The 114,735-nt window shown below is 73.1% G+C and carries 98 protein-coding genes, 1 tRNA gene and 1 pseudogene (2 of these 100 cut by a window edge); 35 read left to right on the plus strand and 65 right to left on the minus strand.

Translation table 11 applies throughout. The annotated features are described in order from the left end of the window. On the minus strand, positions 1 to 687 hold the 5' portion of the coding sequence (locus tag ABGB06_RS20065) for a helix-turn-helix domain-containing protein (RefSeq protein ID WP_347591605.1). The gene continues 90 nt to the left of window position 1, outside the view; only the first 687 of its 777 coding nucleotides appear in the window; the start codon lies at positions 685 to 687; its stop codon lies off the left edge, out of view. Positions 688 to 877: 190 nt separating this feature from the next. Here ABGB06_RS20065 and ABGB06_RS20070 point away from each other — a divergent pair, with 190 nt between their 5' ends. From ABGB06_RS20070 to ABGB06_RS20080, 3 genes are all read left to right on the plus strand, one after another. Further along, positions 878 to 1,810, plus strand: coding sequence for an ABC transporter ATP-binding protein (locus ABGB06_RS20070; protein ID WP_347591272.1), 933 nt, complete (start codon positions 878 to 880; stop codon positions 1,808 to 1,810). Between the two features lie 188 nt (positions 1,811 to 1,998). Then, positions 1,999 to 2,715: an ABC transporter permease gene (locus ABGB06_RS20075; protein WP_347591607.1), complete on the plus strand. Its 717-nt coding sequence runs from the start codon at positions 1,999 to 2,001 to the stop codon at positions 2,713 to 2,715. Between the two features lie 67 nt (positions 2,716 to 2,782). Further along, entirely contained in the window at positions 2,783 to 3,787 is a 1,005-nt protein-coding gene (locus ABGB06_RS20080; RefSeq protein WP_347591274.1) for a COX15/CtaA family protein, read from the plus strand. Positions 3,788 to 3,985: 198 nt separating this feature from the next. Here the strand turns inward: ABGB06_RS20080 and ABGB06_RS20085 are convergent, their stop codons facing one another. Together ABGB06_RS20085 and ABGB06_RS20090 are read right to left on the minus strand one after the other, a co-directional pair. After that, positions 3,986 to 4,396, minus strand: coding sequence for a hypothetical protein (locus tag ABGB06_RS20085; protein WP_347591276.1), 411 nt, complete (start codon positions 4,394 to 4,396; stop codon positions 3,986 to 3,988). A 541-nt stretch (positions 4,397 to 4,937) separates the two neighbouring features. Further along, positions 4,938 to 5,891 (minus strand): heme o synthase, encoded by a 954-nt coding sequence (locus ABGB06_RS20090; RefSeq protein ID WP_347591278.1) that lies wholly within the window; start codon positions 5,889 to 5,891, stop codon positions 4,938 to 4,940. Positions 5,892 to 6,278: 387 nt separating this feature from the next. Between ABGB06_RS20090 and tkt the strand changes: the two genes are divergently transcribed. From tkt to pgl, 5 genes are read left to right on the plus strand one after another with little or no spacing between them, the layout of a single operon-like run. Next, on the plus strand, positions 6,279 to 8,363 hold the full coding sequence (tkt, locus tag ABGB06_RS20095) for a transketolase (protein WP_347591280.1): 2,085 nt from the start codon (positions 6,279 to 6,281) through the stop codon (positions 8,361 to 8,363). Positions 8,364 to 8,398: 35 nt separating this feature from the next. Then, positions 8,399 to 9,523: a transaldolase gene (gene tal, locus ABGB06_RS20100; protein ID WP_347591282.1), complete on the plus strand. Its 1,125-nt coding sequence runs from the start codon at positions 8,399 to 8,401 to the stop codon at positions 9,521 to 9,523. Further along, on the plus strand, positions 9,520 to 11,073 hold the full coding sequence (gene zwf, locus ABGB06_RS20105; protein ID WP_347591284.1) for a glucose-6-phosphate dehydrogenase: 1,554 nt from the start codon (positions 9,520 to 9,522) through the stop codon (positions 11,071 to 11,073). The genes tal and zwf overlap by 4 nt, the downstream gene beginning before the upstream one ends. Next, positions 11,070 to 12,077, plus strand: coding sequence for a glucose-6-phosphate dehydrogenase assembly protein OpcA (opcA, locus tag ABGB06_RS20110; RefSeq protein ID WP_347591286.1), 1,008 nt, complete (start codon positions 11,070 to 11,072; stop codon positions 12,075 to 12,077). Before zwf ends, opcA begins: the two co-directional genes overlap by 4 nt. Then, entirely contained in the window at positions 12,074 to 12,835 is a 762-nt protein-coding gene (pgl, locus tag ABGB06_RS20115) for a 6-phosphogluconolactonase (protein WP_347591288.1), read from the plus strand. The genes opcA and pgl overlap by 4 nt, the downstream gene beginning before the upstream one ends. Before the next feature lie 44 nt (positions 12,836 to 12,879). Here pgl and pgi read toward each other — a convergent pair whose 3' ends face one another. From pgi to ABGB06_RS20175, 12 genes are all read right to left on the minus strand, one after another. Beyond that, positions 12,880 to 14,550 carry a glucose-6-phosphate isomerase gene (gene pgi / locus ABGB06_RS20120; protein WP_347591290.1) on the minus strand — a complete coding sequence of 557 codons (1,671 nt, stop codon included), beginning with the start codon at positions 14,548 to 14,550 and terminating at the stop codon, positions 12,880 to 12,882. Between the two features lie 94 nt (positions 14,551 to 14,644). Beyond that, complete coding sequence (locus ABGB06_RS20125; RefSeq protein WP_347591293.1) at positions 14,645 to 14,980, minus strand: RNA polymerase-binding protein RbpA; 336 nt, start codon at positions 14,978 to 14,980, stop codon at positions 14,645 to 14,647. A 128-nt stretch (positions 14,981 to 15,108) separates the two neighbouring features. Then, positions 15,109 to 15,336 carry a preprotein translocase subunit SecG gene (secG, locus tag ABGB06_RS20130; protein ID WP_347591295.1) on the minus strand — a complete coding sequence of 76 codons (228 nt, stop codon included), beginning with the start codon at positions 15,334 to 15,336 and terminating at the stop codon, positions 15,109 to 15,111. A 131-nt stretch (positions 15,337 to 15,467) separates the two neighbouring features. Further along, positions 15,468 to 16,253, minus strand: coding sequence for a triose-phosphate isomerase (gene tpiA / locus ABGB06_RS20135; RefSeq protein ID WP_347591297.1), 786 nt, complete (start codon positions 16,251 to 16,253; stop codon positions 15,468 to 15,470). A gap of 4 nt (positions 16,254 to 16,257) precedes the next feature. After that, positions 16,258 to 17,460 (minus strand): phosphoglycerate kinase, encoded by a 1,203-nt coding sequence (locus tag ABGB06_RS20140; RefSeq protein WP_347591299.1) that lies wholly within the window; start codon positions 17,458 to 17,460, stop codon positions 16,258 to 16,260. 122 nt (positions 17,461 to 17,582) lie between these two features. After that, positions 17,583 to 18,587, minus strand: coding sequence for a type I glyceraldehyde-3-phosphate dehydrogenase (gene gap / locus ABGB06_RS20145; protein WP_347591301.1), 1,005 nt, complete (start codon positions 18,585 to 18,587; stop codon positions 17,583 to 17,585). A 214-nt stretch (positions 18,588 to 18,801) separates the two neighbouring features. Then, positions 18,802 to 19,779, minus strand: coding sequence for a DNA-binding protein WhiA (gene whiA / locus ABGB06_RS20150; RefSeq protein WP_347591303.1), 978 nt, complete (start codon positions 19,777 to 19,779; stop codon positions 18,802 to 18,804). Beyond that, positions 19,770 to 20,819: a uridine diphosphate-N-acetylglucosamine-binding protein YvcK gene (gene yvcK / locus ABGB06_RS20155; protein ID WP_347591305.1), complete on the minus strand. Its 1,050-nt coding sequence runs from the start codon at positions 20,817 to 20,819 to the stop codon at positions 19,770 to 19,772. The genes whiA and yvcK overlap by 10 nt, the downstream gene beginning before the upstream one ends. Before the next feature lie 2 nt (positions 20,820 to 20,821). Then, positions 20,822 to 21,739, minus strand: a complete 918-nt coding sequence (gene rapZ, locus ABGB06_RS20160) for an RNase adapter RapZ (RefSeq protein ID WP_347591307.1) — start codon at positions 21,737 to 21,739, stop codon at positions 20,822 to 20,824. Positions 21,740 to 21,842: 103 nt separating this feature from the next. Continuing rightward, complete coding sequence (gene uvrC, locus ABGB06_RS20165) at positions 21,843 to 23,861, minus strand: excinuclease ABC subunit UvrC (RefSeq protein ID WP_347591309.1); 2,019 nt, start codon at positions 23,859 to 23,861, stop codon at positions 21,843 to 21,845. 46 nt (positions 23,862 to 23,907) lie between these two features. Continuing rightward, positions 23,908 to 24,564, minus strand: a complete 657-nt coding sequence (locus tag ABGB06_RS20170; RefSeq protein WP_347591311.1) for an MBL fold metallo-hydrolase — start codon at positions 24,562 to 24,564, stop codon at positions 23,908 to 23,910. Positions 24,565 to 24,576: 12 nt separating this feature from the next. Next, positions 24,577 to 25,293 carry a maleylpyruvate isomerase family mycothiol-dependent enzyme gene (locus tag ABGB06_RS20175; protein ID WP_347591313.1) on the minus strand — a complete coding sequence of 239 codons (717 nt, stop codon included), beginning with the start codon at positions 25,291 to 25,293 and terminating at the stop codon, positions 24,577 to 24,579. Between the two features lie 229 nt (positions 25,294 to 25,522). Between ABGB06_RS20175 and uvrA the strand changes: the two genes are divergently transcribed. After that, entirely contained in the window at positions 25,523 to 28,372 is a 2,850-nt protein-coding gene (gene uvrA, locus ABGB06_RS20180; RefSeq protein WP_347591315.1) for an excinuclease ABC subunit UvrA, read from the plus strand. Positions 28,373 to 28,690: 318 nt separating this feature from the next. Beyond that, the gene (locus ABGB06_RS20185) at positions 28,691 to 31,972 is read left to right on the plus strand and encodes a phosphodiester glycosidase family protein (RefSeq protein ID WP_347591609.1); all 3,282 of its coding nucleotides are present in this window, start codon (positions 28,691 to 28,693) and stop codon (positions 31,970 to 31,972) included. Between the two features lie 336 nt (positions 31,973 to 32,308). On the opposite strand, the gene ABGB06_RS20190 is transcribed toward ABGB06_RS20185, so the two are convergent. Both ABGB06_RS20190 and uvrB read right to left on the minus strand, forming a co-directional pair. Next, a complete protein-coding gene (locus tag ABGB06_RS20190) occupies positions 32,309 to 32,896 on the minus strand; it encodes a TerD family protein (RefSeq protein WP_347591317.1) in 588 nt (195 codons plus the stop codon). A gap of 119 nt (positions 32,897 to 33,015) precedes the next feature. Further along, on the minus strand, positions 33,016 to 35,130 hold the full coding sequence (uvrB, locus tag ABGB06_RS20195; RefSeq protein ID WP_347591319.1) for an excinuclease ABC subunit UvrB: 2,115 nt from the start codon (positions 35,128 to 35,130) through the stop codon (positions 33,016 to 33,018). Positions 35,131 to 35,288: 158 nt separating this feature from the next. Between uvrB and ABGB06_RS20200 the strand changes: the two genes are divergently transcribed. The 3 genes from ABGB06_RS20200 to ABGB06_RS20210 all read left to right on the plus strand — a co-directional run bounded on the left by ABGB06_RS20200 (position 35,289) and on the right by ABGB06_RS20210 (position 37,581). After that, positions 35,289 to 36,173 carry a glycerophosphodiester phosphodiesterase family protein gene (locus tag ABGB06_RS20200; RefSeq protein ID WP_347591321.1) on the plus strand — a complete coding sequence of 295 codons (885 nt, stop codon included), beginning with the start codon at positions 35,289 to 35,291 and terminating at the stop codon, positions 36,171 to 36,173. A gap of 84 nt (positions 36,174 to 36,257) precedes the next feature. Then, positions 36,258 to 36,863 carry a methylated-DNA--[protein]-cysteine S-methyltransferase gene (locus tag ABGB06_RS20205; protein ID WP_347591323.1) on the plus strand — a complete coding sequence of 202 codons (606 nt, stop codon included), beginning with the start codon at positions 36,258 to 36,260 and terminating at the stop codon, positions 36,861 to 36,863. An 82-nt stretch (positions 36,864 to 36,945) separates the two neighbouring features. After that, positions 36,946 to 37,581, plus strand: coding sequence for a hypothetical protein (locus tag ABGB06_RS20210; RefSeq protein ID WP_347591325.1), 636 nt, complete (start codon positions 36,946 to 36,948; stop codon positions 37,579 to 37,581). Positions 37,582 to 37,647: 66 nt separating this feature from the next. Here the strand turns inward: ABGB06_RS20210 and ABGB06_RS20215 are convergent, their stop codons facing one another. From ABGB06_RS20215 to ABGB06_RS20225, 3 genes are all read right to left on the minus strand, one after another. Beyond that, on the minus strand, positions 37,648 to 38,343 hold the full coding sequence (locus tag ABGB06_RS20215) for a M23 family metallopeptidase (protein ID WP_347591327.1): 696 nt from the start codon (positions 38,341 to 38,343) through the stop codon (positions 37,648 to 37,650). 365 nt (positions 38,344 to 38,708) lie between these two features. Further along, entirely contained in the window at positions 38,709 to 39,464 is a 756-nt protein-coding gene (locus tag ABGB06_RS20220) for a PIG-L deacetylase family protein (RefSeq protein WP_347591329.1), read from the minus strand. Positions 39,465 to 39,556: 92 nt separating this feature from the next. Then, complete coding sequence (locus ABGB06_RS20225; RefSeq protein WP_347591331.1) at positions 39,557 to 40,006, minus strand: type II toxin-antitoxin system PemK/MazF family toxin; 450 nt, start codon at positions 40,004 to 40,006, stop codon at positions 39,557 to 39,559. Between the two features lie 66 nt (positions 40,007 to 40,072). Between ABGB06_RS20225 and ABGB06_RS20230 the strand changes: the two genes are divergently transcribed. Both ABGB06_RS20230 and ABGB06_RS20235 read left to right on the plus strand, forming a co-directional pair. Continuing rightward, positions 40,073 to 41,074 carry a zinc-binding alcohol dehydrogenase family protein gene (locus tag ABGB06_RS20230; protein WP_347591611.1) on the plus strand — a complete coding sequence of 334 codons (1,002 nt, stop codon included), beginning with the start codon at positions 40,073 to 40,075 and terminating at the stop codon, positions 41,072 to 41,074. A gap of 138 nt (positions 41,075 to 41,212) precedes the next feature. Further along, complete coding sequence (locus tag ABGB06_RS20235) at positions 41,213 to 41,500, plus strand: hypothetical protein (RefSeq protein WP_347591333.1); 288 nt, start codon at positions 41,213 to 41,215, stop codon at positions 41,498 to 41,500. Positions 41,501 to 41,507: 7 nt separating this feature from the next. Here the strand turns inward: ABGB06_RS20235 and ABGB06_RS20240 are convergent, their stop codons facing one another. Next, entirely contained in the window at positions 41,508 to 42,146 is a 639-nt protein-coding gene (locus tag ABGB06_RS20240) for a uridine kinase (protein ID WP_347591335.1), read from the minus strand. A gap of 117 nt (positions 42,147 to 42,263) precedes the next feature. Between ABGB06_RS20240 and ABGB06_RS20245 the strand changes: the two genes are divergently transcribed. Continuing rightward, positions 42,264 to 43,499 (plus strand): aromatic acid exporter family protein, encoded by a 1,236-nt coding sequence (locus ABGB06_RS20245; protein ID WP_347591337.1) that lies wholly within the window; start codon positions 42,264 to 42,266, stop codon positions 43,497 to 43,499. Between the two features lie 39 nt (positions 43,500 to 43,538). Here ABGB06_RS20245 and ABGB06_RS20250 read toward each other — a convergent pair whose 3' ends face one another. The 6 genes from ABGB06_RS20250 to polA form a co-directional block, all read right to left on the minus strand. Continuing rightward, the gene (locus ABGB06_RS20250; RefSeq protein ID WP_347591339.1) at positions 43,539 to 43,928 is read right to left on the minus strand and encodes a hypothetical protein; all 390 of its coding nucleotides are present in this window, start codon (positions 43,926 to 43,928) and stop codon (positions 43,539 to 43,541) included. Positions 43,929 to 44,005: 77 nt separating this feature from the next. Further along, the gene (gene coaE / locus ABGB06_RS20255) at positions 44,006 to 44,611 is read right to left on the minus strand and encodes a dephospho-CoA kinase (RefSeq protein ID WP_347591341.1); all 606 of its coding nucleotides are present in this window, start codon (positions 44,609 to 44,611) and stop codon (positions 44,006 to 44,008) included. Positions 44,612 to 44,667: 56 nt separating this feature from the next. Then, positions 44,668 to 45,618, minus strand: coding sequence for a PAC2 family protein (locus tag ABGB06_RS20260; protein WP_347591613.1), 951 nt, complete (start codon positions 45,616 to 45,618; stop codon positions 44,668 to 44,670). Positions 45,619 to 45,762: 144 nt separating this feature from the next. After that, the gene (rpsA, locus tag ABGB06_RS20265; RefSeq protein WP_347591343.1) at positions 45,763 to 47,265 is read right to left on the minus strand and encodes a 30S ribosomal protein S1; all 1,503 of its coding nucleotides are present in this window, start codon (positions 47,263 to 47,265) and stop codon (positions 45,763 to 45,765) included. A gap of 393 nt (positions 47,266 to 47,658) precedes the next feature. Next, positions 47,659 to 49,377 (minus strand): hypothetical protein, encoded by a 1,719-nt coding sequence (locus tag ABGB06_RS20270; RefSeq protein ID WP_347591345.1) that lies wholly within the window; start codon positions 49,375 to 49,377, stop codon positions 47,659 to 47,661. Between the two features lie 215 nt (positions 49,378 to 49,592). Continuing rightward, positions 49,593 to 52,298, minus strand: coding sequence for a DNA polymerase I (gene polA, locus ABGB06_RS20275; protein ID WP_347591347.1), 2,706 nt, complete (start codon positions 52,296 to 52,298; stop codon positions 49,593 to 49,595). Between the two features lie 112 nt (positions 52,299 to 52,410). Between polA and ABGB06_RS20280 the strand changes: the two genes are divergently transcribed. Next, positions 52,411 to 52,923, plus strand: coding sequence for a hotdog fold thioesterase (locus ABGB06_RS20280; RefSeq protein ID WP_347591349.1), 513 nt, complete (start codon positions 52,411 to 52,413; stop codon positions 52,921 to 52,923). A gap of 51 nt (positions 52,924 to 52,974) precedes the next feature. Here ABGB06_RS20280 and ABGB06_RS20285 read toward each other — a convergent pair whose 3' ends face one another. The 6 genes from ABGB06_RS20285 to ABGB06_RS20310 all read right to left on the minus strand — a co-directional run bounded on the left by ABGB06_RS20285 (position 52,975) and on the right by ABGB06_RS20310 (position 59,292). Next, positions 52,975 to 53,781 carry an ABC transporter ATP-binding protein gene (locus tag ABGB06_RS20285; protein ID WP_347591351.1) on the minus strand — a complete coding sequence of 269 codons (807 nt, stop codon included), beginning with the start codon at positions 53,779 to 53,781 and terminating at the stop codon, positions 52,975 to 52,977. After that, the gene (locus tag ABGB06_RS20290) at positions 53,781 to 54,704 is read right to left on the minus strand and encodes an ABC transporter ATP-binding protein (protein WP_347591353.1); all 924 of its coding nucleotides are present in this window, start codon (positions 54,702 to 54,704) and stop codon (positions 53,781 to 53,783) included. Before ABGB06_RS20290 ends, ABGB06_RS20285 begins: the two co-directional genes overlap by 1 nt. Continuing rightward, positions 54,701 to 56,188, minus strand: coding sequence for a branched-chain amino acid ABC transporter permease (locus tag ABGB06_RS20295; RefSeq protein WP_347591355.1), 1,488 nt, complete (start codon positions 56,186 to 56,188; stop codon positions 54,701 to 54,703). Before ABGB06_RS20295 ends, ABGB06_RS20290 begins: the two co-directional genes overlap by 4 nt. After that, positions 56,185 to 57,108: a branched-chain amino acid ABC transporter permease gene (locus tag ABGB06_RS20300; protein ID WP_347591357.1), complete on the minus strand. Its 924-nt coding sequence runs from the start codon at positions 57,106 to 57,108 to the stop codon at positions 56,185 to 56,187. Before ABGB06_RS20300 ends, ABGB06_RS20295 begins: the two co-directional genes overlap by 4 nt. Before the next feature lie 91 nt (positions 57,109 to 57,199). Beyond that, entirely contained in the window at positions 57,200 to 58,333 is a 1,134-nt protein-coding gene (locus ABGB06_RS20305) for a branched-chain amino acid ABC transporter substrate-binding protein (RefSeq protein WP_347591360.1), read from the minus strand. A 290-nt stretch (positions 58,334 to 58,623) separates the two neighbouring features. Then, on the minus strand, positions 58,624 to 59,292 hold the full coding sequence (locus ABGB06_RS20310; protein ID WP_347591362.1) for a response regulator: 669 nt from the start codon (positions 59,290 to 59,292) through the stop codon (positions 58,624 to 58,626). 96 nt (positions 59,293 to 59,388) lie between these two features. Here ABGB06_RS20310 and ABGB06_RS20315 point away from each other — a divergent pair. Continuing rightward, positions 59,389 to 59,463, plus strand: a tRNA-Leu gene (locus ABGB06_RS20315). Between the two features lie 81 nt (positions 59,464 to 59,544). On the opposite strand, the gene ABGB06_RS20320 is transcribed toward ABGB06_RS20315, so the two are convergent. From ABGB06_RS20320 to ABGB06_RS20350, 7 genes are all read right to left on the minus strand, one after another. After that, the gene (locus tag ABGB06_RS20320) at positions 59,545 to 60,306 is read right to left on the minus strand and encodes a cupin domain-containing protein (RefSeq protein ID WP_347591364.1); all 762 of its coding nucleotides are present in this window, start codon (positions 60,304 to 60,306) and stop codon (positions 59,545 to 59,547) included. A 14-nt stretch (positions 60,307 to 60,320) separates the two neighbouring features. Further along, entirely contained in the window at positions 60,321 to 61,268 is a 948-nt protein-coding gene (locus ABGB06_RS20325; protein ID WP_347591366.1) for a PmoA family protein, read from the minus strand. Positions 61,269 to 61,280: 12 nt separating this feature from the next. Beyond that, on the minus strand, positions 61,281 to 62,456 hold the full coding sequence (locus tag ABGB06_RS20330) for a Gfo/Idh/MocA family oxidoreductase (RefSeq protein ID WP_347591368.1): 1,176 nt from the start codon (positions 62,454 to 62,456) through the stop codon (positions 61,281 to 61,283). A 153-nt stretch (positions 62,457 to 62,609) separates the two neighbouring features. Further along, entirely contained in the window at positions 62,610 to 64,043 is a 1,434-nt protein-coding gene (pyk, locus tag ABGB06_RS20335) for a pyruvate kinase (protein WP_347591370.1), read from the minus strand. 87 nt (positions 64,044 to 64,130) lie between these two features. After that, positions 64,131 to 65,546: a SidA/IucD/PvdA family monooxygenase gene (locus ABGB06_RS20340; RefSeq protein ID WP_347591372.1), complete on the minus strand. Its 1,416-nt coding sequence runs from the start codon at positions 65,544 to 65,546 to the stop codon at positions 64,131 to 64,133. Continuing rightward, positions 65,533 to 66,990 carry a pyridoxal-dependent decarboxylase gene (locus ABGB06_RS20345; protein ID WP_347591374.1) on the minus strand — a complete coding sequence of 486 codons (1,458 nt, stop codon included), beginning with the start codon at positions 66,988 to 66,990 and terminating at the stop codon, positions 65,533 to 65,535. Before ABGB06_RS20345 ends, ABGB06_RS20340 begins: the two co-directional genes overlap by 14 nt. 148 nt (positions 66,991 to 67,138) lie before the next feature. Further along, positions 67,139 to 67,555, minus strand: coding sequence for a helix-turn-helix domain-containing protein (locus ABGB06_RS20350; protein ID WP_347591376.1), 417 nt, complete (start codon positions 67,553 to 67,555; stop codon positions 67,139 to 67,141). 143 nt (positions 67,556 to 67,698) lie between these two features. Between ABGB06_RS20350 and ABGB06_RS20355 the strand changes: the two genes are divergently transcribed. Next, positions 67,699 to 68,343, plus strand: a complete 645-nt coding sequence (locus tag ABGB06_RS20355) for an NAD(P)H-binding protein (RefSeq protein WP_347591378.1) — start codon at positions 67,699 to 67,701, stop codon at positions 68,341 to 68,343. Positions 68,344 to 68,373: 30 nt separating this feature from the next. Here the strand turns inward: ABGB06_RS20355 and pepN are convergent, their stop codons facing one another. Further along, on the minus strand, positions 68,374 to 70,887 hold the full coding sequence (gene pepN, locus ABGB06_RS20360) for an aminopeptidase N (RefSeq protein ID WP_347591380.1): 2,514 nt from the start codon (positions 70,885 to 70,887) through the stop codon (positions 68,374 to 68,376). A gap of 324 nt (positions 70,888 to 71,211) precedes the next feature. Between pepN and ABGB06_RS20365 the strand changes: the two are divergent. Next, a pseudogene (locus ABGB06_RS20365) lies at positions 71,212 to 72,072 on the plus strand (chitinase); the annotation flags it as partial. A 46-nt stretch (positions 72,073 to 72,118) separates the two neighbouring features. Here the strand turns inward: ABGB06_RS20365 and ABGB06_RS20370 are convergent. Then, positions 72,119 to 72,463, minus strand: a complete 345-nt coding sequence (locus ABGB06_RS20370) for a chorismate mutase (RefSeq protein WP_347591382.1) — start codon at positions 72,461 to 72,463, stop codon at positions 72,119 to 72,121. Between the two features lie 108 nt (positions 72,464 to 72,571). Between ABGB06_RS20370 and ABGB06_RS20375 the strand changes: the two genes are divergently transcribed. Next, the gene (locus ABGB06_RS20375; RefSeq protein ID WP_347591384.1) at positions 72,572 to 73,450 is read left to right on the plus strand and encodes a hypothetical protein; all 879 of its coding nucleotides are present in this window, start codon (positions 72,572 to 72,574) and stop codon (positions 73,448 to 73,450) included. Between the two features lie 33 nt (positions 73,451 to 73,483). On the opposite strand, the gene ABGB06_RS20380 is transcribed toward ABGB06_RS20375, so the two are convergent. After that, positions 73,484 to 74,230 (minus strand): NAD(P)H-binding protein, encoded by a 747-nt coding sequence (locus ABGB06_RS20380; RefSeq protein WP_347591386.1) that lies wholly within the window; start codon positions 74,228 to 74,230, stop codon positions 73,484 to 73,486. 110 nt (positions 74,231 to 74,340) lie between these two features. Here ABGB06_RS20380 and ABGB06_RS20385 point away from each other — a divergent pair, with 110 nt between their 5' ends. Together ABGB06_RS20385 and ABGB06_RS20390 are read left to right on the plus strand one after the other, a co-directional pair. After that, complete coding sequence (locus ABGB06_RS20385) at positions 74,341 to 74,856, plus strand: Rrf2 family transcriptional regulator (RefSeq protein WP_347591615.1); 516 nt, start codon at positions 74,341 to 74,343, stop codon at positions 74,854 to 74,856. Further along, a complete protein-coding gene (locus tag ABGB06_RS20390; RefSeq protein WP_347591388.1) occupies positions 74,853 to 75,989 on the plus strand; it encodes a serpin family protein in 1,137 nt (378 codons plus the stop codon). Before ABGB06_RS20385 ends, ABGB06_RS20390 begins: the two co-directional genes overlap by 4 nt. A gap of 134 nt (positions 75,990 to 76,123) precedes the next feature. On the opposite strand, the gene ABGB06_RS20395 is transcribed toward ABGB06_RS20390, so the two are convergent. The 3 genes from ABGB06_RS20395 to ABGB06_RS20405 all read right to left on the minus strand — a co-directional run bounded on the left by ABGB06_RS20395 (position 76,124) and on the right by ABGB06_RS20405 (position 79,375). After that, the gene (locus ABGB06_RS20395) at positions 76,124 to 76,891 is read right to left on the minus strand and encodes a carbohydrate ABC transporter permease (RefSeq protein ID WP_347591616.1); all 768 of its coding nucleotides are present in this window, start codon (positions 76,889 to 76,891) and stop codon (positions 76,124 to 76,126) included. A 62-nt stretch (positions 76,892 to 76,953) separates the two neighbouring features. Continuing rightward, a complete protein-coding gene (locus tag ABGB06_RS20400; protein ID WP_347591390.1) occupies positions 76,954 to 78,072 on the minus strand; it encodes a sugar ABC transporter permease in 1,119 nt (372 codons plus the stop codon). After that, a complete protein-coding gene (locus ABGB06_RS20405) occupies positions 78,062 to 79,375 on the minus strand; it encodes an extracellular solute-binding protein (protein WP_347591392.1) in 1,314 nt (437 codons plus the stop codon). The genes ABGB06_RS20400 and ABGB06_RS20405 overlap by 11 nt, the downstream gene beginning before the upstream one ends. Before the next feature lie 251 nt (positions 79,376 to 79,626). Here ABGB06_RS20405 and ABGB06_RS20410 point away from each other — a divergent pair, with 251 nt between their 5' ends. Then, positions 79,627 to 80,169 (plus strand): hypothetical protein, encoded by a 543-nt coding sequence (locus ABGB06_RS20410; protein WP_347591394.1) that lies wholly within the window; start codon positions 79,627 to 79,629, stop codon positions 80,167 to 80,169. 110 nt (positions 80,170 to 80,279) lie between these two features. Here ABGB06_RS20410 and ABGB06_RS20415 read toward each other — a convergent pair whose 3' ends face one another. The 5 genes from ABGB06_RS20415 to ABGB06_RS20435 all read right to left on the minus strand — a co-directional run bounded on the left by ABGB06_RS20415 (position 80,280) and on the right by ABGB06_RS20435 (position 89,432). Continuing rightward, positions 80,280 to 81,746 carry a glutamate synthase subunit beta gene (locus ABGB06_RS20415; RefSeq protein ID WP_347591396.1) on the minus strand — a complete coding sequence of 489 codons (1,467 nt, stop codon included), beginning with the start codon at positions 81,744 to 81,746 and terminating at the stop codon, positions 80,280 to 80,282. Further along, positions 81,739 to 86,307, minus strand: a complete 4,569-nt coding sequence (gene gltB, locus ABGB06_RS20420) for a glutamate synthase large subunit (protein ID WP_347591398.1) — start codon at positions 86,305 to 86,307, stop codon at positions 81,739 to 81,741. Before gltB ends, ABGB06_RS20415 begins: the two co-directional genes overlap by 8 nt. A gap of 411 nt (positions 86,308 to 86,718) precedes the next feature. Then, the gene (locus ABGB06_RS20425; RefSeq protein ID WP_347591400.1) at positions 86,719 to 87,423 is read right to left on the minus strand and encodes a VIT1/CCC1 transporter family protein; all 705 of its coding nucleotides are present in this window, start codon (positions 87,421 to 87,423) and stop codon (positions 86,719 to 86,721) included. An 8-nt stretch (positions 87,424 to 87,431) separates the two neighbouring features. Then, entirely contained in the window at positions 87,432 to 88,565 is a 1,134-nt protein-coding gene (lgt, locus tag ABGB06_RS20430) for a prolipoprotein diacylglyceryl transferase (RefSeq protein ID WP_347591402.1), read from the minus strand. 114 nt (positions 88,566 to 88,679) lie between these two features. Further along, entirely contained in the window at positions 88,680 to 89,432 is a 753-nt protein-coding gene (locus tag ABGB06_RS20435) for a thioredoxin domain-containing protein (protein ID WP_347591404.1), read from the minus strand. A 241-nt stretch (positions 89,433 to 89,673) separates the two neighbouring features. Here ABGB06_RS20435 and ABGB06_RS20440 point away from each other — a divergent pair, with 241 nt between their 5' ends. From ABGB06_RS20440 to ABGB06_RS20450, 3 genes are all read left to right on the plus strand, one after another. Continuing rightward, positions 89,674 to 91,071 carry a hypothetical protein gene (locus ABGB06_RS20440; protein ID WP_347591618.1) on the plus strand — a complete coding sequence of 466 codons (1,398 nt, stop codon included), beginning with the start codon at positions 89,674 to 89,676 and terminating at the stop codon, positions 91,069 to 91,071. Between the two features lie 68 nt (positions 91,072 to 91,139). Further along, a complete protein-coding gene (locus ABGB06_RS20445) occupies positions 91,140 to 92,255 on the plus strand; it encodes a molybdopterin-dependent oxidoreductase (RefSeq protein WP_347591620.1) in 1,116 nt (371 codons plus the stop codon). After that, the gene (locus ABGB06_RS20450) at positions 92,252 to 92,695 is read left to right on the plus strand and encodes a hypothetical protein (protein WP_347591406.1); all 444 of its coding nucleotides are present in this window, start codon (positions 92,252 to 92,254) and stop codon (positions 92,693 to 92,695) included. The genes ABGB06_RS20445 and ABGB06_RS20450 overlap by 4 nt, the downstream gene beginning before the upstream one ends. Positions 92,696 to 93,274: 579 nt before the next feature. Here the strand turns inward: ABGB06_RS20450 and ABGB06_RS20455 are convergent. From ABGB06_RS20455 to ABGB06_RS20465, 3 genes are read right to left on the minus strand one after another with little or no spacing between them, the layout of a single operon-like run. Next, positions 93,275 to 93,937 (minus strand): class I SAM-dependent methyltransferase, encoded by a 663-nt coding sequence (locus ABGB06_RS20455; protein WP_347591408.1) that lies wholly within the window; start codon positions 93,935 to 93,937, stop codon positions 93,275 to 93,277. After that, positions 93,934 to 94,587, minus strand: coding sequence for a DUF2064 domain-containing protein (locus ABGB06_RS20460; RefSeq protein ID WP_347591410.1), 654 nt, complete (start codon positions 94,585 to 94,587; stop codon positions 93,934 to 93,936). Before ABGB06_RS20460 ends, ABGB06_RS20455 begins: the two co-directional genes overlap by 4 nt. After that, positions 94,584 to 95,240: a glycosyltransferase family 2 protein gene (locus ABGB06_RS20465; protein WP_347591412.1), complete on the minus strand. Its 657-nt coding sequence runs from the start codon at positions 95,238 to 95,240 to the stop codon at positions 94,584 to 94,586. Before ABGB06_RS20465 ends, ABGB06_RS20460 begins: the two co-directional genes overlap by 4 nt. A gap of 143 nt (positions 95,241 to 95,383) precedes the next feature. On the opposite strand from ABGB06_RS20465, the gene ABGB06_RS20470 reads away from it, so the two are divergent. From ABGB06_RS20470 to ABGB06_RS20480, 3 genes are all read left to right on the plus strand, one after another. Continuing rightward, positions 95,384 to 96,109, plus strand: a complete 726-nt coding sequence (locus ABGB06_RS20470) for a response regulator transcription factor (RefSeq protein WP_347591414.1) — start codon at positions 95,384 to 95,386, stop codon at positions 96,107 to 96,109. A 6-nt stretch (positions 96,110 to 96,115) separates the two neighbouring features. Then, positions 96,116 to 97,276 (plus strand): HAMP domain-containing sensor histidine kinase, encoded by a 1,161-nt coding sequence (locus ABGB06_RS20475; RefSeq protein WP_347591415.1) that lies wholly within the window; start codon positions 96,116 to 96,118, stop codon positions 97,274 to 97,276. Between the two features lie 144 nt (positions 97,277 to 97,420). Continuing rightward, on the plus strand, positions 97,421 to 98,401 hold the full coding sequence (locus tag ABGB06_RS20480; protein ID WP_347591417.1) for a teichoic acid biosynthesis protein C: 981 nt from the start codon (positions 97,421 to 97,423) through the stop codon (positions 98,399 to 98,401). 86 nt (positions 98,402 to 98,487) lie between these two features. Here ABGB06_RS20480 and ABGB06_RS20485 read toward each other — a convergent pair whose 3' ends face one another. The 11 genes from ABGB06_RS20485 to hisI all read right to left on the minus strand — a co-directional run bounded on the left by ABGB06_RS20485 (position 98,488) and on the right by hisI (position 108,676). Further along, positions 98,488 to 99,537, minus strand: coding sequence for an NAD-dependent epimerase/dehydratase family protein (locus ABGB06_RS20485; RefSeq protein WP_347591419.1), 1,050 nt, complete (start codon positions 99,535 to 99,537; stop codon positions 98,488 to 98,490). Between the two features lie 279 nt (positions 99,538 to 99,816). After that, positions 99,817 to 100,995, minus strand: a complete 1,179-nt coding sequence (locus tag ABGB06_RS20490; RefSeq protein WP_347591421.1) for a DUF1266 domain-containing protein — start codon at positions 100,993 to 100,995, stop codon at positions 99,817 to 99,819. A 164-nt stretch (positions 100,996 to 101,159) separates the two neighbouring features. Continuing rightward, complete coding sequence (trpA, locus tag ABGB06_RS20495) at positions 101,160 to 102,044, minus strand: tryptophan synthase subunit alpha (RefSeq protein WP_347591423.1); 885 nt, start codon at positions 102,042 to 102,044, stop codon at positions 101,160 to 101,162. Beyond that, positions 102,041 to 103,312, minus strand: a complete 1,272-nt coding sequence (gene trpB, locus ABGB06_RS20500) for a tryptophan synthase subunit beta (protein WP_347591425.1) — start codon at positions 103,310 to 103,312, stop codon at positions 102,041 to 102,043. Before trpB ends, trpA begins: the two co-directional genes overlap by 4 nt. A 233-nt stretch (positions 103,313 to 103,545) precedes the next feature. Further along, positions 103,546 to 103,818, minus strand: coding sequence for a hypothetical protein (locus tag ABGB06_RS20505; RefSeq protein ID WP_347591427.1), 273 nt, complete (start codon positions 103,816 to 103,818; stop codon positions 103,546 to 103,548). A gap of 5 nt (positions 103,819 to 103,823) precedes the next feature. Then, positions 103,824 to 104,630, minus strand: coding sequence for an indole-3-glycerol phosphate synthase TrpC (gene trpC, locus ABGB06_RS20510; protein ID WP_347591429.1), 807 nt, complete (start codon positions 104,628 to 104,630; stop codon positions 103,824 to 103,826). Positions 104,631 to 104,785: 155 nt separating this feature from the next. Then, positions 104,786 to 105,187 (minus strand): DUF2752 domain-containing protein, encoded by a 402-nt coding sequence (locus ABGB06_RS20515; RefSeq protein ID WP_347591622.1) that lies wholly within the window; start codon positions 105,185 to 105,187, stop codon positions 104,786 to 104,788. Between the two features lie 255 nt (positions 105,188 to 105,442). Further along, on the minus strand, positions 105,443 to 105,760 hold the full coding sequence (locus ABGB06_RS20520) for an HGxxPAAW family protein (RefSeq protein ID WP_347591431.1): 318 nt from the start codon (positions 105,758 to 105,760) through the stop codon (positions 105,443 to 105,445). Between the two features lie 359 nt (positions 105,761 to 106,119). Then, positions 106,120 to 106,737, minus strand: a complete 618-nt coding sequence (locus tag ABGB06_RS20525) for a TIGR02234 family membrane protein (protein ID WP_347591433.1) — start codon at positions 106,735 to 106,737, stop codon at positions 106,120 to 106,122. Continuing rightward, a complete protein-coding gene (locus tag ABGB06_RS20530) occupies positions 106,734 to 108,287 on the minus strand; it encodes an anthranilate synthase component I (protein ID WP_347591435.1) in 1,554 nt (517 codons plus the stop codon). The genes ABGB06_RS20525 and ABGB06_RS20530 overlap by 4 nt, the downstream gene beginning before the upstream one ends. Before the next feature lie 11 nt (positions 108,288 to 108,298). Then, positions 108,299 to 108,676, minus strand: a complete 378-nt coding sequence (gene hisI, locus ABGB06_RS20535) for a phosphoribosyl-AMP cyclohydrolase (RefSeq protein WP_347591437.1) — start codon at positions 108,674 to 108,676, stop codon at positions 108,299 to 108,301. Between the two features lie 80 nt (positions 108,677 to 108,756). Between hisI and ABGB06_RS20540 the strand changes: the two genes are divergently transcribed. The 5 genes from ABGB06_RS20540 to ABGB06_RS20560 form a co-directional block, all read left to right on the plus strand. Continuing rightward, on the plus strand, positions 108,757 to 109,389 hold the full coding sequence (locus tag ABGB06_RS20540; RefSeq protein ID WP_347591439.1) for a TIGR03085 family metal-binding protein: 633 nt from the start codon (positions 108,757 to 108,759) through the stop codon (positions 109,387 to 109,389). An 838-nt stretch (positions 109,390 to 110,227) separates the two neighbouring features. Next, on the plus strand, positions 110,228 to 111,025 hold the full coding sequence (locus ABGB06_RS20545) for a rhamnogalacturonan acetylesterase (RefSeq protein WP_347591441.1): 798 nt from the start codon (positions 110,228 to 110,230) through the stop codon (positions 111,023 to 111,025). Positions 111,026 to 111,713: 688 nt separating this feature from the next. Next, complete coding sequence (locus ABGB06_RS20550; RefSeq protein ID WP_347591443.1) at positions 111,714 to 113,015, plus strand: extracellular solute-binding protein; 1,302 nt, start codon at positions 111,714 to 111,716, stop codon at positions 113,013 to 113,015. Between the two features lie 58 nt (positions 113,016 to 113,073). Beyond that, on the plus strand, positions 113,074 to 114,036 hold the full coding sequence (locus ABGB06_RS20555; RefSeq protein WP_347591445.1) for a sugar ABC transporter permease: 963 nt from the start codon (positions 113,074 to 113,076) through the stop codon (positions 114,034 to 114,036). Beyond that, positions 114,033 to 114,735 carry the 5' portion of a carbohydrate ABC transporter permease gene (locus ABGB06_RS20560; RefSeq protein WP_347591447.1) on the plus strand. 206 nt of this gene lie beyond the right edge of the window, so the window shows 703 of its 909 coding nt (coding positions 1–703); it begins with the start codon at positions 114,033 to 114,035; its stop codon lies beyond the right edge, outside the window. The genes ABGB06_RS20555 and ABGB06_RS20560 overlap by 4 nt, the downstream gene beginning before the upstream one ends.

The raw sequence follows: 114,735 nt of genomic DNA on the forward strand, positions 1-114,735 counted from the left end.
CGGGACGAACGTCGTGCAGACGCCGTCCCCGTGCGCGATGGTCGCCAGCCGCTGCACATGCGTGCCGAGCAGGTCGGAGAACGCCTCGGTCTCCGCCTCGCACAGCTGCGGGAAGCGCTCCGCCGCGTGCGCCACCGGGCAGTGGTGCTGGCACAGCTGCTGACCCGCCGCGGTCGGCGCGGCCCGCGCCGTGGCCGCGTACCCGTGCTGCGAGAGGGCCTCGGCCAGCGCCCGGGTGCGGTCCTCCCTGGCGGCCCGCTCCACGAGCGGACGGTACTGCTCGGCCTGGGCGGCGGCCTTGGCCCGGGCGAACGCCAGCACGGCCGCCGCGCCGGGCTCACCGCCGCCGGCACCGCGCTCGATCCAGCGCAGCGCCTCCACGGCCAGCTCGTCGTACGCGTGGTCGAAGGCGTCCCGGCCGCAGTCCGTCAGCGCGAAGACCTTCGCCGGGCGACCCCGGCCACGCGCGCCGTACACCCGCTTCTCGCGGGGCTCCACGACGCCCTCGGCCACGAGCGCGTCCAGGTGCCGCCGCACCGCCGGCTGGGTCAGCCCCAGCCGGGCGGCCAGCTCACCCGCGGTGGACGGGCCGTGGTCGAGAATGGAACGCGCCACGCGCTGCCGCGTGCCGTGCTGCTCCTCCGGGCCGGCGGACAGACCAGAACCACCGGTGGCACCATCGGCCACCGGCGTCTCAAGCCGCTCCCGCCCGTTTTTCACAACGCCATTGTTGCTTAATTCCAACGACGCGAGCAAGCCGCGTCCTGACCGGCGGGAATGCGATGCATCACGTAAGGCGAGCCTAAGTTCCGTGGGAGTCAGCGGGAGACGCCGGGCCGTGCCCGGACTGTCAGTCGGCCTTCCTAGACTTGTCCTCATGGGAAACACGCAGGCCGGACCGGCCGTAGAAGCCGTTGGCCTGGTCAAACGCTACGGCCGGACGACCGCGGTGGACGGCCTCGACCTCACGATCGACCGCGGCTCCGTCACCGCCGTCCTGGGGCCGAACGGCGCGGGCAAGACCACCACCATCGAGTCCTGCGAAGGGTATCGGGTGCCGGACGCCGGCCGGCTGCGGGTGCTCGGCCTGGACCCGGCCGCCCAGGGCGCCGCGCTCCGCCCGCGGATCGGCGTGATGCTGCAGGGCGGCGGGGGATATCCCGGCGCGCGGGCCACCGAGATGCTGCGCCACATGGCCCGGCTGTACGCCCACCCGCTGGATCCGGCGATGCTCGTCGAGCGGCTCGGCCTCGGCCGCTGCGGCCGCACGCCCTACCGGCGGCTGTCCGGCGGCCAGAAGCAGCGCCTCGGCCTCGCCATGGCCGTGGTCGGCCGCCCCGAGCTGGTCTTCCTCGACGAGCCCACCGCCGGCCTCGACCCGCAGGCCAGACGCGCGGCCTGGGAGCTGATCAGAGAGCTGCGCGCGGACGGCGTGAGCGTGGTGCTCACCACACATCTGATGGACGAGGCCGAGGAGCTGGCCGACCAGGTCGCCATCATCGACGCCGGCCGGGTGATCGCCAGCGGCAGCCCGGCGGAGCTCAGCCGCGGCGGACGGGGCGACGTGCTGCGCTTCTCCGGACGGGCCGGCCTCGACCTGGCCTCACTGCGCGCCGCGCTGCCGCAGGGCAGCGACGCCGCCGAGCCGACCCCGGGCCACTACCGGGTCACCGGCGACGTCGGGCCCCGGCTGCTGGCCACCGTCACCGCCTGGTGCGCCCAGCACGGTGTGCTGGCGGACCGGATCACCACCCGGCGTCACTCGCTCGAGGACGTCTTCCTGGAGCTGACCGGCAGGGAGCTGCGCTGATGACCACGGCCTTCAATCGCGACGCCGAGATCGACGCGGCGACCGCCCACACCGTCTCCCGCGGATACGGCGGGGCCGCCGGAGACCCGGACGACGCGCCACCGGCCGGGCCGGCGGACGACCGGGTGCCCAGGCAGCGGGAGCACGGGCGGTTCGCGCCGAGCCCCGGAGCCGCGCCGCTGCGCCGGATGATCGCCGCGCAGGCGGCGCTGGAGACCAGGATGCTGCTCCGGCACGGCGAGCAGCTGCTGCTGACGATGGTCATCCCGACGCTGCTGCTGGTGCTCTTCGGCACGCTCGACATCGTGGACACCGGCGCCGCCGAGCCGGTGGACTTCCTGGCCCCCGGCGTGCTGGCGCTCGCCGTGCTGTCCACCGCGTTCACCGGCCAGGCCATCGCCACCGGCTTCGAGCGGCGGTACGGCGTGCTCAAGCGGCTGGGCGCCTCGCCGCTCCCCCGCTGGGCGCTGCTGTGCGGGAAGACCGCGGCGGTGCTGGTCACCATCGCGCTGCAGACGGCGCTGCTGGTCGGGGTGGCGCTCGCCCTGGGCTGGTCGCCGCAGGGCAACGCGCTGGCCGTGGCGGCGCTGATGCTGCTGGGCGCGGCGGCCTGTTCGGGCCTCGGGCTGCTGATGGCGGGCACGCTGCGGGCCGAGGCGACGCTGGCCGCGGCCAACCTGGTGTTCGTGCTGCTGCTCTTCGGCGGCGGCGTGATCGTCCCGCTGAGCGACTTCCCCGAGCCCGTTCGGGTGGTGTTGGAGCTGCTGCCGCTCGGCGCCCTGACGGACGGCCTGCGCGCCGTGCTGCAGCACGGCGCCGCGATGGCCTGGGCGGACGCCGGGGTGCTGGCGGCCTGGGCGGTGCTGGGCCTGGCCGCCGCGGCCCGGTTCTTCCGCTGGGAATGACTCCCGGCACGGCCCGTCGTGACGGCCCTCGTGAAAAGACGCACAAGCGGGGGCCTACCATGAGCGGGTGCTGACCGCCCTGCGAAACCCCCTCGCCTACCTCGCCACGCGCTGGACGCCGCAGCCGCGCACCGTGCGCCGGGCGGCGCTGGCGGCGCTCGCCATGAGCGTCCTCATCGTGGTCACCGGCGGCGCGGTGCGGCTCACCGAGTCCGGCCTCGGCTGCGACACGTGGCCCAAGTGCAGCGACGACAGCCTGGTCGCCACCCCCGAGATGGGCCTGCACGGGTTCATCGAGTTCGGCAACCGGCTGATGGCCTACGTGGTGTCCGCCGCGGTCGGCTGGTTCATCGTCGCCGCGCGCTGCGCCAAGCCGCGCCGCCGGTCGCTGACCCGGCTCGGCTGGGCCCAGTTCTGGGTGGTGGCGAGCAACGGGGTGGTCGGCGGGATCACGGTCCTCACCGGCCTCAACCCGTACGTCGTCGCCGCGCACTTCCTCGCGGCCATGGCGCTGCTGACCACGACCACGCTGGGGTGGGTGCGCTCCCGGGAGGGCGACGCCCCGCCCCGGCCGCTGATCGGCAGCACGATGCGCCGCGGGGTGCTCGGCCTGACCGCGCTGTCCGGCGCGCTGGTGGTGGTCGGCACGGCGGTGACCGGCAGCGGCCAGCACGCCGGGGACGCCAGCGAGGACATCGAGCGGATGCCGTTCGACTGGGACACGATCACCCGGGTGCACTCGGGGCTCGCCTGGGCCGTGGTGCTCGGCACGGTCGCGCTGTGGGCCGGTCTGCGACTGATGGACGCCCCGCCGGCCCCGCGGGCCCGGCTGCGCGACCTGCTGCTGGTGCTGCTGGCGCAGGGCGCGATCGGCTACGCGCAGTACGCCCTGGACGAGCCGGAGCTGCTGGTCGGCTTCCACCTGTTCGGCGCCACGCTGGTCTGGATCGCGGTCCTCCGCGTGCTGCTCGCCACCCGCGAACGGGGACCGGCGACGCCGCCCGAGGACCGGCACCCCGACGCCGAAGCGACCGCCGCGACCCCCGCCCCCCGGGTCACGGCCACCACCTGATCCCTTCCCGGGTTCCCGGGGGCCCGCCCGTCACAGGTGCGGGCGGCATACGCGCCCGCACCCCGCGACGCCGAACCGGCACGCCAGCCGCCTGCGTCGGCCACGACGGCCGGGCGAGGCACCGTACCGGCCTCCGCGGCCGGCGGCACAGCGTGGCCGGACCGGCCGTCGGCGACCACGCGGCGGCTCTCCCGGGCGTCAGGGAGCCGCGGGGTCCGGGTCTCCGGCCGCGGGGCGGCCTCCTCCGAGCTGGATGCCGGCCATGCGGCGCCACTCGTAGGGGCCGGTGCGCAGCCGGGCCGCCAGGTCGCCGTCCAGGGTGTCGCGCAGGGTGACGCCGGCGGTCTCCGCCGCCCGGACGAGGGACTCCCGGTCCGGCGCCACGACGTCGCCCCAGCCGCCGTCCGCGCCGACCAGCACCAGCCGGTGGCCCCTGGCGCCCAGATAGGCGATCTGTCCCTCCGCCGCGCCGCCGTGGGCCGCCGCGAAGGCCCGCATCCGACGCGTGAACCGCGCCACCCGCCGCCGCTCCGCCCGGTCCCCCTCCGGAGCGGCCGCCGGACCCTCGGGCTCCGTCGCCGCACTCTCCGCCTCAGTGTTCTCCGCCATGGCGGCATGGTACAGAGTTACCTACTCTGCGGTAATAAGCAGCGGACACGAGCCTGCGACGAACGGCTCCCCGAGTCCCGGACAGTTCCGGACGGAACGTGCGCAAGTGCGCCCGCCGCCGGCGCGGGACGACACCACCGCCCCCGGCGCGCCCGGTCGGTCGGTCGGATCGGGTAGGGCAGCGACGACTCGCCGCCGAACAGGAACCGGTCCACGCCGCGGGCGGCGGCCCGCCCCTCGGCGATGGCCCAGACGATCAGCGACTGGCCGCGCCCCGCGTCACCGGCCGCGACCCGGACCCCGCCGCGCCCCCGAACCTCACGGCACCTCGCGGACCGGCCACGCCCCAAGCGGCAGGCGCCCGACGCCGACGCCGGTCGACGGGCTCCCGTGGCGGGAGTGCGGCACCGCGGGCAGAGCCGGGGAGCCGGCGACGCCGGCGAACGCACGGCGTCTCGGCGGCGCGCACACCCACCGGCGCGACAGGCACCCCTGCGCGGCAACCCGTACGCGGCAAGCCAAAAGCGGCAAGCGAAAAGCGCTACCGCAGGAACGGGTCGATCGCGACCGCCAGGAAGACCAGCGACACGTAGCTGATCGACCAGTGGAAGAGCCGCATCTCCTTGAGCTTCGAGCCGGTCAACCCCGCCCGGGCGCGCGACAGCAGCGCGTGCGCCTCGCGGAGCCACCACGCACCCGCGAGCCCGGCCACCAGCGGGTAGAACCAGCCGACGTAGCCGAGCGGCCACAGGGCCAGGGACACCGCGACCATCACCCAGCTGTACAGCACCACCTGCCGGGCCACCACCGTGTTGGTCGCGACCACCGGCAGCATCGGCACGCCCACCCGCGCGTAGTCGTCCTTCACCTTCATCGACAACGGCCAGTAGTGCGGCGGCGTCCAGAAGAAGATCACCAGGAAGAGGACGAGCGCCGCCCAGGACAGCTCGCCGGTCACCGAGGACCAGCCGATGAGCACCGGCATGCAGCCGGCGATCCCGCCCCAGACGATGTTCTGCGCGGTGCGTCGCTTCAGCCACATGGTGTACACGACCACGTAGAACAGCAGCGCGCCGAGCGCCAGCCCGGCGGACGCCCAGTTCACGGTGAGTCCGAACCACAGGGTGGACACCACGGCCAGCGAGAGGCCGAACGCCAGGCACTCGCCGGGCCGCACCACGCCGGTGACCAGCGGGCGGTTGGACGTGCGGTGCATCCGCGCGTCGATGTCCCGGTCGTAGTACATGTTCAGCGCGTTCGCGCCGCCGGCCGACAGGTAGCCGCCCAGGCAGGTGGCGAGCACCAGCCAGAGGTCGGGCACGCCCTGTTCCGCCAGGAACATCACCGGCACGGTCGTGATCAGCAGCAGTTCGATGATCCGCGGCTTGGTCAGCGCGACGAACGCCAGAACGCGGTCGCGACGAGTCCACTGGCCGGCCCTCGGACCGAGTTCCGAACCGGACTCTGCCGCGGGACGGGATTCGACGGCCGTCACGGACACCCCTGCTCTGCGTGGTCAGCGGCTGGCGCCGCAGGCATGCTGGCGGGCTCCGGCCGGGCGAACCGGCTGGTGGGAGCTCGCGCGTTTCCCGGTAACTCTAGACGCCCGAGATACGCCGGTTGTCGCCGGGTCCCCGCTGAGCAGCCGCCCCGTGGCCGGTGGCCGTCCACGCACGGCACGGCTCCGGGGGACGCCCCGGCCCCCGGGGGTAGGCTCGATGGCGGCCCGGTGAGCCTGCCAGCGTGGTCAGGCCAGGGCGTGTCCACCCGCGTCCGCCCGGATCCGTCCGGATCCACCCGGACGCACCAGGACAGGCCCAGCCACCAGGCATCCCCTGTCACCACCGGCCTCGTGCAACGCGGAGAGGAGCCCTGACGCAGGGTGAGCAGCATGCCGACCACCTCAGACTCTCGACTCGACTGGACCGACCTGGACGATCGGGCCGTCGACACGGCCCGGGTCCTCGCCATGGACGCCGTTCAGAAGGTGGGGAACGGGCACCCCGGCACGGCCATGAGCCTGGCGCCCGCCGCCTACCTGCTGTTCCAGAAGCTGCTGCGACACAGTCCCGCAGACCCCGACTGGACGGGGCGGGACCGCTTCGTGCTGTCCGTCGGACACAGCAGCCTCACGCTCTACATCCAGCTCTACCTGGCCGGTTACGGCCTGGAGCTGGACGACCTGAAGTCGTTCCGCACCTGGGGTTCGCGGACCCCCGGCCACCCCGAGCACGGCCACACCGTCGGGGTCGAGACCACCACCGGGCCGCTCGGCCAGGGCATCGGCAACGCCGTGGGCATGGCCATGGCCGCCCGGTACGAGCGCGGCCTGTTCGACCCGGACGCCGAGCCCGGCGCGTCCCCGTTCGACCACACGGTCTGGGTGTTCGCCGGCGACGGCTGCCTCCAGGAGGGTGTCTCCAGCGAGGCCGCCTCGCTCGCCGGCCACCAGAAGCTGGGCAATCTGGTGCTGCTCTACGACGACAACCACATCTCCATCGAGGGTGACACCGAGGTGTCGTTCTCCGAGGACGTGCTGCGCCGCTACGAGTCCTACGGCTGGCACGTGCAGCGGGTGGCGCCGAAGGAGGACGGCGACCTGGACCCGCGGACGCTGTTCGAGGCGTTCCAGGCCGCCCGGGCGGAGACCGGCCGGCCCTCCATCATCGCCGCCCGCTCGATCATCGCCTGGCCGGCGCCGAACGCCCGGAACACCGAGGCCGCCCACGGTTCGGCGCTGGGCGCGGCCGAGGTGGCCGCCACCAAGGAGGTGCTGGGCTTCGATCCGGAGCGGCACTTCGAGGTCGAGGAGGCGGTGCTGGCCCACGTCCGTCGGGCCGTGGAGCGCGGCACCGCCGCCCAGGCCGAATGGGACAAGCGGCTGGCCCAGTGGCGCCAGGCCAACCCGGCGCGGGCCGCGGAGTTCGACCGGATCCGCTCCGGGATGCTGCCGGAGGGTTGGGAGAAGGCGCTGCCGGTCTTCGAGACCGGCGGCTCCGTGGCCACCAGGAAGGCCTCGGGACAGGTGCTGAAGGACCTCGGCGCGGTGGTGCCCGAGCTGTGGGGCGGCTCGGCCGACCTCGCGGGCTCGAACAACACCACCATCGACGCGGGCTCCTCGTTCCTCCCGGCCGGCAACCCGATGCCCACCGCCGACCCGTACGGCCGGACCGTCCACTTCGGCATCCGCGAGCACGCCATGGGCTCGGCCATGAACGGCGTGGCGCTGCACGGCAACACCCGCGTCTACGGCGGCACCTTCCTGGTGTTCTCCGACTACATGCGCCCGGCGGTGCGGCTGGCCGCGCTGATGCGGCTGCCGGTCACCTACGTGTGGACGCACGACTCCATCGGCCTCGGCGAGGACGGCCCCACCCACCAGCCGGTGGAGCACCTCTCCGCGCTGCGGGCCATTCCGGGCCTGAACATGGTGCGCCCGGCGGACGCCAACGAGACGACCATCGCCTGGCGCGAGATCCTGCGGCGGCACAGCACCGCGCCCGCCCCGCACGGCCTCGCCCTGACCCGGCAGAACGTCCCGACCTACGAGGCCAACGAGGACGCCGCCAAGGGCGGCTACGTGCACACCGAGGCCGAGGGCGGCGCCCCGAAGGTGGTGCTCATCGGCACCGGCTCCGAGGTACAACTCGCCGTGGCGGCCCGCGCCGAGCTGCAGGCCGCGGGCATCCCCACCCGGGTGGTGTCCATGCCGTGCGTGGAGTGGTTCGAGGAGCAGGACCGCGCCTACCGGGACGCGGTGCTGCCGCCGGCGGTCCGCGCCAGGGTCGCGGTGGAGGCCGGGATCGGCATGACCTGGCACCGCTACGTGGGCGACGCCGGTCGGGTGGTCTCGCTGGAGCACTTCGGCGCCTCGGCCGACTACCAGACGTTGTACCGAGAGTTCGGCCTGACTCCCGAGGCCGTGGCCCAGGCCGCGCGGGAATCCCTGACCGCCGCCGAGCGCTGAATCCTTCATACGAGCTAGCAGGAGATGCGATTGCCATGACCGACGCACTCAAGCGCCTCACCGCAGAGGGAGTCGCGATCTGGCTGGACGACCTGTCGCGCAAGCGCATCACGTCCGGCGACCTCGGCGAACTGCTCGACCAGCAGCACGTCGTGGGCGTGACCACCAACCCGGCGATCTTCCAGAAGGCCATCTCGCAGGGCGAGGGCTACGAGCAGCAGCTGGCCGACCTCGCGGCCCGCAGGCTCACCGTCGAGGAGGCGGTGCGGATGATCACCACCGCCGACGTCCGGGACGCGGCCGACGTGCTGCGCCCGGTGTACGAGGCCACCGGCGGACTGGACGGACGGGTCTCCATCGAGGTCGACCCCCGCCTGGCGCACGACACCCGGGCGACCGTCGCCGAGGCCAGGCAGCTGGCCTGGCTGGTGGACCGCCCGAACCTGTTCATCAAGATCCCGGCCACCCGCGCCGGGCTGCCCGCGATCACCGAGACCATCGCCCGGGGTATCAGCGTCAACGTCACGTTGATCTTCTCGCTGGAGCGGTACCGCGAGGTGATGGACGCCTACCAGGCCGGGCTGGAGCAGGCCAGGGCCAAGGGCCTCGACCTGTCCGGCATCCACTCGGTGGCCTCGTTCTTCGTCTCCCGGGTGGACACGGAGATCGACAAGCGCCTCGGCGAGCTGGGCACCGAACAGGCCACCGCGCTGCGCGGCCGGGCGGCGGTGGCCAACGCCCGCCTGGCGTACGAGGCGTACGAGGCGGTCGTGGCCGACGACCGCTGGCAGGCGCTGTCCCGCGCCGGGGCCAACCCGCAGCGCCCGCTGTGGGCGTCGACCGGGGTGAAGGACCCGGCCTACCCGGACACGCTCTACGTCACGGAGCTGGTGGCCCCCGGCACGGTCAACACCATGCCGGAACCGACGCTCCGGGCGACCGAGGACCACGGCGAGGTCACCGGCGACACGGTCCGCGGGCGCTACGAGCAGGCCCGCGCCGACCTGGCCGCCCTGGCGGAGCTCGGCATCTCCTACGACGAGGTCGTCCAGCTGCTGGAGGACGAGGGCGTGGAGAAGTTCGAGACCGCCTGGACCGACCTGCTGGCCTCCACCGAGGCCGAGCTGAAGCGACTGGGCGAGGAGTCGGGGACGCCGTGAGCTCCGCCGACCGCACGCGGTCCGGCGCGTCGTGGCGGAACCCCCTCCGCGACGCGCAGGACCGGCGGCTGCCGCGGATCGCGGGGCCGTCCGGACTGGTCATCTTCGGGGTCACCGGCGACCTGTCACGCAAGAAGCTGATGCCGGCGGTGTACGACCTGTCCAACCGCGGCCTGCTGCCGCCCGGCTTCTCGCTGGTCGGCTTCGCCCGCCGGGACTGGGCCGACGAGGACTTCACGCAGGTGGTGCACGACTCCGTGAAGGCGCACGCGCGCACGCCGTTCCGCGAGGAGGTGTGGCGCCAGCTCGCCGACGGGATGCGCTTCGTGCCGGGCGTCTTCGACGACGACGACGCGTTCACCACGCTGCGCTCCACCATCGAGCAGCTCGACAAGGAGCGCGGCACCGGCGGGAACTTCGCGTTCTACCTGTCCGTGCCGCCGAAGTTCTTCCCGACCGTGGTCCGGCAGCTGAGGAAGCACGGGCTGTCCGAGGCGCACGGCGACAGCTGGCGGCGCGCCGTCATCGAGAAGCCGTTCGGGCACGACCTGCGCTCCGCGCAGGAGTTGAACAACATCGTGCACGAGGTCTTTCCGCCGGACGAGGTCTTCCGGATCGACCACTACCTGGGCAAGGAGACGGTCCAGAACATCCTGGCGCTGCGCTTCGCCAACACCATGTACGAGCCGATCTGGAACCGCAGCTACGTCGACCACGTGCAGATCACGATGGCCGAGGACATCGGCATCGGCGGCCGGGCCGGGTACTACGACGGCATCGGCTCGGCCCGCGACGTGATCCAGAACCACCTGCTCCAGTTGCTGGCGCTGACCGCCATGGAGGAGCCGGTGTCGTTCGACGCGGACGCGCTGGTCACCGAGAAGCTCAAGGTGCTCAGGGCCGCCCGGCTCCCCGCCGACCTGGCCAGGCACACCGTGCGCGGCCAGTACGCGGCCGGGTGGCAGGGCGGCGAGAAGGTCGTCGGCTACCTGCAGGAGGAGGGCATCGACCCCGACTCCACGACCGACACCTACGCGGCGCTGCGCCTGGAGATCGACAACCGGCGCTGGGCCGGGGTGCCGTTCTACCTGCGCACCGGCAAGCGGCTCGGCCGCCGGGTGACCGAGATCGCGGTGGTCTTCCAGCGCGCGCCGTACTCCCCGTTCGACGCCACCGACACCCAGGAACTCGGCCACAACGCCCTGGTGATCCGGGTGCAGCCGGACGAGGGCGTGACGGTCAGGTTCGGCTCCAAGGTGCCCGGCACCCAGATGGAGATCAGGGACGTGACCATGGACTTCGCCTACGGCGAGTCCTTCACCGAGTCCAGCCCCGAGGCGTACGAGCGGCTGCTGCTCGACGTGCTGCTGGGCGACGCCAACCTCTTCCCGCGCCACCAGGAGGTCGAGCGCTCCTGGGAGATCCTCGACCCGGTCGAGGAGTTCTGGGCGAGCCACGGCCGCCCCGAGCCGTACACCGCGGGCACCTGGGGGCCGAAGGCGGCGGACGAGATGCTGGCACGCGACGGACGGAGCTGGCGGCGGCCATGAACATCGACCTCACGGACACCACGTCCAGCCAGATCAACGCGGCGCTGGTGCGGGCCCGCAGGGCGACCGGCACGCCGGCCGTCGGCATGGTGCTCACGCTCGTCATCGTCACCGACGAGGGGAACCACTACGACGCGCTGAGGGCGGCCAGCGAGGCGTCCAAGGAGCATCCGGCACGGATCCTGGTGGTGATCGGTCGCCCCGGCCGCTCGCCGCGGGAGAAGGCGGCCGCGCGGCTCGACGCCGAGGTCCGGGTCGGCGGCGAGACCGGCAACGGCGAGACGGTGCTGCTGCGGCTGCACGGCGAGCTGTCCGGGCACCCGCACAGCGTGGTGCTGCCGCTGCTGCTGCCGGACGCGCCGGTCGTCGTCTGGTGGCCGAACGAGGCGCCCCGGCACCCGTCCGACGACCCGCTGGGCGCGCTGGGGCAGCGGCGCATCACCGACGCGGCGTCGGCCGAGGACCCGGTGGTCGCGCTCGGCTCGCGCGCCGACGTGTACGCGCCGGGCGACACCGATTTGGCGTGGACGCGGATCACCCCGTGGCGCAGCGTGCTGGCGGCGGCGCTCGACCAGAAGCACGCGGCGATCACCGGCGCCAGCGTGGAGGGCGAGGAGTTCAACCCGAGCACCGAGCTGCTCGGAATGTGGCTCGCCCAGCGGCTGGCGGTGCCGGTGGAGCGCAGCGTCTCGCCCGGCCCCGGGATCACCGCGGTCCGGCTGGCCACCACGGACGGGCTGATCTGCCTGGACCGGCCCGACGGCTCGCTGGCCATCCTGGCGGTGCCGGGGCAGCCGGACCGGCAGGTGGCGCTGCACCGGCGCACCACGGCGGAGCTGATCGCCGAGGAGCTGCGGCGCCTCGACCCGGACGAGGCGTACGCGGAGGCGGTGCGGCACGGTGTCGGCAAGCTCGGCGACCCGCCGGCGACCCCGCGGGAGCCGGGCGAGCCGCCCGGCACCTCCCGGGCCGACGCGAGCCGCGCGGCGGACGCGGGCTCGTGACGTCCACCCCGCAGCTGGTGGTGCACCGCGACGCGGAGCTGATGGCGCGGGCCGCGGCGGCCAGGCTGATCACCAGACTGGTGGACGCCCAGGCCGCCCGCGGCTCCGCCTCGGTGGTGCTGACCGGCGGCCGCAACGGCAACGGGCTGCTCGCCGCGCTCGCCGACTCCCCGGCCCGGGACGCGGTCGACTGGCGCCGCCTCGACGTCTGGTGGGGCGACGAGCGCTTCCTGCCGGACGGCGACCCGGAGCGCAACCACACGCAGGCCCGCCGGGCCCTGCTGGACGCGGTGCCGCTCGACCCGGCCCGGGTGCACGTGATGCCGCCCTCCGACGGGGCGCACGGCGCCGACCCGGAGGCCGCCGCCGCGGCCTACGCGGCGGAGCTGGCCGCGGCGCCCGACCCGTTCGACATCCTGCTGCTGGGCGTCGGGCCCGACACGCACGTCGCGTCGCTGTTCCCCGAGCACCCGGCGCTGTACGAGCGCGAGCGGCTCGCCGTCGCCGTGCACGGCGCGCCGAAGCCGCCGCCGACCCGGCTCACGCTCACGCTGCCCGCGATCCGCACGGCCGCCGAGGTGTGGCTGCTGGCGGCCGGCGCGGACAAGGCGCGGGCCGCGGCTCTGGCGCTCTCCGGCGCGGGCGAGGTGCAGACCCCCGCCGCCGGCGCGCGCGGCCTGACCCGCACCCTCTGGCTCCTCGACCACGCCGCGGCCGCCGACCTCCCCCCGAACCTCTACCCCCCGGCCACGGCGTAGCCCTCCGGGCGGGGCCGGTGGCCGGAGGGCCGGCCGGCACGGCCTCAGCGGTCGCGCAGGGCGCGATACCGGGCGGCAAGCCCGGCCGTGGAGGGGTCGAGCCCGGCGGCCTCGGGTGCGGCGTCGCCGCGGGTGAGCACCGGCTCGACGCGCTTCGCGAGCACCTTGCCCAGCTCCACGCCCCACTGGTCGAAGGAGTCGATGTCCCACACCGCGCCCTGCGTGAACACCTTGTGCTCGTAGAGCGCCACCAGCTGCCCGAGCACGGACGGCGTCAGCTCGGACGCCAGGATCGTCGTGGTGGGCCGGTTCCCGGGGAACGTGCGGTGCGGCACCAGGTCCTCGGCGACGCCCTCGGCCCGCACCTCCTCGGCCGTCCTGCCGAAGGCCAGCGCCTGGCCCTGGGCGAAGAGGTTCGCCATCAGCAGGTCGTGCTGGTCCGCGAGGTCCGGCGCCAGCTCGGCCACCGGCCGGGCGAAGCCGATCAGGTCCGCGGGGATGGTCCTGGTGCCCTGGTGCAGCAGTTGGTAGTACGCGTGCTGCCCGTTGGTCCCCGGCGTACCCCAGACCACGGGCCCGGTCTGCCACTCCACCGGACGGCCCTCGCGGTCCACGGACTTGCCGTTGGACTCCATGTCCAGCTGCTGCAGGTACGCCGTGAAGCGGGACAGGTAGTGGCTGTACGGCAGCACCGCGTGCGACTGCGCCCCGAAGAACCCCCCGTACCAGACGCCGAGCAGGCCCAGCAGCAGCGGCGCGTTGGCCTCCGGCGGGGCCGTGCGGAAGTGCTCGTCCATCAGCCGGAAGCCGTCGAGCATCTCCCCGAACCGGTCAGGGCCGATCGCGACGAGCAGCGAGAGGCCGATCGCCGAGTCGTAGGAGTAGCGGCCGCCGACCCAGTCCCAGAACTCGAACATGTTCGCCGTGTCGATGCCGAACGCGGCCACCTTCTCGGCGTTGGTCGAGACGGCCACGAAGTGCCGGGCGACCGCCGCCTCGTCCCCGCCGAGGCCGGCCAGCAGCCAGCGCCGCGCGGCGGTGGCGTTGGTGATCGTCTCGATGGTGGTGAAGGTCTTCGACGCCACGATGAAGAGCGTCTCCGCCGGGTCCAGGTCCCGGACCGCCTCGTGCAGGTCGGCGCCGTCCACGTTGGACACGAAGCGGAAGGTCAACTCCCGAGCCGTGTAGGGGCGGAGCGCCTCGTAGGCCATGGCGGGGCCGAGGTCGGAGCCGCCGATGCCGATGTTCACCACGGCCCGGATCGGCCGGCCCGTGTGGCCGGTCCACTCCCCCGCGCGCACCCGTCCCGCGAAGTCGTTCATCCGGTCGAGCACCGCGTGCACGGCGGGCACGATGTTCTCGCCGGTCCCGCCGTCCACCTCGATCACCGCGCCCCGGGGCGCGCGCAGCGCGGTGTGCAACACGGCGCGGTCCTCGGTGACGTTGATCCGCTCGCCACGGAACATCGCGTCCCGCAGTCGCTCCACCCCGGCGGCCGCGGCCAGTTCGCGCAGCAGCCGCAGGGTGTCGTCGGTCACCAGATGCTTGGAGTAGTCCAGGTAGAGGTCGCCCACCCGTAGCCCGTACCGCTCGGCGCGCCCGGGGTCTGTGGCGAAGAGCTCCCGCAGGTGCACCTCCCCCAGGTGCTCCCGGTGCTTGGCCAGCGCATTCCACTCCGCCAGCCGGTCCAGCCTGGCGCGCCCGCGTGCGTTCATCTCGGTGTTCAGCCCATCTGTGTGTTCGCGTCGTGATCGCTCGGATCCTCGCGAACCACAGGCTACGCGCTGCGCCGCCCCCGCCCCACGCGCCTCAGATCTCGCCGCGGAGCTTGGCCAGGGCCTCCGCCAGAATGGCCTCGCCGTCGGCGTCGCTGCGCCGCTCGCGGACGTAGGCGAGATGCGTCTTGTACGGCTCGGTGCGGGGCGGGGCCGGCGGAGCCTCGCGGTCGGTCCCGGCCGGGAAGCCGCAGCGCGGACAGTCCCACGTGTCGGGAATCTGTGCGTCGCTGGCGAAGCTGGGCCGCGTCTCGTGCCCGTTCGCACACCAGAAGGAGACCCTCAGCCGCGGCGCGGACTCGCCCCGCTCGGCCTCTCCCATGGGCCCCGCGCCGACCCGGCTGCCCCGGATCGCGTTGCCACCTGCCACGGTCGTAACTCCCTGCCTCACGTGCTGTGTGCTGCGAAGTCGCCTCAGTCTATGCAAGGCTCAACGCACGTCCAGTGCTTCGAGTTACTGACTTACCGGCTTGTGGCCAGCCTGTCACTACTGCGTCACTACTTCATCAGCAGTCCGAGCACCACGATGATGGCGAACCAGATCAGGCCGACGACGACCGTGATCCGGTCGAGGTTCCGCTCGGCGACGGATGATCCACCGACGGAGGACTGCATGCCGCCACCGAACATGTCGGAGAGGCCTCCGCCCTTGCCCTTGTGCATGAGCACGAGCAGGCCCAGCAGGGCGCTGAAGACGATGAGGGCGATCTGGAACGCCGTTTCCACGACTGGACCAACTCTCTCTGACGGCTCGGTGATCGCGAACGATCTCGGACAGTGTGACGCCGGTCAATCTACCGGCTGACGGGGGCCGCACCAACAGATGGTGGCGGCCCCCGTCAGGGTACCGGGTGGGGTCACTGATCGCGGAACCGGATGATCTTGACGAACTCGTCCGCGTCCAGCGAGGCGCCGCCGACCAGGGCGCCGTCCACGTCCGGCTGGGCCATGATCGCCGCGACGTTGCTCCCCTTCACGGAGCCGCCGTACTGGATCCGCACCTGCTCGGCGACGCCCTCGTCGTACAGCTCGGCCAGCCGCGACCTGATCGCCGCGCAGACCTCCTGGGCGTCGTCCGGGGTGGCCACCTCGCCGGTGCCGATGGCCCAGACCGGCTCGTAGGCGACGACCAGGGTCGCCGCCTGCGGGGCCGGCACGTCGCGCAGGCCGCCGTCGAGCTGGGCCAGGGTGTGCGCGACGTGTTCGCCGCTCCTGCGGACCTCCAGCGGCTCGCCGATGCACAGGATCGGCGTCAGGCCGTGCCGGAAGGCCGCCCGGACCTTGGCGTTGCAGATCTCCTCGTCCTCGCCGTGGTACTGGCGCCGCTCGGAGTGGCCGACGACCGCGTAGGTGCAGTTCAGCTTGGCGAGCATCAGCCCGGAGATCTCACCGGTGTACGCCCCGGTGTCGTGCGCCGAGATGTCCTGCGCCCCGTACCTGATCTTCAGCTTGTCGCCGTCCACCAGGGTCTGCACCGAGCGCAGGTCGGTGAACGGGGGCAGCACGGCGACCTCGACGGCGTCGAGATCCTTGTCCGACAGGCCGAAGGCCAGCTTCTGCACGTGGGCGATGGCCTCCAGGTGGTTGAGGTTCATCTTCCAGTTGCCGGCCATCAGCAGCGTGCGCGGGCTCGCGGTAGCCATCGTGTCAGTCCTCCAGAGCCTGCAGACCGGGGAGCGCCTTGCCCTCGAGGTATTCGAGGCTGGCGCCGCCGCCGGTGGAAATGTGTCCGAAACCCGCCTCGTCGAAGCCGAGGATCCGGACGGCCGCGGCGGAGTCCCCGCCGCCGACCACGGTGAAGGCCGAGCTGTCCACCAGGGCCTGGGCCAGCGCCCGGGTGCCCTCGGCGAAGCTCGGGTGCTCGAAGACGCCCATCGGCCCGTTCCAGAAGACCGTGGCGGTGTCGGCGAGCCGGGCCGCGTAGAGCTCCTGGGTGCGCGGGCCGATGTCCAGGCCCTGGAGCCCGGCCGGGATGGCGTCGGCGGCCAGCACCTCCGACTCCACGACGGCCTTGGTCCGCAGGTCCGGGAAGTCCTTGGCGGCCCGCACGTCGACCGGCAGCACGAACTCGACACCGCGCTGCTCGCCCTCCCTGAGGTAGTCCCGCACGGCGGGGATCTGGTCCTCCTGGAGCAGCGAGTCGCCCACCTCGTGGCCCTGGGCCGCGAGGAAGGTGTAGGCCATGCCGCCGCCGATCAGGATGCGGTCGGCCCGCTCCAGCAGATGGCCGATGACGCCGAGCTTGTCGGAGACCTTGGCGCCACCGAGCACGACGGCGTAGGGGCGGCTGACCTCCTCGGTGAGGCGCCTGAGCACGCCGACCTCGGTGGCGATGAGGCCGCCGGCGGCGTGCGGCAGCCGGGCCGGGAGGTCGTAGACGGAGGCGTGCTTGCGGTGCACGGCGCCGAAGCCGTCGCCGACGTAGAGGTCCGCGAGCCGCGCGAGCCGGTCGGCGAAGGCGCCGCGTTCGGCGTCGTCCTTGCTGGTCTCGCCGGGGCTGAAGCGGAGGTTCTCCAGCAGCGCGACGTCGCCGTCGGCCAGGTGCTCGACGATGGCCTGGGCCGCGCCGCCCACCGTGTCGGCGGCGAACGCGACGGTCTTGCCGAGCAGTTCGCCGAGCCGAGTGGCCACGGGGGCGAGCGTGAACGCCGGGTCGGGGGCGCCCTTGGGGCGGCCCAGGTGGGAGGCCACGATCACCCGGGCACCCGCCTCGGCGAGCCGGGTGATGGTCGGCACGGCGGCCCGGATGCGGCCGTCGTCGGTGATGGTCCCGCCGTCGAGCGGGACGTTGAGGTCGGCGCGGACGAAGACCCGTCGCCCGGCGACCTCGAGGTCGTCAATCGTCTTCATGCGTTAGGTTCCGGACTCTCTCGAGACTGCTGGGGCCGCTCCCGCCGTGCGGCGCGCGCCGCACGGCGTAAGGGCTCGCAGCGCGCGACGGTGCGCCCTGCGAGCCCTGCCTGCCGAACGGATCAGAGCCGCTCGCCGACGTAGACGGTCAGGTCCACGAGACGGCTGGAGTAGCCCCACTCGTTGTCGTACCAGCCGACGATCTTCACCTGCGAGCCCTGCGCCATGGTGAGGCTGGAGTCGAAGGTGCAGGAGGCCGGGGAGTTGACGATGTCCGAGGAGACGAGCGCGTCCTCGGTGTACTCCAGGATGCCCTTGAGCGAGCTGTCCGCGGCCTGTCGGAAGGCGGCGTTGACCTCGTCCTTGGTGACCTCGCGGCCCAGCTCGACCACCAGGTCGGTGACGGAACCGGTGGGCACGGGCACCCGCATCGCGATGCCGTCGAGCTTGCCCTTGAGCTGCGGCAGGACCAGGGCGGTGGCCTTGGCGGCGCCGGTGGTGGTCGGGATGATGTTCACCGCGGCGGCGCGGGCCCGACGCAGGTCCTTGTGCGGGAAGTCGAGGATGCGCTGGTCGTTGGTGTACGCGTGCACCGTCGTCATCATGCCCTTGACGATGCCGAAGGCCTCGTCGATCACCTTCGCCATCGGCGCCACGCAGTTGGTGGTGCAGGAGGCGTTGGAGACGACGTGGTGCTGCGCCGGGTCGTAGGCGTCCTGGTTGACGCCCATGACGATGGTGAGGTCCTCGTTCTTCGCCGGGGCGGAGATGAGCACCTTCTTGGCGCCGGCGGCCAGGTGCTTGGCGGCGTCGTCCCGCTTGGTGAAGATGCCGGTGGACTCGATCACGATGTCCGCGCCGAGGTCGCCCCAGGGCAGGGCGGCCGGGTCGCGCTCGGCCATCGTCCGAAACGTCTGGCCGTCCACCGTGATGGTGTCCTCGGTGTGGCTGACCGGCTGACGGAGGCGACCGAGAACGCTGTCGTACTTCAGGAGGTGCACCAGCGTCGCGTTGTCGGTCAGGTCGTTGACACCGACGATCTGGACATCCGCTCCCTGTTCAAGGAGCGCGCGGAAGTAGTTACGTCCGATACGGCCAAAGCCGTTGATTCCTACGCGGATCGTCACGAACCGATCTCCTCGTTGGTGTGCCGGTGGCGGACACCGGCGCTGCTGTATTGGGATGTCCCCGACCGACTCCGACCCTACCGCGCCGGCTCCGGGCGGGTGACACCGACCGGGCGTGTTCGGGCCGGGGGTTCCGCGACCTCGTGGCACTGGCGGGGCAGCGGGCGCGCGGGGCCGCGCGCCGGCGCGAGGCGGCGACGGGTGTGACCGGCGGCTAGCCGACCATCTCCTCGGTGAGGGTGGACTCCGTGCCGGGGACGCCGATGTCCTGGGCGCGCTTGTCGGCCATGGCCAGCAGCCGGCGGATCCGGCCGGCCACGGCGTCCTTGGTCAGCGGCGGCTCGGCGAGCGCGCCGAGCTCCTCCAACGAGGCCTGCTTGTGCTCCATGCGCAGCCGGCCGGCGGCGGCCAGGTGGTCGGGGACCTCCTCGCCTAGGATCTCCAGCGCGCGCTGCACCCGGGCTCCGGCGGCCACCGCGGCGCGGGCGGAACGGCGCAGGTTGGCGTCGTCGAAGTTGGCCAGCCGGTTGGCGGTGGCCCGCACCTCGCGCCGCATCCGGCGCTCCTCCCAGGCCAGCACCGACTCGTGCGCGCCGAGCCGGGTGAGCAGCGCGCTGATCGCGTCCCCGTCGCGCACCTGCACCCGGTCCACGCTGCGCACCTCGCGCGCCTTGGCGCCGATCTGCAGCCGGCGGGCCGCGCCGACCAGGGCGAGGGCGGCCTCCGGGCCCGGGCAGGTGACCTCGAGCGACGAGGAGCGGCCCGGCTCGGTGAGCGAACCGTGCGCCAGGAAGGCGCCGCGCCAGGCGGCCTCGGCGTCGCAGGTGGCCCCCGAGACCACCTGCGGTGGCAGGCCCCTGATGGGACGGCCGCGGCCGTCCACCAGGCCGGTCTGCCGGGCCAACTGGTCGCCCCCGGCGACCACCCGCACCACGTAACGGCTGCCGCGCCGCAGTCCGCCGGGGGCCATGACCACCAGATCGGAGGCGTGCCCGAAGATCTCCAGGATGTCCCGGCGCAGCCGCCGGGCCGCGATACCGGTGTCGAGCTCGGCCTCGATCACGATGCGCCCGCTGACCAGGTGCAGACCGCCCGCGAACCGCAGGATCGACGACACCTCCGACTTGCGGCAGCAGGTACGGGTGACCGGAAGCCGGGAGATCTCGTCCTTCACCGCAGCCGTCATCGCCATGGGCCGATCCTTCCATGCATCCGAAAAATACGGTCGTACGCGGCGGCCAGCAGCTCAGGGTCGTGGCGGGGAACTCCGCCGGACGCGGCCACCGGCGCCAGCTCGACCGTGGCCCCCAGCCGCTCGGCGGCCCGGCCCAGGCTGTCCTGGTCGGGCACGGCGGCCCGGTCGGCCAGCACCACGTCGAAGGCGAGTTTAGGGGCGTGTTGTACCAAAACCTCCACATGACGCTGCGGGGAGAAGCCATCAGTTTCCCCGGGTTGTGGTGCGAGGTTGACCGACAGCACCTTGCGCGCCTGGGTGCGGGTGAGCGCGTCGAGCAGTCGCGGCACCAGCAGGTGGGGGATGACGGAGGAAAACCACGAGCCGGGGCCGAGCACCACCCAGTCGGCGTCGAGCACCGCCTCGACCGCCTCCGGAACCGCGGGCGGGTCGGGCGGCACCAGCATCACCCGGCGGACCTCGCCCGGGGTGAGCGCGACGGTGGCCTGGCCGCGCACCTTGCTGAGCCGGTGCGGAGCGGCCGGGTCATGGCCGCGGACCACGGCCTCCAGCTCCAGCGGCACCGCCGACATGGGCAGCACCCGGCCGTGCGCGCCGAGCAGCTTGCCGACCAGGTCGAGGGCCTGCACATGGTCGCCGAGCTGCTCCCACAGCGCCACGATCAGCAGGTTTCCGACGGCGTGGTCGTGCAGCGCGCCGCCGCTCTTGAAGCGGTGCTGCACCACCTCGGACCAGGTGCGGCCCCACTCGTCGTCGCCGCACAGGGCGGCCAGGGCCTTGCGCAGGTCACCGGGCGGCAGCACGCCGAGCTCGTCCCGCAGCCGGCCGCTGGACCCGCCGTCGTCGGCGACGGTGACGACGGCGGTGAGGTCGCCGGTGATCCGCCGGAGCGCCGTGAGCGAGGCGGACAGGCCCATGCCGCCGCCGAGGGCGACGACCTTCGGCTGCGCGCCGCGGCGCCCGCCGCGGAGCGAGCGGAGGGCCCGGCGGCTGCGGCCCTCGCCCACCCGGCGCTGCCAGACGGCTCTGCCCGCCATCGCTATTCGCGCCCCATGTCCCGGTGCACCACCACGGTCTCGACGCCCTCGGCGGCGAGCCTACGGGCCAGCCGCTCGGACATCGCCACGCTGCGGTGTTTGCCGCCGGTGCAGCCCACCGCGATCGTGACGTACCGCTTGCCCTCGCGGCGGTAACCGTCGGCGATCAGGCTGAGCAGCTCGGCGTAGCGGTCGAGGAACTCCTTGGCGCCCGGCTGGTTGAACACGTACCCGGCGACCTCCTCGCTGGTGCCGGTGAAGGGGCGCAGCTCGGGGACCCAGTGCGGGTTGGGCAGGAAGCGGCAGTCCACCACGTGGTCGGCGTCCACCGGCAGCCCGTACTTGTACCCGAAGGACATCACGGTGGCGCGCAGCTCCGGTTCGTCACCGCCGGTGAACTGGGCGTCCATCTTGGCGCGCAGCTCGTGCACGTTGAGGTTCGAGGTGTCGATCACCAGGTCGGCGTCTCCGCGCAGCTCGCGCAGCAGGTCGCGCTCGGCGGCGATGCCGTCCACGATGCGGCCCTCGCCCTGCAGCGGGTGCGGGCGGCGGACCGACTCGAAGCGCTGCACCAGCGCGTTGTCCGAGGCCTCCAGGAAGACCACGCGGCGGGTGACACCCTTCGTGTCCAGGTCGGTCAGCGACTCCCGGAGGGTGTCGAAGAAGCCGCGGCCCCGGACGTCGACGACCACGGCGATGCGCGCCACGTTCCCCTGGGAGCGGGCGCCGAGGTCCACCATGGTCGGGATCAGGGAGGGCGGGAGGTTGTCCACGACGAACCAGCCCAGGTCCTCCAGGCACTTCGCGGCGGTGGACCGCCCGGCGCCCGACATGCCGGAGATGATCACCAGCTCGGGCAGGGTGACGGCCTCGGCGCCGCCCGCGCCGGCCTGTTCCGCGTCTGCGATGTGCTCACTCATGGTGCCGTCCCCCGATGTCTCGTGTGTTCTGACGTGTCTCGTGTCGGGTATGCCGCTTATGCCATGGTGCCTGGTTTCGGGACGGAGCGGCGGCTGGGACCGCTCAGTCCTCGACGATCTCACCGGTGGCAGTGTTGACCGCCGGCGCCGGGAGGGCTCCCTGGGCCAGGGTGGCGACGACGGTCTCGGCGGTCTTGCGGCCGATGCCCGGGACCTCCGTGACCTCCTCGACCGTGGCGGAGCGGAGCCGCTTGACCGAACCGAAGTGCTTCAGCAGCGCCTTCTTCCGGGTCTCCCCGAGGCCGGGTACGGCGTCGAGGGGACCCGTTCTTATCGATTGTGACCGCTTCCCCCGCTGGTAGCGGATGGCGAACCGGTGCGCCTCGTCCCTGACCCGCTGGAGCAGGTACAGGCCCTCGCTGCTGCGCGGCAGGATGACCGGATCGCCCTCGCCGGGCAGCCAGACCTCCTCGAGGCGCTTGGCCAGGCCGCAGACGGCGACGTCGTCGATGCCCAGGTCGTCCATGGCCCGGCGGGCGGCGGCCACCTGCGGCTGCCCGCCGTCCACCACGACGAGCTGTGGCGGATAGGCGAAGCGCTTGGGGCGGCCGTCGTCCGCACGGAACGACGCGGCCGCTCCGTCCGGCGGTTCCTCCTCGGCGCCGCCGGCCGGGCCCGCCGGCGGCTGGTCCGGCTCCTCCCCGGCCCACTCGCCGGTGCGCTCCTTCTCCCTGAGGTACCGGCGGAAGCGCCGGGAGACCACCTCGTGCATGGCCCGGACGTCGTCCTGACCGGTGAAGCTCCTGATCTGGAAGCGGCGGTACTCGCTCTTGCGGGCCAGGCCGTCCTCGAAGACGACCATCGAGGCCACCACGTCCTCGCCCTGGAGATGGGAGATGTCGAAGCACTCGATGCGCAGCGGCGCGGAGTCGAGGCCGAGCGCCTCGGCGATCTCCTCCAGGGCGCGGGACCGGGTGGTGAGGTCCGAGGCGCGCTTCGTCTTGTGCAGCGCCAGCGCCTGCTGCGCGTTCCGCTGCACGGTGGTCATCAGGTCCCGCTTGTCGCCGCGCCGGGGCACCCGCAGGCTCACCCGGGAGCCGCGGCGCTCGCCGAGCCACTCGGCGACCGGTTCCTCCGGCTCGGGCAGGACCGGGACCAGCACCTCCCTGGGCACGCCCTCGCCGCGCTCGTCGCCGTAGAGCTGTTGCAGCGCGTGCTCGACCAACTGGGCGGTGTCGACGTTCTCCACCTTGTCGGTGACCCAGCCGCGCTGGCCGCGCACCCGGCCGCCGCGGACGTGGAAGATCTGCACCGCGGCCTCCAACTCGTCCTCGGCCAGCGCGATCAGGTCCGCGTCGGTGGCGTCGGCGAGCACCACGGCGTTCTTCTCCATGGCGCGCCGCAGCGCCTCTGTGTCGTCCCGCAGCCGGGCCGCCCGCTCGTACTCCAGGTCGTCGGCGGCCTGCCGCATCTCCTCCTCCAGGCGACGCAGGTAGGCGCCGGTGCGGCCGGCCATGAAGTCGCAGAACTCCTCGGCCAGGGCGCGGTGCTCCTCGGGGGTGACGCGGCCCGTGCACGGGGCCGAGCACTTGTCGATGTACCCCAGCAGACAGGGGCGTCCGACGGCGCGCGCCCGCTTGAACACGCCGGCCGAACAGGTGCGCACCGGGAAGACCCGCAGCAGCAGGTCGACGGTCTCCCTGATGGCCCAGGCGTGCGCGTAGGGACCGAAGTACCGCACGCCCCTGCGCTTGGGGCCGCGCATCACCTGGGCGCGGGGAAACTCCTCGTTCAGCGTGACGGCGAGCGACGGATAGCTCTTGTCGTCGCGGTACTTGACGTTGAACCGGGGGTCGTACTCCTTGATCCAGGAGTACTCCAGCTGGAGCGCCTCCACCTCGGTGGAGACCACGGTCCACTCCACGGAGGCGGCGGTGGTCACCATGGTCGCGGTCCGCGGGTGCAGCCCGGAGAGATCCTGGAAGTACGACGAGAGCCGCTGCCGCAGGCTCTTGGCCTTCCCGACGTAGATCACCCGGCGATGCTCGTCCCGGAACCGGTAGACCCCCGGCGAGTCCGGGATCTGGCCCGGTTCCGGGCGGTAGCTGGAGGGATCGGCCATGTGCGCCAGCCTACTGCCGAGGTCGGACAGGACGGCACACGGAACGTCACCAGCCGCGGGCGCGCCACTCGTCGAGATGCGGGCGCTCGGCGCCCAGCGTGGTGTCGTCGCCGTGCCCCGGGTAGACCCAGGTCTCGTCCGGGAGGGCGGCGAAGAGCTTGGTCTCGACGTCGTGCAGCAGCCGGCCGAAGGCCTCCTGGTCACCACGCGTGTTGCCGACGCCGCCGGGGAAGAGGCAGTCCCCCGTGAAGACGTGGGGGTGACCGTCCGGGTCGTCGTACACCAGCGCGATGGAACCCGGGGTGTGCCCGACCAGGTGACGCGCGGTGAGCCGGCAGGCGCCGACCGGCACCGTGTCACCGTCCGCGACCGGCGCGTCGGTGGGCACGGGGATGCCCTCGGCGTCGTGTTCGCCGGCGTAGGTGCGTGCGCCGGTGGCGCGCACCACCGCGTCGAGCGCCTGCCAGTGGTCCCCGTGGCGGTGCGTGGTGACCACCGCGCCGAGTCCGTCGTCGCCCACCAGCCGGAGCAGCGTGTCGGGCTCGTTGGCCGCGTCGACGAGCAGCTGCTCGCCGGTCCGCCGGCAGCGCAGCAGGTAGGCGTTGTTCTCCATGGGGCCGACGGCGACCTTGGAGATGATCAACTGGGTGAGCTCGTGCACGTCGGCGGGTCCGCCGACCGTGACCTTCCCGGTGTAGGACATGGCGGGAGTCTCTCAGAGCGGCGGCAGCGCCGGCAGGGACTCGCCGCCCGTGGTGCTCAGGCCGCCGCCCGCGGTGCGCCCGGAGAGCCAGCCGACCAGGGCGGCGGGGGTGCCGACGACGACCACCACGCCGGCCCGCGACTCGTCGGGGTCCGCCCCGGTGCGCCAGTGGCGGCCGTCCTCGGCGCGCAGCTCCAGGGGCCGGACGTCGGGGTGGCCGGCGAAGCGGGCGGCGAGGTAGCCGAGGGCCCGGTCCAGGAAGGCGCCGGGCAGCCCGGCGACGGTCAGCCCGAGGGCGAGGTCCAGATGGTGCAGCTCGACCTCGATCCAGCGACGCAGCGGGATGCTGGCGGCGACGTCGGTCACGCCGTTGCGGAATGTGACGACGGCCCCCCACCGCTCGTCGGTGAGCTCGGCCGCGGTCGCCCGCAGCCGGGCGGCGCTGTCCCGCAGGTCGGCGCGGTGGGCCGCCGCCGGGCGGGGCGCGTCCCGCTCGATGTCGGCGTCCCGCGCCTCCTCGCTGGGGTACATCGGCCGGCCGGTGAGCACGTTGACCAGGGCGTCGGCGTTCCGGGAGAGGTGGGCGAGCACGTGGCCCCTGGTCCAGCCCGGCAGCGCGGAGGGCTGGCCGACGGCCGCGTCGTCGAGGGTGTCGACGGCGGCCAGCAGCCGGGCCGTGGCCTCCCCGAGGGCGGCGAGATCAGTGGTGGGAGCCGTGGTTGCCGTCATGATCACACGCTAGCTCGCCACCCCATCGAGTGAAAGTATGGCAACGCGCCGGGGAATCGAACATCTTTGCTATAGGCTGCCGTCGCGGGGCTCGCCGGCACCCAAACACGCGTGTCGGCCCGCTTGCCGGCGATCGTCGGCACGAGTGTCAGTGGCCCCCCATACCCTTGAAGCCGGGGTCTTCCGCATGCCGCGGGATCCTGGAACCACAGGAAAGGTGTCATCCGGCGTGGCCGACCGACTCATCGTGCGAGGCGCTCGCGAGCACAACCTGAGGAACGTCTCGCTCGACCTGCCCCGCGACTCGCTCATCGTCTTCACCGGCCTCTCCGGATCCGGAAAGTCCTCGCTCGCCTTCGACACGATCTTCGCCGAGGGCCAGCGCCGGTACGTGGAGTCGCTGTCCGCGTACGCGCGGCAGTTCCTGGGGCAGATGGACAAACCCGACGTCGACTTCATCGAGGGCCTGTCCCCCGCGGTCTCCATCGACCAGAAGTCCACCTCGCGGAACCCGCGCTCGACGGTCGGCACCATCACCGAGGTCTACGACTATCTGCGGCTCCTCTTCGCGCGCATCGGCAAGCCGCACTGCCCGGAGTGCGGCCGGCCGATCGCCCGGCAGTCGCCGCAGGCGATCGTGGACCGGGTGCTGTCCCTGGAGGAGGGCAGCAGGTTCCAGGTGCTGTCGCCGCTGGTGCGCCAGCGGAAGGGCGAGTTCGCCGACCTCTTCTCCGACCTGCAGACCAAGGGGTACAGCAGGGCCCGGGTGGACGGCGCGACGGTGCAGCTCACGGACCCGCCGAAGCTGAAGAAGCAGGAGAAGCACACCATCGAGGTGGTGGTGGACCGGCTGACGGTCAAGGAGAGTGCCAAGCGGCGGCTGACCGACTCGGTGGAGACGGCGCTGGGCCTGTCCGGCGGCATGGTGATCCTGGACTTCGTCGACCTGCCCGCGGACGATCCGCAGCGCGAGCGGATGTTCTCCGAGCACCTGTACTGCCCGTACGACGACCTGTCCTTCGAGGAGCTGGAGCCGCGCTCCTTCTCGTTCAACTCCCCCTTCGGCGCGTGCCCCGAGTGCACCGGCATCGGCACCAGGATGGAGGTGGACCCGGAGCTGATCATCCCCGACCCGGAGCGGACGCTGGAGGACGGCGCCATCCACCCCTGGTCGCACGGCCACACCAAGGGGTACTTCAACCTGCTGATCGGCGCCCTCGGCGACGCGTTGAACTTCCGCACCGACATCCCCTGGGAGGGGCTGCCGCAGCGCGCCCGCAAGGCTCTGCTGCACGGTCACAAGACCAAGATCGAGGTCCGCTACGAGAACCGGCACGGCCAGGAGCGCGCGTACACCACGGCCTTCGAGGGCGTGATCCCGTTCATCAGGCGCCGGCACGCGGAGGCCGAGTCCGACTCCAGCCGGGAGCGCTTCGAGGGGTACATGCGGGAGGCGCCCTGCCCGGCCTGCCAGGGCACCCGGCTCAAGCCGCTGGTGCTCGCGGTGACGGTGCAGGACCGGTCGATCGCCGAGATCGCGGGGATGTCGATCAGCGAGTGCGCCGAGTTCCTGCGCGGCATGCGGCTGACCGACCGGGAGCGGACCATCGCCGAGCGGGTGCTGAAGGAGGTCAACGAGCGGCTGCGCTTCCTGGTCGACGTGGGCCTGGACTACCTCTCGCTCGACCGCGCGGCCGGCACCCTGTCCGGCGGCGAGGCGCAGCGGATCCGGCTGGCGACCCAGATCGGCTCGGGCCTGGTCGGCGTGCTGTACGTGCTGGACGAGCCGTCGATCGGCCTGCACCAGCGGGACAACCACCGGCTGATCGAGACCCTGGTGCGGCTGCGCGACCTGGGGAACACGCTGATCGTCGTGGAGCACGACGAGGACACCATCAAGACCTCGGACTGGGTGGTGGACATAGGACCGGGCGCGGGCGAGCACGGCGGCGAGGTGGTGCACAGCGGCCCGCTGGAGAAGCTCCTGGCGAACGAGGCGTCCGTGACCGGGCAGTACCTGTCGGGTGCGCGGTCGATCCCGCTGCCGGCGGCGCGACGCCCGGTGGACGGCGAGCGGCGGCTGACGGTGCACGGCGCCCGGGCGAACAACCTGCGGGACATCGACGTCAGCTTCCCGCTCGGCGTGCTCACCGCGGTCACCGGGGTCTCCGGATCCGGCAAGTCCACGCTGGTCAACGACATCCTCTACACCCACCTGGCGCGCGAGCTGAACGGCGCGAAGGCGGTGCCGGGGCGGCACACCCGGGTGTCGGGCGACGATCTGGTCGACAAGGTGGTGCACGTCGACCAGTCGCCGATCGGCCGGACCCCCCGGTCGAACCCGGCGACCTACACCGGCGTCTTCGACCATGTGCGCCGGCTCTTCGCGGAGACCATGGAGGCGAAGGTCCGCGGCTACCTGCCGGGCCGCTTCTCGTTCAACGTCAAGGGCGGCCGCTGCGAGAACTGCTCGGGCGACGGCACCATCAAGATCGAGATGAACTTCCTGCCCGACGTGTACGTGCCCTGCGAGGTCTGCCACGGCGCCCGGTACAACCGGGAGACGCTGGAGGTGCACTACAAGGGCAAGTCCATCGCCGAGGTGCTGGACATGCCGATCGAGGAGGCGCTGGACTTCTTCGAGGCGGTCCCGGCGATCGCCCGCCATCTGCGGACGCTGAACGACGTGGGTCTCGGGTACGTCCGGCTCGGCCAGCCGGCGCCCACACTGTCCGGCGGCGAGGCGCAGCGGGTCAAGCTCGCCTCCGAATTGCAGCGGCGGGCCACCGGCAGCACCGTCTACGTGCTGGACGAGCCCACCACCGGGCTGCACTTCGAGGATATCCGCAAGCTGATCTCGGTGCTCTCCGACCTGGTCGACAAGGGGAACACGGTGATCGTCATCGAGCACAACCTGGACGTGATCAAGACCGCCGACTGGGTGGTGGACATGGGACCCGAGGGCGGGTACGCGGGCGGGCTCGTGGTGGCCGAGGGCACGCCCGAGCAGGTCGCCTCGGAGCCGGCCAGCCACACCGGGAAGTTCCTGCGGGACATCCTCGGGGACCAGCCCCGCTGATCCGGGCGGGCGGTTCGGGCGGTTCGGGCGGTGAGTTGTTTCCCGAATGTTCTCGGCCGCCCTCTGGTGTAGACCGCTCCTCCTTGGAAGCCTGAGCCGCCGGACGCGCGCAGGGCGCGGCCGGTCGAGGCGTTCCGAGGAGCTGCGGTGGCATCAGGTGCCCGTCACGGGGGAGTTCGCGCACGTGCGGTGACGACGGCGGGCGTCGTCGCCGCGCTGACCGTCAGTCTGGTCCCGGCGGTGGCCGCCCCGTCGGCGGCCGCCGCGCCCGTCGGCGTGGCGTCGGCCGCGCCGACCGGCATCGTCGACGGCGACGGCATGGAGCTGTCGCGCACCGAGCAGGAGCTCGCGCCCGGCGCGGACCTGACGACGTACCAGCGCCTGGAGTCGGACAAGTGGCTGAACGCCCAGGCGCTCAGCCTGGACCTCACCAGCGGGCTGGGCATCGACTACCTCTCCCCGGGACCCGTCGCCGACTCGGCTCCGGTCAGCGAGCTGGTGGCCGGTCACGACCCGGGCGAGGGACGCACCACCGTCGCGGCGATCAACGGCGACTTCTTCGACATCAACGCCACCCAGGCGCCGCTCGGCCCCGGCCTGTCCGGCGGCGAGCTCACCCAGTCGGGCTCCGAGGGCGCCACCCAGGTGGTGGGCGTCGGCCCGGACGACGCGGGCCGCATCCTCGATCTCTACTTCGACGGCACGCTCACCCTGCCCGACGCGACGGTGGGCCTCGACGGCTACAACGCTGCGGTGCTGCCGGGCGACGGGATCGGCGTCTACAGCCCGCTCTGGGGCGAGGCGGACCGCGCGCAGCCGGTGTCCGGCGCCGCGGACGTCGCCGAGGTCGTCGTGACGGACGGCGCGGTGACCTCCGTGTCCGACAAGCCGGGTGACGGCCCGGTACCCGAGGACGCCGTGGTGCTGCTCGGCCGCGACGCGGGCGCGGAGACCCTGGCGTCGCTCGCCGTGGGCGACGCGGTGGACCTGGAGTACGGGCCGCGCACCTCCGACGGCGGCGCCCTGCCGCGCACCGCGGTCGGCGGGCGCGGGCTGCTGGTCGTCGACGGCGAGCCGCGGAACTGGGAGGGCCTGCCGAACAACGAGACGGCGCCGCGCACCGCCGTCGGCTTCTCCCGGGACGGCCAGGAGATGTACGTGCTGACGGTGGACGGCCGGCAGGCGCACTCCGGTGGCGCCACCCTCACCGAGTTGGCCGTGATGATGGCGGACCTCGGGGCGTACAACGCCCTCAACCTGGACGGCGGCGGCTCCAGCACGCTGCTGGCGCGCCAGCCGGGCGACGCCGCACCCACCCTGGTGAACAGCCCGTCGGACGGCCAGGAGCGCTCGGTGCCGAACGGGCTCGCCATCACCGCGCCCGTGGGCGACGGCGAACTGGCCGGCTACCGGGTGGACACGGCCGCCGACCCGAACCGCGCGCCGACCGCGGACACGGTCGCCGAGGGGCACCCCGACCGGGTGTTCCCCGGCCTCACCCGCCAGCTGACCGCCACCGGCTACGACGACGCGTACGGGCCGGCCGACGGCGATCCGCACTGGCGCACCGACGACCGCTCCGTCGGCACGGTGTCGCGGGACGGCCTGTTCACCGCCCGCCGCCCGGGCGACACGACGGTCACCGCGGACGGCGGCGGGGCGGACGGGGGAAGCCTGGAGCTGACGGTGCTCGGCGACCTCGACCGGATGACGCCCACCACCCAGCGGGTCGGGCTGGCCGACGTCGACGCCCTGGGCCGGTTCGGCCTGGTCGGCTACGACGCCGCCGGGAACACCGCGCCCGTCGAGCCCGGCGACGTGGAACTCGACTACGACGCCTCGCTGTTCGCCGTAGAGCCGGACGTGGCGGCCGGCGGCTTCACGGTCGCCGCGGCATCCGACGCGGCGACCGCCTCCGGCACCATCACCGCCCGGGTGGGCGACGTGACCGCCGCGGTCGCCGTCACCGTGGGGCTGAACGACACCCTGGTCGCCGACTTCGAGAACGCCGCGGACTGGGAGTTCACCCACGCCCGCGCGGACGGCTCGATCGTGCCCGAGCCCGCGGGTCAGGAGGGGACTGCGCTGCGCATGGCGTACGACTTCAGCCTGAGCACCGCCACCCGGGCCGCGTACGCCACCCCGCCGGCGGACATCCCGGTGCCCGGGCAGCCGCAGAGCTTCACCCTGTGGCTCAACGGGGACGGACGGGGCGCCTGGCCCTCCCTGCACCTCGTCGACGCCCACGGCACCGACCATGTGCTGCGCGGCGACCACGTCACCTGGGAGGGCTGGCGCCAGGTCACCTTCCAGGTGCCGGAGGGCGTGGCCTACCCGCTGTCGGTGCACCGCTTCTACGTCGCCGAGACCCGGCCGACCGTGAGCTACACCAGCGAGCTCGTCATCGACGAACTGCGGGCGCAGATACCGCCGGAGGCGGAGCTGCCGCGGCAGGAGCCGCGGGTCGACGCGCTGATCGGCTCGGCCGAGGAGGCGGCCGAGCGGGACTGGCGGTTCGCCGTGGTCTCCGACGCCCAGTTCGTGGCCAGGGATCCGGACAGCGAGATCGTGGAGAAGGCCCGGCGCACGCTGCGCGAGGCCCGGGCCGCCGACCCGGACTTCGTGCTGATCAACGGCGACTGGGTGGACGAGGGCTCGCCGGCCGATCTGGAGTTCGCCCGCCGGATGATCGAGGAGGAGCTGGGCGACACCCCCTGGTACTACGTGCCCGGCAACCACGAGGTGATGGGCGGCTCGATCGAGCAGTTCGAGGCGGAGTTCGGCGACTCGCAGCTGACCTTCGACCACCGCGGGACCCGCTTCGTCACGCTGGACACCTCCTCGCTGACGATCCGCGGCGCCGGCTACGAGCAGGTGCGGGAGCTCAGGGACCAGCTGGACGCCGCCGCGGCCGACCCGGCGGTGGACTCGGTCGTGGTCGTCGCGCACGTGCCGCCGCGTGACACCACGGCGCAGCCGGCCAGCCAGCTGTCCGACCGGATGGAGGCGGATCTGCTGGAGGACTGGCTGGCCGACTTCCGACGCGAGACCGGCAAGGGCGCCGCCTTCCTCGGCGCGCACGTCGGCGTCTTCGACGCCTACCACCAGGAGGGTGTGCCGTACTTCGTCGGCGGCGACGCCGGCAAGGCGCCGGCCGCCGCGCCGGACGAGGGCGGCTTCACCGGCTGGGCGATGGTCGGCGTCGACGAGGTCTCGCGCGCCGAGCAGGCCGCGGCGCGGGCCCGGCCGCACCGGCCGCTGCCGGACTGGATGACCGTCCAGACCCGCCCGCACGTCGACGAGCTGACGCTGGACGCCCCGGCGTCGCTGGGCGTCGGCGAGACCGTGGCGGCGGGCGCGACGCTGGAGCAGTGGGGCGCGGCCGGGACCCGCGAGGTGCCGGTGGCCTTCCCGGTGAGCGCGGACTGGTCGGGGTCCCGTGAGCTGTTCGTCGGGCCCGCGGACGAGGCGGGGCGCTGGGACACGGCCGCCTTCGACCCGGCCACGGGCGAGCTCACCGGCCTGCGGCCGGGCCGCGCGCGCCTGGCGGTGGAGGTCGGCGGGGTGAGCCGGGAGATGTGGCTGGAGATCAGCCGCTGAGCATCGCCGCCCGGGCCGGGGCGCTCCCCCGGCCCGGGCGCCGCGTTCCCGCGGCGCCGTCCCTGAGGGTTAGGTCCTGTCCGGTGGATCGATGGGGGCACCTCCCAGCTTTCCAAGCTGGGGGAGGATCAGCCGGCGGCTCCCCCAGGCCCTTGAGGCCAGGTGCCCCCATGACGCCGTGCGTCGCAAGGCACCGGATCGCCACTCGTACGAATGGGGGCACCTCCCAGACGGAGTCTGGGGGACGTACGTGGGCGATTCGGTAACGCAGCGAGGTGCGTCCCCCGGACGGAGTCTGGGGGAGTCGTGGGCTTGCGAAGATCCGCCGGACAGGGCCTAGAGATGCGGCGCGATGGACGGCAGCAGGTCCTGGAAGGTGCGCCCGCTCGCCGGCTCGCCGATCGCGGTCATCCGCCAGCCGCCGTCCTCGCGGTGCACCTTGGCCATGATCTGGGCGGTGTAGGGGCCGCCGCCGGCCAGGGTGTAGCGGGCCAGCTCCCGCCCGGTGGCCTCGTCGATGAGCCGGCAGAACGCCTCGCCGACCTCGGCGAAGCTGTGGCCGGTGAAGGAGTTCACCGTGAAGACGATCTGGTCGACCTGCGGTGGCACCCGGTGCAGGTCCACGAGGATCGACTCGTCGTCCTCCTCGCCGGCGCCACCCGTCAGGTTGTCCCCGGTATGGGTGACCGAACCGTCGTCGCTCGTCAGCTTGCGGAAGTACACCACGTCCTCCGCCTCGCGGCCGGCGAAGAGCACGGCCGAGGCGTCGAGGTCGATGTCGCTGCGGGTGGCGAACAGCTTGGCGAAGAATCCCGTGGAGCGCTGCGCCGCCTGCCAGCCGAGGCCCATCCGCACCGTGGTGAGTCCGCCGCCGTCGGACTTCCGCAGGCTGATCGCCTGTCCCTTGGACAGGTTCACGCTCATCAGGGTGGTCTCCCTCCGGATGTACGGAGAAACCCTACGCAGCCCCGTGCGCGCTCCACAGCCCGCCCCAGGGCTCGTGTCGCTTCTTAACGCTCTACTAACGCCCCGGGCGGCGCGCCTCAGCGCAGACCGACCTCCCGCATCTGGCGCAGCTCCCGCTTCAGCTCGGACACCTCGTCCCGCAGCCGCGCGGCGATCTCGAACTGCAGCTCGGCGGCGGCAGCCCGCATCCGCTCGGTGAGCTGCTCGATCGTCTCGGCCAGCTCGGCGGCCGGCCGGTCGGTCAGCTCCCCGGGGGCGCGGCCCTTCCCCCCGGCGGGGACGGTCGGCACGGGTGCCTTGCCCCGGGCCCTCTCGGCGCCCTGGCGATATCCGGTGCCCAGCAGCTCCTGGGTGTCGACCTCCTCGCGGGCGATCGTCGCCACGATGTCGTTGATCTTCTTGCGCAGCGGCTGCGGATCGATGCCGCGCGCCTCGTTGTACGCGATCTGCTTGGCGCGGCGGCGGTTGGTCTCGTCGATCGCCCGCTCCATCGCCGCGGTCACCCGGTCGGCGTACATGTGCACCTGACCCGACACGTTCCGCGCGGCGCGGCCGATGGTCTGGATCAGCGAGGTGCCCGAGCGGAGGAAGCCCTCCTTGTCGGCGTCCAGGATGGCGACCAGCGAGACCTCGGGCAGGTCCAGGCCCTCCCGCAGCAGGTTGATGCCGACCAGCACGTCGAACTCGCCGGAGCGCAGCTCGCGCAGCAGCTCCACCCGGCGCAGCGTGTCCACGTCGCTGTGCAGGTACCGCACCCGGATGCCGAGCTCCTGGAAGTAGTCGGTGAGATCCTCGGCCATCTTCTTGGTGAGCGTGGTGACCAGGACCCGCTCGTCCCGCTCCGCCCGGCCCCTGATCTCGTGCACCAGGTCGTCGATCTGGCCCTCAGTGGGCTTGACCACGACCTCGGGGTCGATGAGGCCGGTGGGCCGGATGATCTGCTCCACCACGCCGTCCGATCGGGACAGCTCGTACGGCCCGGGGGTCGCCGAGAGGTAGACCGTCTGGCCGATGCGCCCCAGGAACTCCTCCCATTTCAGCGGCCGGTTGTCCAGCGCTGAGGGCAGCCGGAAGCCGTGGTCGACCAGCGTCCGCTTGCGGGAGGCGTCGCCCTCGTACATCGCGCCGATCTGCGGCACCGTGTTGTGCGACTCGTCGATGACCAGCAGGAAGTCGTCGGGGAAGTAGTCCAGAAGGGTGTGCGGCGGCGATCCGGTGTCCCGGCCGTCGATGTGCAGCGAGTAGTTCTCGATGCCCGAGCAGGTGCCGATCTGCCGCATCATCTCGATGTCGTACGTGGTGCGCATCCGCAGCCGCTGCGCCTCCAGCAGCTTCCCCGCCTGCTCCAGGCCGGCGAGCTGGGTCCCCAGCTCCGCCTCGATGCCGGAGATCGCCCGCTCCATGCGCTCCGGGCCCGCCACGTAGTGCGAGGCGGGGAAGACGTACAGCGAGTCGTCCTGGGAGATGACCTCGCCGGTGATCGGGTGGAGCGTGGAGAGCGCCTCGATCTCGTCGCCGAACATCTCGATGCGGACGGCCAGCTCCTCGTAGACCGGGAAGATCTCGATGGTGTCGCCGCGCACCCGGAAGGTGCCGCGGGTGAAGGCCAGGTCGTTCCGCGCGTACTGGATGTCGACGAACCGACGCAGCAGCGCGTCCCTGTCGCTCTCCTCCCCCACCCGCAGCGGCACCATGCGGTCCACGTACTCCTGGGGGGTGCCCAGGCCGTAGATGCAGGAGACCGAGGCGACCACCACCACGTCACGCCGGGTGAGCAGTGAGTTCGTCGCGCTGTGTCGGAGGCGCTCGACCTCCTCGTTGATCGAGGAGTCCTTCTCGATGTAGGTGTCCGTCTGCGGGACGTACGCCTCCGGCTGGTAGTAGTCGTAGTACGAGACGAAGTACTCGACCGCGTTGTTCGGCATGAGCTCGCGGAACTCGTTCGCCAGCTGGGCGGCCAGCGTCTTGTTCGGCGCGATCACCAGCGTCGGGCGCTGCAGCCGCTCGATCATCCACGCGGTGGTCGCCGACTTCCCGGTGCCCGTCGCGCCCAGCAGCACCACGTCCTTCTCGCCGCCGCTGACGCGCTCGGCGAGCTCGGCGATGGCCGCCGGCTGGTCGCCACTGGGCTGGTACGGACTGACGACCTCGAAGGGCGCCATCGTGCGTTCGATCTGTGAAACGGGCCGCATGGTCCCCACGGTACGACCCCCCACTGACATCCCACTCTCCGTCTCGCCGTCATTGGGCGCACCTTCGGCGTTCAGCTCGCCCCCTGTCCAGTGGTCACCTCCGTGCGGGAAGCTGCCCGCGACCGTTTCGTACGCGATCAGTCGCGAGGAGTCCCCCCATGCACCCGCACCCCGCCGTTCGCTGGATCGTGCCCGCCGTCGGCCTGGCGGCGCTGGCCGTACCGGCCGCCGCGTCCCAGGCCGCCGCGCAGAGCGCGGCCGAACAGGCCGACCCGGTGATCATCGCCCACCGTGGCGCCTCCGGATACGCTCCCGAGAACACCGTGGCCGCCGCCCAGGTCGCGGCCGACCTCGGCACCTCCTGGGTGGAGACCGACGTGCAGCGCACCGCGGACGGCGAGCTCGTGCTGATGCACGACACCACGCTGGACCGCACCACCGACGCCGAGGAGCTGTTCCCCGACCGCGCGCCCTGGAACGTGGCGGACTTCACCGCCGAGGAGATAGCGCAGCTCGACGCGGGCAGCTGGTTCGGTGCCGAGTTCGCCGGCGAGCCGGTGCCGACCCTGACCGACTTCCTCGACGAGCTGGCGGCCAACGGTCAGCAGCTGCTGCTGGAGCTGAAGGCGCCCGACCTCTACCCCGGCATCGAGGAGGAGATCCTGGCCGAGCTGGCGGCCGAGGGCTGGCTGGACGAGGCGGCGCCCGGGGAGCGGCTGGTGCTGCAGAGCTTCGACGAGGCATCGATGCGCACCGCGCACGAGCTGAACCCCGACGTCGAGATCGGCTTCCTGGGCAGCCCCGAGGTGGCGGAGCTGCCGGCGTTCGCCGAGTTCGCCGACCAGATCAACCCCACGTACCGGGACCTGACCGCCGACTACGTGGCCGAGATCCAGGCGCTGTCCGGACCGCACGGCGCGCCGCTGGAGGTGCACACCTGGACGGTCAACGACGCCGAGACGGCGGCCGACGTGACTGCCCTGGGGGTGAACGGGATCATCACCAACTTCCCCGACGTGGTGCGTGCCGCCGTCGGCGGCTGACCACCGCCGGCCGGCACGGCGCCGCTCCCCGCGTCGAGGGCGGGGAGCGGCGCCGTTGTCGGTGCTGGGCCGTAGCCTGCGGGCATGAGCGCTTCGGGTAGGGACTGGGCCTGGGTCGTGCGGGACACCCCGATCGGCCCGCTGCTGCTGGCGGCCACGGAGCGGGGCCTGGTCAGCGTCGTCTTCCACGCCGACGAGCGGACCATCCGCAGATCGCTGGGCCGGCTGACCGCGGTGCTCGGCCCACGCCCTGATCGGACCGAGCCCGATCAGACCGGGGCCGATCAGACCGGGGCCGAGCGGACCGAGCCTGAGGGGGAAGGCGCCGAGGACGTGCTGCGGCGGGCCGTGGCCGAGCTGGACGGGTACTTCCGCGGGGAGCTGCGCGCGTTCGCGACCGCACTCGACTGGTCGCTGGTCTCCGGATTCACCGAGCAGGTGCTGCGTGAGCTGGCCGCCTCGGTGCCGTTCGGCAGCGTGGTCGGGTACGGGGAGCTGGCCGAGCGGGTCGGCGAGCCGGACGCGGCGCGGGCGGTCGGGGCCGCGATGGGAGCCAACCCGCTGCCCGTCGTGGTGCCCTGCCACCGGGTGGTGGCCGCGGACGGCGGGATAGGCGGTTTCGGTGGCGGACTGACCACGAAGCGCGAGCTTCTCGCCCTGGAGGGTGTGCTGCCGCAACCGCTTTTCTGATGGTCGGAGGAGTATGACCATCAGACTGTCTGGGAATCACCCATGAAAGCGCGTTCCCCGTCTCCCACCCGGGAGGGCGACGATGGCCATACCCCAGGAGTCGAGTCAGCAACGGACCGCCATCACCTATCTCTCCTTCGACACCCTGCGGGCCCGGGGCTGGACGCCGTTTCTCGTGCGTACCTTCCTCGGCGAGCCCGACCGCACCGTCCCGGTCCCCCTGTACCTGTCCTCGCGGGTGCGGGAGACCGAGGCCAGGCCGGACTTCGTCGCGGCCCGCGACCTGCGCCGGCGCCGAGCCGAGGCCCTGCGGGACGCCATCACCAGACGCAGGGAGCGCGCGCTGGAGGCCATCAGAACCGTGCGGCTGGAGCTGCCCCGGATGGACCCCGGGGAGCTCGCCGCCCGCGCCGTGGACCACCGCAACCTGCGGGACGCGCAGCGCGCCGCGCTGTCCTGGGGCCACCGGCCGCATCCCGCCAGCCTGGAGTCGGTCTACCCGGCCGAGCTGATCCGCTGGCAGGTGCTCTACCTGCGGGACACCCTGGCCGAGCACCGGGCGTTGCTGGAGGCGCTGCCGTCAGGCACCAGCCGGACGGAGGGGCAGCGACTGCTCACCGAGCGGATCTACGCCGCCATCGCCGCCGCGTACCCCTCCCTGGAGCTGGAGTGCCGCAGACAGCACGCGGCCGCCCAGACCGCCACGCGGGCGGCCTGAGCGGCCGGTCAGGTCGTGGGCCGAGGCCCGGGCCCGGCTGTGCTGCCGGGTGGTCCGGGCCGCCGGTCACACGTCGGTGTGGTGCTGGTGCAGGAAGTCCATCGGGTCCACGGCGGTGCCGTAGTCCGGGCTGGTCCTGATCTCGAAGTGCAGGTGCGGCCCGGTGCTGTTACCGGTGTCGCCGGACAGGGCGATCTGCTCGCCGGTGGAGACGTTCTCCCCGACGGAGACCTCGAGGTCCGACAGGTGCGCGTACTGCGAGTACGTGCCGTCGCCGTGGTCGATCACCACGGCGTTGCCGTAGGCGGGGCCGTCACCGGCGCCGTTGCCGCCGGCCTTCACGACCGTGCCGCCGTGCACGGAGTCCACGGGGGTGCCGGTCGGGACCGCGAAGTCCTGCCCGCTGTGCGTCGAGGTCCAGTTGTCACCGCTGTTACCGAAGGGCGCCGACAGGACGTAGTCGCCGGAGATCGGCGACACCCAGGAGCGCTGCAGCTCCTGCTGCTTCTGTCGCTTCTGCTCGGCGGCCTTGGCGGCATCCCGCTGGACGTCGGCCTGGCTGCGGGTGGAGTCGGCGAGCTCAGACGCGGTGTGCGCGGCGAAAACGTCGGAGCCGGCACCATCGGAGCCCGCGGCGACGGCCGCCGTGGCGACACCGGCGGTCGCGAGCACGGCCGAGGCGCAGGCCCCGGCGGTCGCGATGGCGGCGCGGCTGCGCAGGCGGGTACGAAGCGCGGTGCGGCGGGTGGTGCTGTTCGACATGGGGGGACTACCTCGCTGAGGTCGGGGGAATTGCACGTCCCTTGGTAACGGCTGATTTCTCCCGCCTCAAGTGAGGCAATTACTAACGTTCCTCGTAGCAGCGAAACCGGAATAAGAGACCCCGGAAACCGGCTCTCCCGCCCTCCGGAAGGGCCGCTCCTGTGGCCCCCGACACCCCGTCTGACCTCGCTCTAAGCGGACACGTAAGGGTGCGCCGAGCCCAACGTCGGACGCGCCCCGCCGAATATCCCGCCCCCGCCGGGACCAAAGTCCCGGCCATTCGTCACTTCCTGCTCCTACCCGGCTTCGTAATTCGGTTTTCCCCTGTGGCGTACCTCACCGCGAATCCCTCGAAAACTCCGGGATCACCGGGGGAACAGCTCGAACGGCACGCAGGGCCGGCCGCCGAAACGCCCGGCGGAGCCCTCCCATCCCTGGGTGAGGAACCGCCTGGCGTAGGCCGCGGGCTCCTCGTCGCTCAGGGCCGAGATATAGGCCCGGTGCTCCGCGAGCGAGGCGATGGCCCGCTCCCTGGAGCGCTCGCTGACGGCCTGGGCGTGCGTCGGCCGCGGGGAGCCGGCCACCCCCACCCAGCGCACGCCGTCCCAGCGCTCCAGACCGCCCGCCCCGGGGCCGAGCTGCTCGGGGAAGATCCAGCGGTTCCCGGCGTCGCCGGCCGCGTCGATCACCGCCCGGCCCACGACCCGGTGGTCCGGGGTGTTCCAGGCCTGGCCACCCCAGGTGTCCCGATGGTTGAGCGTGATCAGCAGCTCCGGCCGGTGTCGCCTGATCGCCAGCGCCAGGTCCCGGCGCAGCGCGAGCCCCTCCTCGATCACCCCGTCCCGGTGGTCGAGGAACTCCACCGCCCGCACCCCGACGACGGCCGCGCTGGCGCGCTGCTCGGCCTCCCTGATCCGCGCCGCCTCGCCGGGCTCGATCCCGTCGATGCCGGCCTCACCTCGGGTGACCAGCAGATAGGACACCTCCCTGCCGGCCTCGGTCCACTCCGCGACGGCCGCGGCGGCGCCGTACTCCAGGTCGTCGGGGTGCGCGACGACCGCCAGGGCCCGCTCCCAGTCGAGGGGCGTCTCCGCCAGCGCCTCCACCACCGAATCAGCCACGTCGGCCTCCCGTCCTCGTGCCGTCTCCCCGCCGCCTCCGCGCGGTCCGGGCGTCATCACCCTAGCCGCGCCCGAGGGGACCGGTCCGGGACTCAGCGCCAGCCGTGGCGCAGCTGGAGGGTGTGCACCACCCGGTTGAACCGCGCCCGGTCCAGCGCGCACGCCTCACGCCGCATCCCCCCGGGAGACACCCGCAGCACCCGGTCCAGATGCACCCAGGAGTCCCGCCCCGAGCGGTCCCACGGGCCGGAGCCCAGCGGCATCCACTCGTCGTCGTGATCCCGGTCCCGGCTGGAGAGCTGCACCGCCAGCAGCGTCTCCCGCCCCACCTCGCGCGCCACCACCAGCACCGGGCGGTCCTTGCCCCGCCCGTCGTTCTCCTCGTACGGCACCCAGGTCCACACGATCTCGCCCGGATCCGGGTCACCGTCCGGCTCCGGCGCGTACTGGGTCCGCACCTGGCCGACCCCGCGCGCCGCCACCTCGACGGTGGCGGAGGGGCCGCTGCGCCCCGGTATCTCGTCGGTCTGCTCTGTCGTCATGCCGACACGCTACCGAGCGGCTCCGTCGGTAGGTTGGCGGGCATGGAACGGAGCATGCCGGCGACGATGCGGGCCTGGGCGGTGCCGGCCCCGGGCCGGCTGGAGCCGGTCACCCGGCCGGTGCCGGAGCCGGCCGACGACGAGCTGCTGGTGCGGGTGCTGGCCTGCGGCGTGTGCCGCACCGACCTGCACGTCCGCGACCACGAGCTGCCACCGCACCGGCCGGCCGTGGTGCCGGGACACCAGGTCGTCGGCGAGGTGGTCGCCGCCGGCCCCCGGGCCGACGCGCCGCCGCCCGGCTCCCGGATCGGCGTCGCCTGGCTGCGCCGGACCTGCGGCACCTGCCGGTACTGCCGCCGCGGCCAGGAGAACCTCTGCCCGCACTCGCGCTACACCGGCTGGGACGCGGACGGCGGCTACGCGGAGTACGTGACCGTGCCCGCCGCGTACGCCTACCGACTGCCCGCCGACCGCTCCCCCGAGGAGCTCGCGCCGCTGCTGTGCGCCGGGATCATCGGCTACCGGGCGCTGCGCCGCGCCGACCTGCCGCCGGGCGGACGCCTCGGCGTCTACGGCTTCGGCGGCTCGGCCCACCTGACCGCGCAGCTCGCCGCCCGGCAGGGCGCGACGGTCCACGTGCTGACCCGGTCGCCGGCCGCCCGGGAGCTGGCCCTCGCGCTCGGCGCGGCCTCCGCGGGCGACGCCCGCGACGCGCCCCCCGAGCCGCTGGACGCCGCGATCCTCTTCGCGCCGGTCGGGGACCTGGTGCCGGTGGCGCTGGAGGCGCTCGACGCCGGCGGCACGCTCGCCGTGGCCGGCATCCACCTGACCGACGTGCCGCCGCTCGACTACCAACGCCACCTCTTCAGGGAACGGACGCTGCGCAGCGTCACCGCCAACACCCGGCAGGACGGTCGCGACTTCCTCGCCGCCGCGGTCGAGCACGACGTCCACGCCACCCTCACCCGCTACCCGTTCGACCAGGCGGACCGGGCCCTCGACGACCTCGCCGGCGACCGCGTCACCGGCACCGCCGTCCTCACCCTCGGGCAGGCCACCCAGTCCTGACCCCGCGTTCGCCGACGGCGGGACAGATGAGCAGGGTGCGACCTTCCGCTCTCCCAACTTCGGACGCACGATGGAGACATGGAAAAGGAGACGGGCCCGGCACAGCTGGATGTGTACGTCGATACGCTACGCGCGCGGATGCCCCCAAACCAGTTCATTCTGCTGATGCGGGCGTTCCACTCCTGGCTGACGGGCGGTGGTATGACCCGACTGCACCTCCAGCCGCGGGAGCAGGAGTTGTTCACCTCCGAGTTGCAGGCCGAGCTCCTCACGTTGATGGGTTTAGTCGGCTGCCCCTCCCCCGCCGGCGAGGAACGGGAGAGCCGCGTGGTCGTCGGGCTCGGCGATCCGGTCGGCGAGCCCGTCAGGGACGCCCGGGCCCTGGTTCCCGCCGACGACGGCACGGCGTGTAGCGGCGCGGCCTGAGGCCGCGTCAGCCGGACGCGGACCAGGCGGGGTGGATGGGGTTGTCGGCGCGGACCAGGATGTCGGCCGCTTCCGTGGGACGGACCTCGGCGTCGTAGCGGGCGAAGGCCGGCAGCGTCCACTGCTCGGCGGGGTCCGTGCGACGGGCGAGCGCGGCCGGGGAGAGGCTCACGTGGACCGAGAGGTCCGCGGGGAACCAGTGGCCGAGCAGCAGCGGGCCGTGCAGCACCAGCACACCGCCCGGCGGGAGGGTCACCCGCGCGCTGCGGGTGGCGCGGTCGGTGTCCGGGTCCCAGAGGTCGGGCAGCACGCGTCCGGAGCCGCCCGGATCCAGCGGACCGAACACCTCGCGCCACAAAGCTCCGGTGTCCAACCAGCGCTCGTAGTAGGCCTCGGCGTCCCGCCGGCCGTGTTCGAAGCGGAGCGAGGCGGCGCGCAGGAAACCGGCGGCGGCCACCACCAGGGCCGGACGGCCGCGCAGCCGGAGCGCCGCGCCGAGGGCCTCGGCCGGCCCTCCCGGGTCGGCGGCCGGCGCGCCGTCCAGCAGCACCCGCAGCCACGGGCCGCCGTCCGCCGCCGTGAGCCCGGCGACCCGGTCGGCCAGCGCGTCGGTCAGTCGTTCCCAGGTGATCGCCTCCAGCCGCATGCGCACCATCATCCCCACCCGGCGGGGCCGGTGGGCCGCGGAGGGCCCGTCGGCCTCCCGGCCGGCGCCGCGTTCGGCAACCCGGTTTACCCGGCCCTGACCGTTACGATCGGAAACGTGCCGCAGGTAGCCGACGTCGCCCGACTCGCCAGATGGGTCTCCCAACCCGTCGTGGCACAGACGCTCAGGTCGGCGACCGCCGCGACCCTCGCCTACCTCGCCGCGCTGTGGCTGACCGGCGTGCCGGCGCCGCTGCTCGCCCCACTGACCGCGCTGCTCGTCGTGCAGGTCACCCTCTTCGCCACCATCACCAGCGGCATCCGCCGGGTGAACTCCGTGGTGGCCGGCGTGGTGCTGGCCACCGGGTTCAGCGAGGTGGTGGGCCTGAGCTGGTGGAGCCTGGGCCTGCTGATCCTCTGCGCGCTGTCGTTGGGTCACGTCGCACGGGTCGGCGAGTTCGTGCCCGAGGTGGCGATCAGCGCGATGCTGGTGCTCGGCGTCACCCAGGTCACCGCGACCGCGCTCGACCGGGTGCTGGAAACGGTGATCGGCGCGGTGGTCGGACTGCTCTTCAACGTGGTCATCGTGCCGCCGGTGTGGGTGCGCTCCGCGGAGGAGGACATCGAGGAGCAGGCCCGCCGGATGCGGAAACTGCTGGTGCGCCTCGGCGAGGACTCGGACGAGGGACCGACCCCGGTGGCCCGCGTCACGGCCCAGCTGCGCGAGGCCCGTCAGCTCGACCAGGACGTGGCCCAGGTGGACGCGTCCCTCACCCAGGCCGAGGAGAGCCTGCGCCTCAACCCGCGGGTCAAGGAGGGGCTGCTCACCCGGATAGTGCTACGGACCGGCCTGGACACGCTGGAGGTCTGCGCGGTGCTGCTGCGCACACTCTCCCGGACGCTCACCGACCTGGCCCGGCACCGGGCGGCGGACGAGGAGCTGTTCCCGCCCGACGTGGCCGTCATACTGCGGGAGCTCTTCACCCGCCTCGGGGACGCGGTGGCCAGCTTCGCGGTCCTGATCACCAGTCAGGTCAGCGAGAACGCCGAGGAGGCGGAGAGCCGACTGGTGGAGGAGCTGGAGGCCAGCCGCGCCTGCCGGGAACAGGTCGCCTGGATGCTGCTGGGCCGGGTGCAGGAGCATCCCCGCCAGTGGCAGTTGCACGGCTCGCTGCTGGCGGACATCGACCGGATGCTGGACGAGCTGGACGTGGAGCGGCGCTCGATGCACCTCGCGGAGGAGCTGGACCGCTACTCCCGCGAGCGTCCCGACCGCCCGCGGGCCATGCCGTCGTTCGGCGAGCGGCTGTGGAAGCGCGGGAAGCGCGCCGCGTCGGGCCGACGCGGCGGCTGACCGGTTGGCGCCGGCGCCACGCCGCCGCCAACCGTCCGGCTACGAGCCGAAGCTGATGTTGCCGTGGATGTCGCGGGCCTGGATCACCTGGCCCTGGATCCGCGCACCCGGCGCGATGGTGTTGTGCACCGTGCCCCGGCTCAGGTCGACGGTGAGCCGAACGGACTCCTGGTGCTCGGTCGCCCACCGGGTCAACTGGCCCGCGAACTCCTCGTCGCCACGGGCCTGGTCGACGATATGACCGACCAGCGCCTGGCGCTCCTCGGGCGATTCGGGGACGGCCGCCGGCTCCGCGTCGCTCCCGGACCCACGGCCCGTGGCCCAACGGCCGAGGGTGGCCAGCGACTGCCAGATCGCGCGGCCCGCCTCGGTGGCGGTGCTGACGGCGGTCGCGGAGAGTACCAGGGCGATGGCGGTTTCGACGTCCATGACAGCACGGTAGTCCGGCCGGACCGGTCGCCGCCATGCCGCGCTCCGCGGATCGCCACGGCCCGGAGCCGATGCCCTCAGGCCGCGTCCCGGGCGCGCCGTGCCAGCCGCTCCCACAGCTCGTCCACCTGGCGTTCGAGATCCGCGCGGCTGCCGTCGTTGTCGAGCACGACGTCGGCGATCGCCAGCCGCTCCGCGCGGCTGGCCTGGGCCGCCATCCGGGCCCTGGCGTCCTCCTCGGCCATGCCGCGCGACCGCACCAGCCGATCCATCCGCGTGGCGTCCGAGGCGTCCACCACCACCACCGTGTCGTACCGGTCGGCCAGCCCGTTCTCGGCGAGCAGCGGCACGTCCTCGACGACCACGGCGTCGGGGTCCGCGGCCTGGCGCAACTCGGCGGACCGGGCGGCGACCAGCGGATGCACGATGGCGTTGAGCGCGCGGAGCCGCTCGGGGTCGGCGAAGACGACGCCGCCCAGCCGGGGCCGGTCCAACGAACCGTCGGCGGCCAGCACCCCGGAACCGAACTCGGCCACCACCGCGGCCAGGCCCTCGGTGCCCGGCGCCACCACCTCGCGGGCGATCCGGTCGGCGTCGATGGCCACCGCGCCGCGCGCGGACAGCAGCCGCAGCGCCTCGCTCTTGCCGGCGCCGATCCCGCCGGTCAGTCCCACGATCAGCATGCCGGCAGGCTACCCGTGGCCGGTGACAGCCGCCCAAGCCCTGCGCCGGACCGGGCCTAGCCCTCCTCGCCGCCGTCCTCCCGCTCGGCGAGGAAGCGCTCGAAGACCGCGCCCAGCTCGTCGGCCGAGGGCAGCTCCGCCGGCTCGGCGACCAGGCTGCCGCGGGTGGTGACCCCGGCGAGCGCGTCGTACTGCTGCTCCAGGCCGCGCACCACGGCGACCAGCTCCGAGTCGCCCTCGGCGAGCTCCCGCTCGATCTCGTCCTGCGTCTTCAACGCGCGGCTGCGCAGCAGGTGGGCGGCGTCCGGCAGGACCAGCCCGGTGGCGCCGGTGATGGCCTCCAGCACCACGAGCGCCGCGTCCGGGTACCGGGAGCGGGCGATGTAGTGCGGCACGTGCGCGGCGACGCCGAGCACGTCGTGACCCGCCTGGGCGAGCCGCAGCTCCACCAGCGCGGCGGCGCTGCCCGGCACCTGCGCCTCGTCGAACAGGCCGCGGTGCCCCGGCACCAGATCGGTGCGGTTCCCGTGCGGCGTCAGCCCGACCGGACGGGTGTGCGGGACGCCCATCGGGATGCCGTGGAAGGTGACGCTGAGCCGGACCCGAAGCTCCTCCACCAGCTGCCGGACGGCGAGGGCGAAGCTCTCCCACTCCACGTCAGGCTCGGGGCCGCTGAGCAACAGGAACGGCTGCCGCGTGGCGTCGTGCACCAGCCGCAGGTCCAGCGCGGGCGTCTCATAGTCGGTCCACCGGTCGCGCCGGAACGTCATCGCCGGGCGGCGGGCCCGGTAGTCGATCAGCCGGTCGTGGTCGAAGCGCGCCACGGTGGTCTGCGGATGGCCGTCGAGCAGCTGCTCGACGAGCTGCTCACCCGTCTCCCCCGCGTCGATGAAGCCCTCGAAGTGGTAGAGCATCACCAGCCCGGTGCTGCCTTCGCCGCCCGCGGCCTGCAACGCACGCTCGCGCCCCTCGGGGTCCCACGCGTACAACTCCTGCGGATCGCGCACCGTCACCGCACTCCTTCAGCCGTTTCCCGTGCACCGAGCACAACGCACCGTACCGTCGCGGCATTCCCGGCCGGTGACACGGCGATGGCCGGGTCGCTCCGCGGAGCGACCCGGCCATCGTGGGCTGTGAAGGTGAGCGAACGGCTAGCTCTGCCCGCCGGCCAGCTTCTCCCGAAGCGCGGCCAGCGCCTCGTCCGAGGCCAGCGCGCCCGAGTCCTCCGCACCGGAGGAGGAGTACGAGCCGCCACCGCCGCCACCCGGCTGCGGGGAGCTCGAACCGCCGCCGGTCTCGGCCTCCGCCTGGGCGTCCGCCTCGCGCGACTTGATGACCTGCGCCTGGTGCTGCTCGAAGCGGGACTGCGCCTCCGCGTACTGGCGCTCCCACTCCTCACGCTGCTTCTCGTACCCGTCCAGCCAGTCGTTGGCCTCCGGGTCGAAGCCCTCGGGGTAGATGTAGTTGCCCTGGTCGTCGTAGGAGGCGGCCATCCCGTAGAGGGTGGGGTCGAACTCCACGGCCATCGGGTCGGGGCCGAAGTTCTCGTTGGCCTGCTTCAGCGAGAGGCTGATCCGACGACGCTCCAGGTCGATGTCGATGACCTTGACGAAGATCTCGTCGTTGACCTGGACGACCTGCTCGGGGATCTCCACGTGGCGCTCGGCGAGCTCGGAGATGTGCACCAGGCCCTCGATGCCCTCGTCCACCCGGACGAACGCGCCGAAGGGCACCAGCTTCGTGACCTTGCCGGGCACGACCTGGCCGATCTGGTGGGTCCGGGCGAACTGCTGCCACGGGTCCTCCTGGGTCGCCTTCAGGGACAGCGAGACGCGCTCGCGGTCCATGTCGACGTCCAGCACCTCGACCGTGACCTCCTGGCCGACCTCGACGACCTCGGACGGGTGGTCGATGTGCTTCCAGGACAGCTCGGAGACGTGGACCAGACCGTCCACGCCGCCCAGGTCCACGAAGGCGCCGAAGTTGACGATGGAGGAGACGACGCCGGAGCGCACCTGGCCCTTCTGCAGGGTGGTGAGGAAGGTCTGGCGGACCTCGCTCTGCGTCTGCTCCAGCCAGGCGCGACGGGACAGGACCACGTTGTTGCGGTTCTTGTCCAGCTCGATGATCTTGGCCTCGAGCTCCTTGCCGACGTACGGCTGGAGATCGCGGACCCGGCGCATCTCCACGAGGGAGGCGGGGAGGAAGCCACGCAGGCCGATGTCGAGAATCAGGCCGCCCTTGACGACCTCGATCACGGTACCGGTGACGATGCCGTCCTCGTCCTTGATCTTCTCGATCGTGCCCCAGGCGCGCTCGTACTGGGCGCGCTTCTTGGAGAGGATGAGGCGACCCTCCTTGTCCTCCTTCTGGAGGACAAGTGCCTCGATCTCGTCGCCGACGGCCACGACCTCGTTGGGATCGACGTCGTGCTTGATCGACAGCTCGCGCGAGGGAATGACGCCCTCGGTCTTGTAACCGATGTCGAGCAGGACCTCGTCCCGGTCGACCTTCACGATGACGCCGTCGACGATGTCGCCGTCGTTGAAGTACTTGATCGTCTCGTCGATCGCGGCGAGGAAGGCTTCCTCGGAACCGATGTCGTTGACCGCGACCTGCGGGCTGGTCACGGTGGGCTCGGTGCTGCTCGTCATGTGGTAAAGGGCTCCGGTACGGACATGGTGTCGTCGGCACTGCTACGCCGAAGGCCCATGTTCGCACTGCCGAAGCCGGACAGCCTGAGAAGCGCTTTCCGAAGACTCCGAAACCGGAAGCGCCTCGACAACCGAGGGGACATACAACAGATGCGAGCGCGACCTGCTCCGTCCGAGGCGCGCAGGCCCGCAGCGCGTCTTATAGCATACGGGGGCTTCCGAGCATGGTCAATGCGCGGTTCGCCCCACGAAGGGCACTATCGGGCCAAACCTGGCGTCACACCTGCTGTGAGGCGGGACACGCGGCGCAGATCGACCCGCGCGGCGGCGAAGGTTCCGCGATTGTACGGCGAGCGCCCGGCTCACGGAAAGAGAGCCGGGCGCTTCGGACGGTCAGGCGATGAGGCGGGAGAGGATGCCCGACTCGACGGTCCGGTCGGCCGGGGTGGACCCCGAACCGTCCGACTCCTCGGGGTCGGACGGCTCGTCCGACCCGCCCTGGTCGGCGGGGTCCTCGCAGCCCTGCTCGGGCTCGTCCGACTGGTCCGGGTCGGCCGGCTTCGTGGTCGCGCCGTCCGTGGGCTCCGCCGCCTCCGCCGTGCCGTCGGAGCTGCCGGTGGCTGATTCCTCCGCCTCCTGCGCCTCCTCCGCGGCGGAGTCCGACTCCTCGGACTCCTCCGTTCCGGGATCGGCGGGGCACTCCGGCTCCGTCGACTCGTCGGAGTCGCCCGGCTCACCCGGCTCCGTGGTGTCGTCGGCCGGCGGGTCGGTCGGGGCCGGCTCGGGGTCCGTCGGCTCCTCGTCACCGGGGTCCTCGCCGCCCGGGTCCTCGCCGCCCGGGTCCTCGTCACCGGGGTCCTCGTCGCCCGGGTCCTCGTCATCCGGGTCCTCGGGCTCGGTGGGGCATTCGGGGTCGGTGGAGTCCTCGTCGCCCGGCTCCGTGGAGTCGTCGGGCAGCAGCAGGTCGATCAGACCCGGGTCGGAGTCCGTCGACTCCTCGCCACCGGGCTCCTCCTCGCCGGGCTCCTCGTCATCCGGCTGCTCGGGATCCACCGGGCATTCGGACGGGTCCTCGCCGTCGGGGTCCTCCGATTCGTCCGGCTCGCTCGGCTTCACCGACCCGTTGCCCTGGGCCGGCGGCGGGGTGGTCTGCGTGTCGTCCTCGCCGGGGCCCGGCTCCTGGCCCGGTCCGTCGCCGGCGTTCTGTCCGTTGCCGTTGCCGTTGCCGTTCCCGTTGCCGTTGCCGGCGCCCGGGCTGTCGGGCAGCGGGCCCTCGCCGTCCGGCACCTCGTGGGTGCCGCGGTAGTAGAAGTCCAGCCAGGCGCGAACCGTGTTCACGTAGTCCCAGGAGTGGTTGTAGCTGAGCAGCGCCTGGTCCAGGCCGTCCGGGTCGGTGAGGTCGCGGCCACCCGCGCAGAGATAGTCGCCGGCGGCGAGCGCGGCGTCGTACACGTTGTTCGGGTTCGCCACGCCGTCGCCGTTCCCGTCGGCCCCCCAGCTGGCCCAGGTGGACGGGATGAACTGCATCGGGCCCACCGCCCGGTCGTACGTGGCGTCGCCGTCCCAGCGGGCGTCGTCCGTGTCGGTGATCTGGGCGAAGCCGACGCCGTTGAGCACCGGGCCGAGGATCGGCTCGTGGGTGGTGCCGTCGGCGTCCACGGCGCCGCCCGCGGCGTGGCCGGACTCGACCTTGCCAATGGCCGCCAGCACCTCCCAGTCCAGTCCGCAGGCGGGGGTGGTGTCGGCGAGCACGGACTCGGCCCGGCGGTACGCGTCCAGCACGGTGGCGGGGATCCCGGCCTCGGCGGGGCCGAGCGGGTCGAGACCCGTGTCGCCTTCCGCGTCGTCCTCGTCGTTCTCCGCGGTGTCCAGCGGGGGGAGGTCGGTGTGGTACGGGCGGTCGACGTCGACGCCCTCGCCGGTCTCCTCCTCCGTCGCGGACGCGTCCCCGGTGCTCTCGGCGGCCGGCTCTCTGGTGTCCTGCGGCTCGCCGCCGCCGACCCAGTCCGGTCCCTGAGAGGCCGTCAGCGCGGCCATCGCGGCCGCCGCCACCGCCGATCCCGAGATGCCCTTGCGAACCCGCCCACTACGCCCACCGATACGCAATGCCACGCGTGTTCCCCTCCGTGTGTTGACCCCATGACCGGGACGACAGTACGACGAGTATGGTTCCCGGGCCAGGACATCCGGGAGTCCCACGAGGGAGCGGGTGGGAAACACGCCACCATCGGCCTACGCCGACGCCGGGCGGATGCCCCGAAGGGCCGGGCCAGCTGCCCCGACGGCCGGGGCGACCTGCCCCGACGGCCGGCGGCGGCGACAGGCGCTCAGTGCGCGGCGGCCTCCCAGGTGGCGCCGACGCCCACCGAGACGGTCAGCGGGGCGCGCAGCGTGGTCGCCGCGCCCATCTCCTCGCGGACCAGGTCGGTGACCTGCTCCCGCTCGCCGGGGGCCAGCTCCAGCACGATCTCGTCGTGCACCTGGAGCAGCAACCGGGAGCCCAGCCCTTCCCGGGTCAGCGCCCGGTCCACCCGGAGCATGGCGATCTTGACGATGTCGGCGGCCGTGCCCTGGATCGGCGCGTTCAGCGCCATCCGCTCGGCCATCTCCCGGCGCTGCCGGTTCGAGCTGGTCAGGTCCGGCAGGTACCGGCGCCGGCCCAACATGGTCTCCGTATAGCCCACGGCCCTGGCCTCCTCGACAGCGCGCCGGAGATAGTCCCGCACGCCACCGAAGCGCTCGAAGAACGTCTCCATCAGCCCGCGCGCCTCCTCGGGGGTGATGGCGAGCTGCTGGGAGAGGCCGAACGCGGACAGGCCGTAGGCCAGGCCGTAGCTCATCGCCTTGATCTTGCGCCGCATCTCCGCGTCCACCGCGTCCTTCGGGACGCCGAAGACCTGGGAGGCCACGGTGGTGTGCAGGTCCTCGCCCGAGGTGAACGCGTCGATCAGGCCGGCGTCCTCGGACAGGTGGGCCATCACCCGGAGCTCGATCTGGCTGTAATCCGCGGTCAGCAACGACTCGAACCCCTCGCCCACGACGAAGCCGCGGCGGATGGCGCGGCCCTCGTCCGTGCGGACCGGGATGTTCTGCAGGTTCGGGTCGGTGGAGGACAGCCGCCCGGTGGCCGCCACGGTCTGCTGGAAGGTGGTGTGGATGCGGCCGTCCGAGGCGATCGTCTTGATCAGCCCCTCCACGGTGGTGCGCATCCGGGACTGCTCCCGGTAGCGCAGCATGATCACCGGCAGCTCGTGCTCGGTCTGCGCCGCCAGCCAGACCAGCGCGTCCGCGTCGGTGGTGTACCCGGTCTTCGTGCGCTTCGTCTTGGGGAGCCCCAGCTCGCCGAAGAAGACCTCCTGGAGCTGCTTGGGCGAGCCGAGGTTGAACTCGTGCCCCACCGAGGCGTGGGCCTCGGCCACGGCCTGCTGCGCCGCGGCGGCGAACTGCTGTTCGAGGCGCTCCAGCCAGGCCCGGTCGGCGGCGATGCCGGCCCGCTCCATCCGGGCGAGCAGCGCCGAGGTGGGCAGCTCCAGATCGTCGAGCAGCTCGGCGGCACCGACGTCGCCCAGCCGGGCCCGGAACACCTCCTCCAGGTCCAGGATCGTCCGGGCGTGTCGCATCAGCGTCTCCGCCTCGGCGGCGTCGTCCGCGCCGAGGGCCAGCTGGCCGCCGCCCTCGACCGGCTGCTCCAGCTCCCGGCCGAGGAACTCCAGGCTCAGCGCGTCCAGCGCGAAGGACCGGCGGCCCGGCTGGACGAGGTACGCCGCGAGCGCGGTGTCCATGGTGACGCCGGCGAGCGGCCAGCCGTGCTCGGCGAAGGCGCGCTGCACGGCCTTGGCGTTGTGCACGACCTTGGGCTGGTCCGCGGCGCCGGCCCAGGCGGCGAAGGCCCGCTCGTCCGCCTCGTCCAGCTGCGCCGGGTCGAACCAGGCCGCGGGGCCCTCCGCGGTGGCCAGCGCCACCGCGTGCACGCTGCCGGCACCCAGCTTCCAGTCGTCGACGGTGGTCAGGCCCAGCGGCGCGCCGCCGTGCGCGGCCAGCCAGGGGGACAGCGCGCCCACGGCGAGCACTTCGCCGGCCACGGCCACGCCGTCCTCGACCGCCACGGGCTCCTCCCGCTCGGCGCCCGGGTCGACCGCGAACAGCCGCTCCCTGAGGTTCGGGTTGCGGAACTCCAGCGCGTCCAGCAGGCCGAGCAGCGCCGGGCCGTCGTACGGCTCACGGATCAGGTCGGCGGGGTCGCAGCCCAGCTCCACGTCCCGCACCAGCTCGGTCAGCACGCGGTTGAGCAGCACCGACTCCAGATGGTCGCGAAGATTCTGGCCGGCCTTGCCCTTCACCTCGGCCGCCCGCTCGGCCAGCGCCTCCAGCGAGCCGAACTGCGCGAGCCACTTGGCCGCGGTCTTCTCCCCCACCCCGGGAATGCCGGGCAGATTGTCCGAGGGGTCGCCGCGCAGCGCGGCGAAGTCCGGATACCGCTCGGGCGTAAGGCCGTACTTCTCCTCGACCTTGGCGGGCGTGAAGCGGGTGAGCTCGGAGACGCCCTTGGTCGGGTACAGCACCGTGACCTGGTCGCTGACCAGCTGGAAGGCGTCCCGGTCCCCGGTCACGATGGACACCTCGAAGCCCTCGGCCGCGGCCTGGGTGGCCAGCGTCGCGATCACGTCGTCCGCCTCGAAGCCCGAGACCGCGAACCGCCGCACCCGCATCGCGTCGAGCAACTCGCCGATCAGCTCCACCTGGCCGCGGAACTCGTCGGGCGTGGCCGACCTGGTGGCCTTGTACTCCGCGAACCGCTCGGAGCGCCACGTCACCCGGGAGACGTCGAACGCGACCGCCACATGGCTCGGCTGCTCGTCGCGCAGCGTGTTCGCCAGCATGGAGGTGAAGCCGTAGATCGCGTTCGTCGGCTGGCCGACGGTGGTCGTGAAGTTCTCCGCGGGCAGGGCGAAGAAGGCCCGGTAGGCCAGCGAATGCCCGTCCAACAGGAGCAGGCGGGGGGCGGTGGTCGTCTGCGATGCGTTCTCAGCCACGCACCCGATCCTGCCACGGACCACTGACAGCGACCCGGTTCCGGTCCACTCTCCCGCCACCTGATAGAACGCGTGCTGACCACAAGCTCCCAGCCAGCGACCGGAGTGCCTCATGGGCGAGAGCGCCAGCACCACCTTCCCGCGACAGATCCTCGACCAGTGGACCTCCCTGGGCGTGGACCTCACCGCCCTCTTCTCCGCCGGGGAGATGGGCGAGCGGATGGGCCTGAAGGTGCTCCAGGCCGCGCCCGACCGGGTCGTCGGCACGCTCCCGGTCGCGGGCAACACGCAGCCCTACGGGCTGTTGCACGGCGGTGCCACCGCCGTGCTCGCGGAGACCCTGGGCTCCGTCGGCGCCATGTTGCATGCGGGACCCAACAAGATCGCCGTGGGCGTGGACCTCAACTGCACCCACCACCGGCCGGTGCGCTCCGGGTTGGTCACCGGCGTGGCCACGCCCGCGCACGCCGGGCGCACCTCGGCCACCTACGAGATCGTGGTGACCGACGAACGGGACAAGCGGATCTGCACGGCGCGGTTGACGTGCGCGCTGCGCCCGGCGGCCCAGCCGAACCAGCCGGACCCCGCCGCCGCCCAGGAGAGCGGGGGCGGCGAGGCGGGCTAGGCTTCCGGCACCCGAATCCCGGACCCCGGGTCCGCGGGAGCCGGGACTTCCCTACTCCCGGGGCTCGTCCAGCTGGTCGAGCTGGTCCGGATCGTCCAACTCGCCGAGGTACGCCGCGCGCACCCGCGGGTCCGCCAGCAGCGTCTCGCAGATGTCGGACATCACCACGGACCCGGTCTCCAGGACGTACCCGCGGTCGGCCAGCTGCAGCGCCTGCGCCGCGTTCTGCTCGACGAGCAGCAGGGTGGTGCCCTGGTCGTTGATCTCCTTCAGGATCTCGAAGATCTGCCGCACGATCAGCGGGGCGAGGCCCATCGACGGCTCGTCGAGCAGCAGCAGCTCCGGCTTGCCCATCAGGGCCCGCCCGATGGCGAGCATCTGCTGCTCGCCGCCCGAGAGCGTGCCGCCGATCTGCTTGCGCCGCTCGGCGAGGACCGGGAACAACGAGAACACCCGGTCCAGGTCGGCCCGGTCGGGCCGGCGCAACCGGTACGCCCCCATCTGGAGGTTCTCCAGCACCGTCATCCGGGGGAACACCCGCCGGCCCTCCGGCACGTGCCCGATGCCGAACCGCACGAGCTCGTGCGAGGGGATGCCGTCGATGCGCTCTCCGTGCAGCAGCACCTCGCCCGAGCTCGGCCGCAGCATGCCGGACGCCGCCTTCAGGGTGGTGGACTTGCCCGCGCCGTTGGCCCCGAGCAGCGCCACGATCTCGCCCTCGGCGACGGTCAGGCTGATGCCCTTCAGCGCCTCGATCGCTCCGTAGCCGACCCGCAGGTCGCGCAGTTCCAGCAACGCCGGCGGCGCGTCCGCGCCCCACGCCGCGTCCTGCGGTTCCTTCTCCAGCTGGACGTCCATCAGTCCCCCTCCTCCGGCTCCGCCGACTCGTCGCTCCCGTCGGCGGCCGGCCGCTGGGCCGGCACCGCCGTCTCCCGTGCCACGTCCTCGGCCGGGGCGCCCAGGTAGGCCTCGATCACGTCGGGGTTCCGCTGCACCTCGTCCGGGCTGCCCTCGGCGATCTTCCTGCCGAAGTTGAGCACCGCCACCCGGTCGGCCACCGACATCACGAGCCGCATGTCGTGCTCGATCAGCAGCACGCTCACGCCGCGCTCGACGTTGATCCGGCGGATCAGCTCCTCCAGGTCATGCTTCTCCGTCGGATTGGTGCCCGCCGCGGGCTCGTCCAGCAGCAGCAGCTCCGGCTCCGTCGCCAGCGCGCGGGCGATCTCCAGACGGCGCTGTTCGCCGTAGCTCAGCGCGGAGGCCAGCTCGTTCAGCCGACCGCCCAGGCCGACGAACGACAGCACCGCGTGCGCCTTGCGGTCACTCTCCGCCTCGTCGCGCCGGGCGTTGGGCAGCCCCAGCATGATCGACACGGGGTCGGTCTTCTGCCGGGTCTCCACCGCGATCTTGACGTTCTCCATCGCGGTCAGGGCGCCGAACAGCCGGATGTTCTGGAAGGTGCGCGCCACGCCGAGCCGGCTGACCCGGTGCGGCTTGCGGCCGCGCAGCTCGTGCCGGCGGCCGTCGCGCGGCTGGAAGGCGATGCTGCCCTCCTGCGGCACGTACGCGCCGGTGAGCGAGTTGAACAGGGAGGTCTTCCCCGCCCCGTTCGGCCCGATCACGGCGAGGATCTCGCCGCGGCGCATCCGCAGGCTCACCCGGTCGAGGCTGGTCAGGCCGCCGAAGCGCAGGGTGACGTCGGAGGCCACCAGCACCTCGTCGGTCGCGGAGCCCGCCGCCTTCGCGGGCCCTCCGGCCTCGCTGGTCGTGGTCGTCACGCCTGTCCACCTCCCGGTCGCACGCCCAGGCCGTCGGCCGACAACGTGCCCTCCTCGGCGAGCCGTAGCTCGCGCTGGCGCCGGCGGGACGGTATCAGCCCCTGCGGCCGGTAGATCATCATGATCACCAGCACCGCCCCCAGGTACATGTACCGGTCGGCCGGATCGACGAAGTCCCGCAGCTGCTCGGGCAGCCAGATCAGCAGCGCCGCACCCGCCATCACGCCGGGGATCGACCCCATGCCGCCGAAGATGACGTACGACAGCACCAGCACGGAGAACAGCACGACGAACATCTCGGAGTTGATGAAGCCCGACTTGCCCGCGTAGATCACGCCGGCGACGCCCGAGGTGGAGGCCCCGATGGCGAACGCCATCAGCTTGAACCTGACGGTGTCCACGCCGGTCGACGCGGCCGCGACCTCGTCCTCCCGGATCGCGGTCCAGGCGCGGCCGACCCGCGAGTGCTCGAGGCGGAGGAAGAGGAAGACGATCACCACGGCGCAGCCGAGCTGCAGCCAGTAGTACGGCACCGGGTCCAGGCCCCAGGTATAGGAGAGGAAGCCCAGGTCCACCGAGAAGTCGTCCACCGTCTCCGGCGCCGTGCCGCGGGTGCCGCCGGAGAACTCCGGCCAGTTGCGCGCGAGGAGGTAGACGATCTCGTGGAAGCCGAGGGTGACGATCGCCAGGTAGTCGCCGCGCAGCCGCAGCGTGGGCGCGCCCAGCAGCACGCCGGCGATCAGGCAGGTGACCACCGCGATGGGGATCACCAGGAAGGTGTTCACCTCGATCGGCGGCTTCGCCGGCAGCGCGCCCGTCCAGAAGGCCGCGCTGTAGGCGCCGATCGCGAAGAACGCGATGAAGCCGAGGTCCAGCATGCCGGCCCAGCCGATCACCACGTTGAGGCCGATCGCCAGCAGCACGTAGACGCCGATCTGGTCGACCAGCACCTGCTGCCAGTACGTCGCCACCATCAGCGGCAGCACGGCCAGGAACGCCAGGCCCAGCGCCAGGGCGACCATCCGGTAGCTCCGGTGCAGGCGCAGTGCCTCGGCCACGCTCCGGACCGACCGGATGACCATCACCGGTGCCCAGAAGTGGATCAGTCCGTAGTGGGGCGCGTTCTCCGTGCTGGCCCACATGTCAGCGGGTCGGCGCACCGGGAGCGCGGCCTCCTGCTTGACCTGCCCGACGAAGCGGGACACCACCCCGTGCAGGAACTCCCGGATCAGCCAGATGCCCAGGAACACGCCCACCCAGATCGCGGTGTTCGGCCCCGTGACGTTGTTCTTCAGCGCCGCGAACAGGTCGTTCCTGACGCCCTGCTCTCCGGTGACCTGGGCCACCACCACGGCCGTCGCGAGCAGCGCGGCCAGCCGTCGCCACCGGGGCTGCTGGTGCCAGGCGACATGGCGCAGCCGCGCCGCGGAGGGGCGCTTCTCGCCGCCGCTGCCGCCCTTGGCCAGCACCGTCTCCGTGCTCATGCCGTCCTCCCCACGCGCTCACCGAGAATGCCCGTCGGGCGGAACATCAACACCAGGACCAGCACGGCGAACGCGCCCACGTACCGCCAGGCGTCGCTGGACAGCTCGACCGTGAACGCCTCCACGACGCCCAGCGTCAGGCCGCCGAGCATCGCGCCCCGCACGTTGCCGATGCCGCCGAGCACCGCCGCGGCGAACGCGGTGATGCCGGGCAGGAACCCCATCGTGTACTCGACCTGCAGGTTGGTGCCGAAGAGGAAGCCGGCCACGCCGCCCATCAGGCCGCCCAGGACGAACGTCCGGGACACCACCTTGTCGATGTCGACGCCCATCAGCGACGCGACCTCGGCGTCCTGGGCCACGGCGCGGATGCCGGCCCCGAGCTTGGTGCGGTTCACCACGAAGTCGACGCCGACCAGCATCAGCACCGCGGACACCAGGATGAGTGTCTGCGTGATGCTGATCCCGGTGCCGAAGAGCGTGAACAGCCGCCTGTTGTCGTACATCTCCGGCATGGGGATCGGATAGCGACCGAAGAGCTTGCCCGCCAGGTTGTAGAGGAAGAAGGAGGCGCCGACGGCGGTGATGAGGAACACCAGGCGGGGTGCGTGGCGCCGGCGCAGCGGCCGGTACGCCGCCTTCTCCAGGCCGAACGCGATCGCGCCGCCGAGCAGCGCACCGGCGAGCATGCCCAACAGGATGTAGAGGAAGGACTGGAACCCCGACGGATCGGCGACGGGTTCGACGAGCGTGAGGGCGATCAGGCCCCCGAAGCCCCCGGCCATGAAGACCTCGCTGTGCGCGAAGTTCAGCAGCTGGAGCACGCCGTAGACGAGCGTGTAGCCGATGGCGATGACGGCGTAGAGCGAGCCGAGCACCAGGCCGAGGACGAGGACTTCCCAGATATCAGAAAGCGACATGGACTGACTTCCTTGTGGGAACGAGCGGGTGGCGCACGGGGCGACGCGGCCGGTGTGGTGCGCCCACACCGGCCGCCGAAGTCGGGTCGCCCTAGCTGCCAGCCACCTCGCTGGTCTCGCCGAGGTAGCCGATCTCGCCGCCCTCGACCTGGTAGAAGTAGATGGCCTCGTTCTCGAACTCGCCGGTGTCGTCGAAGCTGAACGTCTTGGTCAGCCCCTCGTACTCGGCACCGGCCAGGGCCTCGTACAGCTCCTCGCGGGACGGGTCGCCCCCGAGTTCGGCGATCTGCTCGATGATCATGTTCGCCACGTCGTAGGACTCGGCCGAGTAGGTGCCGGGAGCGACGTCGTACTCCTCCTGGTACCGCTGGGCGAACTCCTCGGTGGCGGCGTTCTCGTTGGCGTCCGTGCACGGGCAGGTCAGGTACCAGCCCTCGGCCGCGTCGCCCGCCAGGTTGACGAACTCGCTGTCGTTCGAGCCGTCACCGGAGATGCCGATGCCGTCGTAGCCGGCCTCGTCGAGCCGGGTGGCGAACGGCCCGAGGTCGGCGTAGTAGCCCGCGTAGATCACGGCGTCCACGCCGGAGTCCACCACGGTCCTCGCCGCGCTGCCGTAGTCCACGGTGTCGTCGGGAACGCTCTCCCGCTGCACGTTGAGCCCGGCGTCCCGCAGGCTGGACTCGGCGACACCGGCCAGGCCCTCGCCGTAGGCGGTGACGTCGTCGATCACCATGACCGACTCGACGCCCTCCTGGGTGGACAGGAACTCGGCCATGGCGGCGCCCTGGGCGTTGTCGTTGGGCACCGCGCGCAGGAAGGTCGGGAACTCCTGCTGGGTCAGCGTGGGGTCGGTCGCCGAGCTGGAGATCGCGGTGAGGCCGGCCTCGCCGTAGAGCGGGGCGGCCACGTTGGCCGGGCCGGAGAAGGCCGGGCCGATCACCGCGACGACGCTGGTGTCGTCGATGGCGAGCTGCGCCGCGGTGTTGGCCTGCCCCTCCACGCCGCCGTCGTCGGCCGGGAAGTACTCGAGCTCGAAGTCGTACTCGCCGGAGGCATTGGCCTCCTGGATGGCGAGCTGAATACCGCGCTCCATGTTCTCGCCAAGCCCGACGTTATCGCCCGAAAGCGGACCCTGGAAGCCGATTTTGATGCTTCCGTCACCTCCCCCACCTCCGCAGCCGGTGAGCAGGAGCGTGCTGGCGGCGACGGGTATCGCGAGCCTCACGATGGTTTTGTTGAACACTTCGAAAACCCCCTGGAGCGGGCCCAGTCATGTCGTCGCCGCACAGTTCACATGCACACACATGCGAACCACGGCACACGGGTGCGGCGTGCAGCGGAATCTATTGCCCCGCGCGCTCCACAGACACGCCGCGGCGACAGTTGTGATCGCCTCGTGACCTCCGCCACATGCCGGAAACAGAACACGACCAACCGGTGAGCGGACGATCCGGCCAAGATCGACTCAACCCGGGCCCATCTCGGGGGACGCCGAAATCGGACGCCCGGCGCCGGCTATTTCTGCTTCTGCTGCTTCTTCTCGGCGGCGTCCTGGATGACCGCCTCGGCCACCTGATGCATCGACAGGCGGCGGTCCATGGAGGTCTTCTGGATCCATCGGAACGCGGCGGGCTCGGTCAGCCCGTACTGCGTCTGCAGGACACTCTTGGCGCGGTCCACGAGCTTCCTGGTCTCCAGCCGCTGGGCGAGGTCGGCGACCTCGGCGCTCAGCGTCCTGAGCTCGTTGAACCGCGAGACGGCGATCTCGATGGCGGGCACCACGTCGCTCTTGCTGAACGGCTTCACGAGGTACGCCATGGCCCCGGCGTCCCTGGCCCGCTCCACCAGGTCGCGCTGGGAGAACGCGGTCAGCATCAGCACCGGGGCGATGTTCTCGGCGGCGATCTTCTCGGCCGCCGAGATGCCGTCCATCACCGGCATCTTCACGTCGAGGATCACCAGGTCGGGGCCCAGCTCCCGGGCCAGCTCCACGGCGCGCTCGCCGTCTCCCGCCTCCCCGACGACCGTGTAGCCCTCCTCCTCCAGCATCTCCTTCAGGTCGAGCCGGATCAGCGCCTCGTCCTCCGCGATGACGACGCGGGTGGTGTGCGGCGGGACATGAGCGCTGTCGTCTCCGGCCTCGGCCGGAGCGGGGTTCTCGTCGGGGACGTCGGGGGTGCTCACGTTGCTCCTCGGTATGTGCCGGGCTGGGCACCATCGAGGGTACCCAGCTGAGGTACGCTAGGGGACACGGAGAAGCCGTGAGCCTTGGATTCGAAAGCCCCGGTAGCCCAATTGGCATGAGGCGATGCTCTCAAACAGCATACAGTGTGGGTTCGAGTCCCACCCGGGGCACTTACAGCTACGATTCCAAGGTGAAGCCGGTATCTCGATAGCCGGTATCCGCGCGATGGAAACGGTGGAATTCGCCCCGCGCTATCCCGTCTTCCCGTCGCGCGGCCCGTCGCCGGGCAGGGTGGCTCCCGGAATCTCGTACTCCTGCCGCCGGCCACACATCCCGTAGCCCGCCTCGCGGGTGGGTCCGGAGGTGTGCAGCGCCGCCTCCCACAGATGTCCCGCGTCGCCCGCCGCGAGCCCGTCCAGATGCCGCGCGGTGGCCTCGGCCGCCGCGAGCGGTCCGGCCCGCCAGCGTTCGCGCCAGGTCGGGACCCGCGGGCCGACCAGCCGGGCGGCCGCCGCGTAGAAGGCGCGGAGCGGTTCCGTGTCGCCGGACCGCACGGCCTCGCGCAGGGTCAGGTAGCCCTGTACCGCCAGGTCGCGGCGGCGCCGGGCCGGCTCCTCCACCTCCGGCCCCTCCCGGCCCGGCAGGGCCGCGGCGGCGGCGTACCGCTCCGGGTCGGCGAGCACCTCGGGCGGGAAGGTGAAGACGGCGTCGCCCGCCTCGGGCAGGCCGCTGTTCTGCATCAGGACGGTGATCTTCAGGTCCCCGCCGTTGACCATCCGGTGGATGGTGCCGGGGGTGAACCACGCGACCACGCCGGGCCGCAGCGGGGTCTCGGTGTAGCCGGCCGGGGTGAGGGTCTGCACGGCCCCCTCCCCTGCGGTGACGACGTACGCCTCGGTGCACGCCAGGTGGATGTGCGGGCTGCCGCCGCAGACGCCGTCGGTCGCGAGCCAGTCGTAGGCGCTGATGTGGGAGAGTCCCACCGCGCCGGGGAGCGGGTTGTCCAGGGTCATACCGTGCGTCCTTGTTACCAGGGGTGATTCTTGAGGTGGTTCTCGATACGGGCGGCGTCCCAGGCGCCGTCGGCCACCACGATGCGGTAGCGGAAGGCGAAGGACTCCTCGGGGGCCAACGCGAACTCCTCGAAGAAGGCCCACGAGAAGGCCACGGTCGGCGTCGCGCCGGAGCGGACGAACCAGTGCGAGGGGTGGATCGCGGTCTCCCCCAGGTTCTCCGGGGCGTGCGCGAAGACGAGGGTGGTGTGCGCGTCGACGTCGTCTCGCTCCGCCGTGAACCCGAGCCAGGGGGCGTCGGCGACGGGGGTGCCCATGGTCTCCTCGTCGGTGCTGGGCCCGGCGGGGGTCACCACCTGGCCGCCGGCGAAGTCCCGCGGGCCGCGCCAGTGCAGGCCCGTGTAGCCGGCCATCTCCCGCCCCGCGGTGGTGGGGCTGCCGAAGTGCAGCGCCTCGCCGCGGACGTTCGTGAGGTGGATGGACCAGTCCAGGGCCCACGCGCCCTCGGCGGGCTCCACGGAGTGGATGGTGACGGTGCGGGACTCCCTGGCCCACTCCTCGCCGCCGTGGTTGAGCCAGGTGAGGTCCTCGGCGATCGCCACCCGGTCGCCGTCGGGCGCGGGCGCCTCGATGCGCGGGAAGCCGTCGTGCCGCATGGAGCCGACCCGCTCCTCGACCCGCTGGTAGCCGACGTCGGGGTTGAGGTACGAGTTGCCGCCCCAGAAGTTCTGTCCGGAGACGTGGCTGGCGGTCATCTGCACGCCCTTGTGCCACCGGTGGTCGTTGGGCCGGTAGCCGGTGACCAGGTTGCCGGCGAGGGTGCGCACCGGATGGGCGTAGGGCTTACGGGACTCGAAGGCCTCCGGGTCGGGGCGGTAGACGTACGTCAGGATCTCGGTGCCGTCGGCGGCGACGGTGATGCGCTCGCCGTGCGTGTGGGTGGCGGTGAGCTGCGCGGTCACTGCTCGGTCTCCTCAACTGCCGGTGGGTGCCTGCGTCGGCTCGGGCGCCGGCGGCGCCCAGTCGGGGTGGTCGCCGTGCATGGCGGCGTAGTAGGGGTCTCCTGAGGTGATCTCGCCGGCCCGCACCGTCCGGCCGGTGAACGCCGCCTTGTACAGGGCGGCGTTGAACTCCAGGGTGCGCCGGGCGTCCGCGCCGCTGCTCGACGGGCGGGCGCCCTGCCGGAACGCGGCGAGCAGGCTGGCCAACTGCGCCGCGTGCGAGCTGGGCAGATCGGACGCGGGGGTGCGCCAGCGGGCGACGCGTGCCTCGTCGTCGAGGCCGGGGCGCGGGGTGTAGACCCAGTCCTCGTTGCGGTGGCCGTAGAGGTGGGTCAGCTCCACGGTGGCCTCGGCGCAGTCGATCCGGATCCGGCTGACCTGCTGGGGCGATATCACGCTGTTGACCACGGTGGCCACCGCGCCGTTGGCGAAGCGCACCAGCGCGGTGGCCACGTCCTCGCTCTCCACGTCGTGGACCAGCCGGGCGGTGAGGGCGCGGACCTCGGACCAGTCCCCGAGCAGGTGCAGCAGCAGGTCGGTCTGGTGGATGCCGTGGCCCATGGTGGGGCCGCCGCCCTCGGTGCTCCACCGGCCGCGCCACGGGACCTTGTAGTACGCGGCGTCCCGGTACCAGGTGGTCTGGCAGTGCGCGACGTGTGGCCGGCCCAGCTCACCCGAGGAGATCAGCTCGCGGGCGTGCACCGCGCCGGAGCCGAAGCGGTGCTGGAAGACCACCGAGGCGAACGCCCCCGAGGACTTCTCCGCGTCGGCGATCTCGTCGAACTCGGCGAGGGAGAGGCACAGCGGCTTCTCGCACCAGACCCAGGCGCCGGCGCTCAGCGCGGCCAGCGTCTGCTCGTGGTGCAGGTTGGGCGGGGTGCCGATCAGCACCAGGTCGGGCCGCTGTTCGGCCAGCATCGTGGCCAGCTCCCGGTAGCCGGCGACCGGCCCCGCGTCGCCGTCGAACCCGGCCTCGGCGGCGGCCGCCTGGAAGGCGGCGAGCCGCCCGTCGTCGACGTCCACGGCCCCGACGAGTTCGACCTCGGCGGCGTGGGCGGCGAGCGCGGGCAGGTGGGCGTGGGTGACGATGCCTCCGGTGCCGACGACGGCGGCGCGGACGCGGGTGGTCGACGGTGCGGGGTCAGCCATGCGGTGCGACTCCAGGCTGCGGTGGCAGGGCGCCGCAGTAAGCGCTTTCGTTCCGGTCGTCCGAAGCCAATCACGCGACGCCCTGGCATGACAAGAGGGGGCCGGCCCGACGGACGGGCCGGCCCTCTGGGAACGGGGCGCGCGGGACGGCGCTCAGCTCGGGGAGTCGTCCTCGCCCACGTGGTGCACCCGGACGAGATTGGTGGTGCCGGGCGTGGCCGGCGGCGAACCCGCGGTCATCACCACGATGCCGCCCTTGCGGCACCGGCCGAGCCGCAGCAACTGCTCGTCCATCTGCGCGACCATCTCGTCCGTGGTCTGGACGGTGGGCACCAGATAGGTCTCCACGCCCCAGGTGAGGGTGAGCTGTGCGTGCGTGGCGGGGTCGGGCGTGAAGGCGACCACCGGGATCGGCGACCGGTACCGGGAGAGCCGGCGGGCGGTGTCGCCGCTCTGGGTGAAGGCGACGAGCAACTCGGCGCCCAGGAAGTCGCCGATCTCGGCGGCGGCCCGGGCCACCGCCCCGCCCTGGGTGCGGGGCTTGCTGCTCTCGGTCAACGGCGACAGGCCGCGGGAGAGCATGTCCTCCTCGGCGGCGACCACGATCCGGCTCATGGTGCGGACCGTCTCGACCGGATACCGGCCGACGCTGGTCTCGCCGGAGAGCATCACCGCGTCGGTGCCGTCCATGACGGCGTTCGCGACATCGGACGCCTCGGCGCGGGTCGGCCGGGAGGACTCGATCATCGACTCCAGCATCTGGGTCGCGACGATGACCGGCTTGGCGTTCCGCTTGGCGAGCTTGACCGCGCGCTTCTGCACCATCGGCACGGCCTCCAGCGGCACCTCGACGCCGAGGTCACCACGGGCGACCATGATCCCGTCGAAGGCGCCGACGATGTCCTGGAGGTTCTCCTCGGCCTGCGGCTTCTCGATCTTGGCGATCACCGGGAGGAAGCGGCCCTCCTCGGCCATCACCCGGTGCACGTCCTTGATGTCGTCGCCGCTGCGCACGAAGGAGAGGGCGATGATGTCCACGCCGGTGCGCAGCGCCCAGCGCAGGTCCTCGATGTCCTTGGTGGAGAGCGCCGGGACGGAGACCGCGACGCCCGGCAGATTGATGCCCTTGTGGTCGGAGACCAGGCCGCCCTCGACGACCCGGGTGTGCACCTCCGAGCCGTCCACGGCGGTGACGTCGAGCGCGACGCGGCCGTCGTCGATGAGAATGCGCTCGCCCGGCGCCACGTCACCGGCGAGTCCGGAATACGTGGTTCCACAACGGTGCTGGTCGCCGGGAACCTCGGCGGTGGTGATGACGAATTCGTCCCCGCGTTCGAGGAGGACGGGTCCTTCCTGGAAGCTGCCGAGCCGGATCTTGGGCCCCTGGAGGTCCGCGAGAATTCCGATGCTGCGCCCTTTTTCCTGGGCGGCGCGGCGCACCCGCTGGTACCGCAACTCGTGCTCGCGGTGGCTGCCATGGCTGAGGTTGAGGCGGGCGACATCCATACCCGCCTCGACCAGGTCCGCGATGCGCTCATATGAGTCAGTCGCAGGCCCAAGTGTGCAGACGATTTTTGCTCGACGCATACGGCAACCCTAGGAGTTACCACTGAGTAGAGAGCTATCCGAAAGTGACGAGCGGGAGACCCGGATTTAAATAGGCACCGACAATTCTCAGAATGAGCGCAAACTCGCTCCTTTGAGCTGAGCGGGCACCCGCGGCTCTCTCGGTCCCCGCCGCTCGCCGGTGTCCCGGCGCAGTCCGAACGTGGTGAACGCGGACCGCTCGGGCAGCGGATAGCGCTCCTCGCCGGTGAGCGTGTTCAGGATGGTGGCGCTGCGGTGCGCGATCAGGCCGAGATCGGGGGCGCCCACGCCGTGGGTGTGGCGCTCCGCGTTCTGCACGAAGACGGTGCCGGTGATCTCGGGGGCGAGTGCCAGCCGGTACCGGGCGTCGACGACCGGACGGCCGGCGGCGTCCCGGCGCGGGTCGAGCGCGGCCAGCAGCGGGGCGAGCGGCCGCTCCCGGTATCCGGTGGCGAGCACCACGGCGTCGGTGACCAGGCGGCTGCGCTCGCCCTGTTCGGCGTGGTCCAGGTGGAGCTCGATCCGGGTGGTGCCGACCCGGCCCGCGGTCCGGACGGCGACGCCGGGGGTGAGCACGGCGTCGGGCCAGCCGCCGCCGACGGAGCGCCGGTAGAGCTCGTCGTGGATGGCGGCGAGGGTGTCGTGGTCGATCGCCTTGTGCAGCTGCCACTGGCGCGCCACGAGCTGGTCCCTGACCGGCTCGGGGAGGGCGTGGAAGTACCGCGTGTAGTCGGGGGTGAAGTGCTCCAGGCCCAGCTTGCTGTACTCCATGGGGGCGAACGCGGGGGTGCGGGCGAGCCAGTGCAGCCGCTCGCGGCCCGGCGGCCGGTGGCGCAGCAGGTCGAGGAAGATCTCGGCGCCCGACTGCCCCGAACCGACGACGGTGACGTGCTCGGCGGCCAGGAGGCGTTCCCGGTGGTCGAGGTAGTCGGCCGAGTGCACCACGGGCGAGGTGGCGACCCTGGCCAGCGACCGCAGCGGCTCGGGCACGTGCGGGGCGGTGCCGATGCCGATGGCCAGGTGCCGCGCGTACACCCGGGTGTCGGCGGCCCCCTCGTCATCGGGTCCGGTGACGTCGACCTCGAAGACCGCCGGCTCCGGGTTCCACCGGACGGCGTCCACCTCGTGCCGGAAGCGCAGCCCGGGCAGCCGCTCGCTGACCCAGCGGCAGTACGCGTCGTACTCCGCGCGCGGGCTGTGGAACCGCTCGGCGAAGTAGAAGGGGAACAGCCGCTCGGTGTGCCGCAGGTAGTTGAGGAAGCTCCACTCGCTGGTCGGGTCGACGAGGGTGACCAGGTCGGCGAGGAACGGCACCTGGAGCGTGGTGCCGTCGATGAGCAGTCCGGGGTGCCAGTGGAACGCCGGGCGCCGCTCGAAGCACGCGGTGGTCAGGTCCGGCAGCGGGTGGGCGAGCGCGGCGAGCGAGAGGTTGGCCGGGCCGATGCCGACGCCGAGGAGGTCGAGCGGCTGCTCGGGCGTGGTGCCTGGCTCAGCGGCGGTCATGGGCGGGGACCTCTCCATGGTGCGCGTGGTCGAGGACGAGCTTGACGAGCGCGGCCAGGTCGCTGGCCTGGGCGTGCGGGTTCAGCAGGGTGGCCTTGAGCCAGAGCACCGGCGGGCCCTCCGGATCGGCCGGGTCGTGGGCCGTGGCCCGGCCGAGCACCGCGCGGCCGTCGGCGAGCAGCCGGCGGCGGATGGCGGCGACCTGCGGGTCGTCGGCGCCGGTGGGGCGGAACAGCACGGTGCTGATGGTGGGTCGGGCGTGCAGCCGCAGGCACGGCTCGGCGGCGACCAGATCGGCCAACTCCTCGGCGGCGGCGCACGTCGCGTCGACGAGGGCGCCGAGCCCGGCGCGGCCGAGCGCCCGCAGGGTGACGGCGATCTTCAGCACGTCGGGGCGGCGGGTGGTGCGCAGCGAGCGGCCCAACAGGTCGGGCAGGCCGGCCGCGGTGTCGTCCTCCGCGTTGAGATAGTCGGCGCTGTGGTCCAGGGGGCGGAGGGTGGCCGCGTCGGGGACGGTGAGCAGGCCGGCCGCGGCCGGCTGCCAGCCCAGCTTGTGCAGGTCGAGGGCGACGGTGTCGGCGCGGTCCAGGCCGGCGAGCCGGGCGGCCAGGGCGTCGCTGAACAGCAGCGGGCCGCCGTAGGCCGCGTCGACGTGCAGGGCGGTGGGCCGGCCGGTGGCGCGGCGGTCGGCGACCGCGTCGGCGAGCGGCACCAGCGGGTCGACGGCGCCGGTGTCGGTGGTGCCGGCGGTGGCCACCACCAGGGCCGGGGAGTCGGCCGGCAGGCCGGCCAGCGCGGCGCGGACGCCGGCGGCGTCGAGCACGCCCCGCGGGGTGGGCAGCACGACGGGCTCGGGCAGGCCCAGCAGCCACGTCGCGCGGTGCACGCTGTGGTGGGCGTTGGCGCCGCAGATCACGGTGAGTCGGATGCCGTGCGCCTCGCGGGCGAGCAGCGCGCCCAGCAGGTTCGACTCGGTGCCGCCGGTGGTGACCAGGGCGTCGGGCGCCGGTCCTCGCGGGTGCACGAGGGCGGCGAGCTCGCGGGTCAGTCGCTCCTCCAGGACGGAGGCCGCCGGGGCCTGGTCCCAGGAGTCGAGGGAGGGGTTGAGCGCGCTGGCGGCCAGGTCGGCGGCGGCGGCGAGGGCCAGCGGCGGGCAGTGCAGATGCGCCACGCAGTGCGGGTCGGCCGGATCGGCGGCGCCCTCGGCGAGCGCCTCGATCTGCTCGCGGAGCGCGGCCTCGCCGCCGACGCCCTGCTCGGGCAGGAACGGGCCCAACGCGGCGACACGGCGGGCGACGGCGTCGGGTCCGCCCGGCGGCAACGGGCCGCCCCGGGCTGCGGCGCCGTCGGCGAGCGCGGCGAGCACGACGTCGAGCAGCGGGCGCAGGGCCCGCGGGCCTCCGGCGCCACCCGCGAGCAGGCCGGGATCGGGCGGGGCGGGCATGACGGCAGCCTCTCTCGAGCGGGTGATGGGGTGAGGCCGATGACGACTACGCGCCCCAAGTTACGTCAAAGATAGGCATGTTGACGGAGTGGTGGCACACGCTTCGCCCGAACGAGTGAACGATGGGGAGCGTGTGACCAGGGAGGCTTCAGGAGGCGGCCGAGGCGTCGCTCCCGGTGCCCTCGTACGCCTCGCGGGCGTCGAGCAACTCCTCCCAGTGCTCGCTGGCCCAGAGGCAGGCGGCCTCCATCGGTTCCAGGAGGCTGCGGCCGAGCGGGGTGAGCTCGTACTCGACGTGCGGCATGGGTCCCGGATGCACGGTCCGGCTGACCAACCCGTCGCGCTCCAGCGCGCGGAGCGAGCCGGTGAGCACCTTGGGCGTGACCCGGCGCAGCGGCACCCGGAGTTCCGAGAAGCGGCGGGGCCCGCTCTCCAGGCACCGGATGACCAGGGCCGCCCACTTGTCGCCGAAGCGGATCGGAACGAGGGAGGAGGGGCACGCCTCGTCGAACATGTCCGCGTCGAGGGGCTTTCTGCGTGAACGCGTCGCGTCCGTCTGCCTCATGAGCCCACGATAGGTCGCGCCCGGAGGGGGCGGGAATGGCGAGGTGCCGGGTCCCGGGCGGTATCCGGGAGGTAACCGGTCGCCCGGTTAGCGTCCGCGGGTGGCCGGCCGCCGGGGCCGGCCCGACGCGAGGAGTGTGAGCGATGAGCGGGATCGTGGTGTTCGGCGCGGGTGGTCGGGCCGGGCGGCGGCTGGTGGCGGAGGGGCGACGGCGCGGGCACGAGGTGACCGCCGTGGTGCGGGACCCGGCGGGCCACCCCGGGTTGGCGGCCGACGGGGTCCGGGTGGTGGCGGGCGACGCCACCGACCCGGCCGGCGTCGCGGCGGCGGCCGACGGCCGGGACGTGATCGTCTCGGCGGCGGCGGTCTACGGCGCCGGCACGGATCCGGACGCGTTCTTCACGGCCTCGTCCCGCGCGCTGCTGGCCGCGGCGCGGCGGCCCGGCGTGCGCCGGCTGGTCGTGGTCGGGCTCTCGGCGCTGCTCGCCGACGGCGCGGGCACGCCGTTGCTCGACTCCGCCGGGATCCCCGCGGAGGCCCGGCCGTTCTGCCTGGCGCACGGCGCCGGTCTGGAGCTCCTGCGGGCCGAGGGCGCCGACGTGGACTGGCTCTACGCCAGCCCCGCCGGCGACTTCGACCACGACGGGGAGCGCACCGGACGCTACCGCGTCGCCGAGGCCGGGGACCTGGCGAGCCGGATCAGCTACCAGGACTTCGCGGTGGCGCTGCTCGACGAGATCGAGACGCCGCGGCACCACCGCACGCACCTGGCCCTCACCGCGGACTGAACGCCCGCCCGCGCGGCGACGTGCGCCGGCTCACCCCCACTGGGCCCGCACCCGGAGCGCGCGGCGCAGGTCGTCGAGCTGGTCGGCGAGGCCACGGCGGAGCGCGGCGGTCGGGGCGTCGCCGGCCAGGCACTCCTCGGCGAGCCGGAGCGTCTCCTGCTCGGTGAACGGCAGCGGGAAGGCGTACCGGGTCCCCGCCTGGGCCAGGGCGTGCCCGCGGCGGGCGGCCAACTCGACGGCGGCCGGGAAGAACCGGGGCAGGTAGGGGGCGAGCAGCGCGCGCTGCTCGTGCTGCCAGAAGCCCTGGGCGGTGGCGGTGAAGAGGTAGTTGGAGAGCCGGTCGGCCGGGTCGAACATGGCCTCCCAGGCCTCCGCCTTGGCGGCCTCGTCGGGCAGCGCGGCGCGGCAGCGGGCGGCGCCCTCCTCCCCGATGGAGCTGGGGTCGCGCTCCGCCTCGGCCCGGATCTCCTCCGTCGTGGTGGCGCCCAGCACGGCGAGGCGGTGCAGAAGCCGCCAGCGCAGCTCGTTGTCCAGCTCCGGGCCTCCGGGCACGGTGCCGGCCCGCCACCAGTCGCGGATCTCGCCCGGTTCGGTGGCGTTGTCGATGAGCGCCCGGGCGGCGACCAGCCGGCGGTCGGGTGCGGCGTCGGGCACCAGCAGTTCGCGCGCCACGGCGCCGAGCCCGGCCAGCGCCGCCGGTCGCTGGGCCGGGTCGAGGTAGCGGTCGGCGATGTGTCCCCGGGCGAAGCCGAAGACGCCCTGGATCAGGGGGATGCCGGGCTCCCTGGCCAGCGAGTCGCGGACCGCCTCCAGGTAGTCGGCCGGGGCCAGCGCGCCCTCCCGCACCATGTCGCGGGCCGCGTTCCACACCACCGTGCGGCTCAGCGGTTCGGGGAGCGAGGACACGGCGCGTCGGGCGGTGTCCCAGGAGCCGGCGTCCAGCCGGACCCTGGCGTAGCTGAGGTCGCCGTCGTTGACGATCAGCAGGTCGGGGCGCGCTCCCGGGAAGTCGTGCGTGGTCGTGGACTCGTCGGCGGCCAGTTCGAGCTCGCGCCGCTCGCGCACGACCACCCTGGTGCGGTCGTCGGGCGCGACGTCGTACGCGCCGAGGCGCAGCCGGTGCGGGCGGCCGCCGGCGTGCGCCAGGCGCAGCCGCCAGCCCGCCGTGGCCGCGTCGCCGCCGTCCGCGATCTCCGGGGTGAGCGTGTCCGGGCCCGCGGTGCGCAGCCAGGAGTCGGCCCAGGCGGGCACGTCGCGGCCCGACGCGTCGGCCATGGCGCCGATGAAGTCGGCGAGCGTGGCGTTGCCGAACCGGTGCCGGGCGAAGTGCAGGTTGACGCCGGCCAGGAAGGTCTCCTCGCCGAGCCAGGCGACGAGTTGACGGAGCGCCGAGGCGCCCTTGGCGTAGGAGATGCCGTCGAAGTTGAGCCAGGCGGACGCGGTGTCCGGGACGTCCTCGGGCGCCGGCGCCACGGGGTGGGTGGAGGGACGCTGGTCGGCCTCGTAGCCCCAGGGCTTGCGCATCACGGCGAAATCGGTCCAGGGCTGGTAGTCGGTGGCCTCGGTGAGGATCTGGTACCCCATGTACTCGGCGAACGACTCGTTCAGCCAGACGTCGTCCCACCAGCGCAGGGTGACCAGGTCCCCGAACCACATGTGGGCCATCTCGTGGGCGATGACGGTGCCGCGCACCTCCCGCTCGGCCTCGGTGACGGCGGAGCGGAAGACGAACTCCTCGCGGAAGGTGACGAGCCCGGGGTTCTCCATGGCGCCGTAGTTGAACTCCGGCACGAACGCCTGGTCGTAGGAGTCGAACGGGTAGGGCTCGTCGAAGACCTGGTGGTAGCGGTCGAAGCAGCGCCGGGTGATGTCGAGGATCTCCTCGGCGTCCTTGTCCAGGTGCTCGGCCAGCGAGCGGCGCACGTGGAGGCCGAAGGGCAGCCCCGCGTGCTCGGTGCGCACCGAGTGGTACGGGCCCGCGGCGACGGCGACCAGGTAGCTGCTGATGGGCGGGGTGGTGGCGCAGCGCCAGTGGCCCGGCTGGTCGGGGACCCGGGTGGCGACGCCGTTGCCCAGCACCGTCCACTCCTCGGGGGCGACGACGGTGACGTCGAACCTGGCCTTGAGGTCGGGCTGGTCGAAGGCGGCGAAGACCCGCGGCCCGTCGGACAGGCAGCACATGGAGTAGAGGTAGGTGAGGCCGTCGGCCGGGTCGGTGAAACGGTGGATCCCCTCCCCCGTGTGCGAGTAGGCCATGTCGGCGGTGACCCGCAGCTCGTGCGCGCCCGCGGCGAGACCGGTCAGCGGAAGCCGGCCGTCGACGAGCGTCCCGGGGTCGAGCTCGGCGCCGTCCAGCGTGGCCGCGCGCAGGGTGACGGGGAGCACCTCGACGAAGGTGTCGCCGGCCTCCCGGGCGGTGAACCGGATGGTGGTCCACGACGCGAAGGTGTCGGCGCCGCCGGTGACGTCGAGTTCGACGGCGTAGTGGTGCACCTCGATGAGCCGGGCACGGGCTTCCGCTTCGTCGCGGGTCAGGATCGCCATGGGCTCCATGGTGCAACAGCGCGGCCGGCCGCGATGGGCCGGGGCACCCGTGGCCCGGAACGGCGTCCCGGTTCCGGAACAGTGGTGTAGACCTTGACGGTTGACGTGTTCACTCCTAAGAACGAGGTCTGTACCAATGGCCGGCGTATTCCGGCGGCCGTTGTCAGCCCTGTCAACCTGGATGTGATTCCCTTGCGATCCCCACAACGTCGCCGGATCCTCGGCACGCTCATCGCGCTGTCCTCCCTGGGCATCCTCGGTACCGCGGCGGCCGCTCCGGCCCCGACCCCCACAGCGGCCCCCACCCCCCACGCCACCCTGGGCGTCGCCCCGTACCTCTACAACGGCTGGGGCGACCCGCCGGACCCGACCACGGTGATGAACGCGACCGGGGTACGGAACTTCACCCTCGCGTTCGTCCTCAGCAACGGCTACTGCACCCCGCGGTGGGACGGCTCCCGCCCGCTCACCGGCGGCGTGGACGAGCAGACCATCAACGCCGTCCGGGCCGCGGGCGGCGACGTCGTGCCGTCCTTCGGCGGCTGGAGCGGCAACAAGCTGGAGAGCTCCTGCGCCACCGCGGCGGAACTGGCCGCGGCCTACCAGACGGTCATCGACGCCTTCGGCCTGACGGCCATCGACATCGACCTGGAGGCGGAGGCGTACGACGACCCCGCCACCCAGCAGCGCACGGTGGACGCGCTGTCCACCGTGAAGGCGAACAACCCGGGCCTCGAGGTCTACGTCACCATCGGCACCGGCCAGAGCGGCCCCGACACCAGCCTGATCGACCGGGCCGCGGCGGCCGGGCTGACCGTGGACGCCTGGACCATCATGCCGTTCAACTTCGGCGGTAACGGCCAGAACATGGGCGACCTCTCGGTCGGCGCCGCCGAGGGCCTCAGGTCGGCGCTGATGGCGGCCTACGGCTACTCGGCGGAGGAGGCCTACAGCATGATGGGCATCTCCTCGATGAACGGCACCACCGACGTCGGCGAGACCATCACCGTGGCGGACTTCGAGACGATGCTCGCCTACGCGCAGGAGCACCAGATCGCGCGGCTGACCTTCTGGTCGGTCAACCGCGACCGCCCCTGCACCGGCGGCGCCACGGACTCGTGCTCCGGCGTGGACCAGACCGACTGGGAGTTCACCAGCGTCTTCGCGCGCTACACCGGCAGCTGAGGCCGCGGCCGGCCGCGGCGCCGGCCGACGGGCCGGCCGCGCCCCGTCATTCGGGGGGCCGGCCCGTGGCCGTGCTCGCCAGCGTCTCGTGGTGCCTGATCACCTCGGCGATGATGAAGTTCAGCAGCTTCTCGGCGAACGCCGGGTCGAGCTTGGCGCTCTCCGCGAGCTGGCGCAGCCGGGTGATCTGCCGGGCCTCCCTGGCCGGGTCGGCCGCCGGGAGCTGGTGGACCGCCTTGAGCCGGCCGACGCGCTGGGTGCACTTGAAGCGCTCGGCGAGCATGTGGACGACGGCGGCGTCGATGTTGTCGATGCTGTCGCGGAGCTGGACCAGCTCGGCGCGCACGCCCTCGTCGAGGCCGTCGATGGCGTTACCGGGGCCGCTGTTCATGTGACCAGCTTATGCTGCGGGAGTGATCGTGACGGCCGAGGTCACCACCTGGACAGCGGTTCGCCGCCGCCGGGCGAGGTCCGGCCTGAGTGCGGCGGGCCGCCGACCGTGACCGCGCCGCCGTTCCCGCGGCTGGAACTGGTGCGGGACGCGCTCGCCAGGCTGTACCGGGGCCTGGGCGGCGACCGGGTGCGCGGCTTCGCGGTGAGCGTGCTGCCGGCCCAGGTGGCGTGGGACGAGGACGAGGATCCGGCGGCGGCGGTGCGGCGGATCGTCCGGGTCATGGCGGAGCATCTGGGGCTCCCGCCGGCCCCGGTCTCGGTGCGGTTCCTGGCCATGGCGGAGGCGGCCTGGGTGGAGCTGGCCGAGGGGCCCGGCTACGCGGTCGACCTGCACGAGCGGTTCGCCGGCGAGCGGCGGGACCTCGGGGCGGTGCTGGCGCACGAGATGACCCACGTCTTCCTGCACCGGGCCGGGCTGTCGGTGCCGGACACCGAGGAGAACGAGGTGCTCACCGACACCGCGGCCAGCTATCTGGGCGCGGGCTGGCTGCTGCTCGACGCCTTCCGCGAGGACGCGCTGTCCACCCAGCGGCTCGGCTACCTCACGCCGGAGGAGTTCGGGTACGTGCTGGCCAAACGAGCCGACGCGTTCGGCGAGGACCCGCGGGTGTGGTTCACCAGCCCCCAGGCGTACGAGGCGTACGGCCGGGGGCGGGCGCTGGCCGCGCGGGACGCCGGCCGGCCGCCGCTGGCGGCGGCCGGTCCCGCCGCCCGGGCCGGGTACGCCGCGCGGCGGACGCTCGCGCTGCGGGCCGAGGCCCCGGCCGGCGGCGCGTCGTACGCGTTCGAGCCGGGCGCCGCGGGCGGGCCGGCCCACGTGACGTTCGACTGTCCGGTGTGCTGCGGGCGGCTGCGGCTGCCCGTCCGCGGCCGGCTGCGGGCCCGCTGCGGCCGGTGCGGCACGGTGCTGGACTGCGACACGTGACCCCGGCCGCCGGGCCGGCCGGCGCCGGGTGGCTCAGGCCGGGCGGGCGGCGGCGAGCCAGTCGCGGTACGTCGTGGGCGCGATGCGGGCGTCGTCCGGCGCGGTGAGGACGTCGCCCCTGACCTCGGCGAACATTCCCGCGGTGTCGTCGGTGACCACGGAGCGCCCGTCCGCCCTGGCGGTCAGGGTGATCCTGCCGAGCTCGTCGAGCGGATAGACGTCGGGACCCGCGACGTTGCGAACGCCGTTCAGCGGCGGGCCCGCGGCGACCTCCGCGACGGCGGCCGCCACGTCGGCCGCGGCGATCGGCTGGATCGGCGTCCGCGGCAGGCGCACGGTCTCGCCGTCGGCGGTCCAGGACATCACCGCGTTGACGAACTCCATGAACTGCGTGACCCGCACGATCGAGTACGCGACGGGGCCGTTCCGCAGCGCGTCCTCCTGGAGCAGCTTGGCCCGGTAGTAGACCAGCTCGGGCACCTGGTCGACGCCGACGATGGAGAGGACGACGACGTGCCCGACGCCCGCGCCGGCGCTCGCGGCGAGGATGTGGTCCATCGACGTCCGGAAGAAGTCGGGCGACGCGTCGTCGAAGGTCGGGGAGTTCGTGAGGTTGACGACGACGTCCGCGCCGGCGACGGCGTCGTCGAGGCCCTTCCCCGTGATGACGTCCACCCCGGTCGACAGGGCGTGCGGCACGGCCTCGTGCCCGGCCGCGGTGAGGTCGCGCACGACCTGCGAGCCGATCAGGCCGGTGCCGCCGATGACTGCGATTCTCATGCGCTCTCCTCGGTCCGGGGCGGACGTCGTCCGCTTCGCGGGCAGCAGGATACTCGGACAATACCTGTCCGAGTCAACCGCGCCTCCGTGGTTAGAGTGAACGGGTGAAGATGTCTGGGGGAGTGGAATGGGCGCTGCACTGCTGTGTGGTGCTGACCTCCGTGGCCGAACCGGTGCCGGCCGTCCGCCTGGCCCAACTGCACGACGTGTCACCCACCTACCTGGCCAAACAGCTCCAGGCGCTCTCCCGCGCCGGGCTCGTGCAGGCGGTGCAGGGGAAGTCGGGCGGCTACGTGCTGACCCGCCCGCCGGAGACGATCACCCTGCTCGACGTCGTCGAGGCCGTCGACGGGCCGGATCCGGCGTTCGTCTGCACGGAGATCCGGCAGCGCGGCCCGTTGGCGACCCCGGCCGAGGCCTGCACGGCGCCCTGCCCGATCGCCGAGGCGATGGCGACGGCCGAGTCGGCACGCCGGGCCGCGCTGCGGTCCGTCACCATCGCGGACCTCGCCGAGCGGGTGGAGTCCGGCAGCGGGCCCGACGCGCTGACCGGCGTCGGCAGCTGGCTGCGCGCTGACGACCCGCACCCGACCGGGCGCGGGACACGAGAGGAGACGGGGACGTGACGGACGCGGACGTGACCGGCGGGGAGTCGGGGACGCTGGTCGAGCACGGCGGGGCGGTGCGGGCCCTCGCCGAGCGGTGGTTGGCCGAACAGCGGGACGCGGCGTCGGACGTCGTCCACTCCCCCGCCGGGCTGTGGCTGGCGCTGGCCGCGGTGGCGGCCGGCGCCGAGGGCGACACCGCGGACGAGCTGCGGGCGCTGCTGGGCGTGGCGGGCGAGGAGGCCGCGGCGGCGGCCACCGGGGTGGCCCGCGAGCTGGCCGGAACGGACGCGCTGGGCGTGGCCACGGGCGTGTGGTCGCGGGTGCCGGTCTACCGCGCGTTCCGGGAGTCGCTGCCGGACATCGGGTTCGGGCCGCTCCAGGAGCCGGAGGCGATCGACGCGTGGGTCCGCGACGCGACGGACGGCCTGATCGAGCGGCTGCCGGTCCGGGTGGCCGCCGACACCCTGCTGGTGCTGGTCAACGCGCTGCTGCTGAAGGCCCGCTGGGAGACGCCCTTCGAGGGGTCGAGCACCCACGACCGGCCGTTCACGGACGCGGCCGGCGTCGCGCACGCGGTGCCGACGATGCACGGTTCGGTCCCGCTCGGCGACGCGTGGCGGGCGCCGGCGGCGGGCGGCGACGAGCCGGTGGAGGTGGTGCAACTGCGCTGTGCCACGGAGACCGGCGGCCTTCCGGCGGTGGTCCGGTTCGTGCTGGGCCCGGAGGGCGCGCCGGCCGGCCGGGTGCTGCCGGCGGCCTGGGCGGGTCCCGAACGGCGCACCGGCCTCGACGCGGAGCAGGTGGTCCTCGCGCTGCCCCGGCTGGCCCTGCGCGGCAGCGAGGATCTGCTGCCGCGACTGCGGGCGCTCGGCATGCGGACGGCGGGTACCCGGGCCGCGGACTTCTCCCGGCTGTCGCCCGAGCCGCTGCGGATCAGCGAGGTGGTGCAGGAGTGCGTGCTGCGGGTCGCGGAGCGCGGGGTGGAGGCGGCGGCGGTCACGGCGGTGGCCATGCGGGCGGGTTCGGCGTACCGGCCGAGGCGGGTGCACGCCGTGCGGTTCGACCGGCCGTTCGGCGTGGTGGTGCTGGACGGCAGCGGCACGGTCCCGCTCTTCACCGCCTGGCAGGCGTCGGCCCCCGCCGCCGGCTGATCACGCCGGGACGGGCCGACGACGAGCGGGCGCGCGATGCCCCGGACCCCGGCGGGTCGCCCTCGCACACGGGGACGTACGCGGGCGTCGCCGCGGCGCCCCGGCGTGGGCCGGGGCGCCGCGGAAGCACAGCGCTAGCGAATCGCGCCGGCGGCCAGGCCGCCGGCCAGGCGGCGTTGGACGATGACGAAGAAGATCAGCACGGGGAGGGTGATCAGCGTGGAGCCGGCCATGACCGCGCCCCACTCCGTCTCGTACTGGCCGAAGAAGCGGTGCAGCCCGACGGCCGCCGTGTACTTCTCGTCGTCCTGGAGGAAGGTGACCGCGAAGACGAACTCGTTCCAGGCGACGATGAACGCGAACACGCTCGTCGCCACCAGGCCTGGCGCCACCAGCGGCAGCAGCACGGACCGGAACATCCGCCACCAGCCGCAGCCGTCCAGGTAGGCCGCCTCCTCGACCTCCTTCGGCACCGCGGCCACGAAGCCGCGCAGCGTCCAGATCGCGAAGGGCAGCGAGAACGCCAGGTAGACGATCGTCAGGCCGAGCAGGCTGTTCAACAGGTCCAGATCGCGCATCTGCAGGAAGAGCGGGATGACCAGCGCCTCCAGCGGCACCATCTGCACCACCAGGATCAGCACCAGCACCGTGGTGCGCATCCGGAACGCGAAGCGGGCCACGGCGACCGCGGCGAAGAGCGCGAGCAGCCCGGACAGCAGCACCGTGCCGAGGCCCACCAGCAGGGAGTTGAGCAGATAGCCGCCGAACTCGCCGGTGCCGAAGACGTATCTGAAGTGCTCCAGCGTGAGGCCCTCGGGCAGCACCGCGGAGCCGCGGTGGTCGGCCCCCGGGTCGAAGGCCGAGCTGACCATCCAGTAGACCGGGAAGAGCGTGAACAGCATCAGCGCCGTGACGCCGGCCGCCAGGCCGACGCGGCCGGCCGTCGTGGTCTGGGTCGTCCGGCTCACAGCTCGTCTCTCTCCTTGAACAGCGCCCGCACGTACACCACCGTGATGACGAGCAGCAGCAGGGTGAGCAGCACCGCGATGGCCGAGCCCATGCCGTACTCGTTCTGGTTGAAGGACCGGATGTAGGACCACACGCCGAGGTTGAGCACGTCCGGATTGGAGCCGGCGCCCCCCGGCATCAGGTAGATCTGCGCGAAGACCTTGAAGTCCCAGATGGTGGACAGGATGGTGACCACCATGAAGATCGGCTTGATGGTCGGCACCGTGATCTTCCAGAACCGCTGCCAGCCGTTCGCGCCGTCCACCAGCGCGGCCTCGGGCAGTTCCTTGGGGATGGTGAGCAGCCCGGCGAACACCGTGACGGCGACGAACGGGAAGCTGTGGTGCACCACGTTGAGGGTGGCGATGGCGTAGAACGACCACCGGTCGGCGAACCAGTTGGTCTCCCGCGGCTCGATCAGCCCGAGGCCGTCCAGGCCGCCGCTGACCGCCCCGTTGAGCGGGTCGAAGATCCAGATCCACACGTAGGTGCCGGTGACGGCGGGCATCGCCCAGGCCATCATGATCACGGTCGAGCAGATCGTCCGCCAGACCCTGCCGAGGCGTTCCAGCAGCAGCGCGACCAGGGTGCCGACGATGACGGTGAGCACGACGCAGGAGGCGGCGAACAGCACCGTGTTGAGCAGCACGGTGTCCCAGAGGAAGGAGTCGCCGAGGATCTCCTGGTAGTTGTCCAGGCCGTTGTAGTTGGACTCGCCGGTGTTGATCTCCCGCAGCCCGTAGTCCTGGAAGGACAGCATGCCGACCTGGACCATCGGCCAGAGCAGCAGCACGGCGAGCACGCCGAGCGCGGGGGCGAGCAGCAGCCACGGGCGCCAGCGGCGGGCGCCGACCGCGCGGACGGCGCCCATGCAGGCCCTGAGGACCCGCGAGGTCTCTTCGGGCCCGGCGGCCGTGTCCTCCTTGGCGAGCTTCCGCTCGTCGCCGGCCAGGGTGACCGCGCCGGGTCCCGTTTCCTGGCCCTCGCGGGGTGGTGCGGGAGAGACGGTGACGGGTTCCGGGGCGCCCGGGCCTTCCCGGCCAGAGGCGCCCCGGTCCTCGGGATCAGCTGCCACCAAAGGTCTCATCCATCGCCGCCGCCGCGTCGTCGGCGGCCTGCTGCACGTTCTTCTCGCCGGACAGGATCGCCTGGAGCATCTGCAGGGTGACCTGCTCGCCCTGGATGGTGCCGTAGTGCTCGGTCACCGGGACGCTGGCGCCGGCCTCGGCCATCTGCGTGGCGAACGGCGTGACCAGCGGGTCCTCCTGCGTCCGCACCTCGTCCAGGGCGGATGCCTGGCCGGGGAAGTAGCCGGAGGAGTCGGCCCACTGGGTGGCGAGCTCGCCGGTGCTCATCAGCTTGATGAGCTCCCAGGACAGCTCGGGGTCGTCGCTGTTGAAGTCGCCGAGCAGCGAGCCGCCGACGAAGGACGGGCTGTAACCCTCCTCCTGGCCGGGGATCGGCACGACGCCGACCTGGTCCTCCCAGGCCGGGTCGGCGTCCAGCAGCGTGGCGACCGTCCAGTTGCCGTTGATCACCATGGCGGACTCGCCGTCCTGGAACGACTGGAGCTGGTCCACCTCGTCCCAGGTGTTGGCCGCCGCCACCGAAAGGTCGTCCTCGGTGGCCAGTGAGGTGTAGAACTCGATGCCCTCGACGGCGGCCGGTTCGTTGATGGTGGCCTGCCACTCGCCCTCGTCGGTCTGCTCGGCGATGTCGCCGCCGGCGCCCCAGATGAACGCGTCCACGCTGTACTCGCCGCCGCCGATCACCGGGAACGGGATCATGTCCGGCTCCAGGTCCTTCAGCTCCAGCGCCACGTCGCGCAGTTCGTCCCAGGTGGTGGGCGGCTCCAGGCCGTGCTCCTCGAAGATGTCGGCGCGGTACATCAGCGAGCGGGTGCCGGCGTACCAGGGCATCCCGTACATCGCGCCGTCCACGGTCCCCGCCTCCTGGAGGGCGGGCACGAGGTCGTCGCCGAGGCCGTCGGCCTCGATGCTCTCCGAGAGGTCGGCCAGCGCACCGGCGGCGCCGAACTCGGCGGCCCACGTGCTGCCGATCTCGGCCACGTCCGGCAGCTCGTCGGCGGCCATCGCCCGGGTGATCCGGTCGTGCGCGTCGGCCCACTGGACGAACTCGACGTTCAGCTCGGCGCCGGTCTGCTCCCTGAACGCCGCCTTGAGGTCGTCGACATAGGGGTCGGCGTCGGGGTTGGTCCCCTCCATGATCCACAGGTCGAGCGACTCGCTGTCGCCGTCACCGCCGTCGTCCCCTCCGCAGGCGGTCAGCAGGCCGACGCCGAGGGAGAGCGTGGCCGCGGCGGCGAGAGCGCGGCGCGTGCGGCGACGGGGATGGTGACCCCCTGGTGAAAGCGGCATGCCGGTCCCCTCCTGGTCTAGATCAATGAGCCCGACTGAGCGTCGATTGTGGCAGCGCGGGCTCAGACGAGCCAGGTCGCGACATCACGGAACGGCACCGATTGTGGTGTAGACCACTGCCGTCTCGAAGCGCCGGACCAGGCCCGTGGCCGGCCCGGACGGGAACCCGTCGCCGGTGCGCTCCGTCACATCCACATGCGCTTCCGGAGCGAGCCAAGGACGGAACGAGCCAAAGGACCAAAGGAGCAGCCATGAACAGGCGTGCGATCGTCCCACTGGTGGCCGTGGTCGGCCTGCTGCTGGCCGGATGCGGCGAGGAGACCTCGGACGGCGGCGGAGCCGGGGGCAACGGCGCGGGAAGCAGCGCCGGAACCGGCGGCGGGAACGGTGGCGGGAACGACGGCGGGCAGTCCGACGACGCGGCACTGACCATGACGGAGGAGCAGTTCGGCCAACGGGCCGAGCAGATCGCCACGCAGTGGCCCGACGTGTCGGGCGTCGCGCCGGACCGGGACGACGCCCAGCTCGGGCTGACCTCGGACGCCGGACCCGCCGACCAGGAGATCACGGTGACGGTGGGCCGCGGGGCCTGCGATCTGGACTGGGGCGCCTGGCTGGAGGAGACCGACGACCTGGTGATCGTCGGGGCCTGGACCGAGCCGGACCCCGAGGCCGACGTCTGCACCGACCAGCTGATGCTGGAGGAGGTGGACCTGTCGCTGGGCTCCGACCTCGGTGACCGCGCGATCGTGGACGCGGGCACCGGCGAGGAACTGACGCGCGAGCCGAAGTGACGCGCCGCTGAGGCGCGGCGATGAGGCGTGGCGCCCGCCCGGCGTGGGGGCGGGGTCGGGCGCCACGCCGCACGTCCGCACGACGCTGTGCGGAACGAGCGTGCGGCCGATCAGACGGCGAGCGCCCGGTCGGTCGGGCGGATCGGGTAGGGCAGCGACGACTCGCCGCCGGACAGGAACCGGTCCACGCCGCGGGCGGCGGCCCGCCCCTCGGCGATGGCCCAGACGATCAGCGACTGACCGCGCCCCGCGTCGCCGGCCGCGAAGACGCCCGGCACGCTGGTGGCGTACTCGGTGTCGCGGGCGATGTTGCCGCGCTCGTCGAGGTCCAGACCGAACTGCTCCACCAGGCCGTTGTCCCGGTCGGTGCCGGTGAAGCCCATGGCCAGGGTGACCAGTTCGGCGGGGATCCGCCGCTCGGTGCCCGGCGTGGGGGTCAGCTTGCCGTCCACGAACTCCACCTCGACCAGGTGCAGCCAGCGCACGTTGCCCTCCTCGTCGCCCTCGAAGTGGGTGGTGGAGACGGCGTAGACCCGCTCGCCACCCTCCTCGTGCGCCGAGGTGACCTTGTAGGTCATCGGGAAGGTGGGCCACGGCTGGTGTCCGGGCCGGGAGTCGCCAGGACGCGGCATGATCTCCAGCTGGGTGACGGAGGCCGCGCCCTGGCGGTGCGCGGTGCCCACGCAGTCCGCGCCGGTGTCGCCGCCGCCGATGACCACCACGTGCTTGCCCTCCGCCGAGATCGGCGAGGAGACGAGGTCGCCCTCCTGCACCTTGTTGGCCAGCGGCAGGTACTCCATGGCCTGGTAGACGCCGGTCAGCTCCCGGCCGGGCACCGGCAGGTCGCGCGCGGTGGTGGCGCCGGCGGCGATGACCACCGCGTCGTACCGCTTGCGCAGCTTCTTCGCGTCGATGTCACGGCCGATCTCCACGCCGGTGCGGAACTTGGTGCCCTCGACCCGCATCTGCTCGATGCGCCGGTTCAGGTGGCGCTTCTCCATCTTGAACTCGGGGATGCCGTAGCGCAGCAGCCCGCCGACGCGGTCGGCGCGCTCGTAGACCGCGACGGTGTGGCCGGCGCGGGTCAGCTGCTGGGCGGCGGCCAGGCCGGCCGGGCCCGAGCCGATCACCGCGACGGTCTTGCCGGTCAGCCGCTGCGGCGGCTGCGGGGTGACGTGCCCGGCCTCCCATGCCTTGTCGATGATGGTGACCTCGACGTTCTTGATGGTCACCGCGGGCTGGTTGATGCCCAGCACGCAGGCGGACTCGCACGGCGCCGGGCACAGCCGACCGGTGAACTCCGGGAAGTTGTTGGTGGCGTGCAGCCGCTCGCTGGCGGCCTCCCAGTCGCCCCGGTAGGCGTAGTCGTTCCACTCGGGGATGAGGTTCCCCAGCGGGCAGCCGTTGTGGCAGAACGGGATGCCGCAGTCCATGCAGCGCCCGGCCTGCTTGCTGATGACCGGCAGCAGCGATCCGGGGACGTAGACCTCGTTCCAGTCCCGGACCCGCTCGGCGACCGGGCGGGTGCGCGCGATCTCCCGCTCGGTGGTGGTGAGGAAGCCCTTGGGGTCAGCCATTCGCCGCCTCCATCATCTTCTCGTGGGTCTCGGATTCGCTCAGTCCGGCCCGTTCGGCGGCGTCCTTGGCGGCGAGCACGGCCTTGTAGGTGATCGGCATGATCTTGCCGAAGCGGGGCAGCGCCCCGTCCCAGTCCTTCAGCAGCGTGTCGGCGACGGTGGAGCCGGTCTCCTCGGCGTGCCGGCGCACCACCTCGTGCAGCCAGGTCCGGTCGGCCTCGTCGAGCGCCTCGACGGCGACGAAGCCCGGGTTGACGAGCTGGGGGTCCAGGTCGAGAACGTACGCGACGCCGCCGGACATGCCGGCCGCGAAGTTCCGCCCGGTCTCGCCGAGCACCACGGCCCGGCCGCCGGTCATGTACTCGCAGCCGTGGTCACCGACGCCCTCGGCGACGACCACCGCGCCGGAGTTGCGCACGCAGAACCGCTCGCCGACCCGGCCGCGCAGGAACATCTCGCCACCGGTGGCGCCGTACGCGAGGGTGTTGCCGGCGATCACCGCGTGCTCGGGCAGATGGTCGGCGTCCCGGTCGGGGCGGACCACCAGCCGGCCGCCGGAGAGGCCCTTGCCGACGTAGTCGTTGGCGTCGCCCTCCAGCCGCAGCGTGACACCGCTCGGCAGGAACGCGCCGAAGGACTGCCCGGCGGATCCGGTGAAGGTGATGTCGATGGTGTCCTGCGGCAGCCCGACGCCGCCGAACCGCTTGGTCACGGCGTGACCGAGCATGGTGCCGACGGTGCGGTTGATGTTGCGGATGGCGAGCTGGGCCCGCACCGGCTGGGCGTCCTCCGGGGTCTCGGCGGACAGCGCGTCCGCGGAGAGCCGGATCAGCTCGTTGTCCAGGGCCTTGCCGAGGCCGTGGTCCTGCTCCGTGGTCCGGTGCCGGGCGGCGCCCTCGGGCAGCTCCGGCACGTACAGCAGCGGCGCCAGGTCGAGTCCCTGGGCCTTCCAGTGGTCCACGGCGCGGGAGACGTCGAGCAGCTCCGCGTGGCCGACGGCCTCGGCCAGCGTGCGGAAGCCCAGCTCGGCGAGCAGCTCGCGCACCTCCTCGGCGATGTACTCGAAGAAGGTGACGACGAACTCCGGCTTGCCGGTGAACCGCTCGCGCAGCACCGGGTTCTGGGTGGCGATGCCGACCGGGCAGGTGTCCAGGTGGCACACCCGCATCAGGATGCAGCCCGAGACGACCAGCGGGGCGGTGGCGAAGCCGAACTCCTCGGCGCCGAGCAGCGCCGCGATCAGCACGTCGCGGCCGGTCTTGAGCTGGCCGTCGGTCTGCACCACGATCCGGTCGCGCAGGCCGTTGAGCAGCAGCGTCTGCTGGGTCTCGGCCAGGCCGAGCTCCCAGGGGCCGCCGGCGTGCTTCAGCGACGTCAGCGGGGACGCGCCGGTGCCGCCGTCGTGCCCGGAGATCAGCACCACGTCGGCGTGCGCCTTGGACACGCCGGCGGCGACGGTGCCGACGCCGACCTCGGAGACCAGCTTGACGTGGATCCGCGCCGCCGGGTTGGCGTTCTTCAGGTCGTGGATCAGCTGGGCCAGGTCCTCGATCGAGTAGATGTCGTGGTGCGGCGGCGGGGAGATCAGGCCGACGCCCGGCGTCGAGTGCCGGGTCTTGGCCACCCACGGGTAGACCTTGGGGCCGGGCAGCTGGCCGCCCTCCCCCGGCTTGGCGCCCTGCGCCATCTTGATCTGGATGTCGTCGGCGTTGACCAGGTACTCGCTGGTCACGCCGAAGCGGCCGGAGGCCACCTGCTTGATGGCACTGCGCCGCTCCGGGTCGACCAGGCGCTCCGAGTCCTCGCCGCCCTCGCCCGTGTTCGACTTGGCGCCGAGCCGGTTCATGGCGATGGCCAGGGTCTCGTGCGCCTCCTTGGAGATGGAGCCGTAGCTCATCGCGCCGGTGGAGAAGCGCTTGACGATCTCGCTGACCGGCTCGACCTCCTCCAGCGGCACCGGCGGGCGCTCCCCGTTCCTCATCCGGAAGAGGCCGCGCAGCGTCATCAGCCGCTCGGACTGCTCGTTCACCTGCTCGGTGTACTGCCGGAAGATGTCGAAACGGCGCTGGCGGGTGGCGTGCTGGAGCCGGAAGACCGTGTCCGGGTCGAACAGGTGCGGTTCGCCCTCGCGGCGCCACTGGTACTCGCCGCCGATCTCCAGGTCGCGGTGCGCCGGCGCGACGCCGGAGGCCGGGTAGGCCTTGGCGTGCCGGGCGGCGACCTCGCGGGCGATGACGTCGATGCCGACGCCGCCGATCTTGGTCGTGGTGCCGTGGAAGTAGGTGTCCACGAAGTCCGGGTTCAGGCCGACGGCCTCGAAGACCTGGGCGCCGCGGTAGGAGGCGACGGTGGAGATGCCCATCTTGGACATCACCTTCAGCACGCCCTTGCCGAGCGCCTTGATGAGGTTGCGGATGGCGAGGGTCGGGTCGTCGCCGGGCAGGTAGGTGCCGCGCCCCGCCAGGTCCTCCACCGACTCCATCGCCAGGTAGGGGTTGACCGCGGCGGCGCCGTAGCCGATGAGCAGCGCGACGTGGTGCACCTCGCGCACGTCGCCGGCCTCCACCAGCAGGCCGACCTGGCTCCGCTGTTTGGTGCGGATCAGGTGGTGGTGCACGGCCGAGGTGAGCAGCAGCGACGGGATGGGGGCGTGCTCGGCGTCCGAGTGCCGGTCGGAGAGCACCAGCAGCCGGGCGCCGTCGGCGAGGGCGGTGTCCGCCTCGGCGCAGATCTCGGCCAGCCGGTCGGCGAGCGCCGTGCCGCCGCCCGCGACCCGGTACAGGCCGGAGAGCGTCGCGGAGGCGAACCCGGGGAGGTCTCCGTCGGCGTTGATGTGGATGAGCTTGGCCAGCTCGTCGTTGTCGATCACCGGGAACGGGAGGGTCACGCTGCGGCAGGACGCCGGGGTGGCCTCCAGCAGGTTGCTCTGCGGGCCGAGCGAGGAGTACAGGGAGGTGACCAGCTCCTCCCGGATGGCGTCCAGCGGCGGGTTGGTGACCTGGGCGAACAGCTGGCTGAAGTAGTCGAAGATCAGCCGGGGCCGGTCGGAGAGCGCGGCGATGGGGGTGTCGGTGCCCATCGAGCCGATCGGCTCGGCGCCGGTCCGCGCCATCGGGGCCAGCAGGATGCGCAGTTCCTCCTCGGTGTAGCCGAAGGTCTGCTGCCGGCGGGTGACCGAGGCGTGCGTGTGCACCACGTGCTCGCGGTCCGGGAGGTCGGCGAGGTCGATCAGGCCGGCCTGCAGCCACTCGCCGTAGGGGTGCTCGGCCGCCAGCGTGGCCTTGATCTCGTCGTCCTCGATGATCCGGTGCTCGGCGGTGTCCACCAGGAACATCCGGCCCGGCTGGAGGCGGCCCTTGCGGACCACCCGGGACGGCTCGATGTCCAGGACGCCGACCTCGGAGGACAGCACCACCAGGCCGTCGTCGGTGACCCAGTAGCGGCTGGGCCGCAGGCCGTTCCGGTCGAGCACGGCGCCGACCTGGACGCCGTCGGTGAACGTGACGCAGGCGGGGCCGTCCCACGGCTCCATGATCGTCGAGTGGAACTGGTAGAACGCCCGGCGGTCGGCGTCCATCGACTCGTGGTTCTCCCACGCCTCGGGCACCATCATCAGCACCGCGTGCGGCAGCGTGCGCCCGCCCAGGTGCAGCAGCTCCAGCACCTCGTCGAAGGTGGCGGAGTCCGAGGCCTCGGGGGTACAGACCGGGAAGATCCGCTCCAGCGCCTCCTGGCCGCCGAACACGTCGCCGACCAGCTGGGACTCCCGGGCCCGCATCCAGTTGCGGTTGCCCTGGACGGTGTTGATCTCGCCGTTGTGCGCCACGAAGCGGTACGGGTGGGCCAGCGGCCAGCTCGGGAAGGTGTTGGTGGAGAACCGCGAGTGCACCAGGGCGATGGCGCTGGCCAGCCGCCGGTCGGACAGGTCGGGGAAGAACGGCTCCAGCTGCCCGGTGGTGAGCATCCCCTTGTAGACCAGCGTGCGGGAGGACAGCGAGGGGAAGTAGACGCCGGCCTCGTGCTCCGCGCGCTTGCGCAGCACGAAGACGCGACGGTCGAGCGCCAGCCCGGTCCGCGGGGTGGCGGCTGCGTCGACCGGGGCGTCGGCCAGGAACAGCTGGCGGAAGGACGGCATGGTCTCCCGGGCCGCGGCGCCGAGCAGTTCGGGGGCCACGGGCACGTCGCGCCAGCCGAGCACGGTCAGGCCCTCGTCGGCCGCCAGACCCTCGACCGCGGCGACGGCCGTGGCCGCCTCGTCCGGGTCGGCGGGCAGGAACGCGATGCCGACGGCGTAGCCGCCGACCGCGGGCAGCTCGAAGGGGACGGTGGCGCGCAGGAAGGCGTCGGGGACCTGCATGAGGATCCCGGCACCGTCGCCCGTGTCGGGGTCACAGCCGGTGGCACCGCGATGCTCGAGGTTGCGCAGCACGGTCAGCGCCTGGTCGACCAGCGCATGGCTGGGCTCGCCGGTGAGCGTGGCGACGAAGCCCACGCCGCACGCGTCGTGCTCGTGGCGCGGGTCGTACATCCCCTGCGGTGCCGGGTGGGACGCTGAACGCATCGGCTCTCCCGTCGTCGTCTGGTGCGTGGTGATTCCGAGGGACGACGCTGGCCCTGGCAAGGAGATGAAAGTAAACGTACAGGTAACACAATGGGCCCGGATGCCGGGAAGCGGATAGCACTGTCCACGATACGGACTTGGCACCGCTGATGGCGCTACCGGCGACGGCGGGGTCTACCGCCCAGGGCTCGGGGTCGGCGCGGCGTCGCTGCTCGCGGCTGCGAGGCTCATGCCCCGCGTCAACGACCTGAAACCCTCAGGAAACAAAGCTTACCCATGAAGCACACCCGAATGACATAGCGTGGTGACCCGGGCGGAGTATTCCCCCCGGCGGCGGGGAGTAGCGATACGCCCCGCGGACGGGGCCCAGATCCTGTCCGGTGGGGCCCGCGAAGATCGGCCGGACAGGGCCTAGCCGACGGCGGTGCCGAAGAAGGAGCCGAGGCCGTAGCTGAGGGCCGCCGCGGCCGCGCCGAGGCCGAGCTGCCGGAGCCCGCTGAACCACCACGGCCGAGCCGTCACCCGGGCCACCAACGCGCCGCAGGCGAGGAGCCCGGCCAGCGCCAGCACGACGGCCGGCCACAGCGCGGTCGCGCCCAGCACGTACGGCAGCACCGGGAGCAGCGCGCCGAGCGCGAAGGCGGCGAACGAGGAGACGGCGGCGATGGTCGGCGAGGGCAGGTCGTCGGGGGCCACGCCCAGCTCCTCGCGGGCGTGCAGTTCGAGGGCCTGCTCGGGGTCGACGGACAGCTGCCTGGCGACCTCGCGGGCCAGCTCGGGATCCACCCCGCGGGCGATGTAGACCTCGGCCAGCTCGGTCAGCTCGGCCTCCGGATGGCGCCGCAGCTCACGCCGCTCGACGTCCAGCTCGGCGAGCACGAGCTCGCGCTGCGAGGCCACCGAGGTGTACTCCCCCGCGGCCATGGAGAACGCGCCCGCGGCGAGGCCGGCCAGGCCGGCGATCGCGATGGCCCGGGAGCCGGCCGAACTGCCCGCGACGCCGCTGACCAGGCCCAGGTTCGAGACCAGCCCGTCCATGGCGCCGAAGACGGCAGGGCGCAGCCAGCCGCCGGTGACGTCGCGGTGCTGGTGGTGCGCCTCGGCCGATCCGGGCATCGGGCGGGTCAGCGCCCGCCCGGCTCGGCACCGGCGGGGCGGTCACCGGCGGTGACGGTCTCGGCCTTCTCGTCAACCGTGGTCGCGTCGGCGGTCACCGGCTCCGCGGGCTCGTCCCCGGCCACTCGTTCGGTGGGCTCGGGGTCGGGCGTCACCTCGGCGTCCGCGTCCCCGGCCGACCTCCCGTCCGCGCGGTCGTCCGCGGCGGGCCCGTCGCCGTCCGCCGTCTCCTTCTCCAGGGACGGCTTGCCGGGCTCCGTCGTCCCGTCGACGTCGTCCGACGCCGGTCCGGCGTCGTCCACGGTGCCGGCGTCACCGTCGTCGTCGCCGTCGGCGCCCGGCTCGACGAGCTTCTCGCGGCCCGGGCGGCGGAGGGCGGAGATGACCAGGTAGGCCACGGCGGCCAGGAAGACCACGAGCGAGGTCCAGTTGTTCAGCCGCATGCCGAGGAACTCGTGGGCCTCGTCGATCCGCAGCGACTCGATCCAGAACCGGCCGGCCGTGTAGGCGGCGACGTAGAGCGCGAAGGCCCGGCCGTGGCCCAGCCGGAACCGGCGGTCGGCCCAGATCACCAGGACGGCGACGCCCAGGCACCACAGCGACTCGTAGAGGAACGTCGGGTGGAAGGTGCCCTCGTCGATGCCGTTGTCGATCTCGACGGCCCACGGCAGGTCCGTCGAGCGGCCGTACAGCTCCTGGTTGAACCAGTTGCCCCAGCGCCCGACCGCCTGGGCGAGGGCGATCCCGGGCGCGAGGGCGTCCGCCATCGGCGGCAGCGCGATGCCGCGGCGCCGGCAGGCGATCCAGGCGCCCAGCGCCCCGCCCGCGATCGCGCCCCAGATCCCGATGCCGCCGTCCCAGATCTGGAACGCGTCGACCCAGTCGCGCCCGTCCCCGAAGTACAGCTGGTAGTCGGTGACGACGTGGTAGATCCGGGCCCCCACCAGTCCGAACGGCACCGCCCAGACGGCGATGTCGGCGACCGTGCCGGGGCGCCCGCCGCGCTCGACCCAGCGTCGTCCGCCGAGCCAGATGGCCAGGAAGACGCCGACGATGATGCACAGGGCGTAGCCGCGCAACGGGAAGGGCCCGAGGTGGATCTCGCTCTCGCTCGGGCTGGGGATAGAGGCAAGGATCTCCATGGTGGATCCGACGCTACCCTGCGGGCGGCCGACAGGGAATCCGCGTCCGGCGATCGTCCACTGTGTCACCGAGTGTCCGCTTTGGCGCGCGCTCGGTGACGCGGGCTCCCCGGCTCAGCCGGCCGCCAGCTCCTCCACCCGCTCCCGCAGCGACTCCGGGGTGAGCGGTTCCTGGACGTTGCCGTAGACATCCTCGCCGTTCAGCAGGACGGTCGGGGTGGCGTTGAAGTCCGAGTTGAGGAAGTCGGCGGTGGACTGTTCGACCCACTCGTCGTGCCGGCCGCTCTTCACGCAGTCCCGGAACGTCTTGTCGTCGAGGCCCTCCACCTCGCCGGCGAGGTCGATGAGATGGTCCGTGTCGGCGAAGGCGTCGTCGGTCTCCTCCGGCTGGTTCCGGTAGAGGACGTCGTGGTACTCCGTGAACCGGTCGGCGTCCCGCGCGCAGGCGGCGGCGTTGGCGGCGGCCTTCGAACCGGTGCCTCCCATGTTGCCGTCGATGATGGTGACCAGGTGGTAGTCGACCTGGAGCTGGCCCTGCTCCGTGAGGTCGTGGATGGTGTCGCGGAAGGCGTCCTCGAACCCCGCGCACGCCGGGCAGCGGAAGTCCTCGTAGACGGTGAGCGTCGGGGTGCCGGGCTCGCCGACGCTGATCGGCGCGGCGTCCTGCCCGTCGCCGCCACCGTCGTCGCCGTCGCCGTCCTGGGCCGCGGCGAAGACGCCGGCCGCGGTGGCCACGCCCAGCACCAGGACGGTCGCCCCGACCACCTTGGCCAGCCGCAGCCGCCGCTCCCTGGCCTGTTCGCGCTCGCGCTCCTGCCGCAGCCGCTCACGGGCGGTGCTCTTTCCGTCACGGTTCTTCTTGCTCACGCCCGTGCAACGAACCCGGCCCGGGCAGGACACGGGCGCGCGGGCGCCTTGGGCCGGATCTGACGAAGCGGTGACGTCCGCCGGTTGACGGGCCGTTTCGAGCGTCCGCTCACCTAGCGTGAGCAGGGTGACCGCTTCCCAGACGTCGGGCCCCGCGACCCCGACGACGCAGCCCGCAGGGACCACGCCAGGGACGCCGCCGACGCCGCCGCCGCGGCGGTCCTCCGCCGGCCGGCGGGCGGTGGCCCGGCTCGCGTCCCGGAACGGGGCCGACCTGCTCGCCGCCGGACTCGCGGCGGCGCTGCTCGCCCTCGCCTCCGTGATCGGCTTCGCGATCAACGAGGACAACCGGCTGATCCTCCGTTTCCCCCCGATCCACGCCCACTGGGACCCGCATCTGGGCCCGGGCACCCCGGCCGCCCTGCTCGTCGCCGCGCTGGTCGTGGGGTACGGGCCGGCGGTCGCCCGGCGGCTGCGCTGGCGGAGGCTGCTGGCCGCCACCTGGGGCGGGTCGATGGCGTGGATCTGGTCGCTGGCGCTGGTGGACGGCTGGCGCGACGGGATCGCGAACCGCTTCTACCAGAAGTCGGAGTACCTCCAGACCGTCAACGACGAGGAGGCGTGGAGCTGGGCGGAGATCCGGCACTTCCTCGGCACCTTCACCGACCACATCCTGATGGGGGCCCCGGAGCACAACTGGCCGGCCCACGTCGCGGGGCATCCGCCGGGCGCCACCCTGACCTTCGTCGGCCTCGACCGGATCGGGCTGGGCGGGGGCGGCTGGGCCGCGGCGTTCTGCGTGACCGTGGCGGCCAGCACGGGGGTGGCGGTGCTGGTGACCGTCCGCGCGCTGGCCGGTCCCGGCCGGGGCGAGCGGCTGGCCAGGCGGGCCGCGCCGTTCCTGCTGCTGGCCCCGGCCGCCGTCTGGATGGGGGTCTCGGCGGACGGCTACTTCGCCGCGGTGGCCGCCTGGGCCGTGGCCCTGCTGACGCTGGCCGCCACCCGGACGGTGCGGGCCCCGCGGGCCGCGGCGCTGGGCTCCGGGCTGCTCTTCGGCCTGCTGCTGTACCTGTCCTACGGCCTGACGCTGATGGCGGTGGTGGGCGTCGCGGTGCTGCTGCTCGCCCGGAACCCGCGCCCGTTGCCCTGGGTGCTGCTCGGCATCGTGCCGTGGGTGGTGGCCTTCACCACCGCCGGATTCTGGTGGTACGAGGGCTACACGACCCTGGTGGAGCGCTACTACCAGGGCGTCGCCGAGCACCGGCCGTACGCGTACTTCGTGTGGGCCAACTACGCGGCCCAGGTGCTGACCGGCGGGCTGGCCACGGTGGCCGCGCTGCGCCGGACGGCGTGCGCGCTGCCGGGCGCGACCCGTGGCGCGCTCGGCGCGCTGCGCGCCGGCCGGCCCACGCGGGGGTGCGCGGCGCTGCTCTGGCTGGTCGCGGCGGCGGCGCTGGCGATGCTGGTCGCGGACCTGTCGGGGATGAGCAAGGCGGAGACCGAGCGGATCTGGTTGCCGTTCCTGGTGTGGCTGCTGCCGGCCACCGCGCTGCTGCCGGCCCGGTGGGCCCGGTGGTGGCTGGCCGCCCAGGCGGTGCTCGCGCTGACCGTCAACCACCTGCTGGTGACGCACTGGTGAGCGGCGTGCCGACGAGACGACGCCGGGGCCTCCTCGGCCTTCCGGGCTGGCCGCCGGAGCGACCGGCGCTGCTGCCCCGCTTCCGCGGCCGGCTGCACGATCCGCGCACCGCGACGGCGATCGGCCGCTGGCTGGGGGCGGCGGTGCTGGTCTGCTTCCTGACCGGACTGGTCAGCCACGGCCTGCAGCGCCCGCCCGACTGGCTGGCGCCGCGTCTGCCGGCCCGTCCGGTGTGGGGCTACCGGGTGAGCCAGGGGCTGCACGTGGCCACCGGAATCGCGCTGGTCCCGTTGCTGCTGGGCAAGCTGTGGGCGGTCTACCCGCGGCTCTTCGCGTGGCCCCCGGCGCGCTCGCCGTGGCACGCGCTGGAACGGCTGTCCATCGCGGTGCTGGTGTCGACGGCGCTGCTCGAGGTGGCGCTCGGCCTGCTGAACATCTTCCAGTGGTACGCCTTCCCCTTCTCCTTCCGGCCGGTGCACTACGCGCTGGCCTGGGTGCTGGCCGGGTCGCTGCTGCTGCATCTGGCGGCGAAGGCCCCGCTGATCGTCGAGCACTGGCGACGCGCGCCCGCCGGCGCGGACCCCGACGCCCGGGAGCGCCGCTCCCTGCTGCTGGGGCTGGGCGCGGCCGTCGGCGCGGTGACGGCGGTGACCGCGGGGCAGACGTTCGCGCCGCTGCGGCAGCTGACGCTGCTCGCGCCGCGCGACCCCGACCACTCCCGGCAGGGCGTGCCGGTGAACCGCACCGCGGCCGAGGCGGGCGTCGGACCGGCCATGGTGGCGGCCGACGCCTGGCGGCTGCGGGTCGCCGGACCGCGCGGCTACGCGCTGACGCTGGCGGAACTGCGCGCGCTGCCGCAGCACACGGCACGGCTGCCGATCGCCTGCGTGGAGGGCTGGAGCGCGTCGGCGGACTGGACCGGCGTGCGGCTCGCGGACCTGCTGGACCGGGCCGGGGCGCCGGCGGGCTCGGCGGTCCGCGTCGTGTCGCTGCAGGCGCACGGCGGCTACCGGGTGATGGAGATGCCGGCCGGCTACACCCGGGACCCGTTGACCCTGCTGGCGCTGCGGCTGAACGGCGCCGAACTGTCGCTGGACCACGGCTTCCCGGCGCGGATCATCGCGCCGAACCGGCCGGGCGTGTGGCAGACCAAATGGGTCTCCCGGATCGAGGTGCTGGCATGAGGCGGCCGCGGGGCATGACGGCGGCGCGCGGGGCGCTCGGCCTGGTCGGGTGCGGGCTGCTGGTGTGGGGTGGCTGGCTGCTGCTGGGCGAGACGGACGCCGACTCGCTGCGGGGCGTGGCGTACTGGCTGCTGGCGGCCCTGCTGGCGCACGACCTGCTGCTGGCGCCGCTGGTGCTGCTCCTCGGCCTGGCGCTGGGGCGGACGGGCGGCGCCCGGCGCGCGCTGCGCGCCGGGCTGCTGGCGGCCGGCTGCGTCACGCTGGTCGCGCTGCCGCCGCTGCTCCGCCCCGGCACCCCCCGCAACCCGACCGAACTGCCGCTGGACTACCCGCGCAACCTGCTCGGGATCCTGCTCGCGGTGGCGCTGGCGACCGCGGTGGCGCTGGCGGTGGCGGTCGCGCGCCGGTCCCGCCGGACCCCGGACCCGCGGGACCCCTGAGCCGGGCCCGACCCGGGTCCCGGCGGGCCCACCCGATCGCGCCCGAGGCACCGCACCGGCCGATCGCTGCCGTCGCGGTACGACGACGAGTCGCACCGGGCCGTCGCCGGCAGGATCCCCGCCCCGCACGTCCGCGTCCCTCCGGGGCCGCGGCCCGACCGACAGGGCGCTGGGGTGGGCACCGGCCCCCACCCCGGGCCGCGGCCCCGCGGCGAGCGGCCCCACGCCGCGCCGGCCGTGCCCCACCCGCGGAACCACGTGGCGACCACGCGTCCGGGGCGGATCCGCACGCACGCGTGCGGCCGCCGGGCGGGGACTGGCCCAGGGCAACGGGCGGCACGGCGCCCCCGGCACGCCCCGGCCCCGCCGAGCATCGGGTCTCCCCGAGGAGCACGACGCCACCCGCCGGGGTGTGCCTGCCCTCCGGGACGGCACGGGCCGGAGGCGGGCGGCGCCGGAGGGCGTGTCCGGGACGCGTGTCCGGGTAGGCGGGCCGCCCGGGTCGGCGCCGACGGTCGGCCCCGTGGGCACGAGGCCCGGGCGGAATGGCCGACCGGCGCCGCGGGGCAAGCGCTGCCGCTACGTCTGGAAGGCGAGGAAGGCGCGGCCCTGTACGGTCCAGCGGCCGGCGGGGGTCCAGCCCGTGCGCGTCGCGTGGGCGTGCAGCGCCTCCTGGCCGACGCGGGCCCAGGGAAAGGACGGCCCCGCCGGGGCCGTGCCGTCGTCCAGCCGGACCTCGAACCGCTCGTCGACGTCCGCCGCGTCGGCCTCCGCCAGCAGCAGCCCGCCGGGCGTGACCAGCCGGCGTATCCGGCGCAGCAGCGCGGCGGGGTCGCCGCCGATGCCCACGTTGCCGTCCATCAGCAGCACGCTCCCCCACCAGCCCTCGCCCGGCAGCTCGTCGAAGACCGAGCGGAGCAGCGCGGCGCCGCCGTCGCCGCGGGTGCGGGCCACGGCGGCCGGCGCGGTGTCGATGCCCAGCGCCGGGCGGTCCGCCCGGGCCAGCGCGATGACCATGCGCCCGGGGCCGCAGCCGACGTCGAGCACGGTGCCGGCGCAGCGGCGCAGGACGGTCCGGTCGGCCGCGTCGGGCGTGGCGCACCAGCGCTCCACGTCGAGCCGCAGCCGGCGGCCGTCCGCCCGGCGCAGGAACAGCGGGCCGCGTCCCTCGGCCAGCGCGGTGCCGTACGGGTCGGCGGACCAGGCCACGGCCGCGCTGTCGGGTGCGGTGGCGAGCGTCATCGGACCACGACCTCCCGCAGTCCGGCGAGGCGGGCGGCGAAGCGCCCGCCGGGCGCCTGGCGGGCGGCCACCGCCGCCGCGTCGGCCGCCGTGTCGACGTCCCGCAACACCGGTAGGTCGGCCACCGCCAGGCCCGCCGCGACCAGCCGGCGCCGCTGCACGAGGCCGGTCGTCGACGTGGACATCGGCACGCCGCGCACCAGCGCCGGGTCGGGTTCGGCCAGGCCGAGCGCCCAGAAGCCGCCGTCCGCCGCCGGGCCGAACCACGCCCGGCCCGGCGGCCAGGAGTCGGGGCGGGTGGCCGGGGCCAGCAGTTCGGGCGTCAGCTGCGGGGTGTCCATGCCGACCAGCAGCGCGGGACCGGTGTCGGCGCAGGCCGCGAACGCGGCGGCGATGCGCTCGTCGAGCCCACCGCCCACCTGCGGCACGACCTCGAAGCCGGCCGGCAGCCAGGACCCGGGCCGGCCGTCGAGCACCAGCACGCGCCGGCGCGCGGGCATCCCGAGCGCCGCGTGCAGCGTGTCGGCCAGCGCCGCCTCGGCGAGCGCCGCGGCCTGCTCCGGCGTGAACGGCGGGCAGAGCCGGGTCTTCACCCGGCCCGGCACCGGTTCCTTGGCGATGACCAGCAGCGTGGCCAGGCCGGCGGTCACCGCAGCACCGCCCGCATGTCGTGCACCGCCTGCCACGTGCCACGCCAGGTGCCGGTCACCTTGGAGCGGCCGGCCCGCGGCCGGTAGGGCACCTCGGTCTCCTCGATGCGCCAGCCGGCGTCGGCGGCGCGCACCACCATCTGCAACGGGTAGCCGCTGCGCCGGTCGGTCAGCGCGAGGTCGAGCAGCGATTGCCGCCTGGCGACCCGCAACGGCCCCAGGTCGTGCAGCCGCACGCCGGTGCGCCGGCGCGTCATCCGGGACAGCGCGCGGTTCCCGAGCCGGGCGTGCAACGGCCACGCGCCGCGCGTCGTGGGGCGGCGCCTGGCCAGCACCAGGTCCGCGTCGTCCGCGATCACCGGCGCCGCGATCCGCGGCAGCTCGGCCGGGTCGAGCGACGCGTCGCAGTCGCAGAACGCGACGAGCTCGGCCTCGGCGGCCAGCAGGCCGGCATGGCAGGCGGCGCCGAACCCGCGCCGGGGCTCGTGGACGACGCGGGCGCCGAGTCCGGCGGCGAGCTCGGCCGAGCCGTCGGTGGACCCGTTGTCCACGACCAGCGCCCGCCAGCCACGCGGGACCCGCCCCAGCACCCAGGGCAGCGCCTCGGCCTCGTTCAGACAGGGCAACACCACGTCGCCCCGTGCGGATTGCACAGAGTGGGAGTCGATCACCCCTCAACCCTACGAGGACAACCAGGACATACCGGGACACCCGATGCTTACGAAACCCTGACGTCGTGGGCCGGGGCGGGCGCCCGCCCCGCGCACGTGCCCCTCCCGGTGTGACACTCGACGCCATGAACGCGCCTGTGCAGCAGCCCGAGCGGCCGTCCCGCCGCGTCCTCGTGGTGGACGACGATCCGACCGTGACGGAGGTCGTCGCCGGCTACCTCGACCGGGCCGGCTTCACCGTGGACCGCGCGGCGGACGGCCCGGGCGCGCTGGCCCGCGCCGCCACCCACCCGCCCGACCTGGTGGTGCTCGACCTGATGCTGCCGGGACTCGACGGGCTCCAGGTGTGCCGGCGGCTGCGCGAGGCGGGTCCGGTGCCGGTGGTGATGCTGACGGCGCGCGGCGACGAGGAGGACCGGATCCTGGGCCTGGAGGTCGGCGCCGACGACTACGTCACCAAGCCGTTCAGCCCGCGCGAGCTGGTGCTGCGGGTCGCCTCGGTGCTGCGCCGCGCCGGCGCGCCGGCGGGTCCCGGGGGCGCCCGGGCGCTGCGGGGCGGCGGCATCACGCTCGACCCGGCCGCCCGCACCGCCGCGGACGGGCGCGGGCCGCTGCGGCTGACGCTGCGGGAGTTCGACCTGCTGGCCCACTTCCTGCGCCATCCGGGGCAGGCGTTCAGCCGGGAGCAGCTGATGGCACAGGTGTGGGGCTGGGACTTCGGCGACCTGTCCACGGTCACCGTGCACGTGCGGCGGCTGCGGCACAAGGTGGAGGCCGATCCGGCCCGGCCGCGGCTGATCACCACCGTGTGGGGCGTCGGCTACCGGTTCGACGCGCCGGACGAGGGGTGAGGGCGGGTGGGATTCCGTGAACTGCTCGGCGAACTGCCGCTGATCGCGCTGTACGCGGCGGTCGGCGCGGCCGTCGTCGGCGCGTTGGGCGCGCTGGTGCTGGTCAGCGTGCGCCGGCGCTCGGTGGCGGTGTCGCTGGCCGTGCTGATCGCCGTCACGGTCGGCGCGATGCTCGCCGGCACGCTGTCGGTGGCCTGGGCGATGTTCCTGTCCGCGCACGACCTCGCGGTGGTCGTCACGGTCGGCCTGGTCGGAGCGCTCGGCGCGACCCTCACGGCGCTGCTGCTCGGCCGCTGGGTGATCGGCGCGCACCGGGCGCTGGAGCGCGCCGCCCGCGCGATGGCCGAGCGCGACGGCGCGCGGCCCGGCGGGGCCGGTGCGCCGGGCGCGTTCCTGCCGCCCACCGCGCCGATGCCCGCCGAACTCGCCTCGCTGGCCCGTCAGCTGGCCGAGACCAGCGAGCGGCTGACCGCCTCCAGGGAACGCGAGCGCGCCCTGGAGTCCTCGCGCCGGGAGCTGGTCGCCTGGATCTCGCACGACCTGCGCTCGCCGCTGGCCGGGCTGCGCGCCATGGCGGAGGCGCTGGAGGACGGCATCGCGGAGGATCCCGACCGGTACCACCGGCAGATCCGCGGCGAGGTGGAGCGGCTCAGCGGGATGGTCGGCGACCTTTTCGAGCTCTCCCGCATCCAGGCCGGTTCGCTGGCCCTCGCCCCCACCCGGGTCTCCGCCTACGACCTGGTCAGCGACGCCATCGCCGGCGTGGACCCGCTGGCCAGGGAGCGCGGCGTGCTGCTGGCCGACCGCGGGGTCGAGCCGGTGCCCGTCGAGGTGGACGGCAAGGAGATGAGCCGGGTGCTGGCCAACCTGCTGGTCAACGCCATCCGCCACACGCCGACCGACGGCACCGTGGCCGTGGCCGCCAGCCGCCGCGCCGACTCGGTGGTGCTGTCGGTGACGGACGGCTGCGGCGGCATCCCGGACGGCGACCTGCCCCGGGTGTTCGACACGGGCTGGCGCGGCAGCGACGCCCGTACCCCGCCGGCCGGCGCGGGGCTCGGCCTGGCCATCGTGCGCGGCATCGTCGAGGCGCACGAGGGCCGCACCGGGGTGCGCAACGTGCCGGGAGGCTGTCGGTTCGAGGTGATCCTGCCGGCCGCCGGCTGAGCCTCACCGCGGCCTCCCAGTGCCCGTCTTCGACGCGGCCGTCACAGCCTCCCCACGCGACGCGCCCTGTCGCGCCAACCTCGTTGCATGCATCATCAGTTGGTCCGTGCTCGGGCACCGGGACGATCCACACTGGGAGGCTTCGTGTCAGAAGAGCGCGCGCAACGACGGATGAGCCGCCGCGGAGTGCTGCGGGCGGGCGGCGGGCTGGCCGCGGGAGCGGCGTTGGCGGTGGGCTACGGCGCGGACCGGGCCGCGGCCGCCCTGCCGACCTCGCAGCGCTTCGTGCTGAGCGAGCCCTCCTACGACCTGTTCCGCCACAAGCCGCTGCACAACGACACGGTGCAGCAGTCCTTCTGCTTCGACAACGTCAACCGCCGGCTCTTCGTCGCGCAGGTCCGCAACAGCACCGCCACCGAGGACGGGGACCTCTGCGTCACCGAGCTCGACTTCTCGGGCAACGAGCTGGGCTACATGTACCTCACCGGGTTCGGCCACGGCGTGTCCTTCGCGGCGCAGCCGGTCGGCGGCGACACCTACCTGTGGACCGAGACCGACACGAACACGGAGGGCCGCGGCGTGCGACTCGCCCGCTTCCGTTGGAGCAGCGGCAGCACGCTGGACCGCACCTCCTCGGCCCTGGCCAAGCACACGCCGGTGTCCGCCGACGCCATGACCTGCGCGATCGACACCGTCAACAACCGGATGGCGATCCGCTACGACGCCACCGACGGCGGCTTCCGGATGGCCGTCTTCGAGGTCGCCGACGTCGCCTCCGGTGACTACGGGAACAAGCTGGTGGACGTGGCGCTGCCGACCGGGCTCGGCACCTTCCAGGGATACACGCTGTACGGCCAGTACGCCTATCTGCTGACCGGGGACGCCTACAGCGACGACAACCCCGACGGCAACTCCACGGTGCACAGCGTGGACCTCAACGACGGCGGCCGGCTCGTCGAGAGCTTCCTGACGGGAGCCGGTTCCACGCTGACCCACCGCGAGCCGGAGGGCATGGCGCTGTACCGGACGGTGGCCGGCGAGACGCGGCTCTTCCTGGGCTTCGCCTCGGGCGAGACGGGCGACCGGCGCTGCAACATCTTCTACAAGAACGCGCTCGTCGACTGAGCTCGGCGGCGGACCGGACCCGCCCCGCCGCCCGCGCCCCACCCACGGCCGGGCGGCGGGGCCCCACGAGCACCCGGGCGGCCCGGTCAGACGGCGCGCAGCGGGGCCGTGGCGAAGCGGGCCACGCCCTCGGCGAAGGGCACCCGGGGCCGCCAGCCGAGCTCGGCCCGCAGCCGGGCCGAGGAGGCGGTGATGTGCCGCACGTCGCCCAACCGGTACTCGCCGGTCACCTCGGGCTCGGGGCCGCCGAACGCCTCGGCCAACGTGCGGGCCATCTCGCCCACCGTGTGCGGTTCGTCGCTGCCCGCGTTGTACGCGCGCAGCTCGCCGTCCCGGCACGCGTCGCCGGACGCGAGCGCGTCGAGCGCCGCCGCGTTGGCCGCCGCGATGTCCGCCACGTGCACGAAGTCGCGCCGTTGGGCGCCGTCCTCGAAGACCCGCGGGCGCTCGCCGCGCTCCAGCGCGGAGCGGAAGAACGAGGCGACCCCGGCGTACGGGGTGTCGCGCGGCATCCGGTCGCCGTAGACGTTGTGGTAGCGCAGGCTGATCGCCCGGCCGCCGGTGGCCCGGGCCCAGGCCGCGGCGAGGTGTTCCTGGGCGAGCTTGGTGGTGGCGTAGACGTTGCGCGGGTCGGTCGGGGCGTCCTCGCCGACCTCGCCGGGCGCCAACGGCGCGCCGCACTCCGGGCACGGCGGCTCGAACCGGCCGGCCGCCAGGTCCGCGGGCCGCCGCGGCCCGGGCCGCACCCGGCCGTGCCGGGCGCAGTCGTACCGGCCCTCGCCGTAGACCACCATCGACCCGGCCAGCACCAGGCGTCGCACCCCGGCCTCCGCCATGGCGGCCAGCAGCCGCGCGGTGCCGAGGTCGTTGACCTCCACATAGGCCGGCGCGTCGGCGAAGTCCCGGCCGAGGCCGACCATCGCGGCCTGGTGGCAGACCGCGTCCGCCCCGGCCAGCGCCCGCACCAGGTCGGCCGGATCGCGCACGTCGCCCCGCACCCATGCCACCGGCGGCGGCACGGCGTCGGGGTCGGGGCCCCTGGTGTCCAGCACCACCGGCTCCCGGCCGAGGGCGAGCAGTTCCTCCACGACGTGCGAGCCGATGAACCCGGCTCCTCCGGTGACCAGTACGCGCATGCCGGCCACGCTAGCCACGCGCCGCCGTCCAACGGCGCGCCGCGGGCGATACGTCAGCGTTCCGTAAGGTCACGGTGCGGCCGACCGCCGTCCGGGGCGCGGGGGGCGGTCACCGGCGGCGTCGGGCGGACGGCCCCGCCGGGCGATCGCGACGCCGGCCCGGTGGGGAGCGCCGACGTCGCGGGCGGCGCATGGGTCGAACGATTCCCCCGTGCCCGCGCGGCACGTGGCCAACTCGCCGCGGCAAGCGGCAAGCGGTCAGCGGTCAGCGGTCAGCGGTCAGCGGTGCTCGCGGTCCCGCTCCGGACGTTCCCAGTCGACCTTCCAGGGAACGCTCAGCCAGGGGCTCTCCGGGTCGGTGGTGAGGATGCGGTAGACGGTCACCATGTCCGTGTACCACTCGCCGAACTCCTCGCTGTCGAAGTGCAGACAGCGGCCGAGGATGAAGCCGACGGCGAAGTCGCCCCAGGAGGCGTACACCTGACGGCTGGCCTCGCCGGCGCGCAGCAGCGCCCGCTCGGTCTCGGAGACGTCGCAGAAGCGGGCGCCGAGCCCCCAGCGGGCCATGCACGAGGCGCGGCCGAAGTCCCAGGCCAGCACGGAACGGACGCAGGCGTCGTCGTCGAGGATGCCGTCGGCGCGGAACCGCGCCTCGTAGCGCAGCATCCGGCCGATCAGGCCCTGCACCAGGGCGATGTCGGCGTCCAGGTCGAACTCGGGCGGCCGTCCCGTCTGGTCGACCAGTTCGGCGGTCCGGGACAGCAGCACCCGTTCGGCGGTCTCCCGCCACTGCGCCGCGCCGGGCGTGGTGCGGTACTCCTGGATCAGCGCCTGCCGCACCCGCAGCACGAACTCCCACACCGGAGAGGTCAGTTCGCCGTGCAGCAGGCTCTCCTGCGCGCGCTGCCACTGCTCCCGGCTGGCGATGTCCCACCACTGCCGCAGCCGGGTCTTCTCCTCGGTGTAGCCGCCGTACTGCCAGCCCAGGTGGTTCCATATCTCGCCGTTGTTGACGAGCAGCAGCGCGCCGCAGGCCATGCCGTGCGCCAGGGCGTCGTGCCGGGGCCCCGTCCACAGCGACTTCAGCCGCGGTTCCGGCTCCGCCCGCTTGGCGTACCGCTTCCAGCGCTTGGGGTCGGCGGGCAGGAACGTCTCCACCGGGGTGCCGGGGTTGACCGCGAGCCAGCGGATGGTGCCGGACCATCCCCTGGCGAGCGAGGCCAGCTCGGCCCGCTCGAAGACCTGGCCGCCGTTCGGGGCCGGCACCATGCCGCGGGTGAAGACGGCGAGCGACAGGCCCTCGAAGCGCGGGTCGCGGAACGGGCTGAAACGGATGCGGTCGGGCAGCGCGTCGGACAGCTCGCGCGACTGCGGCAGGAACAGGTCGGTGGCGGCCAGCACCGCGAAGTACCCGGCCCAGTCCTCGCGCAGCCCGGCGTCGTAGAGGTCCCGTTCCACGGCCGTGGGGGGCTCCCAGCGTGGGTCTGCTCGCCCTGCGTCGTCCCCCGAGTCCGCCGCGTCACCCTGGCTCCACATGGGCCACGACCCTATACGGCGCCGGGGGGCGGTCGGAACGCGGGCCGGCGGGCCCGTCCCGCGTCCCGACCGCGGTGGACGACTGGTCAGGCGGCGTCGGAACCGGCCGCCCCGTCCGGGCCTCCGGTCCTGGTGGTGCCGCGCGCCAGCTCGCCGGCCAGCTCCCGCACCGCGCGCAGCGCCGCCGCCTCGTCGTCGGCGTTGTCCAGCACCCGGCTGACGAACGCGGAGCCGACGATCACGCCGTCGGCGAACGCCGCGACCTCGGCCGCCTGCCTCGCGTTGGACACGCCGAGCCCGACGCACACGGGCAGCCGGGTGGTGGCCCGGGTGCGGCGCACCAGGTCGGCGGCCTCCCGGCTGACCGACTCCCGGGTGCCGGTGACGCCCATCAGCGAGGCCGCGTAGACGAAGCCGCTGCCGGCCGCGGTGATGGTGGCGAGCCGGTCGTCCCGGCTGCTCGGGGCGACCACGAAGACCGTGGCCAGGCCGTGCTGTTCGGCCGCCTTCCGCCAGGCCTCCGACTCCTCCACCGGCAGGTCGGGCAGGATGCAGCCGGCGCCGCCCGCGGCGGCGAGCTCGGCGGCGAACCGCTCGGGGCCGTACCGGTCCACCGGGTTCCAGTAGGTCATGCAGAGCACCGGGACGCCGGTGGCGGCGTGCACCTCGCGGATGGTGCGCAGCACGCCGGCGATCCGGACGCCGCCGCGCAGCGCGATGTCGTCGGCGGTCTGGATGACCGGGCCGTCCAGGACCGGGTCGCTGTGCGGCAGCCCGATCTCCAGGACGTCGCAGCCGCCCTCGACCATGGCGGTGGCCAGCCGGATGCCGCCGTCCACCGTGGGGAAGCCGGCGGGGAAGTAGCCGATGAGGGCGGCCCGGCCGGCCTCGCGGGTCGCCGCGAGCGCGGCGCCCAGCGCCTCCGCGCCGGTACGGGTGCCGGTGGTACTGCCGCTCGTGGTGTCGCTCATCGCGCCTCTCCCTTGCCGCGCTCGCCGTGCCCGCCCCGCTCCGCGTCGTACAGCCCGAAGTAGCGGGCGGCGGTGTCCATGTCCTTGTCGCCGCGCCCGGACAGGCTGACCAGCACCAGCCCCTCGCGGCCCAGTTCGCGGCCCACGTCGAGGGCACCGGCCAGCGCGTGCGCGCTCTCGATGGCCGGGATGATGCCCTCGGTGCGGGACAGCAGCCGCAGCGCCAGCATCGCCGCCTCGTCGGTGACGGGCCGGTAGCTGACCCGTTCGGTGTCCTTCAGGTACGCGTGTTCGGGACCGATGCCCGGGTAGTCCAGGCCGGCCGAGATCGAGTACGGCTCGGTGATCTGGCCCTCCTCGTCCTGCAGCACGTAGCTGCGCGAGCCGTGCAGGATGCCCGGCTCGCCGGCGGTGAGGGTGGCGGCGTGCTCGCCGGACGTCAGGCCACGCCCGGCGGCCTCGCAGCCCACCAGCCCGACCTCCTGGTCCGGCAGGAACGCGTGGAACAGCCCGATGGCGTTGGACCCGCCGCCGACGCAGGCGACGGCGGCGTCCGGCAGCCGGCCGGCGCGCTCCCTGATCTGCCGCCTGGCCTCCACGCCGACCACCCGCTGCAGGTCGCGCACCAGGGCGGGGAACGGGTGCGGCCCGGCGACGGTGCCGAACAGGTAGTGGGTGCGGTCCACGTTGGCCACCCAGTCGCGGAACGCCTCGTTGATCGCGTCCTTCAGGGTGCGGCTGCCGGAGGTCACCGGGATCACCTCGGCGCCCAGCATCCGCATCCGCGCGACGTTCAGCGCCTGCCGCTGGGTGTCGACCTCGCCCATGTAGATGGTGCACTCCAGGCCGAACAGCGCGCAGGCGGTGGCGGTGGCCACGCCGTGCTGGCCCGCGCCGGTCTCCGCGATGACCCGGGGCTTGCCCATCCGGCGGGTCAACAGGGCCTGGCCCAGCACGTTGTTGATCTTGTGGGAGCCGGTGTGGTTGAGGTCCTCCCGCTTGAGGAAGACCCGGGCTCCACCGGCGTGTTCGGCGAACCTCGGTACCTCGGTCAGCGGGCTGGGCCGGCCGGTGTAGTTGACGAGCAACTCCTCCAGCTCGGCGGCGAAGGCCGGATCGGCCTTGGCCTTCTCGTACTCGGCGGCGACCTCCTCGACGGCGGCCCGCAGGGCCTCCGGGACGAAGGTGCCGCCGTAGGCGCCGAAGTACCCTCCGGCGTTCGGCACCGACCCCTCGGGGTCGGGATGGAAGAAACGTTCATCGGACATGACTGAGCCCTCCGGGGCAGCAGCAGAACGGATTTCGACGGGAACGCGAAAAGAACGCGAAAAGGAAGACGGGCGGGCGCCGACGGACGACGACGCGGACCCGGTGGCGGGCGCGGTGCCCGGTCAGGCCCGGCGGCGCGCGGCGCCACGCGACGACGGCGCCCCGGCCTCGGACCGGCCCGGCACGACGGCCGGGCGGTGCCCCGGGGTGCGCACGCGGGCGCGCACACGCGCTAGCGCCATCGCCGTCCCCTGGTCTGCCCGGGCTCGCAGCCGATGTGGTAGCGCACGCGCCGGCCGAGTATCCGACGGGCGGGCGCCCGGCAGCCGCGCGGCCCGGCGCCCCGCGCGAGTCCGGAGAACCGGTCCCCGGGGCGGGCGGCGGCGGTGACCGCGAGCCCCGCGGCGCCGCGGGGGGCCAACGAGAGGTGGCCGCGGGCGCGCGCGGGCGTCCGGCGGGGCGGGTTCGCCGCCCCGTCCGCCCGGCTCGCGCGTGGCCCGTGCATCGCGATCAGCGGCCCTGCCGCAGCGCGGGGTGAGCGCCGGCGGCGACCAGGTCGGCCACGGCGGCGCGCGGGTCGCGGCCGGTCACCAGGGACTCGCCCACCAGCACCGCGTCGGCCCCCTCGTTGGCGTACGCGATCAGGTCGTGCGGCCCGCGCACCCCGGACTCGGCGATCTTCACCACGTCGTCGGGGATGGTGGGCGCGACCCGGGCGAACGTGTCCCGGTCCACCTCGAGCGTCCGCAGGTCCCGGGCGTTCACCCCGATGATCTTCGCCCCGGCGTCCAGGGCGCGGACCGCCTCGTCCTCGTCGTGCACCTCGACGAGTGGCGTGAGGCCGATCGACACGGCCCGCTCGACCAGCGACACCAGGGCCGACTGCGGCAGCGCCGCGACGATCAGCAGGACGAGGTCCGCGCCGTGCGCCCTGGCTTCCCAGAGCTGGTAGGAGCTGACGATGAAGTCCTTGCGCAGCACGGGCACGTCGACCCTGGCGCGGACGGCGGCCAGGTCGGCGAGCGATCCGCCGAAACGGCGGCCCTCGGTCAGCACCGAGATCGCCGCGGCGCCGCCCGCCTCGTAGTCGGCGGCCAGTCCGGCCGGGTCCGCGATCGCGGCCAGCGCGCCCTTCGACGGGCTCGACCGCTTGACCTCGCAGATGACGGCGACGCCCTCGCCCTTGAGCGCGGCTACTCCGTCCCTGGCCGCCGGGGTTCGCGCGACGGTCTCCTTGAGGTCGTCGAGGCTGACGCGCGCCTGCCGTTCGGCGAGGTCAGCGCGGACTCCTTCGATGAGCTCGTCGAGCACACTCACGCGAGCGGCCCCTTTCCGTGTCGAGGTGCCTGCCGGCGACCCGGTCGATGCGCCCGGGGACGAAGGCGACGGGGACAGACACACCGATGGTATAGGTCGGTAGGCAGAGGTTCGCACCTGCCCACCCACCGGGACGGCGGCGTCCCGACGGCTGGTCAGGGTGCCAGCGCGGCGCCCGGCGGCAGGTTCCTGACCAGGGTGAACGCCGCGACGAGCAGGGACGCCGCGAGGACCGCGGCGCGGCCCGTCGGCCGCCCGACGGTCGACCACCGGCGCGGGCGGGGCGGTGCGCCGGGCCGTCCGCGCGCGGCCCGCAGCAGCCACGTGAGCAACGCCACGGTGAGCGCGGCCAGCACGGCGACGGCCAGCGCGTTCGCCCCGAGCGCGGCGGCCAGGTCCCCGTGCGCCAGGGCGTGAGCGCTGCGCAGCCCGCCGCAGCCGGGACAGGACAGCCCGGTGAGCGCGGCCACCGGGCAGGCCGGGTACCGTCCCGGCCGGTTCGGATCGACCGCGCCGACGTAGCCGAGCGCCGCCGCTCCCGCGCCCAACGCGACCAGCGGCGCGGCCGTCCGCGCCGCGAGGGAGCGCGGGGGCGTGTCCCGGGGTGTGCGCACCCGGCCAGCCTCCCCAGCACGCCGGAGCGCCGCAACCGAACGGGCGGCGGCACCGCGCGGGCTACGCCGGGTGGCCGAGCGGAGGACGCCGACCGGCCGGCGAGCCGGCCGGTCGCGGCGCGCTCGGACCGCAGGGTGGACGGGGCGCGGGAGACGGTGGACGCGGCGTGCCGACCGCGCCCGGGAGGCGACCCGTGGTCAGCCGGCGGTGGCCTCCGCCGGTGCGGAGGTGGCCGGGGCCACCGGGGCGCCCTCCTCGGCCTGGACCGCCACGACGGTGGGCTCGGCCCCGGCCCGGGCCGCGGGCCGGGCCGGAGCGGCCGGCTCCTGCCCGAGACCCATGGCGCGCATGACGAGGCCGACGATGACGCCCAGGGCGACGATGCCGCAGCTCGCCGCCACGCCCAGCAGCTCGGCCCGCACCGTGAAGAGTCCGCCGACGCAGAAACCGATGATGATGATGACGACGCCCGTCCAGGCGGCCGGGGAATTTCCGTGGTGGTAGTTGCCCGCCATTGTGCGTGCTCCTCGTGTCTGGCGATCCGTGGTCGCGGGCCGGTCGCGTTTCGATGCCGCGCCGCGCGTCCGTGAACGATTCTGACAGGCGCCGACCACGGTTCGGTCCCCAGGTCCCCAAGGTCCCCCGGGTCCAGACGGGCGGTACGCGGTCATGCCCCGCTGCCCCGGCACGAGCCGTCCGCCGCGCTCCCCCGGCCAGCCCTCACCGGACGCAGGTCGACCGGCCGCCGCCGTCGACGGCGAACGCGCCGACCGTGGCGTTGCTCACATGCTGCCGCGGGCGCGGCCGCCGAGCGGTGGTCAGGGCCACCGCGCACGGCGCCACCACGGGCCAACGCCGCCGGCAAGGCATTCGCTCAGGTCGTCGGATCCTCGCCGCGGTCGAGCGCCCGCCACATGTCCTCGGGGCGGTCCGGGTCCGGGCGGCGGGAGACCCGGCGGGTCCCGGCGCGCTCGTACCGTCCGGACATCGCGGGCCAGTGCCGCCCGTAGCTCAGCGCCAGCAGCCCGGCGCACAGCAGCAGCAGGCCGCCCACCGCGGACGCCCACGGCCAGCCCGTGTGGCTGACGCTGGTGACCGACGCCTCGGTCAGGCCCATCGCCTCGGCCGCCCGGGACTCCAGGGCCTCCGTGTCGCCCGAGCCCAGCAGCGCCGCGCCCACCGCGCCGGCGCCGCTGAGCGCCAGCACGGACGCGACGACCATCCGCCCGGTGCGCCGCACCGCGAACACCGCGACCAGCGAGGCCAGGCCGACCAGCGCCAGCGCGCTGGACAGTCCCGACACGTCGCCGCCGCTCGCGGTCACCGGCAGCTCCACGCCGCCCATCGCCGCCTCGGCCTCACCCCAGGTCTGGCCCGAGGCGATCAGCACCACCGTCGCGCCGGCCGCGCCGCACAACAGCGCCAGCGCCAGGGCGCGACGGGTCGCGCGCTGGCCGTCCTGGCTGTCGTCCTCGGCGGGGTCACGATTCACCCTTCAACGCTACCGCGCAGTCGGGAAGCCGCCGCCACCGCCCTGAGGACCGCCGCCGCCTTGTTCCGGCACTCGGTGTCCTCGGCGATCGGATCCGAGTCCGCGACCACGCCCGCGCCCGCCTGCACGTAGGCCGTGCCGTCCCGCACCAGCGCCGTACGGATGGCGATCGCGGTGTCCGCGTCGCCCGCGAAGTCCAGGTACCCGACGCAACCGCCGTACAGGCCGCGCCTGGTCGGCTCCAGGCGCTCGATGATCTGCATGGCCCGCGGTTTGGGCGCCCCCGAGAGCGTGCCGGCCGGGAAACAGGCGGTCAGCGCGTCGAACGCGGTGTGCCCCGCCGCCAGCCGCCCGGTGACGGTGGAGACGATGTGCATCACGTGGCTGTAGCGCTCGACGGACATGAAGTCCACGACCTCCACCGTGCCCGGCTCGCTGACCCGGCCCAGGTCGTTGCGGCCCAGGTCGACCAGCATCAGGTGCTCGGCGCGCTCCTTCGGGTCGGCCAGCAGCTCCTCCCCGAGCGCCGCGTCCTCGGCCGGGGTGGCGCCGCGCGGCCGGGTGCCGGCGATCGGGTGCAGCATGGCCCGGCCGTTCTCGACCTTGACCAGCGCCTCCGGGCTGGAGCCGACCACGTCGAACCCCGGGGCGCCGTCCTGCCCCGCGAACCGGAAGAGGTACATGTACGGGCTGGGGTTGGTGGCCCGCAGCACCCGGTAGACGTCGAGCGCGCTGGCGGCGCACGGGGTCTCGAAGCGCTGCGAGGGAACGACCTGGAACGCGTCACCCGCGCGGATGTGCTCCTTCACCGTCTCCACCGCCTCCTGGAAGGCGGGACCGCCCCACTCCGCGGTGTACGGCGGCAGTTCCGAGGGCGGCAACGGCACCGCGCCGGCGGGCACCGGGCGGACCAGGTCCGCGGCCATCGCGTCCAGCCGCGCCACGGCGTCGGCGTACGCCTCGTCCACCCCGGTGTCCAGGTCGTTGTGGTTGATCGCGTTGGCGATCAGCAGCACCGTGCCGTCGCGGTGGTCGAGGACCGCCAGGTCGGACGCGAGGAGCATGGTCAGCTCCGGCAGCCCCAGGGCGTCCCTGGCGCTGTCGCCGATCGACTCCAGCCGGCGCACGACGTCGTAGCCGAGATAGCCGACCATGCCGCCGGTGAACGGGGGCAGCCGCGGATCACGCGGGGTGTGCAGGGCCTGGAGGGTCTCGCGGAGCACGTCCAGCGGCTCGCCCTCGGTCGGCACCGAGACCGGCGGATCGCCCAGCCAGTGCGCCCGCCCGTCGCGGACGGTGAGGGTCGCCGCGCTGCGCACGCCGACGAACGAGTACCGGGACCAGGTCCTGCCGTTCTCCGCGGACTCCAGCAGGAAGGTGCCAGGTCGTTCGCCGGCCAGCTTCCGGTACAGCCCGACCGGGGTGTCACCGTCCGCGAGCAGGCGCCGGGTGACCGGTATCACCCGGCGGTCCTTGGCCAGCACCCGGAAACGGTCGAGGCTGACCTCGGCGTCGCCGGCGCCGGGAGTGGCGTTCGTCACGCTCGTCATGCCGCAGCAGCTTAGTCGCCGAGCGGCAACGCGCCGGAGTCGAAGCAGGTGCGGTCGCCGGTGTGGCAGGCCGCGCCCACCTGGTCAACCTTGACCAGCACCGCGTCACCGTCGCAATCCAGTGCGACGGACTTGACGTACTGCACGTGCCCCGAGGTGTCGCCCTTGGCCCAGTACGCGCGGCGGCTGCGGCTGTAATAGGTGCAGCGCCCCGAGGTGAGGGTGCGGCGCAACGCCTCGTCGTCCATCCAGCCGAGCATCAGCACCTCGCCGGTGTCGTACTGCTGGGCGATGGCGGCGACCAGGCCGTCGGGGGTGCGCTTGAGCCGCGCCGCGATCGCCGGATCCAGGCGGGCGGCGTCGGCGGGCTGTGGAGATGCCGGGGACATGACCCCATTCTGCCGCCCCGCGGCACCGGCTCGTCGTCCGGACGGCCGCGTTTCCGAGGGCCGCGCCGTAGGGTGGGGGCATGTCTACCCATGCCAAGCGGGAACGGCTGCTGTTCGCGGATCTGCTGGAGAGCGTGGGGCCCGAGGCGCCCACCCTCTGCGAGGGCTGGACGACGCGCGACCTGGCCGCGCACGCGGTGGTGCGGGAGCGCCGGGCGGACGCCGCGGGCGGCATGCTCATCAAGCGGCTGGCGCCCCGCCTCGAAAGGGTGCAGGGCGAGTTCGCCGCCCGGCCCTACGAGGAGCTGGTGCAGCTCATCAGGACCGGCCCGCCCCGGGTCTCGCCGTACGCGCTGAAGCAGGTCGACGAGGCGGCGAACACCGTCGAGTTCTTCATCCACGCCGAGGACGTGCGCCGCGCCCAGCCGGACTGGACGCCCCGGGAGGTGGACCAGGTCTTCGCGGACGCGCTGTGGCGGCGCCTCGAGCGGGGCGCCCGGCTGATGGGTCGCCGCAGCCCGGTGGGCCTGGTGCTGCGACGGCCGAACGACCAGACCGCGGTGGCCCACCGGGGCACGCCGGTGGTCACCGTCACCGGCGAGCCGGGCGAGCTGCTGATGTTCGTCTCCGGCCGCCAGGCCGCGGCACGGGTCGAGGTGACGGGCGACGAGAACGCCGTGGCCAAACTCCGCCAGGCAAAGCTCGGCCTCTGACCCCGCCCACCCCACCGCCCACCTGAACGGCGCGCCAGCGCCGCACTGACCCTCCGCCTGCCCCGAAGGACCCTGCTCACCTCCCCACCAGCGACGACCCCCACCACATCCGTCTGGTCGCCGCCATCCCCCAGCAGTAGCCGTGCTGATGCCCCGCTGGACGAACGACGAGGCACTGCGCCGCACCCTCACCTCGGAAGGCCGCACCCCGGGCTGCGGCCACCACGACCCGCCACCCCGCGGCGCAGCGCTCCACCCGCCCGAGCCCGGGCTCGGGCCCGGCGGCAAACCGACCCGTGCCGCAGCCGCGAGGCACCGCATGACGACGGTCGCCCAGTCCCGCCCTTCGGGACGGCGCGACGTGCGGCAACCGCGACAACCCACCACGGCAACCACGGCCCTCCGCCACACGACCGCGTAGCGCACCCGCACACCGCGTGACGACACCGTCCGAGACCCGTTCCCCCGGGGCGCGCCCCGGGCCATGCCCGCCACGACCGCTGACCGCCGCACGGCCCAGCGCTCCGCCCCACCCGAGTTCGAGCCCGGGCTCGGGCCCGGCGGCAAACCGACCCGCGCCGGGCGACCCCCGCGAACACGAGTCGGGAACCGGCTGACGACGCCCGCCCGGACGTCCGTCGGCGGGTCGACGCCACCCGGACACCCCACACACCCGTGCAACGGGCCCGCCGCACGGGAACCGCATCCGCAACACTCACCCGACCCCGCCACATCTCATTCGTGGAAAGCGCTTGCCATGTACGCGACTTGAGGCGTTAAATGAATCGATTCACGGTCTACTCGACCCGCGAATCCCGATCAGAGACGGGAGTGACGGATGAGAGGCACCTTCAGAGCCGTGGCGGCCGGGCTCACCACCCTCGTCGCGGCGACCACCGTGGGACTGGCGACGTCCGGCGACGCGGGGGCCTCGGACGGCCCGACCGTCTACATCGCCAGCGACTCCACCGCGCAGACCTACAACGCCTCCTACGCACCCCAGGCGGGCTGGGGACAGATGCTCGACCGCTTCTTCGACGACACGGTGACGGTCGCCAACCACGCGATCGGCGGCCGGAGTTCCCGGTCGTTCATCGAGGAGGGACGGCTGGACACGATCCTCAACGAGATCCAGCCGGGCGACTACCTCTTCGTGCAGTTCGGCCACAACGACGCCAGCTGGGACAAGCCCGAGCGCTACACCCCGCCCGAGGACTACCAGGAGTTCCTGCGCAACGACTACATCGCGGGGGCGCGCGACCGCGGCGCCATCCCCGTGATCGTCACGCCCGTCTCGCGACGCGACTACGACCCGGCGACGGGGAAGTTCAACGTCTCCTTCCCCGAGTACGTCGACAAGGCCGTCGAGGTGGCCGCGCAGGAGGACGTGCCGCTGGTGGACCTCTCCGCCTCCAGCCGCGCCTATCTGGACGCGATCGGCCCCGAGGCCGCCAAGGACGTGTTCCTGTGGACCGATCCGGGCGAGTATCCGAACCGCCCGGACGGCACCCAGGACAACACGCACTTCCAGGAGTACGGCGCCATCGAGATGGCGCGCCTGGTCGCCACCGACGTCGCCTCGCTCGACGTGCCGCTGGCCGGCCACGTCGAGGGCATCGGCGCCGCCGTGCCGTAGGCCGCCCATCCAGACCGCCCGCCCCCGGCGAGCGGGTCACAGCGCGGAGTCCGCGCCGCCGCGTGGGGCGGCACGGGCTCCGCGCCCCGAGCCGGCCCGGGCGCCCAACAGCCCCCAACAGCGGGGCGCCCGGGCCTTCCACACGACGGTCGCGCGCGGCCACCCGCCGCCTCACGACGCACCGAACCCGACATCACGGGCCTGACCGGTGCCGTGCGCCGCGCGGGAACCAGGGCGGGTGGTGTGGATCTTCGACCGCGAAGATCCACACCACCCGCCCTCCGTTGTTCCCCGCCGGAAGGGCTTGACGCGGCGGAGTCGCCGTTGTCAGACTCCCCCCATCTCAGAAAGCGCTTGCCACCCGTGGCGGCGAACCCCTCCGCCCCGCCCCACCCGGGCACCGTCGGCACACGGACGGCTACGAAATGAATCGATTCACCTCGGCAACACCCCCGCCACCAAGCAGCGAACCGCACACCCGCGGCGCATCCAACATGACCGACGTGTCAGTTACTTGCCACACGTCCAACAGATCACTTTAGCGTTTCCGAAAAGTTATCGGCCGCCAGGTTGCCCTGCCCGAGGCCGACGGTATTGTAACGATTCACTTCGGGTGTCGCGAGGGCTGTGAATCCGCTGACACCGCTCATGAAGTGCCGTTGCGCATTGACAGAGCAGGGAGGCTCTTATGTCAATCAGGAGGACCGCGATATGCGGTCTCGCGGTGGCCGTTCTCGGCTCGCTTGGCCTTACCGCCTGCGGCTCCGACGACGGCGGTGGTGAAGGCGGCGACGTCACCCTGAACTTCACCTGGTGGGGGGCCGATGAGCGTGCGTCCCGATACGAGGAGGCCATCGACCTCTTCGAGGCCGCACACCCCAATATCAAGGTCCAGACCAGCTTCGCGGAATTCAATGACTACTGGACCCAGCGGAGCACGGATGCCACGGGCCAGAGCCTTCCCGACGTGTTCCAGATGGATTTGTCCTACATCCAGGAATACGGAAACAACGGCCTGCTCTACGACATGGGCGAATACGCGGGTCAGCAGCTCGACACCTCCACCATCGACGAGCAACTGCTCGACGCCGGCACGGTGAACGACCAGCAGGTGGGCATCCCCCTCTCCACCAACACCTGGGCGCTGCTCATCAACCCGGACCTGCTGGACGAGCTCGGCGTGGAGGCTCCCGACTGGGACTACACCTGGGACGAGTTCAACGACTTCCTCGCCGAGGTGGCGGCCGCCGGCGCCGACCACGACCCGCAGGTCTACGGCGGCGGCGACTACACCATGGTGTGGTGGACGTTCATGCAGTACCTGGTCCAGGAGGGCATCGAGCCGTTCGCCGAGAACGGCCAGTGGAACTTCACGGAGCAGGACCTGATCGACTTCCTCAGCCTGACCGAGGACCTGCGGTTCGACGGCATGGTGCCGGCCGAGCGCGTCGACCAGCTGGACCCGGCCTCCGTCTTCGGCTCGGGCGAGTCCCCCGCGGACATGACCTGGGACAACTTCATCACCAACTGGGGCACCGAGCTGGGCAGCGAGAACGTCGAGCTGATGCCGCCACCCACCGGCTCCGACGGTGAGAAGCACATGTTCTTCAAGCCCAGCATGCTGCTCTCGATGGGCGCCAACACCGAGCACCCCGAGGAGGCCGCCCAGCTGGTCGACTTCCTGGTCAACGACACCGAGGCCGGCCAGATCCTCGGCACCGACCTGGGCGTGCCGGCCTCGCAGGAGCGTCTCGACGCCCTGGAGGTCGAGGAGGGCAGCTACGACGAGAAGGTCATCGAGTACGAGGCGCGGGTGCGCGACGAGGGCTACGTGACCGAGCCGGTGCCGACCCCCGCGCAGGGCTTCGGCGCCGTGGAGGGCGAGTACGTCACGGTGCTCGCGGACGAGTTCTCCTACCAGCAGATCGACGCCGAGGAGTTCGCCTCCCGGTTGTTCGACTCGCTGGAGACCAACATCGTCGTCCAGTGACCCCTGCCGGCACCGTTGCCTGACCGGCGCTCACCGCATACCGAACGGAAAGCTCCTCGTGTCTGTCACCCATGAGGCGCACCGGGCTTCGGAGACCGGCAAACCCCCGCGACGGCCGCCCCGGCGGCCGTCGCGGCGGGCGACCGAGACCCGGGCCGGCTACGCCTTCCTCGCCCCCTGGCTGCTGGGCTTCATCGCGCTGACCGCGGGCCCGATGGTGGCCTCCGCCTACCTGGCCTTCACCGACTACCACCCGATCCGCGGCGGGTCCTGGATCGGCCTGGAGAACTTCGAGAAACTCTTCGACGACTCCCGCTACCTGGAGTCCGTCGAGGTCACCCTCAAGTACGCGATCATCGGGACCCCGATCAAGCTGGCCGCCGCCCTCGGCGTCGCCATGCTGCTGAACAACCGGCGCCGCGGCCAGGGCAGCTACCGCTCGCTGTTCTACGCGCCCTCGCTGATCGGCGCCAGCGTCTCCATCGCCATCGTCTGGCGGGCGATGTTCAACGACGAGGGCATCGTCGACGGCATCGGCCAGACCTTCGGCATGGAGGCCGGCGGCTGGATCGGCAACCCCGATCTCACCATGCCGATGATGATCCTGCTGGCGGTCTGGCAGTTCGGCGCGCCGATGGTGATCTTCCTGGCCGGTCTGAAGCAGATACCCAACGAGCTGTACGAGGCGGCGCAGGTGGACGGCGCGGGCGCGTGGCGCCGGTTCCGGCAGATCACGCTGCCGATGCTGTCGCCCGTGCTGTTCTTCAACCTGGTGCTGGAGACCATCCACTCGTTCCAGGTGTTCGCCTCGGCCTTCATCATCTCCCGGGGCACCGGCGGGCCGGCGAACTCCACGCTGTTCTACACGCTGTACCTCTACGAGAGCGGCTTCGGCCCGCGCGGCCAGCTCGGCTACGCCGCGGCCATGGCCTGGCTGCTGGTCATCGCGGTGGGCGTGCTCACGCTGATCTTCTTCCGCACCTCGCGCTACTGGGTGTTCTACGCAGGGGAGTCGCGATGACGACCTCGACGTTGACGAAACGGCCGTCCACCGCGGACTCCCCCGCCCGGGGGTCCTCCGGGCACCTGCGGCGGCGCGCGGGCCGGACCCTGGTGTTCCACCTCGCGGTCTGGGGGCTGCTGGTGGTCATGCTCTACCCGGGCGCGTGGATGCTGCTGTCGTCCTTCCGGCCGACGAACGAGATCATCGGCGAGACCGGGCTGATTCCCGACAACACGACGCTGGACAACTTCCGCACCGCGTTCGACGGCATCGGCGGGGTCTCGTTCTGGACGTTCTTCATGAACTCCGTGTACCTCGGCGCCGGTTCGGTGATCGGCATCTGCCTGTCGTGCTCCGTGGCGGCGTACGCGTTCGCCCGGATCGACTTCCCCGGCAAGAACCTCTTCTTCGCCATCATGATCGGCACGCTGCTGCTGCCGTTCCACGTGGTGATCATCCCGCAGTTCATCCTGTTCAACGAGTTCGGCTGGGTCGACTCGTACATGCCGCTGCTGATCGGCAAGTTCCTGGCCACGGACGCGTTCTTCGTCTTCCTGATGGTGCAGTTCATGCGGACGGTGCCGCGGGAGCTGGACGAGTCGGCGCGCATCGACGGCGCGGGACACCCGCGGATCTACTGGTCGATCATGCTGCCGCTGATGCGTCCGGTGCTGGCGACCGCGTCGATCTTCGCGTTCATCTGGAGCTGGAACGACT

Source organism: Streptomyces sp. B6B3 (assembly GCF_039871525.1).
In the GTDB taxonomy this organism is placed as follows: domain Bacteria; phylum Actinomycetota; class Actinomycetes; order Streptomycetales; family Streptomycetaceae; genus Streptomyces.

Coding starts and splice junctions, on each gene's coding strand:
- ABGB06_RS20070 (WP_347591272.1), top strand. CDS start 878: ATGGGAAACACGCAGGCCGGACCGGCCGTAGAAGCCGTTGGCCTGGTC.
- ABGB06_RS20075 (WP_347591607.1), top strand. CDS start 1,999: ATGATCGCCGCGCAGGCGGCGCTGGAGACCAGGATGCTGCTCCGGCAC.
- ABGB06_RS20085 (WP_347591276.1), bottom strand. CDS start 4,396: ATGGCGGAGAACACTGAGGCGGAGAGTGCGGCGACGGAGCCCGAGGGT.
- tal (WP_347591282.1), top strand. CDS start 8,399: ATGACCGACGCACTCAAGCGCCTCACCGCAGAGGGAGTCGCGATCTGG.
- opcA (WP_347591286.1), top strand. CDS start 11,070: ATGAACATCGACCTCACGGACACCACGTCCAGCCAGATCAACGCGGCG.
- pgi (WP_347591290.1), bottom strand. CDS start 14,550: ATGAACGCACGCGGGCGCGCCAGGCTGGACCGGCTGGCGGAGTGGAAT.
- tpiA (WP_347591297.1), bottom strand. CDS start 16,253: ATGGCTACCGCGAGCCCGCGCACGCTGCTGATGGCCGGCAACTGGAAG.
- ABGB06_RS20140 (WP_347591299.1), bottom strand. CDS start 17,460: ATGAAGACGATTGACGACCTCGAGGTCGCCGGGCGACGGGTCTTCGTC.
- whiA (WP_347591303.1), bottom strand. CDS start 19,779: ATGGCGATGACGGCTGCGGTGAAGGACGAGATCTCCCGGCTTCCGGTC.
- yvcK (WP_347591305.1), bottom strand. CDS start 20,819: ATGGCGGGCAGAGCCGTCTGGCAGCGCCGGGTGGGCGAGGGCCGCAGC.
- rapZ (WP_347591307.1), bottom strand. CDS start 21,739: ATGAGTGAGCACATCGCAGACGCGGAACAGGCCGGCGCGGGCGGCGCC.
- uvrC (WP_347591309.1), bottom strand. CDS start 23,861: ATGGCCGATCCCTCCAGCTACCGCCCGGAACCGGGCCAGATCCCGGAC.
- ABGB06_RS20170 (WP_347591311.1), bottom strand. CDS start 24,564: ATGTCCTACACCGGGAAGGTCACGGTCGGCGGACCCGCCGACGTGCAC.
- ABGB06_RS20175 (WP_347591313.1), bottom strand. CDS start 25,293: ATGACGGCAACCACGGCTCCCACCACTGATCTCGCCGCCCTCGGGGAG.
- ABGB06_RS20185 (WP_347591609.1), top strand. CDS start 28,691: ATGGAGCTGTCGCGCACCGAGCAGGAGCTCGCGCCCGGCGCGGACCTG.
- ABGB06_RS20190 (WP_347591317.1), bottom strand. CDS start 32,896: ATGAGCGTGAACCTGTCCAAGGGACAGGCGATCAGCCTGCGGAAGTCC.
- uvrB (WP_347591319.1), bottom strand. CDS start 35,130: ATGCGGCCCGTTTCACAGATCGAACGCACGATGGCGCCCTTCGAGGTC.
- ABGB06_RS20200 (WP_347591321.1), top strand. CDS start 35,289: ATGCACCCGCACCCCGCCGTTCGCTGGATCGTGCCCGCCGTCGGCCTG.
- ABGB06_RS20205 (WP_347591323.1), top strand. CDS start 36,258: ATGAGCGCTTCGGGTAGGGACTGGGCCTGGGTCGTGCGGGACACCCCG.
- ABGB06_RS20210 (WP_347591325.1), top strand. CDS start 36,946: ATGGCCATACCCCAGGAGTCGAGTCAGCAACGGACCGCCATCACCTAT.
- ABGB06_RS20215 (WP_347591327.1), bottom strand. CDS start 38,343: ATGTCGAACAGCACCACCCGCCGCACCGCGCTTCGTACCCGCCTGCGC.
- ABGB06_RS20225 (WP_347591331.1), bottom strand. CDS start 40,006: ATGACGACAGAGCAGACCGACGAGATACCGGGGCGCAGCGGCCCCTCC.
- ABGB06_RS20230 (WP_347591611.1), top strand. CDS start 40,073: ATGCGGGCCTGGGCGGTGCCGGCCCCGGGCCGGCTGGAGCCGGTCACC.
- ABGB06_RS20235 (WP_347591333.1), top strand. CDS start 41,213: ATGCCCCCAAACCAGTTCATTCTGCTGATGCGGGCGTTCCACTCCTGG.
- ABGB06_RS20240 (WP_347591335.1), bottom strand. CDS start 42,146: ATGCGGCTGGAGGCGATCACCTGGGAACGACTGACCGACGCGCTGGCC.
- ABGB06_RS20250 (WP_347591339.1), bottom strand. CDS start 43,928: ATGGACGTCGAAACCGCCATCGCCCTGGTACTCTCCGCGACCGCCGTC.
- coaE (WP_347591341.1), bottom strand. CDS start 44,611: ATGCTGATCGTGGGACTGACCGGCGGGATCGGCGCCGGCAAGAGCGAG.
- rpsA (WP_347591343.1), bottom strand. CDS start 47,265: ATGACGAGCAGCACCGAGCCCACCGTGACCAGCCCGCAGGTCGCGGTC.
- ABGB06_RS20280 (WP_347591349.1), top strand. CDS start 52,411: ATGGGCGAGAGCGCCAGCACCACCTTCCCGCGACAGATCCTCGACCAG.
- ABGB06_RS20285 (WP_347591351.1), bottom strand. CDS start 53,781: ATGGACGTCCAGCTGGAGAAGGAACCGCAGGACGCGGCGTGGGGCGCG.
- ABGB06_RS20295 (WP_347591355.1), bottom strand. CDS start 56,188: ATGAGCACGGAGACGGTGCTGGCCAAGGGCGGCAGCGGCGGCGAGAAG.
- ABGB06_RS20300 (WP_347591357.1), bottom strand. CDS start 57,108: ATGTCGCTTTCTGATATCTGGGAAGTCCTCGTCCTCGGCCTGGTGCTC.
- ABGB06_RS20320 (WP_347591364.1), bottom strand. CDS start 60,306: ATGACCCTGGACAACCCGCTCCCCGGCGCGGTGGGACTCTCCCACATC.
- ABGB06_RS20330 (WP_347591368.1), bottom strand. CDS start 62,456: ATGGCTGACCCCGCACCGTCGACCACCCGCGTCCGCGCCGCCGTCGTC.
- pyk (WP_347591370.1), bottom strand. CDS start 64,043: ATGCGTCGAGCAAAAATCGTCTGCACACTTGGGCCTGCGACTGACTCA.
- ABGB06_RS20340 (WP_347591372.1), bottom strand. CDS start 65,546: ATGACCGCCGCTGAGCCAGGCACCACGCCCGAGCAGCCGCTCGACCTC.
- ABGB06_RS20345 (WP_347591374.1), bottom strand. CDS start 66,990: ATGCCCGCCCCGCCCGATCCCGGCCTGCTCGCGGGTGGCGCCGGAGGC.
- ABGB06_RS20350 (WP_347591376.1), bottom strand. CDS start 67,555: ATGAGGCAGACGGACGCGACGCGTTCACGCAGAAAGCCCCTCGACGCG.
- ABGB06_RS20355 (WP_347591378.1), top strand. CDS start 67,699: ATGAGCGGGATCGTGGTGTTCGGCGCGGGTGGTCGGGCCGGGCGGCGG.
- pepN (WP_347591380.1), bottom strand. CDS start 70,887: ATGGCGATCCTGACCCGCGACGAAGCGGAAGCCCGTGCCCGGCTCATC.
- ABGB06_RS20370 (WP_347591382.1), bottom strand. CDS start 72,463: ATGAACAGCGGCCCCGGTAACGCCATCGACGGCCTCGACGAGGGCGTG.
- ABGB06_RS20380 (WP_347591386.1), bottom strand. CDS start 74,230: ATGAGAATCGCAGTCATCGGCGGCACCGGCCTGATCGGCTCGCAGGTC.
- ABGB06_RS20385 (WP_347591615.1), top strand. CDS start 74,341: ATGTCTGGGGGAGTGGAATGGGCGCTGCACTGCTGTGTGGTGCTGACC.
- ABGB06_RS20395 (WP_347591616.1), bottom strand. CDS start 76,891: ATGCTGTTCACGCTCTTCCCGGTCTACTGGATGGTCAGCTCGGCCTTC.
- ABGB06_RS20405 (WP_347591392.1), bottom strand. CDS start 79,375: ATGCCGCTTTCACCAGGGGGTCACCATCCCCGTCGCCGCACGCGCCGC.
- ABGB06_RS20410 (WP_347591394.1), top strand. CDS start 79,627: ATGAACAGGCGTGCGATCGTCCCACTGGTGGCCGTGGTCGGCCTGCTG.
- ABGB06_RS20415 (WP_347591396.1), bottom strand. CDS start 81,746: ATGGCTGACCCCAAGGGCTTCCTCACCACCACCGAGCGGGAGATCGCG.
- gltB (WP_347591398.1), bottom strand. CDS start 86,307: ATGCGTTCAGCGTCCCACCCGGCACCGCAGGGGATGTACGACCCGCGC.
- ABGB06_RS20425 (WP_347591400.1), bottom strand. CDS start 87,423: ATGCCCGGATCGGCCGAGGCGCACCACCAGCACCGCGACGTCACCGGC.
- lgt (WP_347591402.1), bottom strand. CDS start 88,565: ATGGAGATCCTTGCCTCTATCCCCAGCCCGAGCGAGAGCGAGATCCAC.
- ABGB06_RS20450 (WP_347591406.1), top strand. CDS start 92,252: ATGAGGCGGCCGCGGGGCATGACGGCGGCGCGCGGGGCGCTCGGCCTG.
- ABGB06_RS20455 (WP_347591408.1), bottom strand. CDS start 93,937: ATGACGCTCGCCACCGCACCCGACAGCGCGGCCGTGGCCTGGTCCGCC.
- ABGB06_RS20470 (WP_347591414.1), top strand. CDS start 95,384: ATGAACGCGCCTGTGCAGCAGCCCGAGCGGCCGTCCCGCCGCGTCCTC.
- ABGB06_RS20485 (WP_347591419.1), bottom strand. CDS start 99,537: ATGCGCGTACTGGTCACCGGAGGAGCCGGGTTCATCGGCTCGCACGTC.
- trpA (WP_347591423.1), bottom strand. CDS start 102,044: ATGAGCGACACCACGAGCGGCAGTACCACCGGCACCCGTACCGGCGCG.
- trpB (WP_347591425.1), bottom strand. CDS start 103,312: ATGTCCGATGAACGTTTCTTCCATCCCGACCCCGAGGGGTCGGTGCCG.
- ABGB06_RS20505 (WP_347591427.1), bottom strand. CDS start 103,818: ATGCACGGGCCACGCGCGAGCCGGGCGGACGGGGCGGCGAACCCGCCC.
- ABGB06_RS20520 (WP_347591431.1), bottom strand. CDS start 105,760: ATGGCGGGCAACTACCACCACGGAAATTCCCCGGCCGCCTGGACGGGC.
- ABGB06_RS20530 (WP_347591435.1), bottom strand. CDS start 108,287: ATGACGAGCGTGACGAACGCCACTCCCGGCGCCGGCGACGCCGAGGTC.
- hisI (WP_347591437.1), bottom strand. CDS start 108,676: ATGTCCCCGGCATCTCCACAGCCCGCCGACGCCGCCCGCCTGGATCCG.
- ABGB06_RS20540 (WP_347591439.1), top strand. CDS start 108,757: ATGTCTACCCATGCCAAGCGGGAACGGCTGCTGTTCGCGGATCTGCTG.
- ABGB06_RS20545 (WP_347591441.1), top strand. CDS start 110,228: ATGAGAGGCACCTTCAGAGCCGTGGCGGCCGGGCTCACCACCCTCGTC.
- ABGB06_RS20550 (WP_347591443.1), top strand. CDS start 111,714: ATGTCAATCAGGAGGACCGCGATATGCGGTCTCGCGGTGGCCGTTCTC.